General features: G+C 66.5%; 106 protein-coding genes and 3 pseudogenes (1 of these 109 cut by a window edge). 63 read left to right on the top strand and 46 right to left on the bottom strand.

Annotated elements, in window-relative coordinates; all coding sequences use genetic code 11:
* From prfB to DD559_RS00515, 5 genes are all read left to right on the top strand, one after another.
* Positions 1-969 carry the 3' portion of a peptide chain release factor 2 gene (prfB, locus tag DD559_RS00540; RefSeq protein ID WP_116467478.1) on the top strand. Its footprint begins 159 nt before the window's first position, so 969 of the gene's 1,128 nt are visible here — the last part of the coding sequence; its start codon lies off the left edge, out of view; the stop codon is at positions 967-969.
* Positions 970-971: 2 nt separating this feature from the next.
* Positions 972-1,739 (top strand): class I SAM-dependent methyltransferase, encoded by a 768-nt coding sequence (locus tag DD559_RS00535; RefSeq protein WP_240610352.1) that lies wholly within the window; start codon positions 972-974, stop codon positions 1,737-1,739.
* A gap of 289 nt (positions 1,740-2,028) precedes the next feature.
* Entirely contained in the window at positions 2,029-4,971 is a 2,943-nt protein-coding gene (gene ileS / locus DD559_RS00525; RefSeq protein ID WP_116467475.1) for an isoleucine--tRNA ligase, read from the top strand.
* Positions 4,971-5,492 carry a signal peptidase II gene (gene lspA / locus DD559_RS00520; protein WP_116467474.1) on the top strand — a complete coding sequence of 174 codons (522 nt, stop codon included), beginning with the start codon at positions 4,971-4,973 and terminating at the stop codon, positions 5,490-5,492. The genes ileS and lspA overlap by 1 nt, the downstream gene beginning before the upstream one ends.
* Positions 5,485-5,898 (top strand): DUF3035 domain-containing protein, encoded by a 414-nt coding sequence (locus tag DD559_RS00515; protein WP_116467473.1) that lies wholly within the window; start codon positions 5,485-5,487, stop codon positions 5,896-5,898. Before lspA ends, DD559_RS00515 begins: the two co-directional genes overlap by 8 nt.
* A gap of 91 nt (positions 5,899-5,989) precedes the next feature.
* On the opposite strand, the gene DD559_RS00510 is transcribed toward DD559_RS00515, so the two are convergent.
* Positions 5,990-7,048 (bottom strand): mannose-1-phosphate guanylyltransferase/mannose-6-phosphate isomerase, encoded by a 1,059-nt coding sequence (locus DD559_RS00510; RefSeq protein WP_206364412.1) that lies wholly within the window; start codon positions 7,046-7,048, stop codon positions 5,990-5,992.
* A 193-nt stretch (positions 7,049-7,241) separates the two neighbouring features.
* On the opposite strand from DD559_RS00510, the gene DD559_RS00505 reads away from it, so the two are divergent.
* Positions 7,242-8,051, top strand: a complete 810-nt coding sequence (locus DD559_RS00505; protein ID WP_116467472.1) for an ATP-binding protein — start codon at positions 7,242-7,244, stop codon at positions 8,049-8,051.
* Positions 8,052-8,119: 68 nt separating this feature from the next.
* Here DD559_RS00505 and DD559_RS00500 read toward each other — a convergent pair whose 3' ends face one another.
* From DD559_RS00500 to DD559_RS00490, 3 genes are all read right to left on the bottom strand, one after another.
* Positions 8,120-8,908, bottom strand: a complete 789-nt coding sequence (locus tag DD559_RS00500) for a hypothetical protein (RefSeq protein ID WP_133243753.1) — start codon at positions 8,906-8,908, stop codon at positions 8,120-8,122.
* Positions 8,909-8,955: 47 nt separating this feature from the next.
* Positions 8,956-10,599: a hypothetical protein gene (locus DD559_RS00495; protein ID WP_165830943.1), complete on the bottom strand. Its 1,644-nt coding sequence runs from the start codon at positions 10,597-10,599 to the stop codon at positions 8,956-8,958.
* 290 nt (positions 10,600-10,889) lie between these two features.
* Entirely contained in the window at positions 10,890-12,671 is a 1,782-nt protein-coding gene (locus DD559_RS00490) for an ABC-F family ATP-binding cassette domain-containing protein (RefSeq protein WP_116467469.1), read from the bottom strand.
* A 134-nt stretch (positions 12,672-12,805) separates the two neighbouring features.
* Between DD559_RS00490 and DD559_RS00485 the strand changes: the two genes are divergently transcribed.
* From DD559_RS00485 to DD559_RS00475, 3 genes are all read left to right on the top strand, one after another.
* Entirely contained in the window at positions 12,806-13,120 is a 315-nt protein-coding gene (locus tag DD559_RS00485) for a hypothetical protein (RefSeq protein WP_438270344.1), read from the top strand.
* A 29-nt stretch (positions 13,121-13,149) separates the two neighbouring features.
* Positions 13,150-13,818 (top strand): response regulator transcription factor, encoded by a 669-nt coding sequence (locus DD559_RS00480; protein ID WP_116467468.1) that lies wholly within the window; start codon positions 13,150-13,152, stop codon positions 13,816-13,818.
* Between the two features lie 124 nt (positions 13,819-13,942).
* Entirely contained in the window at positions 13,943-15,286 is a 1,344-nt protein-coding gene (locus tag DD559_RS00475; protein ID WP_116470612.1) for a sensor histidine kinase, read from the top strand.
* Positions 15,287-15,289: 3 nt separating this feature from the next.
* Here DD559_RS00475 and DD559_RS00470 read toward each other — a convergent pair whose 3' ends face one another.
* From DD559_RS00470 to recF, 5 genes are all read right to left on the bottom strand, one after another.
* A complete protein-coding gene (locus DD559_RS00470) occupies positions 15,290-16,288 on the bottom strand; it encodes an LLM class flavin-dependent oxidoreductase (RefSeq protein ID WP_116467467.1) in 999 nt (332 codons plus the stop codon).
* Positions 16,289-16,486: 198 nt separating this feature from the next.
* Entirely contained in the window at positions 16,487-17,221 is a 735-nt protein-coding gene (locus tag DD559_RS00465) for an SDR family NAD(P)-dependent oxidoreductase (protein WP_116467466.1), read from the bottom strand.
* A gap of 352 nt (positions 17,222-17,573) precedes the next feature.
* The gene (locus DD559_RS19540; protein ID WP_133243752.1) at positions 17,574-18,089 is read right to left on the bottom strand and encodes a hypothetical protein; all 516 of its coding nucleotides are present in this window, start codon (positions 18,087-18,089) and stop codon (positions 17,574-17,576) included.
* 105 nt (positions 18,090-18,194) lie between these two features.
* Positions 18,195-20,687 (bottom strand): DNA topoisomerase (ATP-hydrolyzing) subunit B, encoded by a 2,493-nt coding sequence (gyrB, locus tag DD559_RS00460; protein ID WP_116467465.1) that lies wholly within the window; start codon positions 20,685-20,687, stop codon positions 18,195-18,197.
* A gap of 51 nt (positions 20,688-20,738) precedes the next feature.
* Positions 20,739-21,806, bottom strand: coding sequence for a DNA replication/repair protein RecF (gene recF / locus DD559_RS00455; protein WP_116467464.1), 1,068 nt, complete (start codon positions 21,804-21,806; stop codon positions 20,739-20,741).
* Between the two features lie 75 nt (positions 21,807-21,881).
* Between recF and DD559_RS00450 the strand changes: the two genes are divergently transcribed.
* Entirely contained in the window at positions 21,882-22,691 is an 810-nt protein-coding gene (locus DD559_RS00450) for a hypothetical protein (protein WP_116467463.1), read from the top strand.
* A 2-nt stretch (positions 22,692-22,693) separates the two neighbouring features.
* Positions 22,694-23,425, top strand: a complete 732-nt coding sequence (locus tag DD559_RS00445; RefSeq protein WP_165830942.1) for a hypothetical protein — start codon at positions 22,694-22,696, stop codon at positions 23,423-23,425.
* 77 nt (positions 23,426-23,502) lie between these two features.
* Here the strand turns inward: DD559_RS00445 and DD559_RS00440 are convergent, their stop codons facing one another.
* The 3 genes from DD559_RS00440 to DD559_RS00430 all read right to left on the bottom strand — a co-directional run bounded on the left by DD559_RS00440 (position 23,503) and on the right by DD559_RS00430 (position 26,394).
* Complete coding sequence (locus DD559_RS00440; protein ID WP_116467461.1) at positions 23,503-24,264, bottom strand: Coq4 family protein; 762 nt, start codon at positions 24,262-24,264, stop codon at positions 23,503-23,505.
* A gap of 253 nt (positions 24,265-24,517) precedes the next feature.
* Positions 24,518-25,630 (bottom strand): DNA polymerase III subunit beta, encoded by a 1,113-nt coding sequence (gene dnaN / locus DD559_RS00435; RefSeq protein WP_116467460.1) that lies wholly within the window; start codon positions 25,628-25,630, stop codon positions 24,518-24,520.
* A gap of 149 nt (positions 25,631-25,779) precedes the next feature.
* Positions 25,780-26,394: an outer membrane protein gene (locus DD559_RS00430; RefSeq protein WP_116467459.1), complete on the bottom strand. Its 615-nt coding sequence runs from the start codon at positions 26,392-26,394 to the stop codon at positions 25,780-25,782.
* A 265-nt stretch (positions 26,395-26,659) separates the two neighbouring features.
* Between DD559_RS00430 and DD559_RS00425 the strand changes: the two genes are divergently transcribed.
* Together DD559_RS00425 and DD559_RS00420 are read left to right on the top strand one after the other, a co-directional pair.
* The gene (locus DD559_RS00425; protein WP_116470611.1) at positions 26,660-27,307 is read left to right on the top strand and encodes a histidine phosphatase family protein; all 648 of its coding nucleotides are present in this window, start codon (positions 26,660-26,662) and stop codon (positions 27,305-27,307) included.
* Complete coding sequence (locus DD559_RS00420) at positions 27,304-27,777, top strand: hypothetical protein (RefSeq protein WP_116467458.1); 474 nt, start codon at positions 27,304-27,306, stop codon at positions 27,775-27,777. The genes DD559_RS00425 and DD559_RS00420 overlap by 4 nt, the downstream gene beginning before the upstream one ends.
* A 6-nt stretch (positions 27,778-27,783) precedes the next feature.
* Here DD559_RS00420 and DD559_RS00415 read toward each other — a convergent pair whose 3' ends face one another.
* Complete coding sequence (locus DD559_RS00415) at positions 27,784-28,515, bottom strand: molybdopterin-dependent oxidoreductase (protein ID WP_116467457.1); 732 nt, start codon at positions 28,513-28,515, stop codon at positions 27,784-27,786.
* The gene (locus DD559_RS00410; protein WP_116470610.1) at positions 28,512-29,222 is read right to left on the bottom strand and encodes a cytochrome b/b6 domain-containing protein; all 711 of its coding nucleotides are present in this window, start codon (positions 29,220-29,222) and stop codon (positions 28,512-28,514) included. Before DD559_RS00410 ends, DD559_RS00415 begins: the two co-directional genes overlap by 4 nt.
* A 151-nt stretch (positions 29,223-29,373) precedes the next feature.
* Here DD559_RS00410 and DD559_RS00405 point away from each other — a divergent pair, with 151 nt between their 5' ends.
* On the top strand, positions 29,374-29,994 hold the full coding sequence (locus DD559_RS00405) for a flavin reductase family protein (protein WP_116467456.1): 621 nt from the start codon (positions 29,374-29,376) through the stop codon (positions 29,992-29,994).
* Here the strand turns inward: DD559_RS00405 and DD559_RS00400 are convergent.
* Together DD559_RS00400 and rlmN are read right to left on the bottom strand one after the other, a co-directional pair.
* A complete protein-coding gene (locus DD559_RS00400; protein ID WP_116467455.1) occupies positions 29,972-30,382 on the bottom strand; it encodes a lysozyme inhibitor LprI family protein in 411 nt (136 codons plus the stop codon). The two genes, DD559_RS00405 and DD559_RS00400, sit on opposite strands and share 23 nt — an antisense overlap.
* Positions 30,383-30,415: 33 nt before the next feature.
* Positions 30,416-31,600, bottom strand: a complete 1,185-nt coding sequence (rlmN, locus tag DD559_RS00395) for a dual-specificity RNA methyltransferase RlmN (protein ID WP_497006771.1) — start codon at positions 31,598-31,600, stop codon at positions 30,416-30,418.
* A gap of 202 nt (positions 31,601-31,802) precedes the next feature.
* Here rlmN and DD559_RS00390 point away from each other — a divergent pair, with 202 nt between their 5' ends.
* The 8 genes from DD559_RS00390 to DD559_RS00360 all read left to right on the top strand — a co-directional run bounded on the left by DD559_RS00390 (position 31,803) and on the right by DD559_RS00360 (position 39,150).
* A complete protein-coding gene (locus DD559_RS00390; RefSeq protein ID WP_133243751.1) occupies positions 31,803-32,264 on the top strand; it encodes a DUF4168 domain-containing protein in 462 nt (153 codons plus the stop codon).
* 127 nt (positions 32,265-32,391) lie between these two features.
* On the top strand, positions 32,392-33,480 hold the full coding sequence (locus DD559_RS00385) for a Ca2+-dependent phosphoinositide-specific phospholipase C (RefSeq protein ID WP_116467452.1): 1,089 nt from the start codon (positions 32,392-32,394) through the stop codon (positions 33,478-33,480).
* Between the two features lie 150 nt (positions 33,481-33,630).
* Complete coding sequence (locus DD559_RS00380) at positions 33,631-34,887, top strand: SAM-dependent methyltransferase (protein ID WP_116467451.1); 1,257 nt, start codon at positions 33,631-33,633, stop codon at positions 34,885-34,887.
* 99 nt (positions 34,888-34,986) lie between these two features.
* The gene (locus tag DD559_RS00375) at positions 34,987-36,204 is read left to right on the top strand and encodes an argininosuccinate synthase (RefSeq protein WP_116467450.1); all 1,218 of its coding nucleotides are present in this window, start codon (positions 34,987-34,989) and stop codon (positions 36,202-36,204) included.
* A gap of 89 nt (positions 36,205-36,293) precedes the next feature.
* Entirely contained in the window at positions 36,294-36,788 is a 495-nt protein-coding gene (locus DD559_RS00370; RefSeq protein ID WP_116467449.1) for a hypothetical protein, read from the top strand.
* Positions 36,770-37,009 (top strand): hypothetical protein, encoded by a 240-nt coding sequence (locus tag DD559_RS00365; RefSeq protein WP_116467448.1) that lies wholly within the window; start codon positions 36,770-36,772, stop codon positions 37,007-37,009. Before DD559_RS00370 ends, DD559_RS00365 begins: the two co-directional genes overlap by 19 nt.
* A 275-nt stretch (positions 37,010-37,284) precedes the next feature.
* Positions 37,285-37,425, top strand: coding sequence for a hypothetical protein (locus DD559_RS19705; protein WP_165830940.1), 141 nt, complete (start codon positions 37,285-37,287; stop codon positions 37,423-37,425).
* Between the two features lie 39 nt (positions 37,426-37,464).
* Positions 37,465-39,150, top strand: a complete 1,686-nt coding sequence (locus DD559_RS00360; protein ID WP_116467447.1) for a hypothetical protein — start codon at positions 37,465-37,467, stop codon at positions 39,148-39,150.
* 177 nt (positions 39,151-39,327) lie between these two features.
* Here the strand turns inward: DD559_RS00360 and DD559_RS00355 are convergent, their stop codons facing one another.
* The 4 genes from DD559_RS00355 to DD559_RS00340 are packed head-to-tail and all read right to left on the bottom strand — an operon-like array spanning position 39,328 to position 43,798.
* Complete coding sequence (locus DD559_RS00355; RefSeq protein WP_116467446.1) at positions 39,328-40,467, bottom strand: GNAT family N-acetyltransferase; 1,140 nt, start codon at positions 40,465-40,467, stop codon at positions 39,328-39,330.
* A 39-nt stretch (positions 40,468-40,506) separates the two neighbouring features.
* Positions 40,507-41,784: a mechanosensitive ion channel family protein gene (locus DD559_RS00350; protein WP_116467445.1), complete on the bottom strand. Its 1,278-nt coding sequence runs from the start codon at positions 41,782-41,784 to the stop codon at positions 40,507-40,509.
* Positions 41,781-42,971, bottom strand: a complete 1,191-nt coding sequence (gene metC / locus DD559_RS00345) for a cystathionine beta-lyase (RefSeq protein WP_116467444.1) — start codon at positions 42,969-42,971, stop codon at positions 41,781-41,783. Before metC ends, DD559_RS00350 begins: the two co-directional genes overlap by 4 nt.
* Complete coding sequence (locus DD559_RS00340; RefSeq protein ID WP_116467443.1) at positions 42,968-43,798, bottom strand: sulfurtransferase; 831 nt, start codon at positions 43,796-43,798, stop codon at positions 42,968-42,970. The genes metC and DD559_RS00340 overlap by 4 nt, the downstream gene beginning before the upstream one ends.
* Before the next feature lie 214 nt (positions 43,799-44,012).
* On the opposite strand from DD559_RS00340, the gene queF reads away from it, so the two are divergent.
* From queF to DD559_RS00325, 3 genes are all read left to right on the top strand, one after another.
* Positions 44,013-44,459 carry a preQ(1) synthase gene (queF, locus tag DD559_RS00335; protein WP_116470609.1) on the top strand — a complete coding sequence of 149 codons (447 nt, stop codon included), beginning with the start codon at positions 44,013-44,015 and terminating at the stop codon, positions 44,457-44,459.
* Positions 44,460-44,600: 141 nt separating this feature from the next.
* A complete protein-coding gene (locus DD559_RS00330; protein ID WP_116467442.1) occupies positions 44,601-46,871 on the top strand; it encodes a glycosyltransferase family 4 protein in 2,271 nt (756 codons plus the stop codon).
* A 50-nt stretch (positions 46,872-46,921) separates the two neighbouring features.
* Complete coding sequence (locus DD559_RS00325) at positions 46,922-48,208, top strand: glycoside hydrolase family 130 protein (RefSeq protein WP_116467441.1); 1,287 nt, start codon at positions 46,922-46,924, stop codon at positions 48,206-48,208.
* Between the two features lie 41 nt (positions 48,209-48,249).
* Here DD559_RS00325 and dapD read toward each other — a convergent pair whose 3' ends face one another.
* Positions 48,250-49,071, bottom strand: coding sequence for a 2,3,4,5-tetrahydropyridine-2,6-dicarboxylate N-succinyltransferase (gene dapD, locus DD559_RS00320; protein ID WP_116467440.1), 822 nt, complete (start codon positions 49,069-49,071; stop codon positions 48,250-48,252).
* Position 49,072: 1 nt separating this feature from the next.
* The gene (locus DD559_RS00315; protein WP_116467439.1) at positions 49,073-49,735 is read right to left on the bottom strand and encodes a pyrimidine 5'-nucleotidase; all 663 of its coding nucleotides are present in this window, start codon (positions 49,733-49,735) and stop codon (positions 49,073-49,075) included.
* 150 nt (positions 49,736-49,885) lie between these two features.
* Here DD559_RS00315 and DD559_RS00305 point away from each other — a divergent pair, with 150 nt between their 5' ends.
* From DD559_RS00305 to DD559_RS00285, 5 genes are all read left to right on the top strand, one after another.
* Positions 49,886-52,195: a S8 family peptidase gene (locus tag DD559_RS00305; protein ID WP_240610062.1), complete on the top strand. Its 2,310-nt coding sequence runs from the start codon at positions 49,886-49,888 to the stop codon at positions 52,193-52,195.
* 56 nt (positions 52,196-52,251) lie between these two features.
* Positions 52,252-53,115: an aldose 1-epimerase family protein gene (locus tag DD559_RS00300; protein ID WP_116467437.1), complete on the top strand. Its 864-nt coding sequence runs from the start codon at positions 52,252-52,254 to the stop codon at positions 53,113-53,115.
* Positions 53,116-53,157: 42 nt separating this feature from the next.
* On the top strand, positions 53,158-53,403 hold the full coding sequence (locus DD559_RS00295; protein WP_116467436.1) for a ribbon-helix-helix domain-containing protein: 246 nt from the start codon (positions 53,158-53,160) through the stop codon (positions 53,401-53,403).
* Positions 53,400-53,702, top strand: a complete 303-nt coding sequence (locus DD559_RS00290) for a type II toxin-antitoxin system RelE/ParE family toxin (RefSeq protein ID WP_116467435.1) — start codon at positions 53,400-53,402, stop codon at positions 53,700-53,702. Before DD559_RS00295 ends, DD559_RS00290 begins: the two co-directional genes overlap by 4 nt.
* A gap of 93 nt (positions 53,703-53,795) precedes the next feature.
* Positions 53,796-55,364: a peptide chain release factor 3 gene (locus DD559_RS00285; RefSeq protein ID WP_116467434.1), complete on the top strand. Its 1,569-nt coding sequence runs from the start codon at positions 53,796-53,798 to the stop codon at positions 55,362-55,364.
* Here the strand turns inward: DD559_RS00285 and DD559_RS00280 are convergent, their stop codons facing one another.
* The 3 genes from DD559_RS00280 to DD559_RS00270 all read right to left on the bottom strand — a co-directional run bounded on the left by DD559_RS00280 (position 55,365) and on the right by DD559_RS00270 (position 59,426).
* Positions 55,365-55,604: a hypothetical protein gene (locus tag DD559_RS00280; protein WP_116467433.1), complete on the bottom strand. Its 240-nt coding sequence runs from the start codon at positions 55,602-55,604 to the stop codon at positions 55,365-55,367. It lies immediately after the preceding gene.
* 44 nt (positions 55,605-55,648) lie between these two features.
* Positions 55,649-56,902, bottom strand: coding sequence for a spinster family MFS transporter (locus DD559_RS00275; RefSeq protein WP_116467432.1), 1,254 nt, complete (start codon positions 56,900-56,902; stop codon positions 55,649-55,651).
* A gap of 196 nt (positions 56,903-57,098) precedes the next feature.
* Entirely contained in the window at positions 57,099-59,426 is a 2,328-nt protein-coding gene (locus tag DD559_RS00270) for a TonB-dependent receptor (protein ID WP_116467431.1), read from the bottom strand.
* A 113-nt stretch (positions 59,427-59,539) separates the two neighbouring features.
* On the opposite strand from DD559_RS00270, the gene DD559_RS00265 reads away from it, so the two are divergent.
* On the top strand, positions 59,540-60,193 hold the full coding sequence (locus tag DD559_RS00265; RefSeq protein WP_240610061.1) for a TetR/AcrR family transcriptional regulator: 654 nt from the start codon (positions 59,540-59,542) through the stop codon (positions 60,191-60,193).
* Between the two features lie 97 nt (positions 60,194-60,290).
* Here the strand turns inward: DD559_RS00265 and DD559_RS00260 are convergent, their stop codons facing one another.
* Positions 60,291-60,818, bottom strand: a complete 528-nt coding sequence (locus DD559_RS00260) for a YceD family protein (RefSeq protein ID WP_116467430.1) — start codon at positions 60,816-60,818, stop codon at positions 60,291-60,293.
* Positions 60,815-61,327 carry a ubiquinol-cytochrome C chaperone family protein gene (locus tag DD559_RS00255; RefSeq protein ID WP_116467429.1) on the bottom strand — a complete coding sequence of 171 codons (513 nt, stop codon included), beginning with the start codon at positions 61,325-61,327 and terminating at the stop codon, positions 60,815-60,817. The genes DD559_RS00260 and DD559_RS00255 overlap by 4 nt, the downstream gene beginning before the upstream one ends.
* A 127-nt stretch (positions 61,328-61,454) precedes the next feature.
* Here DD559_RS00255 and DD559_RS00250 point away from each other — a divergent pair, with 127 nt between their 5' ends.
* The 6 genes from DD559_RS00250 to DD559_RS00225 all read left to right on the top strand — a co-directional run bounded on the left by DD559_RS00250 (position 61,455) and on the right by DD559_RS00225 (position 67,077).
* Positions 61,455-61,934 carry an outer membrane protein assembly factor BamE gene (locus tag DD559_RS00250; RefSeq protein WP_116467428.1) on the top strand — a complete coding sequence of 160 codons (480 nt, stop codon included), beginning with the start codon at positions 61,455-61,457 and terminating at the stop codon, positions 61,932-61,934.
* Between the two features lie 115 nt (positions 61,935-62,049).
* On the top strand, positions 62,050-62,571 hold the full coding sequence (locus DD559_RS00245) for an RcnB family protein (RefSeq protein ID WP_116467427.1): 522 nt from the start codon (positions 62,050-62,052) through the stop codon (positions 62,569-62,571).
* Positions 62,572-62,897: 326 nt separating this feature from the next.
* Positions 62,898-64,277, top strand: a complete 1,380-nt coding sequence (locus DD559_RS00240; RefSeq protein WP_116467426.1) for a glycosyl transferase family protein — start codon at positions 62,898-62,900, stop codon at positions 64,275-64,277.
* A gap of 272 nt (positions 64,278-64,549) precedes the next feature.
* Positions 64,550-65,293 (top strand): hypothetical protein, encoded by a 744-nt coding sequence (locus DD559_RS00235; RefSeq protein WP_133243750.1) that lies wholly within the window; start codon positions 64,550-64,552, stop codon positions 65,291-65,293.
* A gap of 108 nt (positions 65,294-65,401) precedes the next feature.
* The gene (locus DD559_RS00230) at positions 65,402-66,316 is read left to right on the top strand and encodes a sulfite exporter TauE/SafE family protein (protein ID WP_116467424.1); all 915 of its coding nucleotides are present in this window, start codon (positions 65,402-65,404) and stop codon (positions 66,314-66,316) included.
* A gap of 38 nt (positions 66,317-66,354) precedes the next feature.
* Positions 66,355-67,077 (top strand): TIGR02186 family protein, encoded by a 723-nt coding sequence (locus DD559_RS00225; protein ID WP_116470606.1) that lies wholly within the window; start codon positions 66,355-66,357, stop codon positions 67,075-67,077.
* A 29-nt stretch (positions 67,078-67,106) separates the two neighbouring features.
* On the opposite strand, the gene DD559_RS00220 is transcribed toward DD559_RS00225, so the two are convergent.
* Positions 67,107-68,585: a M23 family metallopeptidase gene (locus DD559_RS00220; RefSeq protein WP_116470605.1), complete on the bottom strand. Its 1,479-nt coding sequence runs from the start codon at positions 68,583-68,585 to the stop codon at positions 67,107-67,109.
* A gap of 233 nt (positions 68,586-68,818) precedes the next feature.
* Between DD559_RS00220 and DD559_RS00215 the strand changes: the two genes are divergently transcribed.
* From DD559_RS00215 to DD559_RS00195, 5 genes are all read left to right on the top strand, one after another.
* On the top strand, positions 68,819-71,296 hold the full coding sequence (locus DD559_RS00215; RefSeq protein ID WP_116467423.1) for a helicase-related protein: 2,478 nt from the start codon (positions 68,819-68,821) through the stop codon (positions 71,294-71,296).
* Positions 71,289-71,600 (top strand): RNA-binding S4 domain-containing protein, encoded by a 312-nt coding sequence (locus DD559_RS00210; protein ID WP_116467422.1) that lies wholly within the window; start codon positions 71,289-71,291, stop codon positions 71,598-71,600. Before DD559_RS00215 ends, DD559_RS00210 begins: the two co-directional genes overlap by 8 nt.
* A 66-nt stretch (positions 71,601-71,666) precedes the next feature.
* Entirely contained in the window at positions 71,667-72,005 is a 339-nt protein-coding gene (fdxA, locus tag DD559_RS00205; RefSeq protein ID WP_116467421.1) for a ferredoxin FdxA, read from the top strand.
* Between the two features lie 262 nt (positions 72,006-72,267).
* Positions 72,268-72,801 carry a CarD family transcriptional regulator gene (locus tag DD559_RS00200; RefSeq protein WP_116467420.1) on the top strand — a complete coding sequence of 178 codons (534 nt, stop codon included), beginning with the start codon at positions 72,268-72,270 and terminating at the stop codon, positions 72,799-72,801.
* A 111-nt stretch (positions 72,802-72,912) separates the two neighbouring features.
* Positions 72,913-73,635 (top strand): head GIN domain-containing protein, encoded by a 723-nt coding sequence (locus DD559_RS00195; protein WP_116467419.1) that lies wholly within the window; start codon positions 72,913-72,915, stop codon positions 73,633-73,635.
* 33 nt (positions 73,636-73,668) lie between these two features.
* On the opposite strand, the gene pdeM is transcribed toward DD559_RS00195, so the two are convergent.
* Together pdeM and DD559_RS00185 are read right to left on the bottom strand one after the other, a co-directional pair.
* Positions 73,669-74,331 carry a ligase-associated DNA damage response endonuclease PdeM gene (pdeM, locus tag DD559_RS00190; protein WP_116467418.1) on the bottom strand — a complete coding sequence of 221 codons (663 nt, stop codon included), beginning with the start codon at positions 74,329-74,331 and terminating at the stop codon, positions 73,669-73,671.
* Between the two features lie 40 nt (positions 74,332-74,371).
* Positions 74,372-75,778: a M20/M25/M40 family metallo-hydrolase gene (locus DD559_RS00185; protein ID WP_116467417.1), complete on the bottom strand. Its 1,407-nt coding sequence runs from the start codon at positions 75,776-75,778 to the stop codon at positions 74,372-74,374.
* Between the two features lie 128 nt (positions 75,779-75,906).
* On the opposite strand from DD559_RS00185, the pseudogene DD559_RS00180 reads away from it, so the two are divergent.
* From DD559_RS00180 to DD559_RS00175, 3 genes and pseudogenes are all read left to right on the top strand, one after another.
* Positions 75,907-77,172, top strand: a pseudogene (locus DD559_RS00180) (esterase-like activity of phytase family protein); the annotation flags it as partial.
* 93 nt (positions 77,173-77,265) lie between these two features.
* A pseudogene (locus DD559_RS20430) lies at positions 77,266-77,367 on the top strand (PEPxxWA-CTERM sorting domain-containing protein); the annotation flags it as partial.
* A gap of 147 nt (positions 77,368-77,514) precedes the next feature.
* The gene (locus DD559_RS00175; RefSeq protein ID WP_116467415.1) at positions 77,515-79,386 is read left to right on the top strand and encodes an ABC-F family ATP-binding cassette domain-containing protein; all 1,872 of its coding nucleotides are present in this window, start codon (positions 77,515-77,517) and stop codon (positions 79,384-79,386) included.
* 244 nt (positions 79,387-79,630) lie between these two features.
* On the opposite strand, the gene DD559_RS00170 is transcribed toward DD559_RS00175, so the two are convergent.
* Complete coding sequence (locus DD559_RS00170) at positions 79,631-80,821, bottom strand: DNA/RNA non-specific endonuclease (RefSeq protein ID WP_165830939.1); 1,191 nt, start codon at positions 80,819-80,821, stop codon at positions 79,631-79,633.
* 370 nt (positions 80,822-81,191) lie between these two features.
* Here DD559_RS00170 and DD559_RS00165 point away from each other — a divergent pair, with 370 nt between their 5' ends.
* Both DD559_RS00165 and DD559_RS00160 read left to right on the top strand, forming a co-directional pair.
* Positions 81,192-82,778 (top strand): MFS transporter, encoded by a 1,587-nt coding sequence (locus DD559_RS00165; RefSeq protein ID WP_116467413.1) that lies wholly within the window; start codon positions 81,192-81,194, stop codon positions 82,776-82,778.
* 10 nt (positions 82,779-82,788) lie between these two features.
* A complete protein-coding gene (locus DD559_RS00160) occupies positions 82,789-83,814 on the top strand; it encodes an alanine racemase (protein WP_116467412.1) in 1,026 nt (341 codons plus the stop codon).
* Between the two features lie 10 nt (positions 83,815-83,824).
* Here DD559_RS00160 and DD559_RS00155 read toward each other — a convergent pair whose 3' ends face one another.
* The 6 genes from DD559_RS00155 to DD559_RS00130 form a co-directional block, all read right to left on the bottom strand.
* Positions 83,825-84,700: an LOG family protein gene (locus tag DD559_RS00155; protein WP_116467411.1), complete on the bottom strand. Its 876-nt coding sequence runs from the start codon at positions 84,698-84,700 to the stop codon at positions 83,825-83,827.
* Positions 84,701-84,739: 39 nt separating this feature from the next.
* Positions 84,740-85,432, bottom strand: coding sequence for an extensin family protein (locus tag DD559_RS00150; RefSeq protein WP_116467410.1), 693 nt, complete (start codon positions 85,430-85,432; stop codon positions 84,740-84,742).
* A gap of 98 nt (positions 85,433-85,530) precedes the next feature.
* Positions 85,531-85,938, bottom strand: a complete 408-nt coding sequence (locus tag DD559_RS00145; RefSeq protein WP_116467409.1) for an acyl-CoA thioesterase — start codon at positions 85,936-85,938, stop codon at positions 85,531-85,533.
* A gap of 36 nt (positions 85,939-85,974) precedes the next feature.
* Complete coding sequence (locus DD559_RS00140; protein ID WP_116467408.1) at positions 85,975-86,598, bottom strand: hypothetical protein; 624 nt, start codon at positions 86,596-86,598, stop codon at positions 85,975-85,977.
* A gap of 73 nt (positions 86,599-86,671) precedes the next feature.
* Positions 86,672-87,025 carry a DNA primase gene (locus DD559_RS19700; RefSeq protein WP_165830938.1) on the bottom strand — a complete coding sequence of 118 codons (354 nt, stop codon included), beginning with the start codon at positions 87,023-87,025 and terminating at the stop codon, positions 86,672-86,674.
* Positions 87,026-87,105: 80 nt separating this feature from the next.
* Entirely contained in the window at positions 87,106-88,341 is a 1,236-nt protein-coding gene (locus DD559_RS00130) for a multidrug effflux MFS transporter (RefSeq protein ID WP_116467407.1), read from the bottom strand.
* A gap of 104 nt (positions 88,342-88,445) precedes the next feature.
* On the opposite strand from DD559_RS00130, the gene DD559_RS00125 reads away from it, so the two are divergent.
* The 3 genes from DD559_RS00125 (at position 88,446) to DD559_RS00115 (ending at position 91,409) form a co-directional block, all read left to right on the top strand.
* Complete coding sequence (locus DD559_RS00125) at positions 88,446-88,937, top strand: hypothetical protein (RefSeq protein WP_116467406.1); 492 nt, start codon at positions 88,446-88,448, stop codon at positions 88,935-88,937.
* Positions 88,938-89,028: 91 nt separating this feature from the next.
* The gene (locus tag DD559_RS00120) at positions 89,029-89,979 is read left to right on the top strand and encodes an isopenicillin N synthase family dioxygenase (RefSeq protein ID WP_116467405.1); all 951 of its coding nucleotides are present in this window, start codon (positions 89,029-89,031) and stop codon (positions 89,977-89,979) included.
* Positions 89,980-90,116: 137 nt separating this feature from the next.
* Positions 90,117-91,409 carry a homoserine dehydrogenase gene (locus tag DD559_RS00115; RefSeq protein WP_116467404.1) on the top strand — a complete coding sequence of 431 codons (1,293 nt, stop codon included), beginning with the start codon at positions 90,117-90,119 and terminating at the stop codon, positions 91,407-91,409.
* 41 nt (positions 91,410-91,450) lie between these two features.
* Here the strand turns inward: DD559_RS00115 and DD559_RS00110 are convergent, their stop codons facing one another.
* Positions 91,451-91,774: a hypothetical protein gene (locus DD559_RS00110; protein ID WP_165830937.1), complete on the bottom strand. Its 324-nt coding sequence runs from the start codon at positions 91,772-91,774 to the stop codon at positions 91,451-91,453.
* A 68-nt stretch (positions 91,775-91,842) separates the two neighbouring features.
* Positions 91,843-92,196, bottom strand: coding sequence for a hypothetical protein (locus DD559_RS00105; protein ID WP_116467403.1), 354 nt, complete (start codon positions 92,194-92,196; stop codon positions 91,843-91,845).
* Between the two features lie 158 nt (positions 92,197-92,354).
* On the opposite strand from DD559_RS00105, the gene glpX reads away from it, so the two are divergent.
* Both glpX and DD559_RS00095 read left to right on the top strand, forming a co-directional pair.
* Entirely contained in the window at positions 92,355-93,323 is a 969-nt protein-coding gene (glpX, locus tag DD559_RS00100; RefSeq protein WP_116467402.1) for a class II fructose-bisphosphatase, read from the top strand.
* Positions 93,324-93,405: 82 nt separating this feature from the next.
* The gene (locus DD559_RS00095; protein WP_116467401.1) at positions 93,406-95,256 is read left to right on the top strand and encodes a CocE/NonD family hydrolase; all 1,851 of its coding nucleotides are present in this window, start codon (positions 93,406-93,408) and stop codon (positions 95,254-95,256) included.
* A gap of 21 nt (positions 95,257-95,277) precedes the next feature.
* Here the strand turns inward: DD559_RS00095 and DD559_RS00090 are convergent, their stop codons facing one another.
* Positions 95,278-95,499, bottom strand: a complete 222-nt coding sequence (locus DD559_RS00090; RefSeq protein WP_116467400.1) for a hypothetical protein — start codon at positions 95,497-95,499, stop codon at positions 95,278-95,280.
* 143 nt (positions 95,500-95,642) lie between these two features.
* Here DD559_RS00090 and DD559_RS00085 point away from each other — a divergent pair, with 143 nt between their 5' ends.
* Both DD559_RS00085 and DD559_RS00080 read left to right on the top strand, forming a co-directional pair.
* The gene (locus tag DD559_RS00085; protein WP_240610059.1) at positions 95,643-96,473 is read left to right on the top strand and encodes an amidohydrolase family protein; all 831 of its coding nucleotides are present in this window, start codon (positions 95,643-95,645) and stop codon (positions 96,471-96,473) included.
* 76 nt (positions 96,474-96,549) lie between these two features.
* Positions 96,550-97,557 carry a zinc-binding alcohol dehydrogenase family protein gene (locus DD559_RS00080; RefSeq protein ID WP_116467398.1) on the top strand — a complete coding sequence of 336 codons (1,008 nt, stop codon included), beginning with the start codon at positions 96,550-96,552 and terminating at the stop codon, positions 97,555-97,557.
* A 14-nt stretch (positions 97,558-97,571) separates the two neighbouring features.
* On the opposite strand, the gene DD559_RS00075 is transcribed toward DD559_RS00080, so the two are convergent.
* Positions 97,572-97,916, bottom strand: coding sequence for an L-rhamnose mutarotase (locus tag DD559_RS00075; RefSeq protein WP_116467397.1), 345 nt, complete (start codon positions 97,914-97,916; stop codon positions 97,572-97,574).
* A gap of 131 nt (positions 97,917-98,047) precedes the next feature.
* On the opposite strand from DD559_RS00075, the gene DD559_RS00070 reads away from it, so the two are divergent.
* Both DD559_RS00070 and DD559_RS00065 read left to right on the top strand, forming a co-directional pair.
* Entirely contained in the window at positions 98,048-99,541 is a 1,494-nt protein-coding gene (locus tag DD559_RS00070; protein ID WP_116467396.1) for a tryptophan halogenase family protein, read from the top strand.
* Between the two features lie 86 nt (positions 99,542-99,627).
* Positions 99,628-102,399, top strand: coding sequence for a glycosyl hydrolase 115 family protein (locus tag DD559_RS00065; protein WP_116467395.1), 2,772 nt, complete (start codon positions 99,628-99,630; stop codon positions 102,397-102,399).
* Here the strand turns inward: DD559_RS00065 and DD559_RS00060 are convergent.
* Positions 102,375-103,253, bottom strand: a complete 879-nt coding sequence (locus tag DD559_RS00060; protein WP_116467394.1) for a PEP-CTERM sorting domain-containing protein — start codon at positions 103,251-103,253, stop codon at positions 102,375-102,377. The genes DD559_RS00065 and DD559_RS00060 overlap by 25 nt on opposite strands.
* Positions 103,254-103,344: 91 nt before the next feature.
* Here DD559_RS00060 and dinB point away from each other — a divergent pair, with 91 nt between their 5' ends.
* Complete coding sequence (gene dinB / locus DD559_RS00055) at positions 103,345-104,427, top strand: DNA polymerase IV (RefSeq protein ID WP_116467393.1); 1,083 nt, start codon at positions 103,345-103,347, stop codon at positions 104,425-104,427.
* A gap of 206 nt (positions 104,428-104,633) precedes the next feature.
* Here the strand turns inward: dinB and pyk are convergent, their stop codons facing one another.
* Complete coding sequence (gene pyk, locus DD559_RS00050) at positions 104,634-106,103, bottom strand: pyruvate kinase (RefSeq protein WP_116467392.1); 1,470 nt, start codon at positions 106,101-106,103, stop codon at positions 104,634-104,636.
* 72 nt (positions 106,104-106,175) lie between these two features.
* Between pyk and DD559_RS00045 the strand changes: the two genes are divergently transcribed.
* From DD559_RS00045 to ruvC, 5 genes are all read left to right on the top strand, one after another.
* Positions 106,176-106,550 (top strand): DUF1244 domain-containing protein, encoded by a 375-nt coding sequence (locus DD559_RS00045; protein WP_116467391.1) that lies wholly within the window; start codon positions 106,176-106,178, stop codon positions 106,548-106,550.
* A gap of 28 nt (positions 106,551-106,578) precedes the next feature.
* Entirely contained in the window at positions 106,579-107,910 is a 1,332-nt protein-coding gene (locus DD559_RS00040) for a metal-dependent hydrolase family protein (RefSeq protein ID WP_116467390.1), read from the top strand.
* A gap of 121 nt (positions 107,911-108,031) precedes the next feature.
* Positions 108,032-108,268 carry a DUF2312 domain-containing protein gene (locus DD559_RS00035; RefSeq protein WP_010543233.1) on the top strand — a complete coding sequence of 79 codons (237 nt, stop codon included), beginning with the start codon at positions 108,032-108,034 and terminating at the stop codon, positions 108,266-108,268.
* An 83-nt stretch (positions 108,269-108,351) separates the two neighbouring features.
* Entirely contained in the window at positions 108,352-109,095 is a 744-nt protein-coding gene (locus tag DD559_RS00030; protein WP_116467389.1) for a YebC/PmpR family DNA-binding transcriptional regulator, read from the top strand.
* 33 nt (positions 109,096-109,128) lie between these two features.
* The gene (gene ruvC / locus DD559_RS00025; RefSeq protein ID WP_116467388.1) at positions 109,129-109,617 is read left to right on the top strand and encodes a crossover junction endodeoxyribonuclease RuvC; all 489 of its coding nucleotides are present in this window, start codon (positions 109,129-109,131) and stop codon (positions 109,615-109,617) included.
* 85 nt (positions 109,618-109,702) lie between these two features.
* Here ruvC and sdhA read toward each other — a convergent pair whose 3' ends face one another.
* The 3 genes from sdhA to sdhC are packed head-to-tail and all read right to left on the bottom strand — an operon-like array spanning position 109,703 to position 112,312.
* A complete protein-coding gene (gene sdhA, locus DD559_RS00020) occupies positions 109,703-111,505 on the bottom strand; it encodes a succinate dehydrogenase flavoprotein subunit (RefSeq protein WP_116467387.1) in 1,803 nt (600 codons plus the stop codon).
* Positions 111,505-111,897: a succinate dehydrogenase, hydrophobic membrane anchor protein gene (gene sdhD, locus DD559_RS00015; RefSeq protein ID WP_116467386.1), complete on the bottom strand. Its 393-nt coding sequence runs from the start codon at positions 111,895-111,897 to the stop codon at positions 111,505-111,507. The genes sdhA and sdhD overlap by 1 nt, the downstream gene beginning before the upstream one ends.
* Positions 111,890-112,312: a succinate dehydrogenase, cytochrome b556 subunit gene (gene sdhC, locus DD559_RS00010; protein ID WP_116467385.1), complete on the bottom strand. Its 423-nt coding sequence runs from the start codon at positions 112,310-112,312 to the stop codon at positions 111,890-111,892. Before sdhC ends, sdhD begins: the two co-directional genes overlap by 8 nt.
* A gap of 205 nt (positions 112,313-112,517) precedes the next feature.
* On the opposite strand from sdhC, the pseudogene DD559_RS00005 reads away from it, so the two are divergent.
* Positions 112,518-113,251: pseudogene (locus DD559_RS00005) on the top strand (methyl-accepting chemotaxis protein); the annotation flags it as partial.

Genomic DNA, 113,251 nt, shown 5'->3' with positions numbered 1-113,251 from the left:
GTGATGCGCGAGCGTCGCCGCCTCGACGAATCGATCACCGCGACGCGCGCGATCGAGAGTGAGCTGAGCGACACGGTCGAGCTGATCGAGATGGCCGAGGCCGAGGGCGACGAGGAAATGGCCGCCGACGGCACCGCCAGCCTGCGCCAGCTTGCCGAGCGCGCCGATGGCGACAAGGTCAAGGCGCTGCTCTCGGGCGAGGCCGATCCCAACGATACCTATATCGAGATCAACGCCGGCGCCGGCGGCACCGAATCGAACGACTGGGCCGAAATGCTCCAGCGCATGTACACGCGCTGGGCCGAGCGCCACGGCTACAAGGTCGAGCTGATCGACTATCACGCCGGCGAACAGGCGGGCATCAAGTCGGCGACGCTGTTGTTCAAGGGCGAGAACGCCTATGGCTATGCCAAGACCGAGAGCGGCGTTCACCGCCTGGTCCGCATCAGCCCGTTCGATTCGAACGCGCGCCGCCAGACCAGCTTCGCCAGCGTCTGGGTCTATCCGGTGATCGACGACAATATCGACATCGAGATCAACGAGAGCGAGCTGCGCATCGACACCTATCGCGCCTCGGGTGCGGGCGGACAGCACATCAACACCACCGACTCGGCAGTGCGCATCACCCACTTGCCGACCGGCATCGTCGTGCAGTGCCAGAACCAGCGTTCGCAGCACAAGAACCGGGCCGAGGCCTATAACCAGCTCCGTGCGCGCCTGTACGAGCGCGAGTTGGCCGAGCGCGAAGCGGCGGCCAATGCGGTCAACGCCACCAAGACCGATATCGGCTGGGGCCACCAGATCCGCTCCTACGTGCTCCAGCCCTACCAGCTGGTGAAGGACCTGCGCACCGGTGTTACCTCCACCGCGCCGAGCGACGTGCTCGACGGCGATCTCGACAGCTTCATGGCCGCCGCGCTAGCACAGCGGGTGACGGGCGAAGCCGTCGTGGTGGAGGATGTCGATTGAGCTTGCCCGTGCGGCCCCTGCTGCTCGGCGTGACGCTGCTGCTGGCGGCGTGCGACGGCGGTTCGCCGGGTCTGCGCAACGAAAGCGGCGATTCGTCGAACACCGGCTTCCCGGCCGCGGACCGGCCGGTGGCGACGATCGTCTCGTCGCGCTGGTCGAACGAGGAGGCGCGCGACCGGCTGAACGAAGCGGGCAAGGTGATGGATCTGGCCGGCATCAAGCCGGGCATGACCGTGGCCGATATCGGCGCGGGCGAGGGCTATTACACGATCCGCCTCGGCCAGCGCGTCGGCGCCAAGGGGCGGGTGGTCGCCGAGGACATCGTCCCCGATTATATCAGCCAGCTCGCGACGCGCGTGGTGCGCGAGAAGCTCGACAATGTCAGCGTGCGGCTTGGGCTGCCGGCCGATCCCCGGCTGCCGGAGAACAGCTTCGATCGCGTGCTGATGGTGCACATGTATCACGAGATCGAATCGCCGTACGAGTTCCTGTGGCGGCTCCGCCCGTCGCTGGCGCCGGGCGGGCAGGTGATCGTGGTCGATGCCGATCGGGCGACCGAGAATCACGGCACCCCGCCCGCGTTGCTCAAATGCGAGTTCGCCGCGGTGGGCTATGCGCAGGTCTCGATGCTGCCGATGGCGTCGGCGGGCGGGTACATGGCGGTGTTCGAGGCGCGCGGCGCGCGACCCGAGCCCGAGACGATCCGCGCCTGCAAGTCGGGCGCGCACGCCAAGGCGGTGACGCCGAAGCCCAACGGCGCGCACGAGTAGATAGCCGTTTCCTCCCCCGCCAGGGCAGAGCTATCGCCCAAGGAAAAACCAAGCCGTCATCCCCGCGAAGGCGGGGATCCATTGGCGCTGGTGCCGCGGTTCTTGCTCCCAGCGCACAGGCGAATGGATTCCCGCCTGCGCGGGAATGACAGAGTATTGTCAGGGGAGCCGCGGCCTCAAAATTCCTTTGCGATTGCTTGGCTCTGGGCAGGGGAGGAAACACGCGGCCAACCCTCCGAACGGAGAAGGGATGACTTCCCCTCCCACACCGGCTAATCCCGCGCGACCCATGACTGAAGCAACCGACACCCAGCGCGACTGGCGCGACACCGTCTTCCTGCCGAAGACCGATTTCCCGATGAAGGCCGGCCTTGCTGCCAAGGAGCCCGCCATCCTCGAGCGCTGGGCGCGCATTAACCTGTACCAGAAGCTGCGCGAGGCCCGCGCCGGCCGCGAGCGCTTCCTGCTGCACGACGGCCCGCCCTACGCCAATGGCGACATCCATATGGGCCATGCGCTCAACAAGATCCTGAAGGACATCGTCGTCCGCTCGCAGAGCCTGATGGGCAAGGACGCGCCCTATGTCCCCGGCTGGGACTGCCACGGCCTGCCGATCGAGTGGAAGGTCGAGGAAGCGTACCGCGCCAAGAAGCTCAACAAGGACGAAGTCGACCCCGTCGCCTTCCGCGCGGAATGCCGTGCCTATGCCGAAAAGTGGGTGGCGGTGCAGCGCGGCCAGTTCGAGCGGCTCGGCATCCTGGGCGATTGGGACGATCCCTATCTCACCATGAAGTTCGACGCCGAGGCGCGGATCGCGGCCGAGCTGCTCAAGTTCGCCGAGACCGGCCAGCTCTATCGCGGCGCCAAGCCGGTGATGTGGTCGCCGGTCGAAAAGACCGCGCTGGCCGAGGCCGAGGTCGAATATGAGGACATCACGTCCACGCAGATCGACGTGGCGTTCGAGATCACCGAGGCGCCGAACGCGCCCGAACTGGTTGGCGCGCATGCGGTGATCTGGACGACCACGCCTTGGACGATTCCGGTGAACCAGGCGTTGGCGTATGGCCCGGACGTCGAATATTCGCTTTTCGAGCTGAAGGCGGGCGCTCTTGAGGAGCCTGCGCTCGCCGGACTTGCGGGCAAGAAATTCCTGGTGGCGACCGCACTGGTGCCGACCTTCCTGAAGCGGATCGGCTCCGCTTGGGACAATAGCGACGCCGTCGATGTCTATTATAAGGGCGGCTGGGCTCTCGAAGGCGCCGTTGCGCGCCACCCGATGCACGCGCTCGGCGGGTTCTTCGCCAAGCCGCGGCCGTTCCTGCCCGGCGACTTCGTCACCACCGATGCGGGTACGGGCCTTGTCCATATGGCGCCGGATCATGGCGAGGACGACTTCCTGCTGTGCAAGGCGCACGGCATCGACCCCGTCTTCGCGGTCGACGGCGCGGGCATGTACCGCGCCGACTGGCTGTGGCTCGGCGGCCAGGGTTCGGTGATCAACAAGAAGTTCGTCAGCGCCGAAGGCCCGATCTGCTCGGACCTGCGCGCCGCCGGCGCGCTGCTCGCCGCCTCGGACGACTTCCAGCACAGCTATCCGCACAGCTGGCGGAGCAAGGCGAAGATCATCTTCCGCGCGACGCCGCAGTGGTTCATTCCGATGGACAAGCCAACTCCCTCTCCCCTTGTGGGAGAGGGAAGGGGCCCGCTCGCGCAAGCGAGTGGGAAGGGTGAGGGGGACGTATCCGCCACACCCAGCACTCCCCCTCACCCTTCCGCGCCTTCGGCGCTCCCTCCCTCTCCCACAAGGGGAGAGGGAAATATGCCCACCCTCCGCGCCATCGCGCTCGATTCCATCGAACGCACCCGCTGGGTGCCCGAGCGCTCGATCAACCGCATCCGCGCGATGGTGGAGGGCCGTCCGGACTGGGTGATCAGCCGCCAGCGCGCCTGGGGCGTGCCGATCGCGCTCTACGTCAACCGCGCCACCGGCGACTATCTGCGCGACCCTGCGGTCAACGCACGCATCCTCGACGCCTTCCGCGCCGGCGGGGCCGATGCCTGGTTCCAGGCCGACCACCAGGCGCTGCTCGGCCCCGACTACCGGGCCGAGGACTATGAGGTCGTCACCGACATCCTCGACGTGTGGTTCGACAGCGGCTCGACCCACAGCTTCGTGATCGAGGCGCGCTATGGCGAGGGCGTGCGCGCCAACCTCTATCTCGAAGGTTCAGACCAGCATCGCGGCTGGTTCCAGTCGTCGCTGCTCGAATCGGCAGGGACCCGCGGCCGGGCGCCCTATGACGCGGTGCTCACGCACGGCTTCGCGCTCGACGGCCAGGGCAAGAAGATGTCCAAGTCGCTCGGCAACGTCGTCGATCCGCTGAAGATCATCGGCGAGAGCGGCGCGGACATCCTGCGCCTCTGGGTCGCGCAGACCGACTATTTCGACGACGTCCGCATCGGCAAGGAAGTCCTCGCCGGCACCGGCGACGCGTATCGCAAGATCCGCAACACCTTCCGCTATCTGCTCGGCGCGCTCGACGGGTTCGGCGAGGCCGAGAAGGTGGCGGTGGCCGACATGCCCGAGCTGGAGCGCTATGTGCTCCACAAGCTGGCGGCGCTTGACGCGGAGCTGCGGTCGGCGGCGGAGGCGTTCGAGTTCAATCGCTATGCGCGCGCGCTCGGCGATTTCATGAACGAGGACCTCTCGGCCTTCTTCTTCGATATCCGCAAGGACTGCCTCTATTGCGATGCGGAGCGCGATCCCAAGCGCCGCGCCTATCGCACCGTGCTGGACCTGCTGTTCCACGCGCTGGTCCGCTACGCCGCGCCGATCCTCGCCTTCACCGCCGAGGAAGTGTGGCAGGCCCGCTTCCCGAGCGAGGACGGATCGGTCCACGAGCTCGAATGGCCGGTGCTGCCGGAAGGCGCCGCGGTCGAGCATGACTGGACCGCGATCCGCGCGCTGCGCCAGACGGTCACCGAGGCGATCGAGCCCTATCGCCGCGAGAAGAAGGTCCGCTCCAGCCTCGAGGCGGAGGTGACCGTGCCGAGCCTGCCGATGCCGGCGGAGGAACTCGCCGAGCTGTTCATCGTCGCCAAGGTCGAACATGGGGGCGAGGTCACGGTCACGCCCACCCAGCGCCACAAATGCGGCCGGTGTTGGCGCCATCTTCCCGAAGTGACGCAGGATGGCGCATTGTGCGACCGTTGCGCAGAGGTGGTGTCGTGATGAAGTCGGTGCGGATGGTTGGCTTTGCCACGGCGCTGGGCGTTTTCGTGATCGACCAGCTGACCAAGTATATCGTCACCGGTCCGCTCGGGCTGGTGGTGCAGAATGATTCGTTGACGATCACCTCGTTCTTCGACCTGCGCTTCGTGAAGAATATCGGCGTGTCGCTGGGCCTGCTCTCGGCCAACAGCCCGACGACGCGCTGGCTGCTGGTGCTGATGACCGCGGCGATCGCCATCGGCGTGCTGGTATGGATGCTGCGCGAGAAGAAGGCGGGCGACGTGTTCGCGCTCGGCCTGGTCCTGGGCGGTGCCTGCGGCAACATCCTCGATCGCAGCCGCCTCGGCTATGTCGTCGATTTCGCCGACCTGCATTTCGGCGAGTGGCGCCCCTTTTTGGTCTTCAACGTGGCCGATGCCGCGATTACCATCGGCGTGGTGATCCTGCTGCTTCGTGCCCTGCTCGTTCGCGACAAGAACCCCAAGTCGCCTGCCCCTGTGGAGAAGAAATTTAATGCGTAAGTTGATCCTCGTCGCGACCGGCGTCGCCCTGGTGGCCTCGCTCTCGGCGTGCGGCAAGAAGGGGTATGACCGGGCACGTCCGGACGAGTTCGCGGTGGCCCGCCAGGCGCCGCTGGTGATCCCGCCCGACTTCTCGCTGCGCCCGCCGCAGCCGGGTGCCGCCCGCCCGCAGGATACCGCCCCGTCCGACCAGGCGCTGGAAGCGCTGTTCGGCGGATCGGCGGCGCGCAGCCAGAGCGAGACCGCCACGTTGGATCAGGCCGGTGCCGCCAGCGCCGATGCCGGTGTGCGCAGCAACGCCGGCAGCCCGCAGACCAATGTGGTCGACAAGGGCACCACCACGCAGGACATCCTGAAATCGCCCCAGGGCGATAACCGCGATGCGAGTGTGAAGACGCCGCAATAAGCGACGTTCGAACCATGCCGCCGCCGGGTCGCAGCGTTGCGGCCGGCGGCGCATGCATTCCGGGGCGATGCACGGCACCGCCGCCGGCGGTTCATCCCTGCATCGCGTCGATCAGCTTCTTGACCTCCTGGCTGCGGCCGCGGGGCAACACCAGCACATCGGCGCCCGATGCGACGACGATCAGATCCTGTACGCCGACCAGGGCGACGCGCTTGCCCGGCTCGCTCTGCACCAGGCAGTTGCGGGCTTCGATGGCGACGACGTCGCCGCGCACGACATTGCCGCCCTCGTCCGGATTGCTGATCGCGTGCAGCGCATCCCAACTGCCGACATCGCTCCAGCCCATCGAAACCGGCACCACGGCGACGCGGGGCGCCTTTTCCATCACCGCGTAATCGATCGAATCGGCGGGGCAGGCGGCGAAGCTTTCGGCATCGGGGAAAATGCGGGTACCTTCGCGCCGTGCCCGATCCATCGATTGCTGGGCGGCGACCAGCATCTCCGGGGCGAAGACGCTGAGGGTGCCCAGATACATGTCGGCCCGGAACAGGAAGATGCCGCCGTTCCAGGCGTGATCGCCCGACGCCAGCATCGCCTCCGCCCGATCGCGCGGCGGTTTCTCGACAAAGCGGTCGACGCGAAAGACGCCGGGGGCAAGCTGTTCCTCGCCGATCTTGATCCAGCCATAGCCGATCTCCGGCGAATCAGGGGTGATGCCGAAGGTGACCAGCCAGCCTTCGTTGACCAGCGGCAGCGCCGCTTCGATCGCGGCATGGAACGCCGTGACATCGCTGATCACATGATCGGAGGGCATCACGAGTATCGGTTCGCTTCCGCCGCCGGCCGCCATCGCCGCCAGCGCGATCGCCGGGGCGGTATTGCGCCCGATCGGCTCGAGGATCAGCGCCTTCACGCCTTGATCGACCAGCGCCAGCTGCTCCTCCACCAGATCGGCGTGGAACGCGTTGGCGACAATGATCGGCGGGGTGAAGCGATCCCCGGAAGCGCGCCGTGCCGTAAGTTGCAGCATGGTTTCTTCCGCCGTCAGCGAAAGCAACTGTTTCGGTCGCTCCGGCCGGGACATTGGCCAGAGGCGCGTTCCCGAGCCGCCCGAAAGAATGACGGGCGTGATCGGTTTCGATTCCGACATTCGATGAAGCTCCCTGTGCGCGCACAATTGCGTTTGTACCATGGCTTGAAACAAGCTCGAGACGAAATGGTTACGGACCCGGTAAAATTCATCTCGGTTTATCTCGGTAAACCGCGATCTGGTCGCTGCGGCTACGGTTCGGCCCCCGCGGAGTCGCCCTCGCGCTGCCGATCTTTTCCGCTATAGCGGCGCGATGATCGATCCGCTGATCCGTATCGCCGAGGCGCTGGAGCGCCTGGCGCCGCCGCCTGCGCCGCCCACCGACCTGGCGGTGCATCCCGCCTATATATGGCGTGGCCGCGATCTGGCTCCGGCCCGTGCGTTCGCGCCGATGCCGCTGGCGCTGCTGCAGGGGGTCGAAAAGCAACGCGTCGCGCTCCTCGCCAATCTTGAGCGGCTTTCGGCCGGCCATGCCGCGCAGGATGTGTTGCTCTGGGGCGCGCGCGGCACCGGCAAGTCGGCGCTGGTGAAGGGTGCGGTGGGCGCGGTGCAGGCGCAGGGCGGGCGACTGGCGCTGGTCGAAGCGGCGACGACGCATCTGGAAACGCTGCCCGATCTATTCGCACTGCTGGCCGGCACCGATCGGCCGTTCGCGATCTTCATCGACGATCTGGGCTTCGACGCCGCAGCCGATGCCCGCGCGCTGCGATCGATACTGGAAGGCGGCGCAGAGGCGCGGCCGGCCAATTGCCGGCTGCTGGTCACGTCCAACCGCCGCCACCTGCTGCCGCGGGATATCGAAGCGCAATCGAGCGCGATCAATCCGCGCGATTCGGTCGACGACGATCTGGCACTGGCGGATCGCTTCGGCCTGTCGCTGGGCTTCCATATGGTCAATCAGGACACCTATGTCGCGATCGTGCGCGGTTATGCCGAGGCGTATGGGCTGGTGTTCGAGCCGGCGGACGCGATCCAATGGGCGACCCGGCGGGGCAGCCGCTCGGGGCGCGTGGCCTGGCAATATGTGGTGGAGTTGGCCGGGCGACAGGGCAAGCGGGTTTAGGGCAACACTGGCGAAAAGCGACCGGCTGCGCGGAAGGCCGGTCGCCCGACGACGGGCGGTGCGACCGGCTATAGTTCGGTTGCGGGATGGCTTGGATCGATCATCTTCAAGGAGGATGCGCCCGCCGCCTTCAGCCACCGCTCCCACGCCGTGCGCAAGCGCTTCGACTGTCTGCTCTTGTCGCGCCTGTTGCCTACCTCGATGAATACGACGTCCACCCCTTCCAGCGGCTGGCTCTCCGGCTTCGGCAAGGCGACCGAGCGGCGGCCGATCGCTCCGGTTTGCAGTCCGTCTGTAATCAGGATCAGCTTCCGCTGGGTGCCCACCCAGCCCAGCGAGGGGCTGCTGCCCGCACGGATGATCTGCTGGGTAATCGGCGAACTGTGTGACGTTGGCGCATCGTTCACCGCATTGCGCACTCCGTCGCCCAGCGTAGCGAGGAATTGCTTGTAAATGGGATCCAGAAATTTCGCATTTTCGTCCATCCGGGCATCCGCACCCTTCGCCGCGACGCAGTTCTGGTATTTGGGTGTAAGCGCGCTCGTGGTGTCATCGTCGAAGGGAACGACGATCAACTTGGAGGCTCGGGGAAGCTTCTTCGCAATACCGAGGACGTTGGCCTCGATCATCTTGACGTTTCTCTGCTCGATCCGATCGGTCACGTCGATCATTACGAGCGCTGCCACCGGTGCTTCGTGGTTGAGGAGGCAAAGGGTTTCCGGATCGACCGCCTGAGCATGGCTGAGATAGGAGAGATACCCGGCACCGCCGGCGACTAGGGATATGGCGACCGCGAATCCACTGATCCAGAGCACACCGGAGCGGGTCGGCTTGGTTTTTGCGGTAGAACGCGCCACGGTCGTGTTTTGCCTTGTGGGTGGGATGTTCGTATCGAAGCGGGATTTTACACGGAGGCTGCGGTGCGGGCGTGCGGCGCTTTCATCTTGCTCGTGACGATCCCATCGCCGACCGACGGGTTGCTGCCGGTGGGCTGAGCGCGCTCGGGTGCGGCCTCGGCTTTCGCCAGTTCCTTGCTGGCAACTGCCAGCTTCGCGGCAAACGCCTTTCGGGCGCCGGCAATGGAGTCGTCGTCAATGTCCTCCCGCTTGCACAGCGTTTCTGCGTCGCCCACGAGCGTGGCATGCTTGCTCCTTATTTGAGCAAGATGTTCCTTGAGCTTCTTGTCGATGTTGACCCAGAGTTCGCCGATATTCGCCCCGCCATTTTGCCTAACATAGGCATCGAATAGGCGTGCCGCGTGTTCGATGTCTTGTGAATCAGAAAGAAACTGGGTGACGACCTTGTCGCCGGTTGCGGCGAGCGCGCGAATGCTTGATTTGCACGCCGTGATGACAGCGGGGCCTTCGTCGAGCCAATGATCAAAATCATCGGAAAATTTTTTGATATGGTCTTTCGCCTGGGTGATCTTCTCGCGCAAGTCCGGCTCGGCCGCATCAATTTTCGCCCCTCTGCTGCGCAGCCCCAAATACCCGCCCGAATATGTCAGGAATTTCCAGGAGATCAGGAAGATCACAGCGAAGGATATAAGGGCGAAGGAGAAGGCCGTGAAATCGCTCAGCGCGTTCAAGATCGCGCCGAAATGCCAGATTTGCCGTTGTGCTGTCCCATATGGATCGGTGTCGCCATGGGCGCCCGCAACACGTGCGAGGCTGAGGAGTGATATGGCCCAGCCAGCGACGAGAAGCGCAGCTGCGATAAGCGCGTAACCACCCCACCTTCCGCGGTCCTGCTTGAGCCGCAGTTGCCTGCCTACCCCAAGCCCTATTCCGCATAATATGAAAACGCCAGATGCGAGGAGGGCAGCGCTGAATCCGCCGACAAGACCGTTTTGCAATTGGGTGGATTGGTAGAGAGAATTTATGACAAATTCTCCTACGGTCAGGATTCCAAGCTGGCCAATAACGGCCATGTCAATTTTCTTTCCTGGTTTGACATCGTCGCTCAGGCCGTGATTTTTGCGAAATACTGTCAGCTCGTCTTTTGCGCTCTTTAGGTTGGAGGCGCTAGCGAGAATGGCCTCCTTGTGTTCTTCGGTCGTGCGATCGAGATGTGCCGACATCATATCGATGATGCCCTTTGGCCGGCACTGGTTCAGCCACTGACTTTCTTGGGCGATGGAGGTGTCGAGACCGCTTAACGCCTCTTCGGCACGATGGAAGGCGCTGCCCGCATAGGATTCGAGTTGCACTTGGAGGGAGACCAGGGTTGTTGAACCCGGCGCGAGCGACACCCTTTTGTCACCAGCACCTACGCTTTTGCTGAGTCCTTCGGCTTGATCGATGGCGAAGGCGATGGCGGAGGCTCGGAAGGGGCTGGCGCGCCGCGCGAAAAAGTTGCGTAGCCGGTCGATCAGGCTGCGGGCGGCGGGTACCAGTGGCGTCCGGACAAAAGGAACGCGCTGCGCGCGGACCTCCTCCGCGTTTGTGAAGTCGATTTCGCGAGTGCTACCAATGCCTTGCGACGTGGATGCCCTGGCCATCCGCTTTCCCCCAATAGCCGTTTGTGGTGCGCCCCGCGTCTTCACCACGCGACAAGGCTAGCGTGGTAGAATGTCATCCGTCAATGTCAGTCGAGGCATCAATCGGCCTCAAATTGCGACCGGGGCGCTACTATCGGAAGGACACGGCTCCGAACAACGCCGGGCGTAGGTCAGCAGCAGGCAAGAAAGAATTGGTATTGTATCAGCTATGTGGCGCGCGACGATGATGGTGGGCAGCAGGCGCCCGGGACCTGACTTCGCGGATGGGCGCTCGTTCGTCTACCGTGAGCGCAGAAGGCGCCGCGCCCTGATCTCCCGCCGGCCCTTTAGACCCGCCCTCAACCCAGCCCTTCGGCCATTTCCGCCAGTTCCAGCCAGCGCAACTCGGCGGCATCCTTCTCGTCGCGCAGCCGCGCGATGCCCTCGCTCAGCTTGGCGAACTTCGCCGGATCCTTGGTGTAGAGCGCAGGATCGGCCAGCAGCGCCTCGTCGCGGGCGATCGTCTGGTCGATCTCCTCGATGCGCTTGGGCAGGAGTTCGTAGTCGCGCTGGTCCTTGTAGCTCAGCTTGGTGCGGGCCTTGGGGGTTTCGGCCACGGGCGCTGGGGCCGGCTTGCTCGCCTTTTTCGCCTCGATCCGCGGGCGGCGCTTGGCCTCCCAGTCGGCATAGCCGCCGACCACCACGTCCACCGTGCCGCTGCCGTCCAGCCCCAGCGTCACCGTGACGGTGCGGTCGAGAAAGTCGCGATCGTGGCTGACGATCAGCACCGTGCCGGCATAATCGGCGATCACTTCCTGAAGCAGGTCGAGCGTCTCGAGGTCGAGATCGTTGGTCGGCTCGTCGAGCACCAGCAGGTTGGACGGCCGGGCGAATTCGCGCGCGAGCAGCAGGCGCGAGCGCTCGCCGCCCGAGAGCGTGCCGATCCGCGCCTCGGCGATGCTGGGATCGAACAGGAACTCCTTGAGATAGCCATGGACGTGCTTGCGCGCGCCCTGCACGTCGATCCAGTCGCCGCCGTCCGCCAGCACGTCGCGCACCCGCTTGTCGGGCGCCATCAGGCTGCGCTGCTGGTCGATGATGATCGCGTCGAGCGTCTGCGAGAGCTTCACGCTCCCTTCGTCGGGCTGGAGCTCGCCGGTGAGCATCTTGAGCAGCGTCGACTTGCCCGCGCCGTTCGATCCGACGATGCCGATCCGGTCGCCCTTGGTGACGCGGAAGCTCAGGTCCTTGATGATCGTCCGCTCGCCGAAGCGCTTGGTGACGTGCTTGGCGTCGATCACCACCTTGGTCTGGTTGCCGTCCGAGGCGGTGGCGAGCGCGGCGGTACCCTGCGGGCCCGTCATCGCGGCGCGTTCGGCGCGCATTTCCTTCAGCTTGGACAGGCGGCCCTGGTTGCGGCGACGGCGGCCGGTGACGCCGCGCTGGAGCCAATGCTCCTCGATCTTGAGCTTGGCGTCGAGCCGCTGGGCGTTGCGCTCCTCCTCGGCATAGACCTGCTCGGTCCATGCTTCGAACCCGCCGAAGCCGATCTCGGCGCGGCGGATGGAACCGCGATCGAGCCACAGCGTCTGGCGGGTGAGACGGGTGAGGAAGGTACGATCGTGGCTGATGACGATAAAGGCGCCCTTGTAGCGCGTCAGCCAGTCTTCCAGCCATTCGATCGCACCGAGATCGAGATGGTTGGTCGGCTCGTCGAGCAGGAGCACGTCGGGATCCTGCGCCAGCGCGCGGGCGATGGCGGCACGGCGGCGCTCGCCGCCGCTGGCCGTCGCCGCTTCGCGGCTGAGGTCGATGCCGAGCTGGTCGGCGATCGCCTCGGCCTCGTGCTGGGCGGGGGCGTCGTCGCCGGAGAGGACATAGTCCATCAGCGTGGTGCAGCCGGTCATGCGCGGTTCCTGCTCCAGCAGGATCACGCGCGTGCCGGGCACGATGGTGCGGCGACCCTCGTCGCTGTCGATCGCGCCGGCGATCAGCTTGAGCAGCGTCGTCTTGCCCGCCCCGTTGCGGCCGATCAGCGCGAGCCGATCGCGCTCGCCGACATGCAGGTCGAGATTGCGGAAAAGCCAGCCGGATCCCTGAACGAGACCCAGCCCTTCATAGGAAAGCACCGGAGCAGCCATGACGCAGCACCTAGGGGCCCGAACCCGCCCCGGCAAGCGGCGGCCGATGCGCGAAAGCCACAATTCCCGAACCATGGCTGACGCGCATGTTCAGGGGCTATTCAATGCCCGGACCCTATGCCATGCCAATGCCGATGTTGGTCAAGCCTGTTCTGATCGCGTGTCTTGCGAGCCTCGCGCTCACGAGCCCGATCGTGGCGCGTCCGCTCGACGCGGCCCAGGACGACGGCCAGCGTGCGGCGCGGGAGCGGCGGCTTCGCGGCCAGAATCTGCCCGCGCGCGAGATCGAGCGGCGGGTGATTCCCCGGATGCCGGGCGCCCAATATCTGGGATTCGACTATGATCCCGGTACCGACATTTACACGCTCAAATTCCTGCGCAATGGATCGGTGATCTGGGTGGAGGTGGATGGCCATACCGGCCAGATCCTCCGCCGCATGGGCAGCTGAGCAGACCACAAGAAAAGGACGGACAGCGAATGCGACTTCTGATCGTCGAGGACGAACCCAATCTCGGCATCCAGCTCCGCACCGCCCTGGAAGGCGCGGGCTATGCCGTCGATCTCGCGACCGATGGCGAGGAGGGGCATTTCCTTGGCTCCACCGAGCAATATGACGCGGTGATTCTCGATCTGGGCTTGCCGGAGATCGACGGGCTTACCGTGCTCGATCGCTGGCGGAAGGAAGGCCGCACCATGCCGGTGCTGGTGCTGACCGCGCGGGACAGCTGGTCGGACAAGGTGGCGGGCCTGGATGCCGGCGCCGACGATTATGTCGCCAAGCCGTTCCAGACCGAGGAACTGATCGCCCGCCTGCGCGCGCTGATCCGCCGCGCTTCGGGCAACGCCTCGGCCGAGCTGACCGCGGGCGACATCCGCCTCGACACCCGCTCGGGCAAGGTCACCAAGGCGGGCGAGCCGGTGAAGCTGACCGCGCAGGAATATAAGCTGCTCAGCTATCTGCTCCACCACAAGGGCAAGGTGGTGAGCCGTACCGAGCTGATCGAGCATATCTACGACCAGGATTTCGATCGCGATTCGAACACGATCGAAGTGTTCGTGACGCGCATCCGCAAGAAGCTGGGCGCCGATGTGATCACCACCATTCGCGGCCTGGGCTACAGCCTCGACGAATCCGGCTTCGCCTGAGGCCGCACGGGTGGACGCAGCACCGATCTCCAGCGACACGTCCGAAGGTGCGGCGTCCGCGCCTGCCGATACCGATCCCCGCGAGAGCCGGCCGGTGCGCGTCACCGGATCGGTCAGCCGCCGGATGCTGCTGGTGGCGACCGCCTGGATCCTGCTGCTGCTGGTCGGTGGCGGGCTCGCCCTGGATCGGGTGCTGACCGGTGCGATCACCCGCAATTTCGACGACCAGCTGGACTATCTCGTTTCCTCCCTGATCGTTTCCGCCGAGCTGGGTTCGCGCGGGGAAGTGGTCCTGAACCGGCAGCTTGCCGACCAGCGCTTCCTCGAGCCCAATTCGGGCGCCTATTGGCAGATCAGCGGCAAAGGCTACGAAGCGTTCCCGTCGATGTCGCTGTGGGATCGACGACTGAAGTCGAACAAGGTCTATCAGGACCGCAACATCCATTTCTATGACAGCGACGAATTCGTCGACAAGCGTTCCGGCGCCAACCGCGATGATCCCGGCAACCAGCGGCTGCGCATCGCCGAGCGCGATCTGACACTGCCGGGATCGCCGGTGCTGTGGCGATTCCAGGTGGCGGAGACTCGCGAGACGCTGGATGCGCAGATCGCCACGGTGCGCCGAACATTGGTGCGCAGCTTCGCGCTGCTGGGGCTGGGGCTGGTCGCGATGGCGGCGCTGCAGACATGGTATGGCCTGCGGCCGCTGCGTAAGGTGCGGCGCGAGATCGCTCGCCTGCGCGCCGGCCACACCAAGCGCGTCGCGGGGGCGTTGCCAGCGGAAGTGGGGCCGATGGTCGACGAGCTCAACGCACTGGTGGAGCATAACGACCGTCAGGCGGAAGAGGCGCGGCGCCATGCCGGCAACCTCGCCCATGCGTTGAAGACGCCGCTGAGCGTGATCATGAATGCAGCGGCGGCGGGGCAGGCCGATCTGCCCGATACGGTGATCCGCGAGGCGCGGACGATGCGGCGGCAGATCGACCACCATCTCGCCCGCGCCCGCGCGGTCGGGCGGCGCGGCAGTGCGCACAGCCGGGCGGAAGTTTGGTCGTCGATCGTGGCGGTCGAGCGGGCCGTGGCGCGGCTCTACCCCAATGTCCGTATCGATGTGGACGGGGTGAAGGATGCCGTTGCCCATATCGAGCGGCAGGATCTCGACGAGATCCTCGGCAATCTGGTCGAGAACGCCGCGAAATATGGCGGCGGCAGCGTGTTCGTGACCGCGCGGCTGGAGGCAGGCTATGTCGAGATCCTCGTCGAGGACGACGGCATGGGCATTCCCGAGGCAGATCGCATCCGAATCTTCGATCGCGGCGTACGGCTGGATACCGGCAAGCCCGGCACCGGGCTGGGCCTGGCGATCGTGCGCGACGTCGCCGAAATCTATGGCGGCACCGCCAGTCTGGAAGAGAGCGAGGATCTGGGCGGCCTGCTCGTCCGCCTCCGCCTGCCGGCGGCGGGCTGAAGCTCAGGCTGGCTCGACCGCGCGCATCGCCTCGGCCGCGATCTCCAGGCTGCGCTTGCGGGCCTGGTGATCGTACATCGCGCTGGTGAGCATCAGTTCGTCCGCCTGGGTGCGTTCGAGGAACGCTTCGATCTCGCGCCGGATCTTGGCGGGGCCGCCGATTGCCGATGCGGACAGGACATGGTCGAGCATGGCATTGCCCTGCGTGCCCAGGCCCTCGCGATAGCCGCGCACCGGCGGCGGTAGCCGAACGCCGGTGCCGGTGGTGCGGAGCGCGACGAACGCCTGTTGCTGCGAACTGGCCAGATACGCGCCCTCTTCATCGCTGTCGGCGGCAAAGACGTTGAAGCCGAGCATCAGGTGCGGCTTGGCCAGCGCTTCGGACGGGCGAAAATTACGCCGATAGACGGCGATCGCTTCGTCGAGCATTCCCGGGGCGAAATGCGAGGCAAAGGCGTAGGGCAGGCCGAGTGCGGCGGCGAGCTGCGCGCCGAAGGTGCTGGAGCCGAGAATCCAAAGCTTCACATCGGCACCTGCCCCCGGCGTCGCGCGGATGCCGGTGCGGCCATCATCGGCGAAATAGCTTTGCAACTCCATCACGTCGCGCGGGAATTCGTTGCCGTCGCTGTCCAGGTTGCGCCGGATCGCGGCGGCGACGCGCTGATCCGATCCAGGTGCGCGGCCGAGGCCGAGATCGATGCGGCCGGGAAACAGCGCATCGAGTGTGCCGAATGCCTCGGCGATCTGCAGCGGGGAATGGTTGGGCAGCATGATCCCGCCGGCGCCGACCCGGATCGTCCTGGTCGCCTGCGCGACATGCGCGATCACCACGGCGGTGGCGGCGCTGGCAATGCCTTCCATGCCGTGATGCTCCGCCACCCAATAGCGCTGAAAGCCGATCCGTTCGGCATGGGCGGCGAGATCGGCGGCATTGGCCAGCGCCTGCGGAACGGTGCCACCCTGGACTACCGGGACGAGATCGAGGAGCGAAAAGGCTGTCATGGACAGGAGATGGGGGGCGGCAACCGACCGTGCCAGAGGGTTCGGGTTGGGAGGGGGCAAGCGGAAGTTTAAGGGGTGGGGGCGGCCACCCTCACGCTGCCGGCGCGGGGAGATGGCGTCAGGGAGTGCGGCTCCCTCTCCCCTTGTGGGAGGGGGAGGGAGCCGCGGAGCGGCGGAAGATGCGGGGGGACGCTCCGCTCAGCCTTCGCGGTGCACCGCGAACGGGCCGTTGCCCTGGTTCACCGGCATCAGTTCCAGCGTGTTGACGGTGAAGTGCGGCGGCAGCGTCGCCACCCACAGCATCGTCTCGGCGATGTCCTCGGCGGTCATCGGGTTGACGCCGGCATAGACCTTGTCCGAGGCGTCCTGGCTGCCGGTGCGGACCAGGGTGAATTCGGTTTCGACCATGCCCGGCTCGATCGAGGTGACGCGCACGCCGGTGCCGATCAGGTCGGCGCGCAGGTTGAGCGTGAACTGGCGGACGAACGCCTTGGTCGCGCCGTACACATTGCCGCCGGGATAGGGATAGGTCGCCGCCACCGACGACAGGTTGATGATCCCGCCCTTGCGCGCGACCAGCCCCGGCAGCAGCTTGTGGGTGATCGAGACCAAAGCGGTGACGTTGGTGTCGATCATCGTCCGCCACTTGTCGAGCGACGCCTTGTGGGCGGGCTCCAGGCCGAGCGCGAGGCCGGCATTGTTGATCAGCAGGTCGATGTCCGAGAAGGGGGCGGGCAGGCTGTCCAGCGCCGCATCGCGCGCCGCTTCGTCGCGAATGTCGAAGGCGAGGGTGTGGACGCGCTCCCCGGCCAGCTTTTCCAGGCGATCGGCGCGGCGGCCGGTCGCCACCACATGCCAGCCGGCATCGGCAAAGGCACGGACCGAAGCTTCGCCGATCCCGGCGGTGGCGCCGGTGATGAGTACGGTAGGCATGGCAACTCCTGGGATGACGGGTTTGGCTTCCTATACGCGCGTCGCGACGGTTTGGATCAGCTTTTTGCGGGGTTGCAGCCGGAAGCGCCAGTTCCGGCGGGGCCGCTGACCGACCGGCACAGCATCGGCTGTGCGTCGGCGGGGTAGAGCGGCATCCGTGTCTCCATCTCCCTCTCCCGCAGGCGGGAGAGGGAAAGTACGCCCGGTTCGCATTGGACCACCGTGGCCTGAAAGCGAGCGGTTAGCTGATGGGGTGGACGCCCCCCGACGGCATCGATGTGCCAAAGTGGAGGTGTTGATCACCACTTGAGGGAGATGACAGCATCCGACTACGTGCCAACATTACCCCGATTTACCGCTTGCATCCGAAGGGGCGTCCACAGATGCCGTTCACCCGTGCGAACGAATACCGTCCGCCATCCGCAGCATCACCAAGCAATTCTAACGGGTGAGGATGAGCTGGATCGTCGATACGTAGCTTCAGCGGGTAAGCATCAGACCTGACCACGATGGCATGCGCTGACGCTCCAACGTATGCCGTTGGCAGAACATACGGGCCTGCCTTATCCCGCTCGACGATGTAATCAACGCGCTGATTTGCAACGGTCATCACCCCGTCGTGCAAAACGATCGTGCCGCAACAGCCGTTCGAATATCGGCCGTTTGCGATGCTCGTCGGCAAACGCGGTTCTCCCGAGAGCGCAATGTAAACCCACGCGCAAAGAACCATGACGACGGTGGCGATCCCAACAGTCTTGCTCGCGCGCATAATGCCTGTTTGAACTGGCATAGGCATGTCCGCAACCAGGCGCGAACAGCCAGCTGGCTTCAGAATGCCACCACCCAGAACGCCGACGATGCACGACATGGCGCTGCCGGAAAGGAGGCAAGGGGACAATCGAAGGTCGAAACCGACTTCAACCGCCCCTCGCTGGTCCGCTAACCCCTCACCGGCCGCCCGTCGAGCGACAGATCAAACGTCGAGATTGGCGACGCTGAGCGCATTCTCCTGGATGAAGTCGCGGCGCGGTTCGACCACGTCGCCCATCAGCTGAGTGAAGATCGCGTCGGCCACGTCGGCCTGGTCGATCGCCACCTGCAGCATCGAGCGATTCTGCGGGTCGAGCGTGGTCTCCCACAGCTGCTCCGCATTCATCTCGCCCAGACCCTTGTAGCGCTGGATCGCCAGCCCCTTGCGCCCGAAGGCGAGGATCGCGTCGAGCAGCTGCGACGGGCGCGACACCAGGCTCTCGCCCTTGCCGACCGCGACGGGCGCGTCGTCCTCGGGCACCGGCGCATCCACCTCGGTCGCGAGGCCCTTGTTCGAGACGAGCTTGGACGGCGTCAGATAGGCCGCCGCCTGCTCGCTCGCCAGCGTGTGCAGCTTGCGCGCCTCGGCCGAGACGAGGAAGTTCGCCTCGACGATGTGGTGGTCGGTCACCCCGCGCCACAGCCGCTCGAAATGATAGCCGCCATCCTCGGTGATGCGCGCGCTCCACCGGGCCTCGGTGTCGGCGGCGTTGAGCCGGGCGACGACGGTCTTCAGTTCCTCGGCATGCTGTTCGCGGCTCACCGACGGATCGAGCGCGCCGCCCAGCGCCAGCGATTCGATGATCATCGGATCGTAGCGGCGCGGCACGTAGCGCATGAGGGTGCGCATGCGGCGGGCATGCTCGACCAGCGTGCGCAGGTCCTCGCCCGAGCGCTGGCTGCCATTGGTGTCGAGCACCGTACCGCCGACGCCGGCATCGACCAGATACTGGTCGAGCGCGGCATCGTCCTTCAGATACACCTCGGAGCGGCCCTTGGTCGCCTTATAGAGCGGCGGCTGCGCGATATAGAGGTGCCCGCCCGTGATGATCTCGGGCATCTGGCGGTAGAAGAAGGTGAGCAGCAGCGTGCGGATGTGCGCGCCGTCCACGTCTGCGTCGGTCATGATGACGATCTTGTGGTAGCGCAGCTTCTCGATGTTGAAATCGTCGCGGATGCCGGTGCCGAGCGCGGTGATGATCGTGCCGATTTCGCGGCTGGCGAGCATCCGGTCGAAGCGCGCGCGCTCGACGTTGAGGATCTTGCCGCGCAACGGCAGGATCGCCTGGAAGTGGCGGTCGCGGCCCTGCTTGGCCGAGCCACCGGCCGAGTCACCCTCGACGAAGAACAGTTCGGACTTGGCGGGATCGCGCTCCTGGCAGTCGGCGAGCTTGCCGGGCAGGCTGGCGATATCCATCACGCCCTTGCGCCGGGTGAGCTCGCGGGCACGCTTGGCGGCCTCGCGCGCGGCGGCGGCGTCGATCACCTTCTGGATGATCTGCTTGGCAACCGCGGGATTTTCCTCCAGCCATTCGGCCAGCTTGTCGGCCATCAGGCTTTCGAGCGGCTGGCGGACTTCGGAGGAGACCAGCTTGTCCTTGGTCTGGCTGCTGAACTTGGGGTCCGGCAGCTTGACCGAGACGATCGCGGTGAGCCCCTCGCGCATGTCGTCGCCGGTGAGGCTGACCTTCTCCTTCTTCAGCATCCCCGACTTGTCGGCATAGCCGTTCAGCGTGCGGGTCAGCGCCGCGCGGAACGCCGCGAGATGGGTGCCGCCGTCGCGCTGCGGGATGTTGTTGGTGAAGCAGAGGACGTTTTCGTAATAGCTGTCGTTCCACTCCAGCGCGACGTCGATCGTCACGTCGTCGCGGGTGCCGCTGATCGCCACCGGATCGGGCATCAGCGCGACCTTGTTGCGATCGAGATACTTCACGAACGCGGCGATGCCGCCCTCATAGAACAGCTCGACTTCCTTGACTTCCTCGTGCCGCGCGTCGCGCAGGAACAGGCGCACGCCCGAATTGAGGAAGGCGAGTTCGCGATAGCGATGCTCGAGCTTCTCGAAGTCGTACTCGGTGATCTTGAACGTCTCCGGGCTGGCGAGGAAGGTCACGCGCGTGCCCTTCTTGCCGTTCGCCGGGCCGATCACCTTGAGCGGCGCCTCGGCATCGCCGTGGCGGAAGCGCATGTAATGCTCCTCGCCGTCGCGCCAGATGTTGAGATCGAGCCACTCGCTGAGCGCGTTCACCACCGACACGCCCACGCCGTGCAGGCCGCCCGAAACCTTGTAGGCGTTCGAGTCCGAGGTGTTCTCGAACTTGCCGCCCGCATGGAGCTGGGTCATGATCACTTCGGCGGCGGACACGCCCTCTTCGGAGTGGATGCCGGTCGGAATGCCGCGGCCATTATCCTCGACCGAGACCGATCCGTCGGCGTTGAGCGTGATCTGGATCAGGTCGCAATGGCCGGCCAGCGCCTCGTCGATCGCATTGTCGGAAACCTCGAACACCATGTGGTGGAGGCCCGAACCGTCGTCGGTGTCGCCGATATACATGCCGGGGCGCTTGCGGACCGCGTCGAGGCCCTTGAGGACCTTGATGGAATCGGCGCCATATTCGTTCGCGTTGGGATCGTTCGTCTTGGGAGTGTCTGCCATGCCGAGGATATAGGGATTCAGGGCACGAAACGAAAGCGAAATGGGCAGGCCTCAGCCCGGCTCGACGCGCCCCTCCGCCACCCGATAGCGGGTCGCGCTGGCGGGCACGGCTTCGAACAGTGCCGGCTCGGTGCCGGTCATCCAGACCTGGCCGCGTCCGGCCAGCCGCTCGAACAGCGCCGCCCGGCGACCGGGATCGAGATGCGCAGCGACTTCGTCGAGCAACAGGATCGGCGAACGGCCGGCGCGGTCCGCTACCAGTTCGGCATGGGCGAGGACGATGCCGAGCAGCAGCGCCTTCTGTTCGCCGGTAGAGCAGAGATGTGCCGGCTGGCCCTTGTCGAGATGCGTCACCCGCAGGTCGGCGCGGTGCGGTCCCGCCAGCGTGCGGCCGGCGGCGGCATCGCGCCGCCGGCCCTCGCGCAAGGCGGCCGCCAGCAACGCCGCGTCGCCCTGCCAGCCCTCCAGGGCGAGCCCGGCGCGGGCGAAGGGCCCCTGCGGCTGGTTCGCAAGGCGGGCGTCCAGCGCGGCAACGGCATCGCGGCGCGCGGCATCGATCGCGGCACCGTGCTCGGCCATCCGTGCTTCCAGCGCATCCAGCCAGGCGGGATCGGGGGGCCGCTCGTCGGCAAGCAGCCGGTTGCGTTCGCGCATCGCCGCTTCGTAGCGGGTCGCTTCATGGGCGTGGCGCGGATTGAGCGCCAGCGTCAGCCGGTCGAGGAAACGGCGGCGTTCGCCCGGTGCTTCGAGAAACAGCCGGTCCATCGCCGGCGTGAGCCAAAGGACGACCAGCCACTGCGCCAGGCTGGTGGCGGCGGCGGTAGCGCCATTGACGCGTACGATCCGCCGTTCGGGCGAATCGGCGCGGGTCCCGGTGCCGATCTCGGCATCGTCGAGCGTTGCGGCAACGCCGAAGCCGCCGGCGCCGCCCTGGCGTGCCATTTCCCCAAGCGGGGCGCCGCGCAGCCCCCGACCGGGGGCCAGCAGCGACACCGCCTCCAGAATATTGGTCTTGCCCGCGCCATTCTCCCCGCTCAGCACCACGAACGTCGCACCGGGCGCCAGCAGCGCATCGGCGTGATTGCGGAAGTCGGTGAGCAGGAGACGCTTGACGGCCATGAAAGGGGCTGTAGCGCAGCACCTTGCCCACGAACACCGCTTGGCCGATAGACCGGGGCGAAGGGATAGAAACACATGATCCGCAAGACTCTCACGATTGCCGCGCTGCTACTGGTCGCGGCCTGTTCCAAGGCGCCCGAGGATGTGACGGTGCGCTACACCGCCGCCGGCGGCCGTGGCACCATCACCGTCAAGGCCGCTGCCAATGGCGATGCAAAGGTGGAAGCCGGCCCGCAGACGCTGATCCGTAAGGGCGGCACCGACTATGTCGTCATCAGCGAAGGCAACGACAAGTTCGCCGCCAGCTTCGCCGATTTCGTTGGCGCGACCCAGGATATCGCCAAGGAAAAGGGCATGAAGCCCCAGGCGCTGCCGCAGGATCCGGAGTATGAGGCGGTGGAAGTGGGCGAGGAAAAGGTCGCCGACCAGAAGGGCACGATCTGGAGCGTCCAGCCCAAGGGCAATCCCAATGGCGATTCGATCCGCATCGTAGTGAGCAAGGATTCGCGCTTCGCCAATGTCGCCGCGGCGATCGGGATGCAGACGCGCCTGACCAGCGCCCGCATGGCGACGATGTTCACCAGCATTCCCAAGGCGGAAAAGGTACTGGAAGACGTGGTCGGCAAGGGCATGGTGCTGCGCCTGGGCGATGCGCTGACCTTGCAGGACGTGAAGCCCGGCGCGATTCCGGCGACCGAATTCGCGCTGCCGAAGGTGCTTGACCGCGCGGCGCTGCGCCAGCGGATCATGGATCAGGCGAACAAGGCGCTCGAAGCCGCCAAGGCAGCCGGCGACAAGGCCGGGGCCGCACCGGCACCAGGCACCGCACCCGCACCCGCACCTGCCCCGGCGCCCGCACCGGAAGCCAGCCCGACCAAGAAGTGATGATGTCTCGCCGCCTCGCGCGCGCGCTCGCCTTGCTGCTGGTGCTGGCCCCGTGGCCGGCGCTCGCGGATGTCTCCGCCTTGTACCGCGCCGGCGACGACCGGTTGACGGTGGAAGTCGCGGACAATGGCGATGCGCGCGTCGAGGTGGGTGAGTTCGTCTATCTCCGTCATGGCGGAGCGGAATATCTGACGCTGGAAAAATTCGGCGGCATCTCGATCACCGGTCGCCGCGACGATATGCTGAAGTTCCTCGGCGTGCTGTTCCGCGCCGATCCCCAGACCGCAAAGCTGGCCACGCCGGACCCGATAACGCCGACCGTCGAACCGTTGCCTGCCACGGAAGTGCTGGGGCTGAAGGGGCAGGGATGGCGGGTGTGGCCCAAGGGCAAGCGCGATCCCGCCGGCAGCATGGATATGGCCTGCACCGATGCGCCGCAGCTGGCGCCGGTCGGTCCCGTGCTGCAAGCGATGGTCGGCACGTTTCTCACGGCGTTCGCCCCGATGGACAAGGGCGGGCATTTCCGCGCCATCCTCGCCGTGATCCGCCAGAAGGGCGCCCCGCTTTCGGTCCAGGGGGCGATGATGGGGGCGAAGATGCAACTGGACCGGCTGGAAACGGGCAGGATCGATCCCAAGCGCTTCGCCGTGCCGGAGGACCTGTTCAGTGCCGAGATGCTGGACGCCTTGGCCGCCCAGATGAAATCGGACCTGGAGAAGGGAAAGACGCCCTAAGCGAGGGGACGTGATGTTGCCCCGCCGTGGCGGGCCAGTCCCGGTGGGTCAACGGGTCAACATCATGGCATCCCACGCTAAAGCGCGTCGATCCCCGCCGCTTCCAGCCGTGCCTGGGCGATGCGATAGCGTGCAGGTTCGGCAATACCCAGCCGCCGCCGCGCCGTTTCCAGCGGCTCTTCGAGCAGCGCTTCATAATCCTCGCCGTGCAGCCAGCGGGCGCGCTTGCCGTGGCGGTAGCCTTCGCAGATCGCTTTCACGCAATCGAAGCGGCCGGTGGTGCGAATGCTCTTTATTGCTCCGCCCAGCGCGATGAAGCCCCAGCCAAGGCCGCCGGTCTGCGCATAGGAGAAGGCGACGAGGCAGAGTTCGCCGAGATGTTCGTCGGCTTTGTAGCCGGTCAGCACATGCCAGATGTCGTGGATGTCGCGTTCGCGCCGCCCCATCCAGGCATAGGGATGTTCGACGTCGATGCCCTGGAAGCCGCCTTCGACCATGCTCACCTGCACCAGCCCGTCGGCCGAATAGCCGGTGCTGTCCAGGAAATCGCGATAGGCCGCGCCAAGCGTGCCGGGGGCGAAGCTGTCGATCCAGCTGCGGTCGCACAGGCGCTGGGCAAGTTCCAGCCGGCGATAGGCCAGCTTGCCGCCGCCCTGCACCCGCAGCAGCTTGCGATAGTTGCGCTGCGTGACGTCTCCATTCAGCGCACGCATGATGCGGAAAACCTGTTCGGTATCGTCGCCATTTGCGAGCAGACGGCGCAGCGCCGCGAAGGCGGTACCCCATTCGCGCCGCAATGGCACACCGGGATTGAGCGTCTGGGGGGGCTGGGTCGCCATTCCATCCGATCCTGATAACTGACATGGATGTCAATAGACGAGAACGGGGGATCTTTCAAGTTGCCCGAGCCGGACGACGCATCCGCAAAGATCCGCCGTCCGACCCACGTCCCGTAAGTGCGACCCTCGGGGCACGGCCAACCCTATGCGCCGCGGCCTTCCACCGGCAAAGCCGGGGAAAGCGCGGATCGGGTCGGAAAGCACCCATAAACCATCACAAGTATTTGCGAAGAAATGGATTCTTCGCGTGCGGTCAAACCCGCATCGGCATCAATACGTAGAGCGCGGGCGATGCATCATTCTCGCGAATCAGCGTCGGCGCGGCGGCATCGGCGAGATGCACTTCGACCAGGTCGCCTTCGATCTGGCCGAGAATATCCATCAGATAGCGGCTGTTGAAACCGATCTCGAAGCCCATTGCGGCATATTCACCGGGCACTTCTTCGGCGGCGACGCCATTCTCGGGGCTGGTGACCGAAAGCACGACCTTGTCGCGCTCCAGCGCCATTTTCACCGCGCGGGTCTTCTCGGTCGCGATGGTCGATACGCGGTCGACGCCCTGCATCAGGCTCTTCGGATCGAGCTTGAGCAGCTTGTCGTTCGCGGTCGGGATCACGCGGCTGTAATCGGGGAAGGTGCCGTCGATCAGCTTCGACGTGAGGATCGCCTGGCCCAGATCGAAGCGGATCTTCGACGGCGAGAGCGATACGCCCACCGAACCATCGACCTCGTCGAGCAGCTTGCGCAGCTCCGCCACGCACTTGCGCGGCACGATCACGCCCGGCATCGCGTCCGCGCCCTCGGGGCAGGGCACGGTGACGCGGGCCAGCCGGTGGCCGTCGGTCGCGGCGGCGCGCAGCAGGCGGTTGGCGTCGTCCGTCACATGGAAGAAGATGCCGTTCAGATAATAGCGCGTCTCTTCGGTGGAGATCGCGAATCGGGTCTTGTCGATGATCTGCTTCAGCGTTTCGGCCGGCAGCTCGAACGTCGTCGGCAGCTCGCCCTCGGCGATCATCGGGAAATCGTCGCGCGGCAGCGTGCCCAGCTGGAAGCGGGCGCGGCCCGCCACCACCGTCAACTTGCCCTCGGCCGCGGTGAGCACCACCTGCGAACCCTCGGGCAGCTTGCGGACGATGTCGAACAGCGTGTGCGCCGAGACGGTCGTCGCGCCGACCTGGTCGACTGCCGCCGGAATCGTCTCGTCGATCTGCAGATCGAGATCGGTGGCCATCAGCCGCAGCGATCCGCCGAGCTGTGCATCGATCAGCACGTTGGACAGGATCGGAATCGTGTTGCGCCGCTCAACCACGGACTGGACGTGGCTCAGGCCCCTCAGCAGAGTTGCGCGTTCGATCGTCGCCTTCATGTACCTCAAACCCCCGGGCCGTCGCCCAACATTTCACCCGGCGCGACCCGGCCGGTGGCAATGCGCCATGACGTACCCTTAACGCGAAAAAGGGCCGGAGCAACCCCGCTCCGACCCCCTTTTCAACAGACGAAACGCCTTTTCGGTGATCAGAAGCGCACGCCGATGCCGGTGACGATCTGGTGGCGTTCGGGATCGACGCCGTTCGCCTGCGAGCCATAGTTGGAATAGCGATATTCCGCCTTGGCGAAGACCTGGTTGGTCAGCTTGAACTCGGCACCCGCGCCGAGACGCCAGCCGCCGAGATTGTCCCGCGCGCGCAGATCGAGCGCGGGCGTGCTGTTGGGCGAGCTATAGTCGGTGATGAACTGGGCGTTGGTGTAGCCGGCCTTGGCGTAGAGCAGCGTGTTCGGGCCAGCGAGGAAGCCGAGGCGGCCGCCGACATAGAGATCGCGGCCCGCCTTCACGCGGAGCCGATCGCCGGCGTTCAGCACGTTGCTGCTGCGGTCGCTGATGCTGGAGCCGGTGACTTCGCCCTCGACGCCGAACACGGTGCTGCCGCGCTGGATGTCGTAGCCGATATTGCCGCCGAAAGTGACGCCGTCGCGCGAGGCATCGAACGACGACTTGTCGTTCACGCGGTCCCAGCCGGCGATCACTTCGGCGTGCGATCCGGCGAAGCTCTGGTCCTGCGACTGGGCGAAGGCCGGGGCGCCGACGGCGGAACTGGCCACCAGGGCGACGATGGAAAGCTTGGTACGCATACAATACTCCTAACAAGAGCCCGCCCTATCGGGCCGGGCCGGGATCGGCCGCAGGCACAGGGCCTCGGCTGGTCGCTTGGGGCAAGGACGGGTGGCGCGGGCCGATATGCTCGGCGCCGCCTGCGATGTCGGTATCCTCCCGTTCGTTCCCCGCGTGCTCCGCGAGCGCCACAGCAGTTGCGCCCGCATCGCTGTCGCCGCGCTGAACGAAATCGGGCCAAAATGGGACATTGCGTTTCCGCGCGTTTCGCCTGAGAGAAGCGCCATGGCGACCAAGCGCAAGGGCCGCGATTTCATCGCGCGGCATGGCGAGACGGTGTTCAACATCGCCCGCCGGATGCAGGGCGATCACCTGCATACTCCGTTGACCCGCGCCGGATTCGCGCAGGCGGATGCGATGGGCGCGGCGTTGCGCGCCATGCTCGGCCCCCGGCCGAAAATGGCGCTTTGGGCGTCGAGCGCCGGACGTGCCTTGCAGACGCTGGCGATCATCGCCGAGCATCTCGAGCTCGACTGGCATCAGGCGCGGACCGACGATCGCCTTGTCGAGATCGGCATGGGCCGGTGGAGCGGCCGCTATTATGCCGATCTGGAGCGGGAGGTCGGATCCTTCCTCGATGCCGAGCACGGGTTGTACACGCGCCCGCCCGAAGGCGGCGAGTGGTATGATTCGATCGCCACCCGTGTTTCGGGCTGGCTGGCCGATACCGACGAGGATCCCGGCGACCGGCTGGTGATCATGCACGGCATGTCGAGCCGGATCCTGCGCGGGGTGATGACCGGCCGCGACGTGCTGCCGCAGTTCGATGCGCCGGTGGCGCCGGACCTGCCGCAGGGATCGATCGTCCGGATCGAGGCGGGCGTCGAAACACTGGTGCATCTCGGCACCGGGCGTGGTGCCGCGCCGGCATGATCGGCCTTCTCGCACTGTTGCTGATGGCCGGGGAGGCTGCCGCCGGGCGTTCGACGATCGGCATCTACCAGAGCTGGGGCGCGTTTCGCGAAGCCGCGCCGTTGCATTGCTTCGCCATCGCCCGGCCGATCGACCGGGCACGGCGGAACGGCGCGTTCGTCAGCATCGCCACCTGGCCGGGCAGGGGGCTGCGCAACCAGCTGCACGTGCGGCTTGGCCATGATCGCGGCAAGGACGCGCGCGTGGTGCTGACCGCAGGCGAGCGGCGCTTCACGCTCGTCGCCGGGCCGCGCGATGCCTGGGCACCGGATGCGCGCGCCGGCGCGGCGATCGTCGCGGCGATGCGGGGCGGGCGGGCGCTCAGCGTGGAAAGCGTGGCTGCGAACGGAATGCCGTTCGCCGAAAGCTATGTGCTCGACGGGGCGGCAAGCGCGATCGATGCGGCGGCGCTCGCCTGCCTGCGGCGCTGACGGGGATCAGATTCCCGCATACCATTGATAGCCGTTGCTATCCTCCCAGGTGCCTCCCTTGCCCGCGCCGATCCGGGCGAGCGAGGCGACGGCTTCGATCCGCGTCAGATACTTGGCGTGCTTGTAGCCGAGCTGGCGTTCGACTCGCAGCCGCAGCGGCGCGCCATGGCCGATATCGAGCAGCCGATCGTTGAGCGCCCAGGCAAGGATCGTCTGGGGATGCAGCGCATCGATCATGTCGATCGATTCGTAATAGTTGCTGTTGCCGTATCGATCCGCGCAGTGGAACACGATGTAGCGCGCCAGCGGGCTGATCCCCGCCGCCTGGAGCACGGTCGCGAGCTGCGGCCCCTGCCACTTGCCGATCGCACTCCACCCCTCGACGCAGTCGTGCCGCGTGATCTGTGCGCGCTGCGGCATCGCCTGGAGCTGGCCGAGGCTGAGCCGGAGCGGGCGGGCGACCATGCCGTCCACCGCCAATCGCCAGTCGACGAAGCGGGTGCCGGCCCAGATATTGTATTCGGGCGTGTTCGGGTGGTGCGTGCCGTTGACGCGGAAGCGGGGGCTGCGCTGTTCCGGCCGGAACTCGGTGGCGAGCGCCCCGCGGCCGATCGAGCGCTGCAGGAAACGATGCGCTTCCTCCGCGCTTGCGAGGACCGGACTGTCGGTGAACCGGTCGCAGCCGGTCAGCAGGCCGGCGCTGCCGGCGACGAGCAGGGCGCGTCGGGTAACGATCATGCTTCGTCCTCCGTCGGCACGCGCCACCACCCGGTAATCATCGATCGCATTTCGTTGAAAGGCCCTGCGAGCAGCACCAGCGTCAGATGGACGAGCAGGAAGGCAAGGATCGCCGCCATTGCAAGGAAATGTACCGATCGTGCCGATTGCCGTCCGCCGAAGACCGCCGTCAGCCAGGGCCAGGCCGCGTCCATTCCCGGCGACAGCGCCAGGCCGGAAAAGATCACCGTCGGCAGCAGCACGAACAGCGTGCCGACATAGGCGATCTTCTGGAAGATATTGTACGCGGCGGGAGCATCGGGATCATGAAAGCGCAACGCGAGATGCGCCTTCAAATCGGCCCAGAGGTGCTGCGGCCCCAGTTCGCGGGCGCGGATGCGAAGGTCGCGGGCGATGTGACCGTTCGCCAGGCTCCACAGTACATACAGCAGCAATCCGAACGCCAGCACCAGTGCGAAGAACAGATGCCAGTGCCTCGCGCCGGCCAGGCTGTAGTAGGACGGGATCGTCATCCAGCCGGGAAATCGCGGCAGGGTGAGCCAGGCGGCGTCGAAATTCGCGCCATATTGCCCCCAATATAGCCGGGGATGGGCGTTGAAGATCATCAGCCCGCTGCCGACCAGGATCATCAGCACGATCGCATTGATCCAGTGCCACAGTCGCGTAACCAGCCGGTGGCGGTAGATCAGACGGGGGTGGTCGGCCATCTGCATATCCCTTGCCATGTTCGGCCAACCTTGTCCTCGCCCCGAATGGAGGAGGCGAACAGGGGGCTGGGCTGGCTGCGTCGCCGATAGTAGGGGATTCGCGCGCCGAGCGGAATCGGTTTTGCGCACACGATATTTTGCGGGAGCCACCATGCCCACCGATTTCCATTTCTATGAACCCGGCAGCGGGCACGGCCTGGCGCACGATCCGCTCAATGCCATTGTCGGCCCGCGCCCGATCGGCTGGGTGAGTACGGTCTCGGCAAATGGCGTGCGCAACCTTGCGCCCTACAGCTTCTTCAATCTGTTCAACTATCGGCCGCCGATCCTCGGCTTCGCCTCGACCGGGTGGAAGGACAGCGTCGCCAACATCGCCGAGACGAAGGAATTCGTCTGGAACCTCGCCACCCGCCCGCTGGCGGAGGCGATGAATGCCAGTGCCGCGATGGCCGGGCCGGAGGTGGACGAATTCACCCTCGCGGGAATCGAGACGCTGCCGTCGCGCACCGTGCGGCCGGACCGGGTCGCCGCCAGCCCCGCACAGTTCGAATGCCGGCTGACCCAGCTGATCCGCCTGGAAAACAAGGAAGGTGCCGAAGTCGACACCTGGCTCGTCCTGGGCGAAGCCATCGGCATCCATATCGACAAGGCGATGTTGGAGGACGGCGTCTACCAGACCGCCCGCGCCCGGCCGATCCTGCGCGGCGGCGGCCCGGCCGACTATTTTGAGATTAGCGAGGACGCGCTGTTCAGGATGTTCCGTCCGCGCTGACGCCGGGCTCGGGCAGGATCGGCGGGGTCGAATCGGGATAGGTCAGCCACGTCTTCCACAGCCAGTGGGTGCGCGCGCGGGTAAGATCAATGCGGCAGTTGTGGAACATCGCGCCGCGGATCGTTCCGCCCTGCCAATAGGCATAAACGGCGGCGCATTCGGCCTTGCGGAAGTCGAGCCACTGCGCCTGCGCCAGATCGATCGCACCGGCAAGCCCCTGATTGTCCGCAGCGGCGCGCTTGCGAGCGGCTGCGAGGTAGCGCGCCATTTCAGCATCGGCGGCGGCGCTAACCTTGTCTAGGCAGATATCCATTGCCACGGTGGTCTTTGCGTCGGCGCAGGGACCAGCAGGGGCGGCGAGGGCGAGACTCAGCAGGATCGACAGCATGGCTGCCATCCTAGCCGAACCGCCCGCCGCTGCTCAACCGAGCGCTGCGAACTTCTCTTCGGCCTCGCGGTCGAGCTGCGCGCGGCTCTTCTTCTCCGATGCGGTCTTCAGCTGGCCGCACGCCGCATCGATGTCGCGCCCGCGCGGGGTGCGCACCGGCGCCGAGATGCCGCCTTCGAACACGATGTTCGAGAAGGACCGGATCCGCTCGGGCGTCGAGCATTCGTACGGCGCGCCCGGCCAGGGGTTGAACGGGATCAGGTTCACCTTGGCGGGCAGCTTGTACTTGCGCAGCAGGCGGACCAGCTCGTGCGCGTCGGCGTCGCTGTCGTTCTTGTCCTTCAGCATCACATATTCGAAGGTGATGCGGCGGGCATTGTTGGCGCCCGGATAGTCGGCGCAGGCCTGGAGCAGCTCCTCGATGCCGTATTTCTTGTTGAGCGGCACGATCTCGTCGCGCACGTCCTTGGTGACCGCGTGGAGCGATACTGCCAGGTTCACGCCGATCTCCTCGCCGGCGCGCGCCATGATCGGCACCACGCCCGAGGTGGAAAGGGTGATGCGGCGCTTGGACAGCGCCAGGCCGTCGCCGTCCATGACGATCTGGAGGCCGGCCTTCACCTCGTCGAAATTATAGAGCGGCTCGCCCATGCCCATCATCACGATGTTGGTGAGCAGGCGGCCTTCGGGCTGGCTCGGCCATTCGCCGAGCGAATCGCGCGCGAGCATCACCTGGCCGACGATCTCGCCGGCGGTAAGGTTGCGCACCAGCCGCATCGTGCCGGTATGGCAGAAGCGGCAATTGAGCGTGCAGCCCACCTGGCTGGAGACGCAGAGCGTGCCCCGATCGGCGTCGGGGATGAACACCATCTCGTAATCCTGCCCGTCGGGCGAGCGGAGCAGCCACTTGCGGGTGCCGTCGTTCGAGACCTGCGCCTCGACCACGTCGGGGCGGCCGATCACGAAGCGTTCGGCCAGCCACGGGTGCTGCGCCTTGGCGATGTCGGTCATCGCCGAGAAGTCGGTGGCGCCGCGATTGTAGATCCAGTGCCACAGCTGCTTGGCGCGCAGCTTGGCCTGTTTCGGTTCGAGACCGGCAGTCTCCAGCGCGGCGCGAATGCCGTCACGGGAAAGACCGATCAGGTCGACACGACCATCCGGGCGCGGGCTCTGGGCACGCGGAACGGGCACGGGATCGATGTGCCCGGGGATGGGCATGGGCGCGGCCGACACTGTCTGCATTCGCTGCACATAGTCGAAAAACCGTGCGATTTCCAGTCATGGGATTTGGCTGCGGGCGGGTTCGCGTTGTCCCGCCCCCGCCACGACCCGTCGTGAAGAGCCTGGGCGGGCCCGAACCCTTTCCCCAACTGCACGTTACCCCTTTCGTAGAGAGTTTCATTGTTGCGAGGAGATGATGATGAAAATGCTGTTTTCGACCATGGCCGCCGCGGGTGTGCTGATGGCGACGGGGGCGATGGCCCAGACCACCGCTCCCCAGGCTCCGGCCGATCATGACATGGCGGACCATGCCGCCCCGGCCCAGTCCGCCGAGGCGCCGGCACAGGCCGCAACGGGCTCGGCGCAGGCGACGACGACAACGAGCGCCGTCACCGATGCCGAGGTCAAGCAATATGCCGCGGCAGCGTTGGCAGTGAACAAGATCAACGCCGATACCACCGTCCCGGCGGCGGAAAAGAACACGCGCTTCGTGGCGGCGATCACGGAATCGGGTTTGCAGCCGCAGCGCTTCAACGAGATCAGCCAGGCGATGGCCGCCGATCCCGCGTTGAACCAGAAGATTCAGGCGGCCGCGGCGCAGGCGCAGACGAGCGGCCAATCGGCCCAGGCCAGCACGCCGACCGGCCCGACCGGCAACTGATCGAATAGCGCCCCTTTCGGCGGCGGTGGCGATTTTTGTCGCCGCCGCCGCTTTTCTGTGCGCCCTTGTCATGGTTCCGGAACGAAAGCTCGCCACAGGCTCCGCCAACGGGTTCGTTTGAAAAGGAATGATGATGCGTATTGGGTGGATGATCGGCGCGGCGGGGCTGCTGATGGCGATGGCGCCGGGTGGGTCGATGCCCGATGCCGACAAGCGCCTCGATTCGCTGCGGCTCGATCAGGTGCGGATGCTGGGTTCGCACAACAGCTATCGCCCCTATCCGTTGCCGCAGGTGGAAGCCCGCATCCGCGCGCTCGCGCCGAAGGAATGGGACGGTCTGGCCTATGGCCATCCGCCGCTCGAAAGCCAGCTCGCGCTGGGCCTGCGCCAGCTCGAGATCGATGTCGCGCCCGATCCGCAGGGCGGCGCCTATGCCGCGCCCTATGCGGATGGTCCGGCCGAAATCAAGGCGGAGATGGCCGCACCGGGCGCCAAAACGATCCATGTGCCGGGGCTCGATTGGCAGACGCATTGCCGCACCTTCCGCGCCTGCATGGCGATCTTCCGCCGCTGGTCCGATGCGCATCCGGGCCATCTGCCGGTGATGCTCCTGGTCAATGCCAGCGACGTGCGGCCGATCCCGGGCCTGCGCACCACCGATATCGGCTTCGATGCCGCCACACTGGACGCGCTGGATAGCGATATCGCCGCGACCCTCGGCCGCGAGCGGGTGATCACCCCGGACGACGTCCGTGGCAATCTGCCGACGCTGCGCGAGGCGGTGACCGCCCATCGCTGGCCGACCGTCGGCGCATCGCGTGGCAAGTTCCTGCTCGTGCTGGATACGTCGGAGGCGAACGAGGAGCGCTACCGTAGCGGTCATGCCAGCCTGAAGGGGCGGATGATGTTCGGCTGGTATCCGGAGGACGCGCCGGAAGCGGCATTCTTCAACATGCAGAGCCCGAGCAAAGATATGGCCACCATCACGCGGCGGGTGCGTGCGGGCTTCATGGTGCGGACCCGCGCCGATTCCGAAACGCTGGAGGCGCGCAACCATGATCGCAGTCGGCTGGATGCGGCGATCACCTCGGGCGCGCAGCTGATCAGCACCGACTATTATGAAGGCGCGCCCGATCCGCGCGGACTGAACTTTCGTGTGTCGTTGGGGAACGGCACGGTGATCTGCAACAGCGTGTCTGCACGCTGCGCGAAATGATGCGGGCAGCGGGGACTTTTTTGCGGGGCAGGTGAACCCCTGCGTTCAGGTTGCGTTTCGTTCTCGTCCCGTAACGCGTCCGCCGTTCGCTGCGAACGGCGGAAACGCGGTGCGGGTTTCGGCGAAACATGAGCGCAGTACGGGATCGCAATGGCTCTGATTGAACATTTCCTCGACCGCGCGGTGAAGCGCGGCCAGCTGACGCTTGTCCGTGCCGATGGTAGCTCGCGCAGTTTCGGCGCCCCGGATCCGCAGCTTGCGCCGGTGACGATGCACTTGGGGCGGGGTGCCGAAGCGCGGATCGTGCGCGATCCCGCACTCGGCACCGCCGAAACCTATATGGATGGCAGCCTGCAGCTGGAGCAGGGCGACATTCTCGATCTTCTTACCATGGTCACAGCAAACAACCGCTGGGAAACCAGCAATGCGGTGCTCCATCCGTCGCGGTTCCGCCTGCTTACCGGCAAGGTGGCGCATATGATCGGCCGCACCAACATGGCGCGCCAATCGAAGCGGAACGTCGCCCACCATTATGATCTTTCGGCGCGCCTCTACGACCTGTTCCTCGATGTCGACCGGCAATATAGCTGCGCTTACTTTACCGACCCGAGAAACAGCATTGAGCAGGCACAGCGCGACAAGAAGGCGCATATCGTGGCCAAGCTGGCGATCGAGCCGGGGATGCGCGTGCTGGATATCGGCTGCGGCTGGGGTGGCATGGCGCTCTATATCCACGCGACGACCGGCGCCGAGGTGCTGGGGATCACCCTGTCAGAGGAGCAGTTGAAGATCGCGCGTGAGCGTGCGGCCGCGGCCGGCGTCTCGGATAAGGTCAAGTTCGAGCTGATCGACTATCGTGCGCTGAAGGGACAGTTCGACCGGATCGTTTCGGTCGGCATGTTCGAGCATGTCGGCACGCCGCAATACCGCACTTTTTTCGCCAAGTGCCGCGAACTGACGACACCCGAAGGCGTGATGCTGCTCCACACGATCGGGCGGGCTGGGGCCCCGGGTTATACCGATGCGTTCACGCTGAAATACATCTTCCCCGGCGGCTATATCCCGGCGCTGTCGGAGATCGCCAAGGGCTATGAAGGGTTGCGCTACTTCCTCACCGACGTGGAAGTGCTGCGGTTGCATTACGCGTATACGCTAAAGGCCTGGTACGACCGCACCGTGGCAGCGCACGACGCGATCGTCGACCTGTACGACGAACGCTTCTTCCGGATGTGGACCTACTATCTCGCCGGATCCTATGTGAGCTTCGTCAATGGCGGGTTGGTGAATTACCAGCTGCAATTCGCGCGTTCGCGCACCGCCTTGCCGATCACCCGAGACTATATGTTGGAGGCGGAGGTCGCACTGCGGGCAGAAACCGGCGCGCCGATGCGACTCCATTCGGTCTAGCCGCGGCGGCGTCGGGGCTGGCAGATATTGCGTGGCGGGCGCGGGGACCCTAGAGGCCCGGCGATCCATCCATCCCTTTTACCCCGGAGTCCCTGCCCCATGTCGGATAAGATCAATCGCGTCGTCCTCGCCTATTCGGGCGGCCTGGACACGAGCGTGATCCTGAAATGGCTGCAGCAGACTTATAACTGCGAGGTCGTCACCTTCACCGCCGATCTCGGCCAGGGCGAGGAGCTGGAGCCCGCGCGCAAGAAGGCCGAGATGGCCGGCGTGAAGCCCGAGCACATCTTCATCGAGGACGTGCGCGAGGAATTCGTGAAGGACTATGTCTTCCCGATGATGCGCGCCAATGCGCTCTACGAGGGGCTCTACCTGCTCGGCACCTCGATCGCGCGACCGCTGATCGCCAAGCGCCAGATCGAAATCGCCAGACAAGTCGGCGCCGATGCGGTGAGCCACGGCGCCACCGGCAAGGGCAACGACCAGGTCCGCTTCGAGCTCGGCTATTACGCGCTGAACCCCGACATCAAGGTGATCGCGCCGTGGCGTGAGTGGGACCTGACCAGCCGCACCAAGCTGATCGAGTTCGCCGAATCGCACCAGATCCCGGTGACCAAGGACAAGCGCGGCGAGTCGCCCTTCTCGACCGACGCGAACCTTCTCCACACCTCGTCCGAGGGCAAGGTGCTCGAGGATCCGTGGGAGGAAGTGCCCGATTACGTCTATTCGCGCACGGTAAACCCGGAAGACGCGCCCGACACGCCCGAGACGATCACCATCGATTTCGAGCGCGGCGACGGCGTGGCGCTCAACGGCCAGGCGATGTCGCCCGCAACGCTGCTGACCGCGCTCAACGAGCTCGGCCGCAAGCACGGTATCGGCCGGCTCGACCTGGTCGAGAACCGCTTTGTCGGCATGAAGTCGCGCGGCATGTACGAGACGCCGGGCGGCACCATCTATCACCTCGCCCATCGCGGCATCGAGCAGATCACGCTCGATCGCGGCGCCGCGCACCTCAAGGACGAGCTGGCCCCGCGCTATGCCGAGCTGATCTACAACGGCTTCTGGTTCTCGCCCGAGCGTGAGATGCTTCAGGCGGCGGTCGACTATAGCCAGGAGAAGGTCACCGGCACCGTGCGGCTGAAGCTGTACAAGGGCAGCGTGATCGTTACCGGCCGCAAGTCGCCGTACACGCTGTACAGCGAGAAGGTCGTGACCTTCGAGGACGACCAGGGCGCCTATGACCAGCGCGACGCGGCGGGCTTCATCAAGCTCAACGCGCTGCGCCTGCGCCTGCTCGGCCGCCGCGGCGGCTGAACCGCGTTCTCTCGTGGTTCCAGGGACCGAGCGCTTTTCCCTAGGCCGGGTCTAACCCGCGATTAACCACGATCGCGTAGCCCGTTCTCATGGGAACGGGCCTCCTTTTCAGTGTCGGGCGCGACATCCGGGTCGCGCTGGCATTGGCGTTGCTGCTCGGTGCCGCCTGGGCGATCCGGGACTGGCCCCATCTGGCCGCATTGCGCCTGCCCGATGACGGGGTGCGGCTGCAGCAGATCCGCGACTGGCTGGCAGGCCAGCGCTTCGCCGATCTCGCCCGGCACCGGCTGAGGCCGCCGTCCGGCATGGAAATGCACGGGACCGGCGTCGCCGATTTGCTCCCCGTCGGCATGATTCTGCCATTCGGCCCGCCGATCGGGGCGGAGGCGACGACGATCGCCGCCGCGACTTCGCTCTGCACCGGCCCGGCAGCCACTGCGCGCGTCACTTCGTTGCCACCGGGCATGATCGCCGCGCCGATCGATCTCGGCGCCAATCTGCTTCCGTCCAGCCGCCATCGGCTGCTCGCCGGCCCCTATCGCCGCACTGCCAAGGAAATCGTGCCATGGTCGATCTGTTCCTGAGCCCGCCCGCGTCTGCCGAGGCCGTCGCCCGGCGCTGGGGCGTGGACTATGTCGCGCTCTGCCCCGACGGGTTCGACGAACTGGGCGCGAAGGGCCCCGTGCCCGACCTTCTCGCTGGTGCGCTGCGGGCAGGGCAGGTGCCGGGCTGGCTGGCGCAGGTCTCCGCGCCCGGCGAGGCACCGCGCGTCTATCGGCTGGTAGGACGCGGGACGCGCCATTAATCCCGAAACGCTGGTGGGAACGCGCTGGCGCTGGCGGCGGTGCTGCTCGGTGCAGTGCCGCTGCGATGGCCGGCGGTGCCGCCGCTCGCACCGTTGCGGGGCTTGGCGGGTGCGGCCGGGCCGGAGGGCAGCTCGGAATGGCTTTCGAAGCCAAGTTGAATCGCCTCGCTGCTCCGCGATCGGCCGGCGGATGCTGGGTCCGAGGACCGCGGTGACCCCTCGCAGCTGCTTACGATCCGCGCTGCAAATTTCCTTAGCGGCCGTCGTCGGCCGTGGTGCGACGTTTCAACCGCCGCGCCTTCGATCATATCTGGACGATGGGCTTCGCGGACCGCCGCCCGCCAGCCCCCGATCTGGTGGAGGTGACGCGGACTGGTCCCTCGATGCTCTACCGTGTCGTCCGTTCGTCCCACTAGCGCTTGCCGTACCTGCCGTGCGCGCATTAAAGCGGCCCGATGGAACAAGGGGATCGGCTGCACTGGTGGCAGACACGCTGGTTTGTGCTCTTCGCGACGCTGGTCGCCATGGTGCCGCTGTTGTGGCCGGAGATTCCGCCGCTCGTCGATCTACCCGGCCATATGGGGCGCTACCGCGTCCAGTTTACCTATGATTCGGTGCCTTGGCTGCGCGAGTGGTATGATTTCCGCTGGCAGCTGATGGGTAACCTGGGGGTTGATCTGGCGATCATCCCTATGGCTAAGCTGTTCGGGCTGGAACTTGGCGTGAAGCTGATCGTCCTCACCATTCCGGCGATGACGGTGGCGGGGTTCCTGTTCATCGCGCGCGAAGTGCATGGTCGTATCCCCGCGACGGCGCTGTTCGCGCTGCCGCTGGCTTATGCGTTCCCCTTCCATTTCGGCTTCGTCAATTTCGCCTTCTCGATGGGGCTGGCGATGCTGGCGTTCGGGCTTTGGCTGCGGCTGGGGCGGCTGGGCAAGTTTCGGCTGCGTGCAATCCTGTTCGTGCCGATTTCGGTATTGATCTGGGTGGCGCACACCTTTGGCTGGGGTGTGCTGGGCGTGCTCGCCTTCTCCGCCGAACTGATCCGCCAGCACGACCTGCGCCGCAACCGCGCGCTGCCCTGGTATCAGGATCTGAAGAATGGCTGGATCGCGCCATTTTTCTTCGCCGGCATCCAGTGCCTGTCGATGGCGCTGCCTGCGGTACTGATGGTGCTCTGGCGCGGCGGCGAGCATGTGTCGGGCCAGACGTTCGACTGGTTCAACTGGCGCGCCAAGACGCTGTGGGTGACGCAGGTGTTCCGTGATCGCTGGCAGCTGTTCGATCTGGCCAGCGTCGGCGTGATCTTCCTGCTGATGCTCCGCGCGATCCGCGACCCCAACATCCAGTACTCGCGCAACCTGGGCCTATCGGCGCTGTTCCTGCTGCTCGTCTACATCCTGCTGCCGCGTGTGGTGTTCGGATCGGCCTATGCCGATATGCGGCTGGTGCCGTTCCTGATCGCCATCGCGATCCTGGCGATCCGCCCCAAGCCCGGCCTGTCGATGCGTGGCGCGGCGGTGGTGGCGGCGCTGGGCCTGGCCTTTTTCCTCGGGCGCATCGGCGCGACGACGGCAAGCTTCTACCTCTACGACAAGGCCTATGACCGCGAGCTGAAGGCGCTGGAGCATCTGCCGGTCGGCGCGCGGCTGGTGAGCTTTGTCGGCGAGACCTGTTACAACGAATGGGCGATGACGCGGCTGCAGCACGTCCCCGGCCTCGCGCTGGAGCGGCGGCTGGCCTATACCAACGACCAATGGTCGATGCCCGGCGGGCAGTTGCTGACGGTGCGGTACCGCGCGGCAAAGCGCTTTGCGCATGATCCGTCGGAGCTCGTAACCAACGTGCAGTGCCCGCGCGAATGGTGGCGCCCGATCGCGCGCAGCCTGGCGCTCTTCCCGCGCGACGCGTTCGACTATGTCTGGCTGATCCGCCCGCCGGCGTTCGACAAACGCTATGAGCAGGGGCTGATCCCGGTGTGGCGGGACGGGCCGAGCGTGCTGTACCGCGTGGATCATGACGTGCCGGGACCGGAACTCAACCCCGGCGACCTGCCGATTCCGCGACCCGAAGCGGTGCTGATCCGTGAGGCCGAGGCGGCGGGCGAACTGCCGGGGAACGGGACGGCGCCGCCTTCTTAAGGGGGGAGCGTTCCGAATAACCCTCGTCATTCCCGCGAAGGCGGGAATCCATTCGTCTGTGCGTTGAGGGAAACGAACCGCGGCATCACCGACAATGGATCCCCGCCTTCGCGGGAATGACGAGGGTTTTTGGTCAAAGGCGATAGCTCAGCCTTGGCGGAGGACGACGAGAGGGGCCTACTCCGCCTTCTTGAACGGCGTCAGTTCTTCCAGATATTCCTGCTCGCGTTCCACCGCCGCCTGTTCGCGCACCAGAAAGTCGGCGACGGCGCGGCGGAAGCCGGGGTCCGGCAGGTAATGCGCGGACCAGGTCGTTACCGGCACATAACCGCGGGCGAGCTTGTGTTCGCCCTGCGCGCCGGCTTCGACGCGGGGCAGGCCGCGCTGGATCGCGGCGTCGATCGCCTGATAATAGCAAAGCTCGAAATGGAGGAACGGCACGTCCTCCACGCAGCCCCAATAGCGGCCGTAGAGCGCATCGGCGCCGATAAGGTTGAGCGCGCCGGCGATCGGGCGGCCGTCGCGTTCGGCGAACATCAGCAGCACGCGGTCGCCCATCGCTTCGCCCAGCATCGAGAAGAAGGGGCGGGTGAGGTAGGGGCGGCCCCATTTGCGGTTGCCGGTATCCTGGTAGAAGGCCCAGAACGCATCCCAATGCGCTTCGGTGATCTCCGCGCCGGTCAAATGGCGGATGGTCAGTCCCTTGACGGCGGCGGCGCGTTCCTTGCGGATTGCCTTGCGCTTGCGGCTGGCGAGCGCGCCCAGGAAATCGTCGAAGCTGGCATAGCCCTGATTGTGCCAGTGGAACTGGGTGCCGGTGCGGATCAGCCAGCCTGCGGCTTCGAACAGCGGTACCTGCGCTTCGGCGACGAAGGTGACGTGGCCGGAGGAGAGCTTGTGCTGGTCCACCACCGCTTCGATCGCGCCGATCAGCGCTGGCGCCAGCGCGGGATCGCGCAGCAGCAGCCGTGGGCCGGGGACGGGCGTGAACGGCACTGCCACCTGCAGCTTGGGGTAATAGCGGCCACCGGCGCGCTCCCAGGCGTCCGCCCAGCTATGGTCGAACACATATTCGCCCTGGCTGTGGCTCTTGGCATAGGCGGGCGCGATGGCGGCGGGCACGCCGTCCGCATCGTCGACCACGATCGGCAGCGGCTGCCAGCCGGCCCGCGCCGTCGCCGAGCCCGAAGCCTCGAGGATCGACAGGAAGATATGGCTGAGAAAGGGATTGCCGGCCCCGGCACAGGCATCCCACTGCGCCGCCGGGATCGAGGCGACGCCATCGGCGAGGCGGGCGGTGACGGAAGGGGATCGCACGCCGCCTAAGATAATGCACCCGGCGCCCGCCGCCAGCCCCTATTCCGCGGGAGGCAGCGCGCGCATGTGCACGTCCCGGCGCGGTGCCGGCACGGTGATGCCGTGTTCGCCGAACAGTATCCAAAGCCGGTTGAGCACGTCGCTCTTCACATTGCCGACGCCGCTTTCGGGATCGCTGATCCAGATCAGGATGTCGTGTGCCGCGCCGTTCTCGCCCAGTGCGGTTAGCCACACATTGGGCGCCGGCGTATCGAGCACGCGCGGGCTGTCGGTCGCGGCGCGCAGCATCAGGTCCTGCGCAAGCTCCAGGTCGCACCCATAGGCCACCGTCACCGGAATCCGCACGCGCACGTTACGATCGGTGTAGGACCAGTTCTCGACTTCCTGTGTCATCAGATTCTCGTTCGGAATCAGATGCTCCTTGCCGTCGCGGGTGATCACGGAGACGGCGCGCACGCCGATCTTGTTCACCCAGCCGAAACTGTCGCCCACCACGATCACGTCGCCCGGCTTGATCGATCGATCCATCAGCAGGATGATGCCTGCGATGAGGTTGCCGACGGTCTTCTGCAGGCCAAAGCCGATCGCCAGACCAAACGCGCCGGAGAACACCGCGAAGCTCGTCAGGTCGATACCCAGCAGGTCGATGCCGACGAAGAACGCCACCGCCAGAATCGCGATACTCGCCAGCTTCTGGCCCAGCAGCCGCTGGGTCGCATCCAGGCCGTGGGCCCGGCCGATCCATTCCGCCAGCAGCCGATTGGCCAGCCGCACCAGCGCATAGATCAGGATCACCGTCACCGCGACGGTGAGCAGCGACAGCAGCGACAGCCGCCGCGTGCCGATGTCGAACCCGATCCGTGCCAGCAGCGCCTCGATCACGCCCAGCCCGCCCATCGTCTTGCTGAGCAGCGAGGCGAAGGCGATCGTGCCCATCGCCCAGGTGATCAGCCGCGGCAGGCCCAGCCCGCGCAACACCTCCACCACCGCCAGCGCCATCACCAATCCCAGCAGGATGCCGAGCAGCAGCGTCGTCGGCGGATGCCAGGGCCAGGCGCCGGTCAGCGGCGACAGCAGCAGCGCGGTGGTGAGATAGCGGGTGATCCGGCACAGCCGCGGCTGGATGCCGTTGGCATGCTCGCCGAGCACCCGATGCCAGAGTCCCGCAAGCTGCGCGCCGACCCGCTGGCCGACCAGCACGCCCACCGCCAGGGCGAGTGCCGCGAGTCCCAGCGCCACCGACATCTCGCCCAGTTCGGCCGGAGAGGGGAAACGCATCCCCATGCCGGCGAACCGGTCGAGCATATCGCGCATCATCCGTGTGCGGCAGCGAAGCGGGCGAGGCCTGCTTCGAGGTCGGCCATCAGGTCTTCCGGCTCCTCCAGACCGATATAGAGCCGGATCGCCGGGCCTTCGGCTTCCCAGCGGCTGGCAGTGCGGATCCGCTGCGGATCGGCGGGAATGGCCAGGCTTTCATAGCCGCCCCAGCTGAAGCCGATGCCGAAATGGCGCAGGCCGTCGATCATTGCCGTGCGCGCCGCATCATTGCCGCCCTTGAGCACGATCGAGAACAGCCCGCTGGCACCCCGGAAATCGCGCACGAACAGATCGTGACCCGGGCAATCGGGCAGCGCCGGGTGTAGCACCCGCGCCACTTCCGGCCGGGTCTTCAGCCACCGGGCGATCTTCAGGCCGCTGGCGCCGGACTGGCGCAGCCGCACGTCCATCGTCCGCAGCCCGCGCGCGGCGAGATAGGCGTCGTCGGGGCTGGCGCACATGCCCAGCTGATAGGTGGCGGCGCGCAGGCGCTCATACTGGCCCGGCGCGGCCGTGACCGATCCCATCATCACGTCCGAATGGCCGACGACATATTTCGAGCAGGACAGGATCGTATAGTCGATGCCCTTCCCGATCGCCGGGAAGTAGAGCGGCCCCGCCCAGGTATTGTCGAGCAGCGTGGTGATGCCACGCGCCTTGGCGACGGCAACGATGGCGGGCACGTCCTGCACCTCGAAGGTGAGGCTGCCCGGGCTTTCCAGGAAAATCGCCCTGGTGCGTTCGCTGCAAAGCGCGGCGATGCCTTCGCCGATCATCGGATCATAATAAGTGGCGGTGATGCCCAGCCGCTTGAGCATCCCGTTGCCGAAGGCGCGGGTCGGCTCGTAGCTGCTGTCGGGCAGCAACACCTCGTCGCCGGGGGACAGCACCGCCAGCAGCGCGGTGGTGATCGCCGCGACGCCCGAGGGATAGAGCAGCGTCGCTTCGGCGCCGGGTTCGAGTTCGGTCAGCGCGTCGGCGAGCGACCACTGCGTCGGGGTGCCGCGCCGGCCGTAATAGAGCTTGTGATGCGTATCCGCGCTGCCGCGTTCGCGCATCTCCGCGATATTGTCGTAGAGGATTGTCGAGGCACGCCATACCGGCGGGTTGACGATCCCTCCCGTCCATTCGGGGCGGCGGCCGGCATGGACGAGCTTGGTCGCGTCCTTGTCCTCGTGGCCGCTCATGCGCCGAGCACCTTTGCGGTATCTGCTTGCGCGCCCCATTCGGTCCAGCTGCCGTCGTAGAGTGCGATGTCGTGCCCCAGCAGGTGTGCGGCGAAGACGATCACCGACGCGGTGATACCCGAGCCGCAGGTGGCGACCATCGGCCGGGTCAGGTCCAGCCCGGCGGCGTCGAACACCGCGCGGATGCCCTCGGGCGACTTCCAGCGGCCGTCGCTTTCGAAGAAGCGGCCATAGGGGATGTTCTTCGCATCCGGCATATGGCCGGCGGCGCATTCGGGGCGGGGATCGGGCTCGTCGCCGCTGAAGCGCGCGGCCGAGCGGGCGTCGACGATCTGGTCGGTGGTGTTGCGCATGTCGTCCAGCGTGCGCAGCTGCGCGGCCGGTTCGCCGGCGTTGAAGACGGTGGCGGCGGCCAGATGCGGGCCTGCCTGCACCGGCCGCCCTTCGGCGCGCCAATGGCCCATATTCCCGTCCAGGATCGCAGCCTTCACCCCGAACATCCGCAGCACCCACCAGGCGCGGCAGGCGGTGTGGTGCGGGCTGTTGTCGTACAGGACGATCCGCGTCGTGCCGGTCACGCCGAGCTGCGCCATCCGTTCCTCGAACAGGCTGCGCTTGGGCAGCATCGACGGCAGCGGATTCTCGGCATCGACCAGCGTGTCGAGATCGAGCAGCCGCGCACCTGGGATATGCCCCGCCTCGAATTCAGCGCGCGGATCCTGCTTCGCCGCGCCGGGAATCGTGGAGGTATAGGTGGCGTCAAGGACCAGCAGGTCGTCGGCGCCCAGCATAGCGGCGAGCGCGTGGGTGGTGATCAATCCGTCCATGGGCGTTCCGATATTGCCTTTCTCCGGGGCCGAGTATGTTCGCGCCGCTGTCCCCCTCACCCTTTCGCCGCTTCGCGGCTCCCTCCCTCTCCCACAAGGGAGAGGGTGAGGGGGACAAACCTCAAATGAGACCACCTCGCCAGGCGAGGAGATGCGATGTCACCCGTCCCTCTAGCCCTATGGAAACCGCACCGCAAACGCCTACATGGCGCGCATGGACGCCAAGCATCTCGGAAAGCAATCCGCCCTGCCCGCCACGCCGGAGGAGGCGGAACTCGATTATGTGCCTAACCCCCGGGCGGGCACGCGCTATCTGGTGCGGTTCGCCGCGCCCGAATTCACCTCGCTCTGCCCGATCACCGGCGCGCCCGATTTCGCGCATCTGGTGATCGATTATGTGCCGGGCGAGCGGATCGTCGAATCGAAATCGCTCAAGCTGTTCCTGGGCAGTTTCCGCAACCATGGCGCGTTCCACGAGGACTGCACCGTCGGCATCGGCGAGCGGCTGTTCCGGGAAATGGCGCCGCTATGGCTGCGCATCGGCGGATATTGGTATCCGCGCGGCGGCATTCCGATCGACGTGTTCTGGCAATCGGGCAAGCCGCCCGAGGATGTCTGGATCCCCGATCACGGCGTTCCCGGATATCGCGGCCGCGGCTGAACGGCAGATTTACAGCACGGTTCGTCAGGTATAAGGTTGTGCATTGCAGCGAAACTGCAACCTATTTGAAAAACGGGAGTTTAACAGGACTTACGGCCCATGATTGGGCCGAGTCCATCATGCAGTAGCGAAAGGTCCGCCATGGCACGGTCTCCGATTCATCCGAGGATCCGGCATCTTGCCCTGATCGGTAATTTCTTGCCGCGCAAATGCGGCATCGCCACTTTTACTACCGATACCTACAGCGCGCTCTCCGAGCGCTATCCGGGGATTCAGGTCGACGTCTACGCGATGGATGACCGCCCGGGCCATTATGCCTATCCGCCGCAGGTAACGGGCGCGATCGCGCAGAACGATCGCGGCGCCTATCTGGAAACCGCCCGCAAGATCGAGGCGAGCGGCGCCGAGGCACTGTGGATTCAGCATGAATATGGCATCTTCGGCGGCGCCGCCGGCGAATTGCTGCTGGCGCTGACCGACCGTATATCGCTGCCCGTCATCGTTACGCTGCATACGGTGCTGGAACGGCCGAGCGCCGATGAGCGCCGGGTGATGGAAGCGCTGATCCGCCGCGCCTCGACGCTGATCGTGATGGCCGAAAAGGGTCGCGAGATCCTGAAGCGGGTGCATGGCGTCGAAGACGGCAAGATCGAAGTCATTCCCCATGGCGTGCCCGATCGCGTCTTTGCCGACACCGCCGAATTCAAGCCGCAGTTCGGCTGGGAAGGCCGCGACGTCGTCCTCACCTTCGGCCTGCTGGCGCCCAACAAGGGAATCGAGACGGTGATCGAGGCGATGTCGGCGGTGGTGGCCGAGCATCCGGACGCGCTCTACGTCCTGCTGGGTGCGACGCATCCCAATCTCGTCCTCCACGAAGGCGAGGCCTATCGCGAGCGGCTGCTGGCGCAGGTGGAGGCAGCCGGACTCGGCCGCAACGTCCAGTTCGTCAACCGCTTCGTCGAGCAGGGGGATCTGCTGGACTATCTGCAGGCGGCGGACCTGTATGTTACCCCGTATCTGAACCCGGCCCAGATCACCTCGGGCACGCTTTCCTATGCCGTGAGCATGGGCAAGCCGGTGGTTTCCACCCCCTATATCCACGCCACCGAAATCCTTGCCGACGGCCATGGCGTGCTCGTCGACTTCGGGGACGCCGCCGCGTTCGCGCGTGAGATCAGCCGCCTGCTGGGCGACCGCCAGGCCCGGCGTGCGATGGCCGAACGCGCCTATGCCCGCGGCCGCACGATGTTGTGGACGCGGCTGGCGGAGCGCGCCATCGCGGCGTTCGATGCTATCCTGGACGAAAAGCCCAGTCGCATCGGCCGATCATCTGCCGAACTGCCCCCGCTTCGTCCCGAACTCACCGCGGTGGAGCGAATGAGCGATGCGACCGGCATTCTCCAGCATTCGATCTATTCGGTGCCGGATCGCCGCCATGGCTATTGCATCGACGACAATGCCCGCGCGCTGATCCTGATGAACCGGATCGACGGGATCGACGACGTGGTGCGCGATCGCTGGACGGCGATCTATGGCGGCTTCGTGCAGCATGCCTGGAATGCCGAAAAGGGCAGGTTCCGCAACTTCATGAACTTCGACCGCAGCTGGTGCGAGGACGAGGGTTCGGAAGATTCGAACGGTCGTGCGATTTGGGCGCTCGGGGTTACCGCCCGCGATGCGCGCGCGCAGAAGCATCGCGACTGGGCCTCGGTGCTGTTCGACGAGACCGCGTCGATCGCATTCGATCTCGGCAGCCCGCGCGCGCACGCCTTTGCAATGCTGGGAGCGGCGGCCATGGCCGAGGCGCATCCCGGCCATGCCTTGTCGCGCGAAATCCTGACGCGCTTCGGCGATGAACTGATCGCGCTGCTGGAAACGGCGCGGCGCCCGGCCTGGAGCTGGTTCGAGATCGTGCTGGCCTATGACAATGCCCGACTGCCCGAAGCGCTGCTGCGTGCGGGGCAGGTGCTGGGCCGCCGCGATTTCGTCGATACCGGGCTCGAAACGCTTGCCTGGATCGTCGATCGCCAGACGTCGCCCGAAGGCCGGTTCCGCGCGGTCGGCACCGAAAGCTTCGGCCGCCCCTATGCCGATCCGCTGCCGTTCGATCAGCAGCCGCTCGAAGCGCAGGCGACGATCGATGCCTGCATCGCCGCGCACGACGTGACGGGGGCGCGGCGCTGGGCGGAAGAGGCGATGCGCGCCTATCGCTGGTATCTGGGGGCGAACGATCTCGATACCCCGCTGGCCAGCGTTGCCGATGGCGGCTGTTTTGACGGGCTGATGCCGACGGGACTCAACCGCAATCAGGGCGCCGAGTCGATTCTTGCGCTCCAACTGGCGAATTGCGCGATCTCTGCTCTTTCAAAGGGCAATAAAAGCGTGGCAGGACCGGAACTGGCCGTCGCCTGAAACGATACGGGGGACGGTGCCGTAACGAGCGCGTTCCCCGGGGGTTGCTAATGCCGGAACTGTTTCACCATCCTCTGCGGCTGCGCGCAGATCCGTCGCGCGTCGTGGTGCGCCCGTTCCATATCGCCTGGGCGTCGACCAACGGCGGGGCGCCGAGTCGCACCGAACGGATCGTGAGCGAAGTGCTGGCGCTGTCGCCGGGCGAGGCGCGCGCGCAGCTGGAACTGGTGCTCAAGGATTTCGAGGCGCGCCACTGGCAGACGCGCCGCGTGTTCATGACGCGCTACGACGAGATCGAAGCGATGCTGAAGCTGGACGGCGCGGCGATCGGCGACGAGAAGCGCCAGTTGCTCGGTGCCTATTTCTGCCACGAATACAGCTATGCCGCCGCCGCGCTGATGAACCCGAGCGCAGTGCCGCATTACGACCAGACGGGGATGCCGCCGGGCAGCATGCGGATCCTGATGTCGTTGCGCGCGGTGGGCGAAGGGCACATCTCGTCGGTGGCGTTTCGCGAAGGCATCATCACCGACGGCGGCGAACTGGTGCTTGCCCCCGAGCCGCCCTTCGCCACCGCCGCCGATGCCCATGAGCCGGACGAGCGCGCGATGGAAGGGCCGGTGCGCATCTATCGCCACCGCGATTCGACGCTGTCCGGCACGGTGATCTTCCCGATCACCCGCGCCCAATCGAACGGCCTGGAGGATCTGCGCATCTGCCACTTCCTCCATGACGATGGCACGCCGGAATGGATCGGCACCTACACGGCCTATAACGGATCGGTGATCCAGTCGGAACTGCTGCGGACCCGCGACTGGCGCTCGCTGGACCTGGTGCCGATGACGGGCAGCGCCGCCCGCAACAAGGGCATGGCGCTGTTTCCGCGCAAGGTGGACGGGAAATATATGATGCTCGGCCGCCAAGACGGCGAGAATATCTTCCTGCACACCTCGGACGACATCACCCATTGGGAAGGCGGGGCGATGATCATCAAGCCGCGCTTCCCCTGGGAGCTGGTGCAGATGGGCAATTGCGGCCCGCCGATCGAGACCGACGATGGCTGGCTGGTGCTCACCCACGGTGTCGGCGCGATGCGCAAATATTCGATCGGCGCGGCGCTGCTCGACAAGAACGATCCGTCGAAGGTGCTGGCCCGTTCGCGCGAGCCGCTGCTGGCCGCCGCCGACCAGGATCGCGAAGGCTATGTGCCTAACGTTGTCTATACCTGCGGCGCGATCCGCCACGGCGATAGCCTGTTCATCCCCTATGGCGTGGCGGACAGCTCGGTGGCGTTCGCCTTCGCGCCGATCCAGGCGCTGATCGACCAGATGGAATGACGGAGAACGCCCCCTCGTGCCAACGAGGGGGCGCGGCCGGATCAGTCGCGCAGCAGTTCGTTGATGCCGGTCTTGCTGCGGGTCTGGGCGTCGACCGTCTTGACGATCACCGCGCAATAGAGCCCCGGCTTGCCGTCCTCGGAGGGCAGCGTGCCCGGCACCACCACCGCATAGGGCGGCACTTCGCCGCGATAGACCTGGCCGGTCGCGCGATCGACGATCTTGGTCGAGGCGCCGAGGTAGACGCCCATCGACAGCACTGCGCCTTCGCCGACGCGCACGCCTTCGGCCACTTCCGAGCGCGCGCCGATGAAGGCGCCGTCACCGATGATCACCGGGTCGGCCTGCAGCGGCTCCAGCACGCCGCCGATGCCGACGCCGCCGGACAAATGGACGTTCCGGCCGATCTGCGCGCAGCTGCCGACAGTGGTCCAGGTATCGACCATGGTGCCCTCACCGACATAGGCGCCGATATTGACGAAGCTGGGCATCAGCACCGCGCCCTTGGCGATGTGCGCACCGTGGCGGACGATGCTGCCCGGCACCGCGCGGAAGCCGGCGGTGCGGAATGCGGCTTCGTCCCAGCCGGTGAACTTCGACGGCACCTTGTCGAACCAGGCGGTGCCTTCGGGGCCGGGGACGACGACATTGTCGTTGAGGCGGAAGCTGAGCAGTACCGCCTTTTTCAGCCACTGGTTGACCTGCCAGCCGCCCTCTGCGGTCGGCTCGGCGACGCGCGCTGCGCCGCTATCGAGCAGGTTCAGCGCTTCGGCCACCGCTTCGCGCACCGCGCCGGTGGTTGCGAAGCTCAGATTGGCGCGGTCTTCCCAGGCGGCGTCGATCGTCGCGGCGAGATCGGTCATGTCAGCTCTCCAGAACAGTGTGGAGCCAGGCTCCGAGATCGGTGATGGTGAAATCGATGAAACTGCGGTCGGCGTCGGGCGTCTGTTCGGAGCCGTTGTCGATCCAGACGGTGGTCATGCCGATCGCCTTGGCCGGTTTCAGGTTGCGCGCCATATCCTCGACGAACAGCGATTCGCGCGGGTCCAGATCATAGGCCTCGCACAGGCCCTGGTAGGCGGATGCCTCGGGCTTGGGGCGATAGCTGGTCGCGTGGATATCGTGGATCGCCTCGAACGTCTCGCCCAGGCCAAGCTTGTCCAGTACCTTGCGGGCATAGGGGGCATCGCCGTTGGTGAAGACCAGCTTGCGGCCGGGCAGGCGGGCCAGCGCTTCGATCAGCGCCTCATTCGCTTCGAGCACGCTCATGTCGACGTCGTGCACATAGTCGAGATAATGATGCGGATCGGTGCCGTGGTCGGTGATCAGGCCGGACAGGGTGGTGCCATGCGCGTGGAAATAGTCCTTCTGCACCCGGCGTGCTTCCTCCGGGGAGCAGCCGAGCAGGCGCTGGACATATTCGCCGATCCGCGCATCGATCATCGCGAACAGGTTGGCGCTCGCCGGATAGAGCGTATTGTCCAGATCGAAGATCCAGTTGCGGATGTGCGAAAGCTGGGCGAGCATCGCTGCGGCCTGTAGGGGGTGGGCTGCCCGGCCGCAAGACGCCAGCGCCCGCGTGGGGGTATTGGTAAACATGCCGAAACCAATCATGCGCTAAGCAGGCAGCCGATCGGGCGAGGACAGAGAATGCGGGTGGCGTTGGGCATGCGATGGATGCAGTCGGCTTCGGTCGTCGGCTTGGTGGCGCTTGGCGCTTGCAGCGGCGGCGGCGGCAGTGGCGGGGTCTCGCCGGCGCCCGCCCCGGTGCCCGCCCCAGCCCCCAGCCCCACGCCGGCGCCCAGCCCGGCGCCGACGCCTGCGCCGTCACCTACGAACTACGATACCAGCGAGTATCGCGCGTCGGTGGGCGCGCTGTCGATGCGGGCGCTGGTCGCCTATAATGCCGGCGCCACCGGCAGCGGCGTGAAAGTCGGCGTGATCGATTCGGGCATCGATCTGCAGAGCCAGGAGTTTGGCGATTGTTCCGGCGGTCTGGGCACCGGCACTTGCCGAATCCTCGCCAGTTCCAGCGACACCGCCGGCAATGGATCGATCGACGATGTCGGCGGCCATGGCACGGCGGTTGCCTTCACGATCGCGGGCAGGCGGAACGGTTCGGGATCGCAAGGCGTCGCCTTCGATGCGCAACTGGTGGTCGGGCGCGCGGATCGCGTGGGCAGTTGCGACGGATCGGATACGACAACCTGCAAGTTCGATGGCAGCGCGATCGCGACGGCCCTGGATCGGGCGCGGCTGGCCGGCGTGCGTGTGGTGAACATCTCGCTGGGTGGCGACGGCGCCTCGTCGAGCCTGAGCGCGGCGATCGACCGCGCCACCGCGGCCGGCGTGATCGTGGTGATGGCGGCCGGCAATGACGGCGCCGCCAACCCCGATGCCTTCAGCTCGCCCGCGATGAACAGCGCCATCGCTCGCGGCCTGGTGATCATCGCCGGATCGGTGAACGCCAACGATGTGATCTCCAGCTTCTCGAACCGCGCCGGAACGTCCGCAAGCGTGTATCTGGCGGCGGTGGGCGAAGGGGTGCGGGCACCCGACGCCACCAACAGCGCCTTCCTCTGGTCTGGCACGTCCTTCTCCGCCCCGCAGATCGCCGGTGCGATCGCGTTGCTGGCCCAAGCCTTCCCGAACCTGACCGGCAAGCAGATCGTCGACCTGCTCTACGCCACCGCCCGCGATGTCGGCGATCCGGGCGTCGATGCGATCTATGGCCGCGGCGTGCTGGATCTGACGCGGGCGTTCCAGCCGGTTGGTACCATGTCGGTCGCAGGGCGCAGCGCCGCCATTTCCACGACGGTGAACGGAACGCTGTCGGCCCCGATGGGGGATGCGACGCAGGGCGCGCTCGGCATGGTCGTGCTCGATGCGTTTCAGCGTGCGTTCGCAACCGATGTCGGCGGCACGATCCAGCACCAGCCGATGGCGCGCAACCTTGCCGCGCTGCTGGCGACGCGCGATCGCAGCTTCTCGATGGGGTTCAGCGGGATGCGGGTGGCCGTGTCGCTGGTGCCGACCACCGATTCGGTGCGGATCGAGCGGCTGGGCATCACCAGTCGCGATGCGAGTGTCGCGCGGATGCTGGCGACGACAGTGAGCGGACGGCTGGGCAGGCGGGTGCAGTTCGCGATCGGCGTCGCCCAGAGCGGCAACGCGTTGACGGCACAACTCGCCGGGCGCGATGATCCCGCATTCCTGATTGCGCGCGATCCGCTGAGCGCCCCTGGATTCGATGTCGCGGTTGGCGGATCGGCGGCGGTGCGCCACGCGCTCGGGGCCTGGGGCGTGACGGTCGCCAGCGAATATGGCGACGTGATGAGCCAATATGCCGGCGACATCGACGCGTTCCGCACGCGCTGGCAGCGATACGGCTATGGCCGTGCGACCATCGCGCTCGACCGTCGATTCGGCGGGCTGAACGCCAGCCTGGCACTGACGCGGCTGGCAGAAGCCAACACGGTGCTGGGTGCGCGGTTCGGTGCGGGGCTGGGCGCGGCGCGGGCCAGCAGCCTGTTCGCCGATCTTGGCCTGCGCTGGGGCCTGGGCGGTGGCTGGAGCCTGGGCGGATCGCTGCGCAAGGGCTGGACGCAGGCGGCGTTGCGCGGCGGTTTCGAAGGAGCGGGCCTGATCCGCACCAACGCCTGGGCCGCCGATGTCGGAAAGGACGGCGTGTTCGGCAGCGATTCGATCGGATTCCGTGTTGCGCAGCCGCTGCGCGTCGCGCACGGCGGCATCGGCCTGCGCCTACCGCAGGGCTGGGATTATGGCACGGAGAGCGTGACCAGCTGGAGCAGTGCGCGGATCAACCTTGCCCCCGTCGGGCGCGAGATCGACTACGAGGTGCGCTATCGCTGGAACTTCCTGGACGGCGATATCAGCAGCAACCTGTTCCTGCGCCACCAGCCGGGAAATTTCGCCAGTGTCGCGAACGACATGGGTGGTGTAGTGCGGTGGAGCTGGGGGTTCTGAGCGCTTTCCCCCCGGGCAATCGGCGCGTATCGCCAGCCGGAGCCAAGGGAGACGGCATGATTGAAATCGCAAGCACGCGGCTCTCGGCCGCGATCGATCCGCACGGCGCGGAGCTTTCGTCGCTCCGCGATGTCGCCGGGCGCGAACTGATGACCGATGGCGATCCCGCCTTCTGGACGGGTAGGGCGCCATTGCTGTTCCCCATCGTGGGGCGGCTGGTGGGCGATCGCTATCGGCTGGACGGCCGAGACTATCGTCTGCCGCAGCACGGCTTCGCCCGTCGTCGCGACTTCGCGCTGATCGAGCAGCGCGCCGATCGCGCGACCTTCCGGCTGCAGGACGATGCCGAAACGCGCGCGGCCTATCCCTTCGCTTTCACGCTCGACGCGACCTATCGGCTGGACGAAGCGACGCTCTGGATCGAGATCGCGGTGACCAACCGCGACAGCCGGGACATGCCGGCCAGCTTCGGCTTCCATCCCGCCTTTGCCTGGCCGCTGCCCTATGGGCACCCGCGCGCGGCGCATCGCATCCTGTTCGACGCACCGGAATTCTCGGCGCTCCGCTATATCGGCGAGGGCGGCATCGCGCCCGATCGTCGCGCGAGCCCGGTGGCGGGGCGGGCGCTGCCGCTGTCCGACGACCTGTTCACCGCCGACGCGCTGATCTGGGACGATCTCGCCAGCCGCGGTCTGCTGTACGGCGCGGAGGATGGCCCGCAGCTGCGCATCCGCTTCCCCGATACCGGCGTGCTCGGCCTCTGGACCAAGCCCGGCGCGCGCTATGTCTGCGTCGAGCCCTGGTGGGGCATCGCCGATCCCGCGGGCTTCGACGGCGAGATCTGGGACAAGCCCGGCATCCAGCGGCTCGCCCCCGGCGAGACGCGGCGCTTCGCGATGGATGTGACGCTGCTGGATTGAGTCTGCGTTGCGAGGCGGCGCCGGAAGGCGTATCTTCTGCGCATGGACGACCACTCCGATTACGGTGCGCCGCTGGAGCAGGCGATCAACGACGTTCTCGCGACCGGACGCTTCGCTTCTCGTGACGATCTGCTGCGGGAAGGTGCGCGGATCGTGACCGAGCGGGAAATGCTGCGCGCCGCGATGCACGCGAAGATCGAGCAAGGCCTCGCCGATGCGGATGCCGGTCGCATGGTGCCGATCGAGCAGGTGATGGAGGAAATGCGGACGCGCTGGTCTCCGCAGTGAAAGTACGCCTCACGGAAACTGCACGTGCCGAGCTCCGCGCGATCGGCGATTGGATCGCACAAGATGATCCGGAGCGGGCGGCATCCTTCACGGTGGAACTGCTGGAGCGCGCATGGGCGCTCTCTACGTTTCCGGCAGCCTATCCGTTGTTGGAAGCCTTCGCGCATCGCGGGATACGCCGGTGCGCTTTCGGCAAGTACCTGATCCTGTATCGTATCATGGCACCGGACATCGAAGTGCTGCACTTCATCCATGGCGCGCGTGACGTCGCTGCCCTGCTGGGATCCGAACCGCACTGAGGCGAAGCGAAGTCCAACGGATTCTCCCCGCTGGATAAAAATCGCGCCACCGACTAAGGCGGCGCGATTCTCCCTCCCGTTCGAAGTACCCGCATGTCCCCCTCCGATCGTCGTACGTTCGCCATCATCTCGCACCCGGACGCGGGCAAGACCACGCTCACCGAAAAGCTGCTGCTGTTCGGCGGCGCGATCCATCTCGCCGGTGAAGTGAAGGCGCGCGGTGCTGCCCGACGCGCGCGTTCGGACTGGATGAAGATCGAGCAGCAGCGCGGCATCTCGGTCACCAGCTCGGTGATGACCTTCGAGCGTGACGGGATCACCTTCAACCTGCTCGACACGCCGGGCCACGAAGACTTCTCGGAGGACACCTACCGCACGCTGACCGCCGTCGACTCGGCGGTGATGGTGATCGACGTCGCCAAGGGCATCGAGAGCCAGACCCGCAAGCTGTTCGAGGTTTGCCGCCTGCGCAACGTGCCGATCATCACCTTCGTCAACAAGGTGGATCGCGAGGGCCGCGAGGTGTTCGCGACGCTGGACGAAGTGGCCGAGCTGCTCCAGCTCGACGTGGTGCCGATGACCTGGCCGGTGGGCATGGGCGGCACCTTCGAGGGGATTTTCGACCTCGCCACCAACCGCCTGCTGCTGCCCGAGGGCGACAGCCGCGAGTTCCACGGCAAGGTGATCCAGACCAGCGGCGTCGACGACCCGCAGCTCGATGCGATCCTCTCGGCCGACAATCTCGCCAAGCTGCGCGAGGATGTCGAGCTGGCTCAGGCCGGCTATGCCGAGTTCGACGGCGAGGCCTATCGCAACGGCGACATGACGCCGGTCTATTTCGGTTCGGCGCTGAAGGAGTTCGGCGTGGATTCGCTGATCGCCGCGATCGCCGAGTTCGCGCCGCCGCCGCACGCGCTGCCGGCCGAGCCCGCGCCGGTGGAGCCCACCCGCGACGAGGTGACCGGCTTCGTGTTCAAGGTCCAGGCGAACATGGACCCCAACCATCGCGACCGCATCGCGTTCATGCGGCTGGTCTCGGGCACGTTCAAGCGCGGCATGAAGCTGGTGCCGACCGGCCATGGCAAGCCGATCGCGATCCATTCGCCGATCCTGTTCTTCGCCCGCGAGCGCGAACTGGCCGACGAGGCGTTTCCGGGTGACATCATCGGCATCCCCAACCACGGCACGCTGCGGGTGGGCGATACGCTGTCCGAGCGGGCGGGGGTGCGCTTTACCGGGCTGCCCAATTTCGCGCCGGAAATCCTGCGCCGCGTGGCTCTCAAGGACCCGACCAAGACCAAGCAGCTGCGCAAGGCGCTGGACGACCTCTCCGAAGAGGGCGTGATCCAGGTCTTCTATCCGGAGATCGGATCGAACTGGATCATCGGCGTGGTCGGCCAGCTGCAGCTTGACGTGCTGCTCAGCCGGCTCGATGCGGAATATAAGGTGGGCGCGGTGCTGGAGCCCTCGCCCTATGACACCGCGCGCTGGGTCGCGTCGGACGATGCCGCCGCGCTGAAGGAGTTTCTGGACCTTAACCGCGGCGCGCTCGCCAAGGATCGCGACGGCAATCCGGTTTTCCTGGCCAAGTCGGCTTGGGAAGTGGGGTATATCGCCGAGCGCTACAACAAGGTGACCTTCGCCGCGACGCGGGAGCGGTAATCAGGCCGCTGCACGCTGCTGTTCGCGGCCGCGCTCGCCGAGGCCGCTGGCGATCCAGTCGCGGATGCGCTCGGCGCGTCCGAGGCCGGCTTCGAACTTGGCGAGCAGTTCCTCGGCGCCCTCGGTGGGGCTGCCGGCGGCGCGCATCATGGCGAGGACTTCCTGCTGGGCGGCAATGTGACGCTCGGCGAGCACCACATTCTTCTCGGCTTTGGCGAGGTCGGTCGGGGTATAGCTCATGTGGTTATTATAGAAGTAACCACGCGACAGCGGGAATCGCGCCTTTATTCGACCCAGTCCCGTGCCAGTCGCCGGCTCGCCAGCGCCATCAGGATGCCGGCGACGAGGTAGAGGCCGAGCCCCGCCGCGATCGCGTAGCGCAGGCCGTCTGCCGCGCCATAGGCGGGCGTCAGCTGCTTGGAGAGCAGGCCGATCACCCAGCTGCCGAGGCCGAGGCCGATCAGGTTGTTGATCAGCAGGAACGAGGCCGAGGCGGTGGCGCGCATCTGTGGTGGCACGAGGTGCTGGACGGCGGTGAGCACCGGGCCGAGCCACACATAGACCAGCGCCTGTGGCACCACGAACAGCAGGAACGCTGCCTGCCAGCTCTGCGCCAGCACGCCGACGACGAACAGCGGCAGGCCCAGCACATAGCAGATCGCCGGCGCCAGCGCGTACCACTTCCGGTCGCGGCCGCCGAGCCGGTCGCCCAGCCAGCCGCCGAGCAGGATGCCGGCCACGCCGCCGGTGAGCGCGAGCCCGCCGAAGAACTGGCCGACCTGCGCCAGGTTAAGCTGGAAGCTGCGCAGGATCAGGCTCGGCAGCCAGAAGGCCACGCCATAGCCGCACATCGATCCCGCCGCCGCGCCGAAGGCGAGCAGCCAGAAACTGGGCTTGGCGGCAAGGATCGCGAAGACGCGGTGGAGCGGGATGGCATCCTTGGCCGGCGCGGCACGCGGCGGATCGCGGACGATCCACTTGAACGGCACCGCGATCACCAGCCCGAGCAGCCCGACGACGAGGAAGGCGGTGCGCCACTCCACCGTCTGCGCGATATAACCGCCAAGCAGTGCGCCCCCCGCCGAGCCGAGCGGAATGCCCAGCGAATAGATCGAGAGCGCGCGCGACCGGCGCTCGGCCGGCCAGGCATCGGCGATCAGCGCATAGCTCGGCGCGACGCCACCCGCTTCGCCGACGCCGACGCCCAGGCGGTACAGGAACATGCTCGTGAAATGCTGCGCGGTGCCGCACAGCGCGGTGAACGCGCTCCACACGCCGAGCGAGACCGCGATCACCCAGCTGCGGCTGGTGCGGTCCGCCAGCATCGCCAGCGGGATGGCTAGGGTGGAATAGAGCAAGGCGAAGGCAAAGCCGCCCAGCATGCCGAGCTGCCCGTCGTCGAGCCCCAGGTCCGCCTTCACCGGCTGCGCCAGGATCGAGAGGATCTGCCGGTCGAGGAAGTTGAAGATATAGACCAGCAGCAGCATCGCAAGGACGAGGCCGCGTGTGCCAGCGGGACGGGTGGGGTGCGGGGGCATGGTGGGTCCTCGGCCAGAGATGGTGAACGCTGCCTAGCGGCCCTCGTTGTTCCGAGGGAAGTCTGGAGATCCTTCGTCATCCCCGCGAAGGCGGGGATCCATTCGCGCAGGTGCCGCGGTTCTTTCCCCCAGCGTGCAGGCCAATGGATTTCCGCCTTCGCGGGAATGACGAGGATCCTTTGGCTGGCGTTGTCCCCTAGAACTTCACCGTCCCCGTCACGAACACCTGGCGCGGGTTGCCGTAATAGCCGGTCAGCACGCCCTCGGTCCCCAGTGTCGGTACATAGGCCCCCGCCGGCGTGCGCAGGAAGTCGCCGGTATCCGGGTTCTGCGCGAGGAAGTTGTAGCCCGAGACGATGTAGCGCTTGTCGAACAGGTTGCGGCCATGGACGCCGATCGACAGCTTCTTGGTGATGTCCCAGTTCACATTCGCGTCGAACAGGGTGAAGCCCGGCTGGTCGAGCATCGGCGTGCGCAGCTCGAACTGCTGCGAGGCGCTGCGATAGGAGGCGGTGACGCTCGCCGCCACCTGGCCCTCGCTGCCCACCGGCACCGAATAGCCGATGGTGCCGCTCGCGGTCCAATCCGGCGTGTTCTGGATGCGGCGACGATTGGCGACGTCGATTCCCCGCGAATCGATGAAGCGCTTGTAGCGCGCATCGAGATAGCCGACCGACCAATTGAGGTTGAGCGTCCCGCCCGGCGCGCCGAGATCGCGCGCCGCGATCAGATTGCCTTCGAATTCGACGCCCCGCATCCGCGCCTTGCCGGCATTGGTGGTGATGCCGATAAAGCTCTGCTGGCCGTTGATCGTGGTGCCGATCGAGCCGGGCACCTGCACGTCGGTATAATCGGCATGGAAGGCGGCGAGTGCGAAACTCAGCCGGCGATCGAACAGCGACGCCTTGTACCCGATCTCGTAGCTGGAGACGGTTTCCGGATCGAACGACATGAAGTCATAGACCTGGGCCGGCGTGCAGGGCGTGCCGGTCGGGGTGCGGCACGCGCTGGTCTGGCCGCGCGGATCGAAGCCGCCGCCCTTGAAGCCGTCCGCCCAACTTGCATAGAGCGTGTGATCACTGCTCGGCTTGAAGCTGATCGAGGCGCGCGGCGTGAACTTCTTGAAGTCGGCGCTGCCGCGGAAATCGGAGGTGGTGGCGAACAGCGCACCGGTGCCCCCGAAAAAGGGCGAGCCGCCGCCCAGGAAGGTCTGGCGCAATACCCGCGACTGGCGCTGGTCCCAGGTATAGCGCCCGCCGGCCGAGACGCTGAGCATCGGCGTGATGTCGTAGGTGAAGTCGCCGAAGACCGCGACGGTGTCGGTCTTCACATCGCCGAAGGTCAGCGCGGTCACGCCGCCGGGCAGGCGCACGTCGAACACCGTCTTCGCCTTTGCATCGAGATAGTAGATACCAAGCAGGCCGGAGAAGCCGCCGGTATCCACGAGCAGCTGCGCTTCCTGGCTGAACTGCTTGTTGTTGTAGAAGGCCGGCACGTCGACCTGCACCGCCGGCAGCGCGTCGAAGTCGATCGGGGTCGCGCTGTCATCCTTGCGATAGGCGGTGATCGAGCGGAAGGTCAGCCAGTCGGCGGCGTGCAGTTCGGCAAGGCCGGTGACCCCCCATGCCTTCACGTCCTGCTTCGGGGTGACGAGGCCGCCCTGCGAATCGAACTTGTCGCTCAGCACCGGCGTGCCGCTGACGATGCCGGGGATCAGCCGGTGGCCGCCGCGCGGGTTGCTCTTGTCATGGGTATAATCGCCCGAGACGCGGAAGAAGGCGCTGCTGCTGGGGGCATATTCCACCGTACCGCGCGCGGCCCACAGATCCTTGTTGTAATTGTCCTGCCCCGTGGTGAGGTTGGTGCCGAAGCCGCCCCGGCTGAGCCGCGCGCCGGCGGCGCTGACCTTCAGGCCGGTATCGCCTAGCGGCGCGCTGGCGCTCACCACCAGATCCGCCTGGTTGTACGTGCCATAGGTGCCGCGCAGTTGCAGCTGCGGGTCGGCGCCGATCCGCTTGGTGACGTATTTCACCGCGCCGCCGATGGTGTTGCGGCCATACAGCGTACCCTGGGGCCCGCGCAGCACCTCGATCCGGTCGACGTCGTAGATGTCGAGCACCGCCGCCTGCGGCCGGTTCAGGTACACATCGTCGAGATAGAGGCCCACGCCCGCCTCGAAGCCTGCGACCGGATCCTGCTGGCCGACGCCGCGGATGAAGGCGGAAAGCGTGTTGTTGGTGCCGCGCGATACCTCGAGCGAGACGTTCGGCGCCGATTGGGCGATGTCGGTGATGTCGAGCGCGCCCTGCGCGTTCAACTGCGCGCCGCTGATCGCGGTGACGGCGATCGGCACGTCGAGCAGGCTTTCCTCGCGGCGGCGAGCGGTGACGATGATTTCTTCGCCTTGGGATGCGCCCTGCGCGACCTGGTCGGTGGTGGCGCTATCCTGTGCGAAGGCTGGCGCGGCGGAAAGCAGCGCGGCGCTGGCGAGCAAGGCGATGCGGACGGAGTCGGGCCGTGACATGCGTAGTAATCCTCCCCTGGTGCAACCCATCGTTGACGTGGGTTGTAAGCCGTTATGGGAAGTTATACTGAAACCTGAACCGGGTTTCAACTTAGGATTGAAAGGGGAGGCGGATGAAGGCGGAGGAGCGTGGCATTTCGGCCACTTCCGGAGCGGATGCGGGCGCTGCTGCGAGCGAGGGCAAGGTCCCGCGCACCGAGCGCGGACGGCGCACGCTTCGCGCCATCCTGGACGCCGCCGCGGCGGAATTCGGCGAGAAGGGGTTCCACGAAGGGTCGATCAGCGGAATCACGCGCCGCGCGGGCGTGGCGCTGGGCAGCTTCTACACCTATTTCGATTCGAAGGACGCAGTGTTCCGCGCGCTGGTTCGCGACATGAGCGACCAGGTGCGCGACCATGTCGCGCCCTCGCTACGGGGCGCGCGCGACCAGATCGATGCGGAACGGGCGGCGTTGCAGGCGTTCATCGGCTTCGCGCGCACCCACAAGGAAATTTACCGCATCATCGACGAGGCGGAGTTCGTCGATCCCGCCAGCTTCCGCCATCACTATGCCAGCACCGCCGAACGCATCGCCGCCCGGTTGCGCGCCGGTGCCGAGCGCGGCGAACTGCGCGACGAGGTGAGCGAAATTCATGCCTGGGCGATCATGGGGATGAACGTGTTCCTCGGCCTGCGCTATAGCGTATGGGACGAGGAAAGCCCGCCCGAGGCGATCGCCGAGGTTGTGGCGCAGCTGCTGGCCCGGGGCATCGGCATCGATCGTTGACCGCTTGCGCCTGCCGGTCGTCGCGCGTTTCGGATGGCAGGCCCACGTCCTCCGCTTGGCGCGGCCGCGTACCTGCTTGCCACCCGCCCGCAGCGGCTCACTTCTTGGCGAGCAGATCCTTCAGTCCCGCCAGCGCATTGACCGGCGCCGCTTCTTCTTCGCTCTTCACGCCGGCGTCGCGCAGCACTTCGGCGGCGCGCGCGCTGCGCGGATAGGGATCGAGTTCCAGCGCCATCGTCTCGGCGGCGGCCTCGCCCAGATCGATCGTGCCGCCGGTATAGAAGACGGTGTCGCATTCGTCCTCGGTCAGCTCCACTTCGTCCTCGCCCTGGGCGGCGGGCTCGGGAACGAAGCGGATTGCGAAATCCTGCTCCACCCTGGCCGGCAGCGAATCGCCGGTGACGACGCAGGCCTGGGTCAGCCGCGCCGAGAGATGGCCGCGGGCCACCACGCCCTGCGCGTCGCGGCGCAGGCGGTAGGAGGCTTCCAGCGTATCGATCGCCTTGAGGCCGAATCGGCGGCTGAGCGCGGCGCGCTCTGCATCCTCGGCGGCGATCCGAACCTCGCTTTCGCCGGCGCCGATCTGGTCGAGCCGGTGGGGACGGGAAAATTCGGGGTCGGTCATTCGGGCAGTTCTCCTGCGATCACACGCGCGAGCGGGATCGCCGCCAGCGCATCGCGAAAGGCGCGCAGCCGCGCCGTGACATGGGTGAGGGCGGACGGCGCCGGGGCCGTGCCGCGATAGAGGTTGCGGACGAGGGCCGGGGCGAGGTCGCCCTCGGCCAGTCCGCTGCGATAGGCGCCGAGGCGACCGCCGAGCATGCCCATCATCCGCCCGACATGCTTGCCGACGATGATGTCGCCGATACCGATCTCGCGCAACTGGCCGTCCATATCGTCTATGAAGCATTCCGCCAGCGCGGTGCTGGTCGGGATGCCCGCCGGTTCCGCTTCGAGCCGCAGCAGGACCATGCAGAGGATCGCAGCGATCATGTCGAACCGGCCATCGACGGTGTCCGGTACCGCGCCGTCGGTGTACCAGTGCGGCGCCCGGCCGCGCGCCACCACGCCCGCATAGAGCTGCGGCGCCGTGCCGCGATCGGGCCGGCCGAAGAGCCGCTGGAGCATTCGCATCGCCGTTGTTCGTGCCTTCCTCGGGAAGCGACCTTGTTTGGCCGCATTTTGCCGCATATTGAGGCGTTCGGCCCGCGATGCAATCCGGGGGCCCCTGCGTTGCCTGTGTGTTTGCCTGGAGATCCTGATGTCGCTTCCCGTTCGCACGCTCGGCACCGCCGCGTTGTTGGTCGTGCTCGGCACCACCGCTTGTACGCCGGTGCGGACGCATCAGGGCTATGTCGTCGATCACGATCTGGTCGCGTCGGTGCAGCCTGGCATCGATACCCGCGACTCCGTGGCGCAGACGCTCGGTCAGCCCAGCTTCACCAGCCAGTTCAACGAAGGCGAGTGGTTCTACGTCTCGCGCGACAGCAGCAATTTCGCCTTCCGCAATCCGCGCGTGAAGACGCAGACGACGCTGCGCATCCGCTTCGACGCGTCGGGGAATGTCGCGTCGGTGGACGAAACGGGCGTGGAACTCGCGGCATCGATCAGCCCCTATGGCAAGACGACGCCGACGCTGGGGCGCGGCCGCAGCTTCTTCCGGGATCTGTTCGGCAATATCGGCACCGTGGGCGCGCCGGGCGCTGGCGGCGCAGGCGGCGGCGGTAATACCGGCCCGTAATTCAGAGCTTTCCCGCGGCTGACTGTCCGGTTCCAGCACGGTTCAGCCGCCTGCCGCCATGCTGCGTCCCATGCCGGCCCGGTGACGGGCCGGGACGGTTGGAAGGGAGACGCAGATGAGAAAGCTTGTCACCGCCGCGCTGCTCGCGGCAGTCGCGATGCCCGCGATGCTGTTGCCGATCGGGGCATCGGCACAGTCGCGCGCGGAGTTGCGCGGCGACGTCCATGATATCCGCAAGGCGGAGCGCGACCTGATCCGCGCCGAACGCACCGGCGATCCGCGACGCATCCATGAGGAACGTCGGGACCTGCGCGAGGCGCATCGCGAATATCGCGAAGACCTGCGCGATCGTGAGCGCCGCTGGGCGGAAAATGACTGGCGGGCCTGGCGCGAGCGGCATGGCGATCTCTATGCGCGCGGATCGTGGCGCGCCCCCTTTGGCTATTCCCGGTTTCAGCCGGGAGCCAGGATTGGACCGGTCTATTACGGGCCGCGCTATGTGATCGCCGATCCCTGGCGGTATCACCTGCCGCCGGCGGGGATGCACCGGGTATGGGTCCGCCATTATGGCGACATGCTGCTGGTGGAGCCGCGCTACGGCAGGGTGATCCGCGTCCTGCCCGGCTTCTATCGCTAGACGGGCATGAAAAGAATCCGGCCGGGCGAAGCTGCGCCCGGCCGGATCGAAGGTGCGGGGGCATCCGAAAGGAATGTCGTGCGCCGTAACGGCGCCGCCGGCGTAATGTTCCTTTCTTTCAAACCACCTGCGCCGGCGCGCTGCGCGGCCCGCCGATATATCCGGCGAATCTGCCAATAGTTGCATCGGAAGTGGATCATTAAGCTTTCGAAATGATGGACGTTCCTGCAGTTTTTCTCATATCCTTCTCGGGGGTTGTGACGATAACTTGCGGTCTGTGAAAGGAATCGTCGCCCCGTCCGTTTCGGAGTCATCGGGGGGATGCGATGATGATTGGGGCAATCGACTGGCTGGCGCGGGAAGTAACGCTTTTCGCGGCGGTGTTCATGGCGATCGGTGGCGTCGATGACCTGCTGATGGATGCGATCTACATCGCTAGGATATGGCTTTTTCGTCAAAGCCATGTCTCGGCCGACGCGCTGGAGGGCCGCGCGCCGAAACGTTTCGCGATCTTCGTACCTGCCTGGGACGAATCCGCGGTGATCGAGGCGATGTTGCGGTCGACCTTGCAGCGCTGGCCCTGCGCGACCTACCGTATCTATGTCGGGACCTATCCCAATGACGCCGCCACGATCGCCGCCGTCGCGCGGGTGGCGGCGGAGGACGCGCGCGTGCGGCTCGTGGTCGGCACGAATCCCGGGCCTACCACCAAGGCGGACTGCCTGAACAGCCTGTGGCGCGCGCTGCTGCGCGACGAAGCGGTGGAGCAGGCGCGGGTGGATGCGATCGTGCTGCACGATGCCGAGGATGTTGTCGATCCCGCGGAGCTGCGGGTCTTTTCCGCCTATCTCGATATGCATGGCGCGGTGCAGCTACCGGTGGTGCCGCTCGTCGCGTCCGGCTCGCGCATGGTCTCGGGCCATTATCTCGACGAGTTCGCCCAGGCGCACGGGATGGCCCTGCCGGTGCGGCAATTGCTGCGCGCCAGTATGCCGCTGGCCGGGGTGGGCTGCGCCATTCGCCGCGATCTGGTGCAGCGTATCGCCGACCTTCGGGGGGTGCCGTTCGACGCGGCCAGCCTGACCGAGGATTATGAGCTTGGCATCACGCTACGCGCAATGGGGGCGCCATGCGTGTTCGTTCGGGCCGTGCGCGGCGAAGAAGCCACGCTGGTCGCGGTACGGGCCTTCTTTCCAGCGACGCTGTCGACCGCGGTTCGGCAAAAGGCCCGGTGGATGGCCGGCATCGCGCTGGCGGGCTGGGATCGCACCGGCTGGGCGCGCTGGCGCGAGCTGGGCGATCATTGGATGCGGATGCGCGATCGGCGGGTCACGCTCGCCATGCCGGTGCTCGCGCTTGCCTATGGCGCGCTGGTGCTCTGGGCGATCTCCGGCGGCCTCCACCTGGCGGCCGGCACCTCGCCACCCGGCCTTGAGGGCTGGGCGGCGGTGCTGTTGCTCGTCAATACGGGCCTGCTCGCCTGGCGGCTGCTGATGCGCGTACTGCTGGTCGGCAGCGGCCATGGCTGGCGAGAAGCGCTCTGGTCGATTCCCAGGATGCTGGTGGCGAATGCGATCGCGCTGCTCGCTGCCCGGCGCGCGCTGGGGATCTATATCGGCCTGTTGCGCGGCGGACCCTTGCGGTGGGACAAGACCGCGCATCACTTTCCCGGAATGGGCGGGGGCGCCGATCCGGCTGCCGCATGAACCGCCCGGGAAGTGGCCGGCCCTTGCGATTCGTCGGGGGGGTGGTGCTGGCGTGGATCGGCTTGCGTGCGATGATGCTGATGCCGGCGGCGGAGCTTCCGGCCCCGCTCGTTCCGCCGGGTCCGTCGCGACGAGTGGCGCACCCCCGCATGACTCCGCTCCCGCCGCTCGCATATGGCAGTTCCGTCTCTCGGAATGTTGTGCGGTGGCAGCCCGACGCCGCACCGCTACACCGGTCGCCCTCGCCACTGCCGCCGCCGGCCGGCGGGCGCTTGCCGGTGCTGCTTGCGCGGCCCGCCGACATCGCCGCGCCGGACCCCGTGCCGGCCGGGCCCAAGGCTCGGATCGTGCCGGATGCGCCACCGCCGCCGCCGGTCGTCGCCCGGCGGTATGATCGCTGGCGGGCGAGCCTGTGGCTGGTGGCGCGACCGGGCAGCGGCATCGGTGCGGTGCCCGGCGCCGGACAGATCGGCGGGAGCCAATATGGCCTGCGGATCGTCCGTCCGCTGGGCAGCGAGACGCCGATCGCGGCGGTGGGACGGGTGGCGGGGCCGCTCGCGGGCCGGGGGGCGGAAGCCGCGATCGGACTGGAATGGCAGGTTGCACGCCCCATCCGGTTGATCGTCGAGCGGCGCATTCCGCTGGATGGCGGCGCCGGGGGAAGTGGCGTCGGCGTGATCTTCGGGATCGATCACCCATTGGGCCCGCGGTTGCGCATCGAAGCCTATGGTCAGGCGGGGGTGATCCTGCGCGGCCGGCCGGCGCCGTATGTCGACGGCGCCGGGCGCCTGATCCGGCGGCTCTTCGAGGGGCATGGCATTGATGTTTCGTCCGGGGCCGGCTTGTGGGGCGCGGCACAGCGCGAGGCCCGGCGGCTGGATGCCGGGCCGTCGCTGGTCGTGGGGGTACCGCTGGGCGCCTCCCGCGCCAGGATCGCGCTCGACTGGCGGCAACGCATTGCCGGCGATGGCCGCCCCGGTTCGGGCCTGGCGCTGTCGATCGGCAGCGATTTCTGAACGGCCGAAGGACGCGCCATGGCGCAGTTCCAAACAGACATAGCGGGCGAAAATGTCGTCCCTTCGCCCTTTCGCAGCGATGCTTAAAGCGAGTAGAGCTGGGCGCGCATGGATCTCTACCTCCCGATCGCGAACCTGTCGGTCAATGCGCTGGTGATCGTCGCCCTCGGGCTTGGCGTGGGCCTGCTCTCGGGCATGTTCGGGGTCGGTGGCGGTTTCCTGACGACGCCCCTGCTGATCTTCTACGGCATTCCGCCAACCGTCGCCGCGGCCTCCGCCGCCAGCCAGGTGACCGGCGCCAGCGTATCCGGCGTGTTCGCGCATCTCCGCCGCAAGGGCGTCGACCTGCAGATGGGCGGGGTGCTCGTCGCCGGGGGCGTGCTGGGCAGCATGGTCGGCGCCTGGCTGTTCAAGATATTGCAGGCGATGGGGCAGATCGATGTCGTGATCGGCGTGCTCTATGTGTTGCTGCTCGGATCGATCGGCGGGCTGATGTTCCGCGAATCGATCGGCGCGATCCGGGTATCGCGCGGGGCCGCCGTGGCGAAGGCGCGCAAGCGGCGCCATCATCCGCTGGTCGCGGCCTTGCCCTTCCGCTGGCGATTCTATGCATCTGGCCTGTATATCTCGCCGCTCGCGCCGCTGCTGCTTGGCTTTTTCACCGGCATCCTCACCATGTTACTCGGCGTCGGCGGCGGCTTCATCCTGGTGCCGGCAATGCTGTACATCCTCGGCATGGGCACGCAGACGGTGGTCGGCACCTCGCTGTTCCAGACGCTGTTCACCACCGCCGTGGCGACGATGGTGCACGCAACCACCACCAAGGCGGTCGATATCGTGCTGGCGATCCTGCTGCTGCTGGGATCGGTGATCGGTGCGCAGCTCGGCGCGCGATTCGCGGCCAGGGCCAGGCCCGAATATCTGCGCCTGTTGCTGGCGGTGATCGTGCTGACGGTCGCGGCGCGGATGCTGCTCGGCCTCGCCTGGCGGCCCGACGAGATCTATTCGGTGACGGTTGCGTGAGACGGGCGGGGTTTCTGGCGCTGCTGGCCCCGCTGCTGATGGCGCAGGCCAAGCCGGAACTGGTGCCGGACGTATCCCAGCGCGACATTGAAATCGCCTACAGCTTCACCGGCGCCGAACTGCTGCTGTTCGGCGCGATCCTCTATCCGGGCGGCCGCGCGCCGGCTGCGGGCGAGAAGCCGGCCGATGTCGTGGTGGTTGTAAAGGGGCCGACCGAATCGGTGTTGGTCCGCGAAAAGAGCAAGGTTGCCGGGATCTGGGTGAACGCCGATCAGATGCGCTATCGCTCTGCGCCCAGTTTCTATGCCATCGCTTCGTCGCGTCCGATCGGCGAGCTGGTCGACGAACGCACCCGCGCCATTTACGAACTGGGGCTGGACAGCCTGCAATTGTCGCCCGCTTCGGCCGCCGCACCCGAAGTGCAGGCACGGTTCGATCGCGGCCTTGTCGATCTCAAGCGGCGCAATCGCCTTTTCTACGAGGCGCCGCGCGCGGTGGAGATCACCGATGGGGTGCTCTATCGCGCGCGACTGACGATTCCGGCGCGAGTGCCGGTGGGGCGTTTCACCGCCGAAACCTTCCTGATCCGCGACGGCCGTGTGCTGGCGGCGGCGGTGCGGCCAATCGAGATCCGCAAATCCGGCTTCGAGCAGTTCGTCGCCACCAGCGCCGAGAAACAGTCGATCCTCTACGGCCTGGTCGCCGTGGGCGTATCGTTCCTGTTCGGCTGGGGTGCGGGGGCGCTCTGGCGGCGATTCTGAGCCGCTGGCGCGCGCGGGGGCGGTAGCGCCTACTCGGCGTCTGCCTGCTGCGCGCCGTGGCCGACCGGCACCGCCAGCAGGCTGTGCAGCTTGGCCCGGAATGCGCCGAGCGCACCCCCGGTCAGGCGCCGGACCGAGACGAACGACACCGCGCGGGGATTGACCGCCTGGCCGTTCCGGGTCGTCTCGAAATGAAGGTGGGGGCCGGTCGACAGCCCGGAATTGCCGCTGCGGCCGATCTGCTGGCCCTTGCGCACCGACTGGCCGGGACGGACCATGATCTTGCTCAGATGGGCATAGCCGGTGCCAAAGCCGCCGCCATGATCGATGCGGATCAGATTGCCATAGCCGGCCGACCGGCTTGCCACGCGGACCACCCCGTCGACCGCGGCATAGACCGGCGAGCCATAGGGTGCGGCGATATCGATGCCCTTGTGCATCCGGGTGAAGCCCAGGATCGGGTGCATCCGCATCCCGAAGGCGGAGGAGAAGCGGCCGTTGACCGGCATCGTCATCATGCCGGTCTTGTTGCCGGTGCCGCTGGCGTCGAACCATTCGGTCTTGCCGTCGCTCTCCCAGGGGGCGAGCTGGACGCCGTTCGCACAGCCGGTGACGCCGGCATACATCAGCTGGCCATATTGGACCTCGCCGGTCGCGGCGCGGGCCTGGCCGAGGATCAGGTCGAACTTGCAGGCCGATCCCAGCTTCGACACCGAGACGCGGCTGGCGAGCGTGCGCAGGAAGCTTTCCACCGCCTTGGCAGGGGCGCCGGCGGCGCGGGCGGAGCGGTAGAGGCTCGATCCGATCAGGCCCTGCACGCGCAGCGGCGTGCGATCGATCGCGATCGGGATCGAGGTGATCGCCAGCGCTGCCCCGGTGCGGGTGACTTCGATCCGGCGATCGAACGCGGCGCGGAAGGCGAGCTTCTCGAGCGGGCGCGGCTGCGACGTATCGGCGCGGCGGCCCAGCGTCATTTCCAGCACCGTGTTACGCTGGATCTGGCCGAGCGGCATCGTACCGGCGACCAGGCTCGCGACGATCCCGGCGTCCGCCTCGCCCACGCCGGAGCGCAGCAGCACGCCGCGCAGCATCGTGCCGCTGGCGAGCCGCGCCTCATGCTCGATGATGGGGCGTTCGGGCGTATCGGCGAGCGGCTTGACCAGGCCGGTCGCGGCGACATGGACGCCAGTGCGCGAGCCCTTGGAGAGCGGCGCGATCGCCTGGGCCTGCTGCGCCTGTTCGGCCTCGCCGCGCAGCGGCGCGGGGACGATACCGGTGATCGGCCGGTCGAAACCCGGCGAGAGCATCCAGGTCGCGGCGCACAATGCGGCACAGGTGGCAGCGCCGCGAAACCAGGTGCGGGAACCGATGTCGGCGCCGAGATCGGGGACGAGGTCCAGTGTCGCGAGCCGCTTGCCGATCCGCGTCGGCACCACCGCGGGGATCGCGCGCGCCAGCCCGCCACCGCCGCCGGCGAGGCCCGATCCATGATCGTCGCGAAAGAACAAGCGGTGCTGCCCCTGATGCCCGATTGCGCCGAACAAGCGACGCGTCCATCGAATCAGTCTGGAATCGAAGGCTTAAAGTCAAATTAAGTTGGCGGCTGCCACGCCTTTGACGCGCCAACCCGTGCGGAAGCCGCGCCGAACCGGCCGGATCGGCCGAAACCGAATGCGCAGGCGTAAAAGCTGGCACGGGGGAGTTGCCTAACGTCGCTCGGGCGACGATCTTGGCAGGTGACATGAGCCAGTTCGCGCGTTCCCCCGTCACGGCAGTGCTCGGGCCCACCAATACCGGCAAGACCCACCTCGCGGTGGAGCGGATGTGCGGCCATGCCAGCGGCATGATCGGCTTTCCGCTGCGGCTGCTGGCGCGCGAGGTGTATGACCGCGTCGTCCGGATGAAGGGGCCGGCGGAAGTCGCGTTGATCACCGGCGAGGAAAAGATCCTGCCGTCCAAGGCGCGCTGGTTCTGCTGCACGGCGGAGAGCATGCCGCTGGAGCGCGAGACCGCGTTCGTCGCGCTCGACGAGGCGCAGCTGGGTGCCGATCCGGAGCGCGGCCATGTCTTTACCGATCGCCTGCTGCGCGCGCGCGGCCGCGAGGAAACGATGATCCTCGGCTCGGACAGCCTGCGGCCGATGCTCAAGGCGCTGGTGCCCGAGGCGGAGATTGTCGGCCGGCCGCGGTTTTCGACGCTCAGCTATGCCGGCGCCAAGAAGCTTTCCCGCCTGCCGCGCCGCTCGGCGATCGTCGCCTTCTCGGCGGAGGAAGTCTATGCCGTGGCGGAGACGCTGCGGCGCTTACGCGGCGGCGCGGCGGTGGTGATGGGGGCGCTGTCCCCGCGCACCCGCAACGCCCAGGTGGCGATGTTCCAGGCGGGCGAGGTCGATTATCTTGTCGCCACCGACGCGATCGGGATGGGGCTCAACATGGACGTCCACCATGTCGCCTTCGCCTCGCTCCACAAGTTCGACGGCCGCCGCCAGCGGCGGCTGACCATCGCCGAAATGGCGCAGATCGCCGGCCGCGCCGGCCGTCACCAGAAGGACGGCACCTTCGGCGCGCTGCACGAAGAGGGTCCGAGCGCCTTCACGCCCGAGGAAGTGCTGGCGATCGAGGGGCACCAGGTGCCCCGGCTAGAGCATCTCTACTGGCGCGAGGGTGAGCCGGATTTCGACAGCATCGACGCGCTCATCGCCAGCCTGGAGCGCAAGCCAGAGGACGAGGTGCTGCACGCCGCACCGCAGGCGACCGACCTCGCCGTGCTCAAGCGGCTGTCCGAAGAAAGCTGGGTCCGGGATCGGGTTCGGCATCCCCGGATGGTCGCACGGCTCTGGGCCGCGTGCGGGCTGCCCGACTTCCGCAAGCTCGGCGTCGATCCGCATGCGCGCTTCGTAGGAAGGCTGTTCGGGCATCTGTCCGAAGGGCGCGGGCATGTGCCGCACCAATGGTTCGCCGACGAGATCCAGCGGCTGGACAATATGGGCGGCGATGTCGAGACGCTCGCCGGGCGGATCGCCGCCGCGCGCAGCTGGGCCTATATCGCCCACCGCGCCGATTGGCTGGAAGAACCCGCCCATTGGGCCGAGCGGACGCGGGCGATCGAGGAGAAGCTGTCCGACGCGCTCCACGCCAGCCTCACCCAGCGCTTCGTCGACAAGCGCACCACGGTGCTGCTCCGCCAGATCGGGGCGGATGCCTCCAATCTGCCGGTGACGATCGGACCCGAAGGCGAAGTGAGCGTGGAGGAACATCCGCTCGGTACGCTCGAAGGCTTCCGATTCAAGGTCGCCGCCGAGGCGCGGGCGGGGGACAAGCGGATGCTGCTCGCCGCTGCCGAGAAGCGGCTGGCGGGCGAATATCGCCGCCGTGGATCGGCGTTGGCCGAGGCGCCGGATGCGGAACTGGCGCAGGTCGGCAGCGCCATTCACTGGCGCGGGCACGATGTCGCGCTGCTCAAGCCCGGTGCGAATCTTGTCCGGCCGCGGGTGCAGCTCGATCGCGCGCTCGACGTGCTCGATCCGCAGGCCAAGGCGGCGGCGCAGGCGCGGCTGGAGCGTTGGTTCGGCGAACGGGTCGCCGCGGACCTGCCGGTGCTCGCCAAGTTGGATGCGATCACGCGGGAGGAAGCGGCCGGGGCTCCCTTGCGCGCGCTGGCCAACGCGCTGCTCGAACAGGGCGGACTGCTGCCCCGCAGGGCCGCCGGCACGATGATCGAGGGGCTGGACGGTCCCGCCCGGCACCGGCTGCGCACGATCGGCATGACGATCGGCACGCTGGACCTGTTCGCCCCCGCGCTGCTCAAGCCGCGCGCCGCTGCCCGGCGCCGGGCGCTGATGGGGCTGGAGCAGGGGCCGCCCGATGCGGCGGTGGTGCTGCCGCGCGATGCGAAGGGTGCCGATCTCGCGCATGGCTTCCGCCCGTTCGGTGCGCAGGCGGTGCGGGTCGATCTGGTCGAGCGCATCGCCCGCGCGGCGCACGAGGCACGGCAGGGGCGCAAGCCCTTCGCGCCCGATCCCGCGCTCGCCACCTCGATCGGCCTCAAGCCGGAGACCATCGCGCGGCTGATGGCGCAGCTTGGCTTCCGCACCGCGCGTGGCGATGCCGATGCACCGCAGCGCTGGATCTGGCAGGGGCTTACCCCGCTCGCTAAGCCCAAGCCGGCGGCAGTGCCCGGCAACGCCTTTGCCGCGCTGGCGGCGCTTCGCAATGGCTGATCCCCAGGGCCATGGTCCGGCCATGCGGCTCGATCGCTTCCTCTGGTACGCGCGGATCGTGAAGACCCGCAGTGCCGCGCAGGCCTTGTGCGAAAAGGGCTTGCTGCGGATCGACGGCCGCCGGGTGGAGCGTTCGGCCGCGCCGGTGCGGGTCGGCGCGATTCTCGCTTTTCCGCTTCTGGGCAAGGTGCGGGTATTGCGTGTCGCCGCGCTGCCGATCCGCAGGGGGCCGCCGGGCGAAGCACGGGGCTGTTACGAGGATCTCGTCACCGATCGTGGCGTTCAGGACATGCCCGGCGATTGACGTAGGCCCCTGCCGCGCATAGCAGGGCCCCGCATTGATCGTTCGCAACCAAGGACCGCTACTCCCATGACCTATGTCGTCACCGACGCCTGCATCCGGTGCAAGTACATGGATTGTGTCGAGGTTTGCCCAGTCGACTGCTTCTATGAAGGCGAGAATATGCTCGTCATCAACCCCAGTGAATGCATCGATTGCGGCGTTTGCGAGCCGGAATGCCCGGCCGAAGCGATCCTGCCCGATACTGAAAACGGCCTGGAAAAGTGGCTCGAGCTGAACCGGACCTATTCGGAGCAGTGGCCGAACATCACGACCAAGGGCGAAGCGCCGGCCGATGCCGATGCGATGAAGGCCGAAACCGACAAGTTCGACAAGTATTTCTCGCCGAACCCCGGCAGCGGATCCTGATCCGCCGCGTCTGCGCATCCTGCGCAGCGCTTTCTCCGACGGGAATGCAACCGCGCCGTGCAGTTTTCTGCGCGGCGCTGGTGACGTTTGGCTGGTAATTTTATTACGACCATGTTAAAAGGGCCGAGACGGAGGCTTCAGACTCGCCTTCGCCCGGAGACGCTAGCGTATGCCCCGATCCAGCCTATCCGCCGCGTTTCGCGGTTTCGGACGGGCTCCGCAATCCACTCGGGGCCGGTAATTCACGAAAGGTTCCTCGCACATGGCTGCAAAGGCGCTGTCCTTCGACGTCGGCGATTATGTCGTTTACCCCAAGCACGGTGTTGGCCGTGTTATCGAGCTGCAGAAGCAGGAAATTGCAGGAATGCAGCTCGAACTCTACGTACTGCGTTTCGAAAAAGAGAAGATGACGCTCCGCGTTCCGACCAACAAGGCGGAAAGCGTGGGGATGCGCAAGCTTTCCAGCGACAAGACGCTTCGCGAAGCGCTCGATACGCTGAAGGGCAAGCCCAAGGTCAAGCGTACCATGTGGTCGCGCCGCGCCCAGGAATATGAAGCGAAGATCAACTCGGGCGATCTGGTGTCGATCGCCGAAGTGGTCCGCGATCTGTTCCGTGCTGATGATCAGCCCGAGCAGAGCTATTCCGAGCGCCAGATCTTCGAAGGCGCGGCCAGCCGCCTCGCCCGCGAACTGGCGGCGATGGAAGAGCTGACCGAGCCGGCGGCACTGGAGAAGATCCTGGATATCCTGCGCAAGGCCGCAGCGATCCACAACAAGGACAAGGTTCCCGCCTGAGGCGCGGAACGGGTCGGAGCAAAAGGGGGCGGGCCAAAGCGGCCACGCCCCCTTTTCGTTACGCGGATATCGTGTATTATTCCGGCAATACACAATGAAGGATATTTCGCCATGCGCCTGCTGTCCGTCCTCGCCCTGCTGCCATTCGCCACTGCCTGCAATGCGGGCTGGGATAACAGCGGCACCAAGGTGGGAGCGACCGGCAGCGGCAGCAGCCGCAGCTTCGCAGCCAGCGGTTTCACCGGCGTCGCGCTCAAGGGATCGGACGATATCGATGTCCGTGCCGGCAGCAGCTTTTCAGTGGTGGCAGAGGGCGACCCCAAGGCGCTCGATCAGCTTGACATCCGCCTGGACGGCAAGACGCTGAAGGTATCCCGCAAGAGCCGGAGCGGCTGGCTGGGCGGCGACGATCGCGGCGTGAAGATCCATGTCGTGATACCGAAGCTCACCAACGCGACGGTGGCGGGATCGGGCACGATGCGCGTGGAGCGGGCTGAGGGCGCCTTCGATGGCGCCGTCGCCGGATCGGGCGACCTCGACATCGCGGTCCTATCGGCGAACAAGGCGTCGCTGTCGATCGCCGGCTCGGGCAACATCACCGTGGCCGGACGGGCGGAGTCGCTGGACGTTTCCGTCGCGGGATCGGGCGATATGCGCGGCGAGAACCTGACGGCGGGGACGGCGGACATTTCGATCGCAGGCTCGGGCAATGTGCGCGCGAACGTGCCGGGTGCGGCCAGCATCGCCATCATGGGTTCGGGCGACGTCGAACTGCGCGGCGGCGCGAAGTGCGAGGTCAGCAAGATGGGTTCGGGCGAGGCGAAATGTTCGTGAGGCAGGTGTGATTTCCCTGGTGGCGGGCAGGGATCACGCCGCCAGCGGGAATCGCAGCAGCTTGTGTTCGGTGGCCACCAGCGCCTCGGCGCCGGGCCCCACCGCGCGCACGATTTCGGGATGTCCTGCGTCCAGCCCGCCGGTCAACGCGCCGAACGCGGGCAGGATCAGCTTGCGCTGCGTCGCGACGAAGCAGCGACGGGCGACGTGCCGGCCGCGGATCGTGAGGCGGAGCTTGGGGTGGAAATGGCCCGAAAGTTCGGGGCGCGTTTCGCCCGCCAGCGCCTCATGGCGCAGCACCAGTCCGTCGACCAGCGCTTCCGTGTGCACCACGCCGCCGCAGCTATCGGTCAGCACACGATCATGATTGCCGGTGATCCAGTGCCAGGCGAGGCCAGCGGTGAGCGCCGTCAGCATCGTTCGCGCTTGCGCGGGCAGGCGCTCGCAGCCATCGGCATCGTGGAAGCTGTCCCCCAGACACCATAGTTCCGCTGGCCGTAGCCGATCGACCAGCGCCGTAATGGCAGCAAGCGTCGCCAGCGTGTCATAGGGCGGCAGCATCTGGCCGCCGAGCGCGAACCAGCTCGCTTTCTCGAAATGGAGATCGGCGACGAGCAGCGCCCGCCGCGCCGGCCAATAGAGCGCACCTTCGGGCAGCGCCCGAAGTTCATGGCCGGCGAACGAAAGGGGAACCATGCCCTGCTATCCTGCTTCCGCCCGCCGACGTCAATGATTCTCAGGCGATTACCGCCTCGGCCCGAGCCCGTGCCGTTTCGCCGAGCGCGCCGAGGATGCGCACCCAGGAACGGATGCCCTTGTGGAAGCTCTTCAGTTCGTACTTCTCGTTGGGCGAATGGATATTGTCGTCGGGCAGCGCGAAGCCGACCATCACGCTGTCCATGCCCAGGATCGAACGGATAGAGTTGACGACCGGAATCGACCCGCCGCAGCCGAGCAGGGCCGATTTGCCCCATTCGGCATCGAGCGCCGCCTGCGTCGCCACCAGCGGTCCGCTGTCGCTCGCCAGGCTGATCGCGAAGCTGCCGGGGCCGCGGCTCTCGAACTCGGCCGTGCAATCCTCGGGCAGGCGGCGGCGGACATGCGCCTGGAACGCGTCCCAGACCTGATCGGGGTCCTGGGTGCCGACCAAGCGGAAGCTCACCTTGGCGTGCGCCTCGGCCGGGATCACGGTCTTGAACCCCTCACCGGTATAGCCGCCCCAGATGCCGTTGATCTCGGCGGTCGGGCGCGACCAGACCTGTTCGAGCACGGTCCTGCCCGCTTCGCCGGCCGGCACCCGCAGGCCGATTTCGCCCAGAAATTCGCCGGCATCGAAGCCGAGCTTGTTCCAGCTTTCGAGCACGGTCGGATCGGTGTCCGGCACGCCATCATAGAAACCGTCGAGCGTCACCCGGCCATCGGCGTCCTTCATCTCGCCGAGAATGCCTGCGAGCAGCTGGATCGGGTTGCGCGCGGCGCCGCCGTACAGGCCGGAGTGGAGGTCGCGCGAAGGCCCGCGCACCGTCACCTGGCCCGCCGCCATGCCGCGCAGGCCGATGGTGATGCCCGGGGTGTCGCGGTCCCACATCAGCGTATCGCAAATGAGTGCGAAATCGGCCTTCAGCTCTTCGGCATGGGCGTGGAGGAACGGCTCTAGGCTGGTCGAGCCCGATTCTTCCTCGCCTTCGAACAGGATGGTGACGCGGCAGGGCAGGCGGCCCTCTGTTTCCTTCCAGGCGCGGCACGCCTCGACGAAGGTCCGCAGCTGGCCCTTGTCGTCCGATGCGCCGCGGCCGACGATCGTCTTCGATCCGTCCGCGCGGGTATCGATCCACGGATCGAACGGGTCGCGTGTCCACAGGTTGAGCGGGTCGACCGGCTGCACGTCGTAATGGCCGTAGAACAGCACGTGCGGCCCGTCGCCGTCATGGTGCGCGACGACCATCGGGTGGCCCGGCGTGTCGGCGACGCGGGCGGCGAAACCGAGCTCGGCCAGTTCGGCGGCGAGCTGCTCGGCGGCGCGGCGGCATTCGGCGGCATAGGCCGGATCGGTGGAGACGGAGGGCACGCGCATCAGCGCGGCGAGGCGCTCGACACTGGCGTCGAGCTGGGCATCGGCGAACGCAAGAACGGAGTCGGTCATTCCCGTCGGCTACGCCTGCCGCGCGGCGGTCGCAACCCTGGCAAGGGGACAGGGCGCTGTCACGCCGGCGTCATCTGATGCGGTTAAAAATATATTAACGTCGGAGTCCGGCGATCGAGGGGGATGTCATGCTTCGGAAATACGCATTTGGGCTCGCGCTGTCCTGCGCGGCGATCCTGCCCGCCCATGCGCAGCTGGTCCTGCTGGCGCAAGGGCGGCTCACCGGCAGCGCGGCGGGCGCGGGCAGGGATCTCTCGGGCCTTGGCTACACGCTGGAGAACGGGCTTCCCGCCAATGTGCTGGGGGGAATCGGATCGGGCCTCAGCTATGCGGGCGGCAACACCTTCCTGGCGGTGCCCGATCGCGGCCCCAACGCCACTGCCTATAATCCGGCGGTCGACGATACCACCTCGTTCATCAGCCGCTTCCACACCCTGTCGATGACGTTGACGGCCAGTGCCGGCGGCGCGCTGCCCTTCACCCTCACGCCGCAGCTGACCAAGACCACGCTGCTCTATAGCCCGACCGCGCTGACCTATGGCAGCGGCGCCGGGCTGGGCACCCGGAGCGATGGCAGCCCGCTGGGTTCGGGCGCGCCGATGGTGAATGGTGCGGGCAAATATTATTTCAGCGGTCGTTCGGACAATTTCGGTGCCGGCACTTCGGGCAACCCCGCCGACGGCCGCTTCGATCCGGAAGCGATCCGCGTTTCCAACGACGGCAAGAGCGTCTTCATCTCCGACGAATATGGCCCCTATGTGCGCCAGTTCGATCGCGCGACCGGCGCGCTGATCAAGACCTTCCCGCTGCCCGGCAAACTCTATGCCACCACGCTTTCGCCGCAGGGCGATGTGGAGATCAGCGGCAACACCAGCGGACGCGTTGCCAACAAGGGCATGGAAGGGCTGGCGATCACGCCCGACGGCAAGACGCTGGTCGGCATCCTGCAGGCGCCGCTGGCCCAGGACGCCGCGATCAGCGCGAGCAACAAGATGGTGCGGATCGTCACCATCGATATCGCCACCGGCACCACCCACGAATATGGCTACAAGCTCACCACCGGATCGGGCGTCAGCGAGATCGTGGCGGTGAACGACCACCAGTTCCTGGTGGACGAACGGGACGGCAAGGGCCTGGGCGACGGCAGCAATGCCAAGGTGAAGCAGTTGTTCCTCATCGACCTGAAGAACGCGACCGACATCACCGGCCTCACCGGCGCGGCCGCGGCCAGCAAGGCAGTGGCGAAGGGTGCGGCGCCGTTCCTGGATCTGGTGGCGGAACTCACCGGCCGCGGCGTCGACAAGGCGGCGATCCCGGCCAAGATCGAAGGCGTCAGCTTCGGGCAGGACGTGGTGTATAACGGCCAGACGCTGCACACGCTGTATATCGCCAACGACAATGACTTCGTGCCGGGCACGGCCGGCGCCAACCAGTTCTACGTGTTCGGCGTCAGCGATGCGGCGCTGGCTGGCTATGTCGCGCAATCGGTGTCCGCAGTGCCCGAACCGCGCAGCTGGGCGCTGCTGATTGCCGGGATCGGCCTGATCGGCGGAGCGCTGCGTCGGCGCAGGCCGCGGGCGATCGCCTGAACCCGTTCCCGAGACGGAGAGGGAAGGCCCGGATCGGCATAGCCGGCCGGGCCTTTTTGCTGTTCCACCGGCGGTGCCCCGGAATTCGGTGCCGAGCGGGCCTATGACTGGTGCGAAGGGCCGCCTTGCGCTAGGCGGCTGCCGATCATGCTCAACCTGACCGATATCACGGTGCGCCTCGGCGGGCGCACGATCCTCGACAACGCCACGGCCAAGCTGCCGCCGCGCGGACGCATCGGCCTGATCGGCCGTAACGGGGCGGGCAAGTCCACCCTGGTGAAGGTGATCGCCGACCAGCTCGAACCCGATGGCGGCAGCATCGACATGCCGCGCGGCGCCAAGCTCGGCTATATCGCGCAGGAAGCGCCCGGCGGCACCGCGACGCCGTTCGAAACCGTGCTCGCGGCCGATGTCGAGCGCGCTGCGCTGCTGGAGGAGAGTGAGACCAGCCACGATCCCGATCGGCTGGGTGAGATCCACGAGCGGCTGATCGCGATCGACGCGCATGCCGCGCCCTCGCGCGCCGCACGCATCCTCGTCGGCCTCGGCTTCGACGAGGAGATGCAGCATCGCGAGCTGGAAAGCTTCTCGGGCGGCTGGCGGATGCGCGTGGCGCTGGCCAGCCTGCTCTTCTCGCAGCCCGACCTGCTGCTGCTCGACGAGCCGTCGAACCACCTCGATCTCGAAGCAGTGCTGTGGCTGGAGGACTTCCTCAAATCCTATCCCGCGACGATCCTGCTGGTCAGCCACGAGCGCGACTTCCTCAACAATGTCGTCGACCATATCCTGCATCTGGAGCGCGGCAAGCTGACGCTCTATCCGGGCGGTTATGACGCGTTCGAGCGCCAGCGCGCCGAGCGCCAGGCCCAGCTCGCCGCCGCCCGCGCCAAGCAGCAGGCCGAGCGCGAGAAGCTGCAGGATTACATCGCCCGCAACTCGGCCCGCGCCTCCACCGCCAAGCAGGCGCAGAGCCGGCAAAAGGCGCTGGCGCGGATGCAGCCGATCGCCGAGCTGGTCGACGATCCCTCGCTCAGCTTCGACTTCCCCAATCCGGACGAGCTGCGCCCGCCGCTGATCACGCTCGACATGGCCAGCGTCGGCTATGGCGCCACGCCGATCCTGCAGCGGCTGAACCTGCGCATCGATCCCGATGACCGCATCGCGCTGCTCGGCCGCAACGGCAACGGCAAGACCACGCTTGCCCGGCTGCTCGCCGCCCAGCTGACGCCGATGGACGGCGGGATCAACTGCAGCGGCAAGATGAAGGTGGGGTATTTCACCCAGTATCAGGTGGAGGAGCTCGACCGCGACGACACGCCCTTGCAGCACATGACCCGCAACATGGCCGGCGCCAGCCCCGGCGCCGTGCGGGCGCAGCTAGGCCGGTTCGGTTTCTCCGGCGACAAGGCGACGACCAAGGTCGGCAAGCTTTCGGGCGGCGAGCGCGCGCGGCTGGCGCTGGCGCTGATTACCCGCGACGCGCCGCATCTGCTGATCCTCGACGAGCCGACCAACCACCTGGACGTCGATGCGCGCGAGGCGCTGATCCAGGCGCTCAACGGCTATACCGGCACGGTGGTGGTGGTCAGCCACGATCGCCATATGCTGGAGATGACCGCCGATCGGCTGGTGCTGGTTGACCAGGGCACCGCGCGCGAGTTCGACGGCACGTTGGACGATTATATCAGCTTCGTGCTTTCGAAGGACTCGAGCGGCGCCAAGGGCGGCGCGTCAAAGGCCGATCGCAAGGAAGCCCGCAAGGCCGCCGCCGAAGCGCGCGAAAAGAGCACGGCGCTGCGCAAGGCCGCCAAGGCCGCTGAAGCCGAAGTGGCGACGCTGGGCCAGCGGATCAAATCGCTGGACCAGGCGATGTTCGATCCCGCCAATGCCGAAGCCGCGCTGACCAAGCTGACCATGACCGACCTGATGAAGCGCCGCGCCGAAGCCGCTGCCGCACTGGAAGCGGCCGAGCTGGTGTGGATGGAAGCGAGCGAGGCGCTGGAAGCGATTGGTGGCTAATGTGCCAGCCCTTCTTCCAGATAGAATGCCGCGCGCGCCCACGGCGATAGGAGTGCGCGCTTAGAGCGTTTTCACCTTGGGTGAAGACGCTCTAAGTTGTTGATTGCCACATTTTCCGAGCCGTTGACCGTAAACGGTCAACTTGAAAATGCTCTAGCTATTGATGCCACGCGCCATTGCCAAAGGGGCTTGAATGGGCGTGCTGTAGCGGTAATGCCCGAATCTATTGATCGTGACGAGATAGCTACGAAACATATTCGTGTTTTCGCTTTTGGCCAACAGTTGGATTTTGTTCCTCTCTTGCACGTAACCCGTCCTGATATCCCCTGTCATACTCGGCCTTAACTTGTTCTTCAAGTATTTCAATATATTTTACAAGCGTTTCGCGAGTATTAGCGCTTGATCGGAGTTCACTTGTTTCCGTTAGAACCAGGTCGCTGTGACCTATATTCGTTTTGATGACGTCGCTGCCATCGTCGGAATCGCCTATGGAGGCGATGACTGCTTCACTCTTTGTGTTATCCGAGGGCGGTGGAATATTGATATTTGCGGAAAAATGTTTTCCAGCAGGTTTTCCAGAGTTATCTAACTGAGAACAGGAAGTTTCAAGCTTGCTGGCATATATTACTTTTGCAATATTGCGTGTAACTTTTATTCCTGATGCGCCTATTTGGGTAAGCGCACGTGCCTTACGGGAATCTAATCTGATATTTTTCGTTTTATATTCCACGATAACACTATAATTCATCCAATAACCTTCAAGGTTTACCATTTTCCGGACTGGCTTTTCAATTTCAGTGGAATGCTCTGCATTTGCGCTGCGCGTAATCGCGGTCAGATTGCGAGGGTCGCTACCGGGGCCGCCGAGCTTTTCGGCCAACAGATGACCGGCAATGTATGCATTCTTGTCGGGAGAAATGATGTTGAAGGCCTGTACCCTCTTTTTGGCTGCATCGTTTGTCGGCGGTGACCCAAGATTATGATCTGGGCCAATCGTCGCCTTCATGGATGTCCCTTCACCACTTGAAGGGTCGATCGGGCCCCAGATGACGACGGACTTTCCATGTTGACCCCCCTCAATTTCGGCACCGCGTCCTTCTGTTCGCGCCCCCCGCTCTCCGCGGCCATTGGTTTCGTCCGTATCCGTCAAAGTCCCACGAAAGCTCGACCAGTCGTACTCGCCGCGCGCATTTTTCGCGTTGAGTATCTGTCTGTCTGTTGCCAAGCCGCGTACCGTGGGGCTGACGTTCAGGCTGGCGCGGGTCTCATCCAGTCCCCGCAGGTTCGGCAAACTGCGTTCGCGCTGTTGTTGCGCTGCCCCATGCGGCGCCGAACCTAGGCGTCGCCGCTTAGATTGTTGCGTATCGCCTCCTGGCATCGTCTTGCCCCTTAATTTCGATGTGATCGATTTCGATGCTTCGATACTAGGGGTCATGGAAAGTGGCGCGGAAGTAAACGGCCGTCGTCGCCGAACAAGATCGGGAACGGACGCTATTATCCCCAGCGGAAAGTGTCGCACAACCAAGCTGCGGGGATATGAACCCATCGCTACTCTCCAAGCCGTCCCCGGCGAAAGCCGGGACGACGGCGCGAGGCAGGATGGGTCCGTTTCAATGCACCTTGGTAGAAAAACCCTCGAGATGTACGCGATGCCGCAGATGGGGTCGGCCATCCGCGAGGATCCCCGCCTTATCCGGGCGAACCGGATGCGTTTCTTTCCGCATGAGCCTTGCCCATGCACTCGCCGCATCCGCTCGACGGTTTTCACAAATGCTGTAGAACGCCGTCGGCAAGGGGAGGTAGAGATGACGGACGCGGTTGGCGAACCCACGGCGGATGAGATGCGGATGGTGATCGGCGCGTCGTCGCTGGGGACCGTTTTTGAATGGTATGATTTCTTTATCTGGGGCACGCTGACCGCCACCGGCATTCTGGGGCGCACCTTCTTCCCCTCCGGCAACGAAACGCTGGCGACATTGCTGTCCTGGGCCACCTTTGCGGTGGGGTTCGGGTTCCGGCCGCTCGGCGCGGTGCTATTCGGGTTTCTGGGCGATCGGATGGGGCGGAAATACACCTTCCTCGTCACGATCACCGTGATGGGCCTCGCGACCGCCGGCATCGGGCTGGTACCGGGCTATGCGACGATCGGGGCGGCGGCGCCGATCCTGATCCTGCTGCTGCGGGTGGCGCAGGGTCTGGCGCTGGGTGGCGAATATGGCGGCGCGGCGATCTATGTCGCCGAGCATTCCCCGCCGGGCCGCGCCGGCTTCCACACCAGCTTCATCCAGGCGAGTGTGGTTGGCGGCTTCATCCTGAGCCTGGTGGTGGTGCTGCTGTTCAAGCTGGGGTTCGCCGCCGTCTGGGACGCCTGGGGCTGGCGGCTGCCGTTCCTGTTCTCGCTGGTCCTGCTCGGTATTTCGCTGTGGATGCGCCTCAAGCTGTCCGAGAGCCCTGTGTTCAAGGCGATGAAGGAAGCGGGCGAGACGGCCGGGAATCCGTTCCTCGAAAGCTTCACCTATCCGGGCAACAAAAGGCGGCTGTTCGTCGCGCTGTTCGGCATCGCGGCCGGGCTGACCGTGATCTGGTACACCGCGATGTTTTCGGTGCTGTCCTTCCTGTCCGGTCCGATGCGGCTGGACCAGACGGCGGCACAACTGATCACGGGCGCCGGCGCGATGATCGGTGTCGGCTTCTTCATCTTGTTCGGCAAGATTTCGGACACGGTCGGCCGCAAGCCGCCGATCGCGATCGGCTATGCGCTCACGCTGCTGCTGCTGTTCCCCTGCTTCTACGTCATCGGCAGTGCTGCCAATCCGGGGCTCGCCAAGGCGGCGATCCGTGCGCCGGTGGTCGTGTTCGGTCCGCATTGCGCCTATGATCCGTTCGCGCCGACCCAGGCCGATGCGTGCGGCCGGATGCTCGATCATCTGTCGAAGCGCGGCGTAGTCTACACGACGCAGAAGGCGCCCAGTGTCGTCGTCACGATTGGCGGGCAGGTGGTGCAGCAGACCGATCCCGCTGCGGTGGATGCCGCGTTGAAGGATGCGGGCTATAATTTCGATCGTATCGTGCCGGCGGCGATCGACATCGCGATGATCCTGGTGGCGATGACGGTGCTGATGGCGCTGTGCGGCGCGACCTTCGGCCCGGTGGCGGCACTGCTCAGCGAAATGTTCCCGTCGCGCATCCGCTATTCTTCCATGTCGATCCCCTATCATATCGGCACTGGCTATTTCGGCGGTTTCCTGCCGTTCATCAGCCAATATATCGTCGCGCGCACCGGCAACCCGGTCGCCGGGCTGTGGTACACGATGGCGGTGGTGGCGATGGCGCTGGTGGTGACGATGCTGGGGCTGAAGGAGACGGTGGCATTGCGCGGGCGGGGGCGCTAACCGGCGGGGGATGAACTGCTCTCCCCTGCGCCTGCGGCTGGATGCCGCCGCCCTTGCCGCGAACTGGACGTTGCTCGCCGGCCTTAGCGGCCGCGCGGCGTGCGGTGCCGCAGTGAAGGCGAACGGATACGGCCTGGGCGCCCGCGGCGTGGCGGCGCGGTTGGCGGCGGCGGGATGCCGCGATTTCTTCGTCGCCACCTGGGCCGAGGCGAGGGAGCTTGCCGATCTGGGCGTCGCCGTTTCCGTTCTGCATGGCGTGCGTGCCGAAGACATGGCCGATCGCCCGCCCAATGCCCGCCCGGTGCTCGCCAGTGCCGAACAGGTGCGGCGCTGGCGCGAAGCCGGTGGAGGGGGATGCGACGTGATGGTCGATACCGGCATGAACCGCCTGGGCGTCGCCCCCGAACAGGTGAGCGCGGGGCTGCTCGACGGGCTGGAGATCGACACGCTGCTGAGCCACCTCGTCTCCGCCGACGAAGAGGTGCCGCTCAACGCCCGTCAGCGCGATCGCTTCGCCGCCATGGCCGGCCGCACCTCCGCGCGGCGGATGAGCCTGGCGAACAGCGCCGGCATCGCGCTGGGGCCGGACTATCATTTTGATCTCACCCGGCCCGGCATCGCGCTGTATGGCGGGCGCTATCGCAGCGGCCATGCCGGCATCCGCCAGGTCGTCACGCCCGAGGCGCAGATCCTCCAGCGCCGTCGCGTCGCCGCCGGGGAGACGATCGGCTACAACGCCACCTATACCGCGCCGCGCGAGATGGAGGTGGCGATCCTCAACCTCGGCTATGCCGATGGCTATCTGCGCTGCTTCTCGAATCGCGGTTGCGGCCGGGCGGGGGAGGCGGCATTGCCGGTGGTCGGTCGCGTGTCGATGGACCTGACCGCGTTGTGCGTCGATGCCGCCCCGTCGCTGGGCGAGGGCGACTGGGTAGCGATCGATTATGACCTGCCCGAAACCGCGGCGCTGAGCGGACTCTCGCAATATGAATTGCTCACCGGCCTGGGTGCGCGGTTCGATCGGATATGGGAATAGCGGGCCGCGATCAGGCGGCCGGCTTTTCCTTGTTGCGCCAGAAATCCTGCACGATCTCCCAGCCCTCTTCCGCGGTTTCGCAGAAGTGGAACAGGTTCAGGTCGCGCGGCGAGATCACGCCTTCGTCGCACAGCGCCTCGAAATTGACGACGCGGTTCCAGAATTCCTTGCCGTAGAACAGCACCGGGATCGGATCGACCTTGCCGGTCTGGATCAGCGTGAGCAGCTCGAAGCTCTCGTCGAACGTGCCGAACCCGCCCGGGAACACCGCCACCGCCCGCGCATGGAGCAGGAAGTGCATCTTCCTGAGCGCGAAATAGTGGAACTGCATGCTCAGCCCCGGGGTGACATAGGGGTTGGGCGCCTGTTCGTGCGGCAGCACGATGTTCAGGCCGATCGTCTCCGCCCCCACGTCGCGCGCGCCGCGGTTCGCCGCTTCCATGATCGACGGGCCGCCGCCCGAGGTGACGACGAAGTGGCGCTTGCCGGCGGCATCGAGCGGGAAGTTGCTGGCGATCTGCCCCAGCCGGCGGGCGACATCATAATATTTGGACTTGGCGACCAGGCTGTTGGCGATCCGCTTCTGCTGATCGGTTTCGGCCAGTGCCAGCACGGCTTCGGCCTTGGCCGGCTCCGGGATGCGGGCCGATCCATAGATCACGAAGGTGGAGGCGATGTTCGCTTCGTCGAGCAGCAGCTGCGGCTTCAGCAGCTCCAGCTGGAAGCGGATCGGCCGCAGATCCTCGCGCAGCAGGAAGTCCATGTCCTGGAATGCCAGCCGATAGGCGGGATGTTCGGTCTGCGGGGTGCCGGTGGCGGTGTTGGCGCTTTCGGCTTCCTGCTGGGCAGGGCGAAACACGCGCGACGGGACTCTCGTGTCACTCATTGATGGTCGATTAGGCCGTTCCGCCGCGCTTGAAAAGCGTCAAGCGCAGAAGGGGCCGCGGCCCATGTCGAAGTGCAGATGGTCGCGATGGGCGGCGTTGTAGCGCGGGCTCAGCACGGTCGCGAAGCGCTTGCAGGCCGATCCGTGCACCGCCTCCAGGAAGCGGTGCACGTCCGGATCCGACGATTGCCAGTCGCGCAGGATGGTGATGCGCCGGCCGTCCTTCAGGACGAAGCCGGAAATGTCTATCGCATTGGCCAGCCCGTGTTCGGATAATTTGGTGGCGGATTCGGGCCGACCGACAATGGCCCGGCAGGCATAGGTGCCGAAGCTTTCCACCCGGACCAGATCGCTGCCCAGAATCTGCCGCGCCGCGGGGGCTACGGCGAATCGTACCCAGCCGGCAAAGGCACGGGCGAGCGGGCAGCGCATCGATTTGATCCCGCTGACCGGCACGCCGATATCAAGCAGCTGGACCGCGCCGAGCACCACGCAGCCGCCGCCGAAATCGCGATCGGGTATTGGGCTGTAGCGGATGCCGCTGCGCGAGAGATCGGTGAAGCATTGCTGCGTTTCGCGTGGCGTGGGGCCGTGCAGCGTGATCGGCCCCTTGGCTCGTTCACGGATCGGTGCCGGCCGCTTCTCGCCGCCGCCGCTACCGAACAGACACGCGGAAAGAAGCAGCGGCAGCGCCATTACTGCCAGCGAAGCGGGAACGCGCCAGGAAGCCATCGCCAGGCACGATAGGCGAAATTCGGACAGGCGCGAACCACGGTCCGTCGCGCCAGCGACTCGCTTCGTCAGAGATCGCGCTCCGGCGCCGCGCCTGTTCAGGAGGTCGCCGGCCCCTCGCGGAACCGCTCGGCCATGTCTGCCGGCACTCGCATCAGCCGTCCGCTGGCGCGATCGATCAGCGCCCAACTGGTCACGGCCGCGACCAGCACCTTCCCCTGCGCCGACAGGAAACGAACCTGCCGGTCGAACCGCGCCCCGCGCGGCGGATCGGGTACCCAGGTCTCGGCGGTCACCGTCTCGCCTACGCGAAGATTGCCGCGATAATCGATCTCGTGCCGCGTCACGACCCAGATGCAGGCATCGCGCTCCGCCGCGGTCGCCAGCGCGTTCCAATGCGCGACGGCGAGATCCTGAATCCACGCGACCCAGACGGCGTTGTTCACATGCCCCAGTTCGTCGATATCGGCGGGGCTGGCGGTGATGATGCGCGCAAATCGGGCCATGGGCATCATTGTAGCGCCGAAGCGCGCGAGGCAAAGCTATTGCGCCGGCTTGCCGGGGTCGCCCTGGAACTTGATCGCCCGGATCCGCCATTGGCGCTGCTCGGGCGTGGCACCGTCGATGTCGCCGGTGCGGTGGAGCGTCACGTCGCCCAACTGGTAGAATGGCTTGCCGCTCGCCTTGATACGGGCATAGATCTGCACCGGCACGGTGACATAGCGCTGCCCGGCGCCCGCTTCGATCTGCCCCGGCGCGCCGATATTGGCGTGATATTCCGAATAGGGAGCGAAACGCGCGGCGAATTGCGCGGCATCGCCGCCGGAGGCGCGGCCGCCATCGCTCCACAGTGCCCAGGCCTCGGCATAGCGGCGCGCCTCGATCAGGGCATAATAGGTCTGGACGATATTCGCGGCACCCTGTGCGCTGTCCGGCGTGAACGGCGCTTCGCTGACGGGCGTGCGGTCGTCGGGCAGCCCGCCCGGCTGGCCCGGCGCGGGCGGCGTGAGCGGTTCCAGCGGCGCCGGTTGGCGCGGGGAGGGGTGCGGCGCCGGCGCGGCGGACATCTGGTTGCCGTGCGCTGTGCTGTTTTCCGCAGGAGCGGACTCACCGCCGCCGGAACAGGCGGCAAGCGTGCACAAAAGCAGGAAGGGGATCAGGCGCATCCGATTTTCCTCGAGTACAGGCAAGCGAACGAAACAGCGGATGCGCCGGTTCCTGGGAACCCTGCCCCCGCGATCAGGGCTCGAGCGCCTTGTCGTCGCGATCATCGAGTTCTTCGTCCAGATCTTCGTCGTCGAGATCGTCATCGTCGAAATCAGCCTGGACCTCGTCTTCGTCCTGATCGTCCTCGTCCAGATCGAGGTCTTCATCCTCTTCGCCGATCTCGTCGTCGGTCATGGCGAGGGCGTCGAGATCATCGTCGTCGTCCTCCGCGCCGCCCAGATCGGGGGTCAGGTCGGTCAGGATCGCACCGTCATCGGGGCCGTCGGAGGTCGCTTCCAGAATTTCGGCACGCTGGCTTTCGTCATAGCCTTCCGCGTCATATCCGTCGTCGCCGGGCCCCTGGCCGGGAAGCTGCTGGCCGCTCATCGCTCATCCTCCTCATTCGCCCCCGGGCGAACACCGCCGGGGCATGGAAGCGCAACGGCGCTGGTCGCCCTGCGTTCCGGTCAGCTGGGCCGAAACATCCGTCCGCGCTCGGTGATTGCTACGACCGCGACCGATAGGCCGCCCATTAGGAGAAATCCGCTATACAAGGGTACAGTCGAGCCATCGAAGGCCTGGCCGATCGCCGCGCCGATCAGCGCGCCCACCAGCGTCGTCACGAAACCCTGCAGGCTGGACGCGGTGCCGGCGATCGCGCCCATCTTCTCCATCGCCATCGCCGAGAAGTTGGAGGTGGCGAGGCCGAAACATGCCATCATCAGCGCCTGCAGGACCGCGAAGCTCCACAGCGTTTCCAGTCCCAGCAGCGTGACGGCCAGATGGATGGCCGCAACCAGGGTCAACAGCGTCAGCGCGGTGTGCGAAATGACGCGGGTCCCCAGCCGCATCACGATGCGCGAATTGAGGAACGATCCGATCGCCATCGTCCCCGCGACGCCGGCGAACACCGGCGTCAGCAATTCGGGCCGATGGAACACGTCGGACATGACCTGCTGAATCGAGCCGATGAAGCCGAACAGCGCGCCCGAAAGCAGGCCGGTGGCGATGGTGTAGCCCACCGCCGCCCGATCGCGCAGCATCGTGCCGTAATCGCCGATCACCCGTGCGGCCCGCAGCGGCTGGCGCTCGCCGGTGCCCAGCGTCTCGGGCATCCGCAGGGCGAACCACAGGCCCACCGCGGCCGCAATCACGCCGCAGCCCCAGAAGATCGTACGCCACGATCCCCCCGCCGCCAGGATCGCCTGGCCCACCGCGGGCGCGAAGATCGGCGCCGCCATGAACACGATGAATACCAGGCTCATCACCCGCGCCATCGCACGCCCCGCATAGCAATCGCGGACCATCGCGACCGTCACCACCCGCGACCCCGCGGCAGCGGTTCCCATTGCGACGCGGGCCACCAGCAGCAGCGCGAAGCTGCCGGAAATGGCGGCGATTCCGCTCGTCGTCACATAAAAGCCGAGCGCGACCAGCAGCACCGGCCGCCGTCCGTAGCGATCGGACAAGGGGCCATAGAGCAACTGCGCGGTGCCGAAGCCGATCAGGAAGGCGGTAATCACGAACTGGCGGTGATTGGCCGATTCGACGCTCAGGCTGGTGCCGATCGCGGGCAGTGCCGGCAGCATCGAATCGATGCCCAGCGCGGTCAGCGCCATCAACGCGGCGGCCAGCGTCACGAACTCTACAAAGCCGATCGGGGCCTGTTGGGCCGAAGCGATGGTGCGGGACGGCGAATCCATGCGTTGGCAATGGCCGAAGGCGACTGGCCCGTCACCCCTTTTCGGGTTGACGGACGGCCGCGCGCAACAACATTGCCGTCCCGAACCACCGGAGGATTTTCCCGATGACTCGCTTTCTCGCCCCGCTGTTGCTGACCGTCGCGCTCGCCGCGTGCAACGGTGGCACGAGCATCACGATCGAAGACAATGATAGCGCTGGCAACGCGATCCTCGCTACCGATGGCAATGGCCGCGTGGAGATCAAGGCGCCGGGCATCGAAGGCTCGATCACCTTGCCCAAGGGCGCGCTGAACGCCAAGGATTTCGATATCGAAGGGGTTACGCTCTATCCCGGGTCGACGCTGCGCAACCTGCGGCTCGATGGCGGCGATGGCGAAAAGAACGGCGACGGCAAGGTCATCGTCGAATTCGAAAGTCCCGCCGAACCCACCGTGGTGCGCGACTGGTTCCGCGACAACATGACCAAGCAGGGCTTCAAGGTCACGACCAAGGACGCGAACCTGATCGGCACGACGGAAGACGGCAAGCCGTTCGCGTTGCAACTGGGCGATATCGGCGGCGGCAAGACCAAGGGGCTGATGCAGGTCGGCCGCTGACGCTTCGCGGCGGCAGGCCATCGGGAAACTTCCCAAGCTTGTACGCCGCCCGCCGCTGCGGCTAACCACGGGCTTTGTTTTTGGAGTGACGATGTTGGATACCCTAGCCGAAATTCCGGTGCTGTCGCTGAACGCGCAGGCCGGCGATCCAGAGGGGTTCGCTCAGGCGTTCGGCCAGTCGTTCCAGCGGTTCGGCTTCGCGGTGGTGCGCGATCATGGCGTATCGCAGGAACTGATCGAGCGCGCCTGGCGCCTTACCAAGGCGTTCTTCGATCTTCCCGAGGAAGCGAAGCGGGCACATTTCATTCCCGGCGGCGGCGGCGCACGCGGCTATACCCCGTTCAAGACCGAGATCGCCAAGGGCGCGAGCCATGTCGACCTCAAGGAATTCTGGCACATCGGCCGCGAGCTGGCTGCCGGCCACCGCTTTGCGGGCCTGATGGCGCCGAACGTCTGGCCTGCCGCGCCCGAGGGCTTCCGTGACACGTTCGTCGAACTGTTCGGCGCCTTCGACGCGGCGGGGGACAAGCTGCTTTCGGCGGTGGCTCGCTATCTGGGCCTCGCGCCGGACTGGTTCGATGCCGCGGTGAAGGACGGCAACTCCGTGCTGCGCCTGCTGCACTATCCGCCGGTCGATGCCGACGCGCCCGAGGTTCGCGCGGGCGCGCATGAGGACATCAACCTCATCACGCTGCTGCTCGGTGCGGAGGAAGCGGGGCTCGAACTGCTCGACCGCGACGGCAAGTGGCTGGCGGTGAAGCCGCCCGAGGGCGCGATGGTGATCAATGTCGGCGACATGTTGCAGCGCCTGACCAACCATGTGCTGCCCTCGACCACGCACCGCGTCGTCAATCCGCCGCCGGAGCGCCGCGGCCATTCGCGCTATTCGATGCCGTTCTTCCTGCATCCGGCGCCCGATTTCCTGATCAAGACGCTGCCCGGCTGCATCAGCGCGGACAATCCGAACCGCTATCCGGAGCCGATCACCGCGCATGATTATCTGCACGAGCGCTTGGTCGAGATCGGACTGATCAAGAAATAATATGGCCGCGTACGCCGGTTTCAGCGACAAAATCTGTCTTCCTTTCTAGGAATGGAAGACGCTAGGGACGGCGGGCGGCGGCGGAGCGACAAGCGCTTCGGCCGCCGCCTCGCTGTATGGAATTGAAGGAACGACGAATGGCGGAAGCGTTGCGCGTGGCACTGGCGGGGCTCGGGACGGTGGGCGGCGGCGTGATTCGCCTGCTCGACGCCAATGCCGAGCTGATTACCCGCCGCGCCGGCCGCCGGATCGAAGTCGTCGCCGTCTCCGCCCGGGACCGCACCAAGGATCGCGGCATCGATCTGTCGCGCTTCGACTGGGTCGATGATCCCGTCGCGCTGGCGCGCCATGCCGACGCCGATGTGGTGGTGGAACTGGTCGGTGGATCGGACGGCCCGGCACTCGCGCTCGCCCGTGCAGCGCTGGGTGCGGGCAAGAGCTTCGTCACCGCCAACAAGGCGATGATCGCGCATCATGGCCTCGAACTCGCGCAGGCGGCGGAAGCGTCGCAACGTGCGCTCAAGTTCGAAGCGGCGGTGGCCGGCGGCGTGCCGGTGATCAAGGGCCTGCGCGAAGGTGCGGCGGCCAACGAGATCGGCCGCGTGTACGGCATCCTCAACGGCACCTGCAATTTCATCCTCTCCAAGATGGAAGCCGAGGGCCGCGACTTCGCCGAGATCCTCGCCGAGGCGCAGGCGCTCGGCTATGCCGAGGCGGACCCGACCTTCGACATCGACGGCATCGACGCCGCGCACAAGCTGTCGATCCTTGCCAGCATCGCCTTCGGCACCCAGCCCGCCTTCGGTGACCTGAAGGCGAGCGGCATCCGCCACATCCTGGCGGCCGACATCGCCGAGGCGGCGACGCTGGGCTACCGTGTCCGGCTGCTCGGCATCGCGGATGCGGGCGCGCACGGCCTGTTCCAGCGCGTCCACGCGCACCTCGTGCCGCTCGGCCATCCGCTGGCGCATGTGACGGGTTCGACGAATGCGGTGGTGGCGGAAGGCAATTTCGTCGGCCGGCTGCTGTTCCAGGGCCCGGGCGCGGGCGACGGCCCCACCGCCAGCGCGGTGGTCGCCGACCTTATCGATATCGCCCGCGGCGAATATGGCCCGCCTTATGCGATGCCGGCCGCGGCACTGGCCGCCCAGCCTGCCGCGGACAGCGGCGAGCGCCGCGGCCGTTCCTATGTGCGCTTCACCGTGGCCGATCGCGTCGGCGTGCTGGCGGAGATCGCGGCGGCGATGCGCGATGCGGGTGTCTCGATCGAAAGCCTGATCCAGCGCGGGGTCAGCCCGGACGGCAGCGCGTTGGTCGCCATCGTCACGCACGAAGCGCCGGAGCGCAGCATCGCCCAGGCGCTGGAAAAGCTGCGGGGATCCCAGAGCCTGACCGGCGAGCCGATGTGGATGCACATTCTTGATGCGTGATCGGCCTTGATGCGTGATCGGCGGCGTGCGGCCTTTCGCGATCAATAGGCGAGCTGAAGGATCCGGCGTCCGCGCGCGGGGCATACCGGCATACCGGTCAGGCCGCAGCTCGGGCCTTCCGCCGCATGGATCATCTCCAGCTTGCGGTCGATCAGCGGTGCGCGTGCTGCGGTCACCCGGAAACCGGTAAGGGCGTTGCGATCGTCGCAGCGATTGGCCGTGCGGCAGGCGGAAAGCAGGGGCGTTGGCGACGGCGCCGGCCGTGCGGAGCGACGCAGGGTAGCGCGCATGATCCGGGGGGCAGCGGCAACGATAGCGGGCGGTGCCATGGTCGCGCTTTGCAATGCCAGTGCGATCAACAACATAGGCCCTCCTATCGTGTCCCCATCCCGCAACGCGCCGCTTTTCATGTGGTTGCGTGGGTCTGCGGCAATTACGGTGCCAGCTCCCGCGGGACATAGTGGACGCGCCCATCGGCGCCGAAGGTGGCCGCCACGCCCACCGACCCGCATTTCACCATGAACGCCCCCTTGCCGCAGGCGGTGATGCCCTGCTGGTCGCGATCGCCGATCAGCCGGTTGAGCCGCGCGGCATCCGAATCCTTGCCGGGATCGTTGGAAACCAATGGTACCCGATAGCGATCGGCTTCGCGGCGGGCGCAGACCACGATCTCGCCCTGATCGTTCGGCGTTCGGCAGGGAATTTCGGCACGGGTCCGTTCGCGATAGTCCGCAAGCACCGTGGGAACGGCGCTGGTTTGGGCAAGCAACAGCAGCGGCAGCAACATTGCGTTCGTCCCGGAACTCGAATCGGCAATACTATATCCTGAAAGGGGAAAGAAATCACCAAGTCGTTCAGACAGGGGCGCTGACAACGTTAGCGCCCTCGACAGCTTGCCGCCGCGTCCCTATCGCAACGCACAATCGTATGAGGGGATGTTGACCGATGACGAACGCAAGCCAAGTTCTCGACCGTGTCCTGGTGCTCGAAATGGTGCGCGTCACCGAAGCGGCGGCGATCGCCGCCTCCAGCCTGGTCGGTCGGGGCGACGAAAAGGCCGCCGATGCCGCTGCGGTCGAGGCGATGCGCGAGGCACTGAACCAGCTCTACATGGACGGCACCGTGGTGATCGGCGAAGGCGAGCGCGACGAGGCGCCGATGCTCTATATCGGCGAGAAGGTCGGCTCGGCGATCGGCAAGGGCCCGAAGATCGATATCGCGCTCGATCCGCTGGAAGGCACGACGATCACCGCCAAGGCAGGCCCGAACGCGCTGGCGGTGCTGGCGGTGGCGGAGGAGGGCAATCTGCTCAACGCCCCCGACGTGTACATGGACAAGATCGCGGTCGGCCCCGGCTATCCGCAGGGCGTGATCGATCTCAACAAGACCCCGACCGAGAATATCGAGGCGATCGCCGCGGCGAAGGGCGTGAAGCCCAACGAGATCATCGCCTGTGTGCTCGATCGGCCGCGCCACGAGAAGCTGGTCGCCGAGCTGCGCGGCATCGGCTGCGGCATCATGCTGATCCCGGACGGCGACGTGGCGGGGGTGATCGCGACCAGCGACCCGGATACGACCATCGACGTCTATATGGGCCAGGGCGGCGCCCCAGAGGGGGTGCTGGCCTGCGCGGCGCTGCGCTGCGTGGGCGGCCAGTTCCAGGGCCGGCTGGTGTTCCGCAACGAAGACGAGCGCGCCCGCGCCTACAAATGGGGCATCGAGGATCTCGACAAGATCTATTCGCTCGACGAACTCGCCAAGGGAGACTGCATCTTCGCCGCGACCGGCGTCACCGACGGCTCGCTGCTGGCGGGCGTGAAGCGGGTACGCGGCAAGATGACCACCGAGAGCGTGGTGATGCGTGCCAGCTCGGGCACCGTGCGCTGGGTGAAGGGCGAGCACCGCGTCGACTAACTGTTGGTTACGCGCCGCCGGCTTGATCCCGGCGGCGTCTTGCCGCACCAAGTCACCCTCGCTTTCTGGGGGATCGACGAACATGCGGCACTGGCTGGTTACGGTAGCATTAGCGGCGCTTGCCGCCCCACTCGCGGCCGCCGCGCCGCCGCAGTCCGCCCCCGTCGCGAGCGAAGCGCCCTTCACCTTCGAAGAGGCGATGATTCCGATGCGCGACGGGGTGAAGCTCCACACCGTCATCCTGCGGCCCAAGGACGCCAAGGGCCCGCTGCCGATCCTGTTCCAGCGCAGCCCCTATGGTTCGCCCGATGCCGCACCGGGCCGCGTGCCGAACAGCTGGGCGCCGCTGGTGCGCGACGGCTATATCTTCGTGTTCCAGGACATGCGCGGCCGCTTCAAGTCGGAGGGCGGGCCGTTCACCCTCTCCACCGAGGTGAAGACCGGCAAGGGCGCGGTCGACGAGGCGACCGACGCCTATGATTCGATCGACTGGCTGGTAAAGAATGTGAAGCCCAACAACGGCAAGGTCGGCATGTGGGGCGTTTCCTATCCCGGCTTCACCGCGGCGATCGCGCTCGCCAAGCCGCACCCGGCGCTCAAGGCGACCAGCCCGCAGGCGGCATGGATCGATTACTGGAAGAACGACGATCTCCACCGCTGGGGCGCGATGCGGCTGACCTATGCCAGCGATTGGGTGAACGGCCTCCAGGCCGACAAGACGACCAATGACGGCATCAGCCTCTACGACCGCTACGACACCTATGACTGGTTCCTCCACGCCGGCTCGCCCGACGAGATCGAGAAGCGCTATTTCAAGGGCCGGGTGCCGCGCTATCGCGAGATGATCGAGCATCCCGACTATGACGATCACTGGAAGAAGCAGGTCTGGTCGAACGCGCTCGGCAAGACGACGGTGCCGACGCTCAACGTCGCCGGGTACTGGGACCAGGAAGACCCCTGGGGCAGCTGGAAGATCTGGGAAAAGCAGCGCGCCAACGATCCGAACAAGCTTGCGCTGATGGTCGCAGGCCCCTGGGCGCACGGCACCTGGCACACGCCGGCCAACAGCCTCGGCCGCATTCCCTTCGGCGTCGACAGCGGCACCCAGTTCATCGAGCAGGTCGAGGCGCCGTTCTTCGCCTATTGGCTGCACGGCACCGGCACCAAGCCCGACTACGCGCTGAAGAGCTTCCAGTCAGGCTCGTGGCAGTGGAAGACGTACCAGACCTACCCGCTCGCCAATGCGCAGCCGACGAACCTCTATCTGCACGCCGATGGCGCGCTGAGCTTCACTGCGCCGGCAGCGGGCGAGGGCTGCCGCGACTATGTGAGCGATCCGGCGCGGCCCGTGCCGTTCCGGCCGCGCCCGATGTCCGCCACCTATGCGACGCCCGACTGGCGCTGGTGGGAAGCCGAGGACCAGCGCTTCGTCGACGACCGGCCCGACGTGCTCAGCTACGTCTCCGCACCACTGGAGAACGACCTGACCGTCACCGGCGAGGTCACCGCCAAGCTGATGGCCTCGACCAGCGGCACCGACAGCGATTTCGTCGTCAAGCTGATCGACGTGTTCCCCGAGGACTATGAAAAGGCACCGACCGCGCTGGGCGCCTATGCCAAGGGCCTCAACGGCTATGAACTGCCGATCGCGATGGAGATCCGCCGCGGCCGCTATCTCAAGAGCTTCGAACAGGCGACGCCGCTGGTGCCCGACCAGGTGACCGCGTGGGACTTTCCGCTGCGCGACCACGACCATGTGTTCAAGAAGGGGCACCGGATCATGGTGCAGGTCCAGTCGAGCTGGTTCCCGGTGATCGACCGCAACCCGCAGACCTTCGTGGCGAACATCTATAAGGCCAAGCCGGAGGACTATCGCAAGGCGACGCAGCGGGTGTGCAGCGGCTCCGCAGTGACGCTGCCGGTGGTGCGGTGATGGCAGCGGCGCGGGGCAGCGCTATGCCTTCCGGTCCCGTTCGCTTTCGCTGAAGCGGCGCACCGCTTCGCTGAACTGCTCCACTTCCACCAACGGGTCTTCCTCGCCGGTCATCGGAATCCCGTCGGGTTGTGGGCCGGCAAGCGCATCCACTCGACCCTCGCGCGGGAGCGGCTGCCGGGTCTCGGCGGCGGGGGCGGGCCCTTCGGGTGCGTCTTGGCCGGGGTCGGGCGTGGCGGTCATGGGTGGTTCCTGTTCCGATCGAATCGCAGGCGCGCAGTATCAGGACGGATAACCGCCCAGCCAAGCGCGGGTTTCCATGCACCCTGCGTCGGCAGGTAGCTTTTGGGTGGTGGCGCCGGCGCGGCTTGCGCTATGCGGCGACCATGCGGATCGATGCTCATCACCACCTCTGGGCCTATACGGCCGAAAGTTTCGGCTGGATCGAACCGGGCAGCGCGATCGCCCGCGATTTCGATGCCGAAGATCTGGTCGCCGCGATGGACACTGCCGGTGTCGATCGCGCGGTCGCGGTGCAGGCACGGCAGTGCGACGGGGAAACCGACTTCCTGCTCGCCTGTGCCGAACGCCAGCCGCGTATCGCGGGGGTGGTGGGCTGGATCGATCTGCGCGCGGCGGATATTGCCGATCGACTGGAGCAGCGGGCAGGGCAATCGATTCTCGGCTATCGCCATGTCGTGCAGGACGAGCCGGATCCTGATTTCCTGCTCGGCGATGCCTTTGTGCGGGGCGTCGGGGCGGTGCTCGCGCGCGGCCTGACCTATGATATACTCGTCAATGCCGCGCAGCTGGGATCGCTGCCGCGCTTCCTCGATCGATGCGGCGAAGGCCGATTGGTGCTCGACCATGCCGCGAAGCCCGATATCCGGGCGGGGGCGTGGCACCCCTGGGCCGATCAGATCGCGGCGGCGGCGCAGCATCCGGACCTGTTCTGCAAAGTGTCCGGCCTTGTGACGGAGGCCGATCATGCGGCGTGGCAGCTTTCCGATTTCGAACGCTATCTGGATCATGTCTTCAGCCGCTTCGGTGCCGACCGGGTGCTCTGGGGATCGGACTGGCCGGTCTGCGCGCTCGCGGGCTGCTACCGGGATACTTTTGAGATCGTCGAACAGTTCGTCGCGCGCCACTGTCCGGAAGCGGCGACGGCGGTTTTTGGCGGCAATGCGATACGGGCCTATGCGCTGGATCTCGCCTAGGGCGTGTATTCATTAGCGCAAACAATCTTGCATATACGCGATTTATCGTGGCAAGGCGCGGGCTAGGAGACCGATCATGCGCGCCATCATCTGCCAGGAGCCGTTTCAGCTTGCCCAGGTCAACCGCGAGGCGCCGGTGCCCGGCCCGGGCGAGGTGCTGGTCCGTGTGCGCCGTGTCGGCCTGTGCGGCACCGATTATCACATCTTTTCGGGCCGGCATCCGTTCCTCAGCTATCCGCGGGTGATGGGCCATGAACTGGGCGGCGAGATCGTCGCACTGGGCGAGGGGGCGACGCTGGAGATTGGGCGGATCGTTGCGATCAACCCCTATCTTGCCTGCGGCCATTGCATCGCCTGCCGGAAGGGGCGGCCCAACGCCTGCGTCAACATCAACGTGCTCGGCGTGCATAGCGATGGTGGAATGTGCGATCTCCTGGTGGTGCCCGAACGCGCGGTGATCGACGCGACGGGGCTGACGCTCGATCAGGCGGCGATGGTCGAGTTTCTGGCGATCGGCGCCCATGCGATTTCGCGCGCACCCAAGGATGGTGAAGGGCGGATGCTGGTCGTCGGCGCCGGCCCGATCGGTATCGCCTCGGCGCTGTTCGGTCGCCTCGATGGGTTCGACGTGACCCTGGTCGATCAGCGCGCGCCGCGCCTGGCCTTTGCCCGCAACAAGCTGGGGTTCGAAGGCCTGGTGGCCGATGAGGCGCTGGGCAGCGTGCTCATCGAGCGGACCTGCGGCGACATGTTCGATGTGGTGGTGGACGCATCCGGTTCGTTGGCGGCAATGCGGCGCAGCCTCGATTTCGTCGGGCATGGCGGTGCGCTGGTGCTGGTCGGCGTCGCGCCCGGCGAACTGAGCTTCGCCGATCCCGAATTCCACAAGCGCGAGACGGTGATGCTCGCCAGCCGCAACGCGCTGGCAAGCGATTTCCAGCGCGTGATCGCGGCGATGCGGTCGGGCGATATCCCGACCGAAATCCTCCATACCCACAGCCTCGCCATCGACGCGGTGCCGCAGCGGATTCCCGAGTTGATCGCCGAGGCGGATACGGTGTTGAAGGCGATCGTGGAGCTTTGACCCGAGCCTGGGGCTCAGGGTTGGGCCTCAAGCGAATAGATCTGCTCGGTCGGCACCCATTTCACGTCCTCGGCGGCGAAGGCCAGGCGCTTCTGGAAACCGTCCATCAGCGTCTCCCAAGCCTGCACGTCGGGATCGGCGGCATCGCGGGCGCGCTTGGCTTCGGGATCGAAGGCGGGGCCGGTTTCCATCACCATCACCAGCCGGTCGCCTGCCTGCCAGATTTCCATCGATTCGATTCCGGCCTCGCGGATCGATCGGTTGACTGCGGCCGGCGGGCCGCCGGGCCGGTGCCAATGGCGATAGGCGGCGATCGCTTCGGGATCGTCCTTCAGGTCGAGCAGCAGGATATGGCGCATGGGGCAGGTTCATAACCGGCCGTCGCCACGGCACAAGTCTGCTCGCGTAGCGCGGTATTTTTCGTTTAAGGTCAAAGCGCGAGCGGGCGTCCGGCGGCAGAACCGGTGACCAGACGAACAGGGGAATGCGGATGGCGGAGCAGAAGCAGTTTCGGGTCGTGATCGCCGGCGGCGGCACGGCGGGATGGGTGGCCGCGGCGGCGCTGGTCCGGCATCTCGGTGCGTCGCTGGATATCACGCTGGTCGAATCCGATGCGATCGGCACCGTCGGCGTCGGCGAATCGACCATCCCCACCGCACGCAGCTTCCACGCGCTGCTCGGCATTCGCGAACCAGTGTTCATGCGCGAGACCAATGCGAGCTTCAAGCTGGGCATCTCGTTCGAAAACTGGCTGCGCGAAGGCGTGCGGTATTTCCACCCGTTCGGCACGGTCGGTCGGTCGCTGCCGCTCGCGGATTTCCAGCATTTCTGGCTGGAGGCGAAGACCCGCGGATTCGGCGGTGAGTATGGCGACTATTCGCTCGAGACCCAGGCGGCGCTGGCCAATCGCTTCGCCACCGCCGATCCCGCCCCGCTTGGCTATGCCTATCATCTCGATGCGACCGCCTATGCCGTGTTTCTGCGCGGGCTGGCAGAGCCCGCGGGCGTACGCCGGGTGGAGGGCCAGATTACCGCGGTGGAACGCGACGGCGAAAGCGGGAACATCGCCGCCTTGCTGCTGGAGAATGGCGAGCGACTGGCAGGCGATCTGTTCATCGATTGCACCGGCTTCCGCGCGCTGCTGATCGAAGGCGCGCTGGAAACCGGCTATGACGATTGGCGGCACTGGCTGCCCACCGATCGCGCCTTTGCGGTCCAGTCCGAAACCACCGAGCCACCGGTCCCCTATACCCGCGCCATAGCCCATGGCGCCGGGTGGCGCTGGCGGATTCCGCTGCAGCATCGAATGGGCAACGGTTTCGTGTTCGCCAGCGACTATCTGGACGACGATGCGGCCCGCGAGCAACTGCTGGCGGCGGTGCCGGGCAGGGCGCTGTTCGATCCGCGACTGATCCGCTTCACCACCGGTATGCGGAAGAAGAGCTGGAACCATAATTGCGTCGCACTGGGCCTTGCGAGCGGCTTTATCGAACCGCTGGAATCGACCAGCATCCACCTGGTGATGATCGCCGTCACGCGGCTGTTGCAGAATTTCCCGCGCCGCCACGACATGGCGGCTGCGGCCCAGCGCTTCAACGCGCAGGCGCGCGCGGAGGCGGAGCATATTCGCGACTTCATCATCCTGCACTACAAGCGCAACGATCGGCCCGAGCCCTTCTGGCGCGACCATGCCGCCCGCGCCGTTCCCGACAGCCTTGCCGCGCGGATCGCCCTGTTCGAGGAAGGGGCCAATGCATATCAGAGCGGCGACGATCTGTTTCGTGTCGATAGCTGGAATGCGGTGATGCTGGGGCAGGGCGTGGTGCCGCGCGCGCATCACCCGATGCCGGGCGAAATCCCCTCCGCCGATCTGGAGCGGGCGCTGGGCGACCTGCGTGCCGGAATCGCCGCGCAGCTGGCCAAGCTGCCGACGCACGAGGCGTTCCTTCAGCGCTATTGCGGGCGGGAGTCGATCGCGGCCTGACCAATTTCGATCCTTTGTCATACCTCCAGCTTGACGGCCGCGTTGGGGGACGACATCCCGATCCGGTGACAAGAGGGGATCGCAGGATGAACGGGCGTCGATCGCAGGCTCTGGCCGGCTGGGCCACGGTGTTGCTGCTGGGAACGCCGGCCGCCGCGTCTGCGCAGCAAGCGGTGTTGTTCGATGGCCGCACGGTCCCGGCCATCGTCCATGACGATGCCGGCTCGGCGAAACTGGCCGGCGAACTGCTCGCCCGCGACATCGGGAAGCGCGTGGGCAAGACGCCGGTGGTGGCGGGCGACCTTACCGCTTGCGGCACGCTCTGTGTGGTCATCGGGCAGAAGGATTCGGCGTTGGTCCGTGCGGTGGCGGCCGATGCGAAGGTCGATCTCACCGCGCTCGACGGCCAATGGGAGCGCTATGTCCGCGTTCTCGCCCCTTCGAAGCAGCATCCCGGCCGCTCCTATCTGCTGATCGCCGGATCGGACGCGCGCGGCGCGATCTGGGGCACGGTCGACCTCAGCCGCGCAATCGGCATCTCGGCCTGGGAATGGTGGGCGGACGTGACGCCGCGCCATGCCGACCGGCTGGTGGTCGACGGCCGCCGCCTGCTCTCCGACGCGCCTTCGGTCCAGTATCGCGGCATCTTCCTCAACGACGAGGATTGGGGCCTCCAGCCCTGGGCGGCCAAGACCTACGAGCCCGAGACCGGCGATATCGGCCCCAAGACCTACGCCCGTGTCTTCGAGCTGATGTGGCGGCTCAAGGCCAATCTGATCTGGCCGGCGATGCACGAGAGCACCAAGCCCTTCTACCAGATCCCCGGCAATGCCGAGATGGCGAAAGCCTATGCCATCGTCGTCGGCACCTCGCACGCCGAGCCGATGATGCGCAACAATGTCCGCGAGTGGGACGAGAAGGCGGAGGGCCCGTTCAACTTCTTCACCAACCGCGACCGCATGGTCGACTATTGGCGCCGCCGCGTGGACGAAGTGAAGGGCTTCGAGAACGTCTATACGATCGGGCTGCGCGGCAAGCACGACTCGGCGCTGGAAGGCGCCAAGAGCCCCGAACAGGCGCTCGCCGCCACCACCCAGGCGATCGACCTGCAGCGCGGCCTGCTCGCCACCGCGCAGGGCAAGCCGGCGGACCAGGTGCCGCAGGTGCTCACCCTCTACAAGGAAGTGCTCGACGTCTATCGCAGCGGGCTGAAAGTGCCCGAGGACGTGACGCTCGTCTGGCCCGAGGACAATTACGGCTATCTCGGCCAGCTGCCCACCGCCGCCGAGCGCGCGCGCAAGGGCGGTTCCGGCCTTTACTATCACATCAGCTATTGGGGCCGGCCGCACGACTATCTGTGGCTGGCGACCACCCATCCCGGCCTGATCCGCGAACAGCTGGACCGGGCATGGGCGACCGGCACGCGCAAGCTGTGGGTGGTCAATGTCGGCGACATCAAGCCGGGCGAGGTGCTGGCCAGCTATTTCCTCGATATCGCCTTCGATGCGAAACTGCTGAACAAGCCGGTGCGCGCGCAGCTCGCCGATTGGGCGAAGGAGCAGTTCGGCGCACAGGGGCCCGCCGTCGCCGATGTGCTGATGGACTATTACGACCTCGCCTGGGAGCGGAAGCCCGAGTTCATGGGCTTCAGCACGGTCGAGCCCGAAACCCCGATCCGCATCGGCGACTATGTCCGCACCGGCGGCGACGAGGCGCAGGCGCGGATCGCCCGCTATCAGGCGCTGCTCGACAAGACCGAGGCGCTCGCCGCGACCATGCCCGCCGATCGCCGCGACGCCTTCTTCCAGCTGGTGCTGTACCCGGTGCGCGGCGCGGCCAAGCTCAACGAGCGCAACCTGAAGCTCGATCTCGCCGCGCTCTACGCCCGCCAGGGTCGCGCCAGCGCCAATGCGCTTGCGGAGCAAGCCCGCGCCGCCCACCAGACGATCGTCGCCGATACCGCCGCCTACAATGCCCAGAATGGCGGCAAGTGGCGCGGCATCATGGACATGGCACCGCGCCAGCTCGCCGTCTTCGCCGAGCCGCCCTATCCGAAGATCGATCTCGCCCCCGTTGCCCCCTGCGGTGCGGATGCCCGCGCGCTCGCCTTCGCCCCCGGCAAGCCGGAAACGCGGTTCATGACGGTGTATGGCAAGGGCGCGGTGAGCGACTGGACGGTCGAGGGGCTGGAAGGGGTGGAGCTTTCCGCCCGTGCCGGCCGGCTCGATGCCAGCAACGGCTATGCGATGCGCGTCGCGGTGAAGTATGACGGCAAGGGCCCGATCGCCGCGGGCAAGATCCGCTGCAACGGCGCGATGGTCTATCTGGAACCGGTGCTGCAACCCTTCCCTGCAGGCGACGCCACGCCCGAGGTGAACCACATCCTTTCGCTTACCCCGGCGGACCTGAAACTCGCGGGCACGCCCTGGGAACGCATCGCCGAACTCGGCTCACGCGGCGCGGTGCTGCGCAGCAGGCTCGACCTTCCCTCCAGCGACAAGGCCGATGCCACCGCGCCGCTCGTCCTGCCCTTCGTGCTGGGCAACAAGGGCGATGCCGAGCTCAAGATCGTTGGCCTGCCCGTCCATGCGCTCACCTCCGCCAACAAGCTCCGGATCGGCGTGCGGGTGGACGGCGGTGCGATCACCGTGCTGGATTACGAGACCCATGGCCGCAGCGACGAGTGGAAGGCCAACGTCCTCTCCAACACCGCAATACGCACCCTCAACCTCGGCCTGCTCGCGGCCGGCGCCCACAAGATCGAGGTGTTCGCGATGGACCCCGGCTTCCTGCTCGACCGGATCGATGTGCGCCTCGACGGCGCCCCCGACTATTACGGCGCGCCGCCGACCCGCTGAGCCGCCAGCTCGGCAGCGGCGACGTCGCGCAGCCGCCGGGCGACCTCCGGGTTGATCCCCAGATCCTCGGCAGCGCGCTCGCGCGGGCCCAGGCTGCGCGGATCGCGGCCGGTGATCGCGCCGAACTCGACCAGCGCCTCCAGATAATAGCCCTCGGCGCTGGCGTGATACTGGTCCCAGGTCCACAGGCTCACCTGGCCGAAGGCGACGCCGTCATAGGGATTGGGATCGGCGATACCTTCGCGCATCGCCCGATTCCAGGCGGTGCCGACCGGCAGCACAGCATGGAATCCCGATCGCGGCGTCAATCCCAGCCGGTTCGCCGCCAGCAGGTCCTCGGCCATCCGGCCGACCGGGAGGCCATGCCAGTGGCCGCCGGGGCGATAGACCTGATCGGCGCGCGACCAGGTGGCGACCAGATTGATCTGTGCCGCCGGATTACGATGGTGGAACATCTCGGCCAGCGCGCGGGCGGCGGCGAGGTGACGGGTAGGATCGCCGGGCCGATCGGGATCGAGCGTGCTATAGCCTTGCAGCACCACCACGTCCCACCGCCGATCAAGCAGCGCGCGCCGGTTGGCGAAATGCCAGCCGAGATCCCGGCCGCCGGCCGTTTCCAGGCTCACCTGCCAGTCGAGCCCCGCCTCCATCGCGAATGTCTTGAACAGCGCCGGTACGCCCCCCACCCCTTCGCGGTTGAGGTCGGTCACCCGATCGGGGCGGTAGCGCATTACCGGCGAGTTCGCGCCATAGGTGAAGCTGTTCCCGACGAACAGGATCGTCTTGGCGCCAGCAGACGGCGCCAGGGCAGCGCAGGCGAGCAGAAACGCGAAAAGGCGAGCAAGATTCGGCATGGCCCGCTCTTGCCGCCTGCCCGCCGGTTTCACAATGACTTGGGGAGGAAATGCTGTTCCCTATTCGTTCATCCGGCGGTATATCCGCGCCATGGCCGCCCCGCCCACCCGGAAGATCCTGCATATCGACATGGATGCGTTCTTCGCCTCGGTCGAGCAGCGCGACGATCCGGCATTGCGCGGCAAACCGGTGGCGGTGGGATCGGCCGCGGCGCGCGGGGTGGTGGCGGCGGCGAGCTACGAGGCGCGGACCTTCGGGGTGCGCTCCGCCCTCCCGTCCGTCACCGCGGTGCGCCGCTGCCCGGACCTGATCTTCGTGCGGCCGCGCTTCGACGTATACAAGGCCGTCTCGCAGCAGATCCATGCGATCTTCGCCGACTATACCGATCTGATCCAGCCGCTGTCGCTCGACGAAGCCTATCTCGACGTGACCGAGGATCGGCGGGGGATCGGCACGGCCTGGGCGACCGCGAAGGAGATTCGCGCGCGCATCCTGGCGGAGACAGGGCTCACCGCCTCGGCGGGCGTCTCGTACAACAAGTTCCTCGCCAAGCTCGCCTCGGACCATCGCAAGCCCAACGGCCAGTTCGCGGTCACGCCCGACATGGGTGCCGCCTGGGTGGAGGGGCTGCCCGTCTCCCGGTTTCATGGGATCGGCCCGGTTACCGCCGCCAAGATGCGCAAGCTGGGGATCGAGACGGGGGCGGACCTGCGGGCCAAGCCGCTCGTGTTCCTGCAACAGCATTTCGGCAGCAGCGCCGAATGGTATCATCAGATTGCGCGGGGAATCGACGAGCGCCCCGTCAATCCCAATCGCGAGCGGAAATCCTCCGGTTCCGAAACCACCTTCAGCCGCGATCTCAGCGAGGACGGGGACATCGAAGCGGCGGTGCTCGGCCAGGCCGACGAGGTATGGGAGTGGGTGGAGCGCACCGGCATGCTCGCCCGCACCGCGACCGTGAAGGTGAAATATGCCGATTTCCAGATCGTCACTCGCAGCCGGACACATCCGGCGCCTATTGCGACGCGCGGGCAGCTTCATGCCGCCTGCCTGCATCTGGTGCGATCGGTGCTGCCGGCCGCCAAGGGAATCCGCCTGCTAGGCGTCAGCATCTCCAATTTCGACAAGCGCGAGGAAGAGGCCGGGGAGCTGCCGCTGTTCGACGGCGCCTAAAGCATTTTCAAGTTGACCGTTTACGGTCAACGGCTCGGAAAATGCGGCAATCAACAACGTAGAGCGTCTTCGCCCAAGGTGAAAACGCTCTAAAACGAGATGGCGTGATGGTGTCCGACCGTGTCGGCGCCGATTGTGGCCGGTGGCTAGGAGCGGGGAAGGAGCGGGGCTTTGCCCCCTCGCCCTGCGGAGAGGGGGCATCCGGTTCAGTTGCCTTCGGCGCCCTGGTAATTGGTGAGTTCGTCACCGACGATCGTGATGACGTGCAGCACATTGGTCGAGCCCGGCGTCTTGAACGGGACGCCTGCGCAGACGATCACGCGGTCACCGGCCTTGGCGATCCCGTGGCGCAGCGCCATGCGCTTGGCCTTGGCGACCATCTCCTCGAACGAGTCGACGTCGCGGGTGTTCACCGCATGGGTGCCCCAGAGCAGGCCCAGACGACGGGCGGTGTCGCGCTCCGGCGTGAGGACCAGGATCGGCACGCTGGGACGCTCGCGGGCGATGCGGCGCGCGGTGGAACCGGAGCTGGTGAAGCAGATGATCGCCGCGGCCGAAACGGTGCTGGCGATGTTCTTCGCCGCTTCGGCAAGCGCGTCCGCGGTCGTCGGATCGGGCTTGGTGACGGTGAAATGGACGCGGTCGCCATGCGCGGGATCGCGCTCCACCGCATCGGCGATCGAGTTCATCATCGACACCGATTCGACCGGCCATTTGCCTGCGGCGCTTTCGGCCGAGAGCATGATCGCGTCGGCGCCGTCATACACGGCCGTCGCAACGTCGGACACTTCGGCGCGGGTGGGCGACGGGCTCTCGATCATCGATTCGAGCATCTGCGTCGCGACGATCACCGGGCGGCCCAGGCGGCGCGCGGTCTCGACGATCCGCTTCTGCAACGGCGGCACCGATTGCGGCGGCAATTCCACGCCCAGATCGCCGCGCGCGACCATCACGCCGTCGCACTGCTCCATGATCTCGTCGAGGCGCGCGATGGCGCTCGGCTTTTCGATCTTGGCGAGCAGGGCCGCCTTGCCGCCGATCAGGCGACGGGCTTCCATCAGGTCCTCAGGCCGCTGAACGAAGCTGAGGGCGATCCAGTCGGCGCCCTGCTCGACGGCGAAGCTCAGGTCGCTGCGGTCCTTTTCCGTCAACGCTGCCAGCGGCAGCACCATATCGGGGACGTTCAGGCCCTTGTTGTTGGAGAGCGGACCACCGACCTCGACGATCGTGGTCAGCCGGTCATGCGCCACATCGGTCACGCGCAGCACCAGCTTGCCGTCGTCGAGCAGCAGGCGCGCATCGGGGTGCGCGGCTTCGAAGATCTCGCGGTGGGGCAGTTCGACGCGGGTGGCGTCGCCCGGGGTGGGATCGCGATCGAGCGTGAACTGGTGCCCGGTGACGAGCATCACCTTGCCCTCGGCGAACTTGCCGACGCGCAGTTTCGGCCCCTGGAGATCCGCGAGGATCGTGGTCGGGCGCCCGGTGGTCTTCTCCATCGCCCGGATGGCTTCGAAGAGCGGCACCTTCGAGGCCTGGTCGCCATGGCTCATATTGATGCGAAATGCGTCCGCGCCGGCGCGGAACAGGCGCTCGATCATTTCGGGGGACGCGCTGGCGGGGCCCAGCGTTGCCAGAACGCGCACCTTGCGCGAGCGGGGGGAGATCGCCTGTGTCATCACTGTCTTCCTCGGCTTGTGCGTGCCCGCCTCTAGTCCCAAATGCGTTAACATCAACTGCGGAGGTGCGGAATGGATGAACTTGATCGCCTGGACGACGCAACGGCAGCCAAGGCGTTCCGCCGCCTGGTGCGCCATCTGCGGCACCGGCACGATGCCCAGAATATTGATCTGATGGGGCTTTCGGGCTTTTGCCGCAACTGCCTGGGCGACTGGATCCACGAGGCGGACCCGAGCATCGCCAAGGCCGATGCGCGTCGAATCGTCTACGGCATGGACCAGGCCGAATGGAAGGCGAAGTACCAGGGCGCAGCGACGCCCGAGCAGCTGGCGCGCATGGAAGAGAGCCTGAAGAAGAACGAGGGGCGAGACGACGCGCTCGACGAGGCGCTTGACGAGAGCTTTCCGGCCAGTGATCCTCCCAGCATGACCGACCCTCACGCCTGAGTTGGGGGCGATAAGGGGGAGACGGGAATTGAAGACCTTGTTGCTGGCCGCGCTGGCTTGTTCCGTGGCCGTCCCCGCGCTTGCCCAGTCTTCCTCCAAGGTCACCTATGTCCAGGCCGGGCGGCTGCTCGACAAGCCCGGCCAGGCACCGCGCGGCAACAGCACCCTCATCCTGCGCGACGGCAAGGTCGCCGAGGTCCGCGACGGCTTCGTCGCGCCCGAGGCGGGGGCGGCGCTGGTCGATCTGCGCGACAAGTTCGTGCTGCCGGGCCTGATCGACCTGCACGTCCACCTCTTCTCCGAGGGCGACCCGGTGAAGGAGCGGATGAATGCGCTGACCGAGGACGAAGCAGACGAATTCGTCATCGGCATCGAAGACGCGCGGCGCGATCTGGAGGCCGGCTTTACCACGGTCCGTGATCTCGGCAGCAATCCGCGGGCGATTCGCGCGTTGCGCGACGCCGTGGAGCGCGGTGCGATTGCGGGTCCGCGAATCGTCAATGCGGGCCGCATGATCTCGGTCTCGGGCGGGCATGGCGACGGCACCAACGGGCTCGCCGAGGAATTTGCCGACACGGTTGCCCATCACCAGATCAACACCTGCAACGGCCCGGACGATTGCCGCCGCGCGGTACGCCAGCAGATCGGGCTGGGCGCGCAGGTGATCAAGTTCGCCGCGACCGGCGGCGTGCTCTCCAACGTCGCGGGCGGCCTCGGCAAGCAGATGACCGACGAGGAGATGCAGGCGATTGTCGAGACCGCGCATGCCTTTGGCCGGCGCGTGGCGGTACACGCCCATGCCGCGGAGGGCGTGCGCGGCGCGGTGGAGGCGGGGGCCGATTCGATCGAGCACGGCAGCTTCCTCGACGACGCCACGATCGCCGCGATGAAGACGCGCGGCACCTGGCTGGTGCCGACGATGATCGCGCCGGTCACCGCGCTCGCCAATGCCCGCGCCGGCAAGCTGCCGCCCGCGACCATCCCCAAGGCCGAAGCAGCCGCGGCGTCGGCGGCGGCCAGCCACGCCAGGGCGATCAAGGCGGGGGTGAAGGTCGCGTTCGGGACCGATACCGGCGTGTCGCGGCACGGCGAGAATGCGAAGGAGTTCGCGCTGCTGGTGCGCGCGGGGCTCACCCCGGCGGGCGCGATTCGCGCGGCGACGCTGGATGCCGCCGATGCGCTGGGCCGCAAGGACCAGCTCGGCTCGCTGGAGCCGGGCAAGGCGGCGGACCTGATCGCGGTCTCCGGCGATCCGCTGCAGGACGTGACGGTGCTGGAGCGGGTCGACACGGTGGTGCGCGGCGGCGTGGTGCACAAGCTGGGCGGCAAGCGGCAGGTCTTCCCGCAGGACGGTGGTTGAGCGCGGGGCCCGGCTGGCGTACAGGGCGCGCCTGATTCCGTAATCCTTGTCGGACGAACCGGCCGGCGCGAGTCTCGCGCGGCGCTTTGTCCGATCCCATGCTTCAGGAGCTAGAACACCCATGTCCGACAATATTTCCGCCGAGCAGCTCCGCCTCCTGATCGAGCGTGTCGAGCGCCTCGAAGAGGAGAAGAAGGGCATCGCCGACGACATCAAGGACGTCTATGCCGAAGCCAAGTCGACCGGCTTCGACGTGAAGACGATGCGCACCATCGTCCGCCTGCGGAAGATGGAAAAGCATCACCGCGAAGAGGCCGAGATGCTGCTCGAAACCTACAAGCAGGCGCTGGGCATCTGAGCCCCGCGATGGCGCTCGCCGGCCATCCGCGCTAAGGCGAGCGCTTTCCACCTCCTCCACACCGCAGGCAGTTCGGGTTCACCATGGCAGGCCATTCCAAATTCAAGAACATCATGCACCGCAAGGGCGCGCAGGATAAGAAGCGCTCGGCGATGTTCTCCAAGCTCAGCCGCGAAATCACCGTGGCGGCAAAGATGGGTCTGGCGGACCCGGACATGAACCCGCGCCTGCGCGCCGCGATCAACGCCGCCAAGGCGCAGTCGATGCCCAAGGACAATATCCAGCGCGCGATCGACAAGGCGAGCAAGGGCGAAGGCGATAACTATGAAGAGATCCGCTACGAGGGCTTCGGCCCGGCGGGTGTCTCGCTGATCATCGAGGCGCTGACCGACAACCGCAACCGCACCGCGACCAACGTGCGCACCGCGGTGTCGAAGAATGGCGGCAACCTGGGCACCGCCGGTTCGGTGAGCCACGGCTTCGATCGCCTGGGCCTGATCTCCTATCCGGCGAGCGCCGGCGACGCCGAGAAGGTGTTCGAGGCGGCGCTGGAAGCGGGTGCCGAGGACGTGACCAGCAGCGAGGACGGCCACGAGATCTGGACCGCGCAGGGCGACCTGCACGAAGTCGCCAAGGCGCTGGTGCCGGTGCTCGGCGAGTCCGAAGGCGCCAAGCTCGCCTGGCGGCCGCAGACCATGGTGACGGTGGGCGCCGACGACGCGGCGACGCTGTTCAAGCTGCTCGACGCGCTCGACGATGACGACGACGTGCAGACGGTGTGGGGGAATTACGAGATCCCCGACGACGTGATGGAGAAGCTGGGTTGATCTTCTCGCTCCTCCCCGGGACGGGGAGGATCTATGATCATTCTTGGCCTTGATCCTGGCTTGGGGACTACCGGCTGGGGTCTCATCCGCGCCGAGGGCAACCGGATCGGCCATGTCGCGCATGGCAAGCTCGTCACCGACACCAAGGCCACGCTGCCGCGCCGGCTCGCGCATCTCGATGCGATGCTGGCCGCGCTGATCGCCGATCACGCGCCCGAGGCGGCGGCGGTCGAGGAAGTGTTCGTCAATTCCAATGCGCAGTCGACGCTCAAGCTCGGCCAGGCGCGCGGGGTGGTGCTGTGCGCCGCCGCGCGGGTCGGCATCGACGTGGGCGAGTATAAGCCGAGCACGGTCAAGAAGTCCGTCGTCGGCGTCGGCAATGCCGACAAGGAGCAGGTCCATGCGATGGTCTCGCGGCTGCTGCCGGGGGTGAAGATCGTCGGCGCCGATGCCGCCGACGCGCTGGCCGTGGCGATCTGCCATGCGCACCATCTGGCGAGTGCGCGGTTCGGGGTTCGGTAAAGGCTGTTGCTGCCGTACACCCCAAACAAAAGAGGCCGGAGCGTCGCCGCCCCGGCCTCTTCTTGAACCCATCCGCTCCGCGGGATCAGTACACCCGCTTCTTCGGCTTGATATAGTCGATCGCGTCGGTGAGCGTGTAGTCGTGGACCGGGCGGTAATCGAGCTCGGTCTTGCCGCCCTTGCCGCCCCAGCCATCAAACGTCGCGATGGTGTGCTTCATCCACTCCGCGTCGTCGCGCTCGGGGAAGTCCTCGTGCATGTGCGCGCCGCGGCTTTCCTTGCGGTTGATCGCGCTGCGGATCGTCACCATCGCCTGGCCGAGCAGGTTGTCCAGCTCCAGCGTCTCGACGAGATCGGTGTTCCAGATCAGCGAGCGGTCGCTGACGTGCACGTCCTCCAGGCCCTTGTAGACCTGCTCCATGTGGCCCACGCCCTCGGCCATCAGCTCCTCGGTGCGGAACACGGCGCAGTGGCGCTGCATCGTCTTCTGCATGTCGGCACGCAGCTGCGCGGTGCGGGTGCCGCCGTTCGCGTTGCGGAAATGGTCGAGGCGACCCAGCGCCAGCGCTTCCGAATCCTTCGGCAGCGGGTGGTGCGGAGTGTTGGGCTTCAGGATGTCGACGATCCGCTTGCCGGTCGCGCGGCCGAACACGACGAGGTCGATCAGCGAGTTGGAGCCGAGGCGGTTGGCGCCGTGCACCGACACGCAGGCCGCTTCGCCGACCGCGAACAGGCCGGGGACCACCGCATCCGGGTTGCCATCCTTCAGATGGACGACTTCGCCGTGATAGTTGGTAGGGATGCCGCCCATATTATAGTGGACGGTCGGCACCACCGGCAGCGGCTGGCGGGTGAGGTCGACGCCGGCGAAGACCTTGCCGGTCTCGGTGATGCCGGGCAGGCGCTCTGCCAGGATCTTCGGGTCGATATGGTTGAGGTGAAGGAAGATATGGTCCTTCTCCTTGCCCACGCCGCGGCCCTCGCGGATCTCCATCGCCATCGAGCGCGACACGACGTCGCGGCTGGCGAGATCCTTGGCGGACGGCGCATAGCGCTCCATGAAGCGCTCACCCTCGGAGTTGGTGAGATAGCCGCCTTCGCCGCGCGCACCCTCGGTGATCAGCACGCCCGCGCCGTAGATGCCGGTCGGGTGGAACTGGACGAACTCCATGTCCTGCAGCGGCAGGCCGGCGCGGAGCACCATCGCGTTGCCGTCGCCGGTGCAGGTGTGCGCCGAGGTGGCCGACTGGTAGACGCGGCCATAGCCGCCGGTCGCCAGCACCACCGCATGGCTGCGGAAGCGGTGGATCGAGCCGTCTTCCATGCACAGCGCGATCACGCCGCGGCACTCGCCATTTTCCATGATCAGGTCGAGCGCGAAATATTCGATGAAGAAGTCCGCATCGTACTTCAGGCTCTGCTGGTAGAGCGTGTGCAGCATCGCATGGCCGGTGCGGTCCGCCGCGGCGCAGGTGCGCTGCGCGGGCGGGCCTTCGCCCATGTTCTGCATCATGCCGCCGAACGGGCGCTGGTAGATCTTGCCTTCGTCGGTGCGGCTGAACGGCATGCCGGCATGTTCGAGCTCGTACACCGCGGCCGGGGCCTCGCGGGTGAGATACTCGATCGCGTCCTGGTCGCCGAGCCAGTCGGAGCCCTTGACGGTGTCGTACATGTGCCAGGTCCAGTGGTCCGGACCCATGTTGCCGAGGCTGGCGGCGATGCCGCCCTGCGCCGCGACCGTGTGGCTGCGGGTGGGGAACACCTTGGTGATGCAGGCGGTCTTGAGGCCCGACTGCGCCACTTCCATCACCGCGCGGAGGCCCGAGCCGCCCGCGCCGACGACGACGGTATCGTAGATGTGATCGATGATCTTGTAGGCGGCGGACATCAGGCAGCCACTCCGGTGGTGGTGAAGGCGATCTTCAGGATCGAGAAGATCGCGAGCACGCGGACGGTGATCGTGAAATATTCGAGCAGGACCAGCAGCACGAAGCGGCTTTCGTCGTGCTGATAATCCTCGATCACGACCTGCAGGCCGTGACGGAAGTGGAAGGTGACGCTGAGCACCAGGAGGATCAGCGGCACGGCGACCAGCGGCTGGGCGATCCAGCCGGCGACGGTCGCGTAATCATAGGCCGGCAGGATGGCGATCGAGACGATCAGCCAGAGCACCAGCAGCAGATTGGATCCGGCGGAAAGCTTGTGCTTCCACCATTCGCCCGCGCCCTCATGCGCGGAGCCGAGGCCGCGGACGCGACCGAGCCGGGTGCCGTTACCCATGGGCCTTCTCCAGAAGCACGACCCAGAAGATCGCGGTGGCGAGGATGCTGAACGCGAAGGTGGTGAGCGCGCTGCGCTTGTTCGCGCGCAGCTCGAAATTCGCGCCGGCATCGAGGAACAGGTGGCGCACGCCCGAAGCCATGTGCTGGAAGAACGACAGGCTCAGCCCGATCCCGACGACATAGCCCAGGATGTTGAGCTGGCCGCTCTGCAGCGTGAACACGTCGAGGAAGCACGCATAGGCATCGGGGCCATAGGCGAGTGCGACCAGCCACCAGACGAACAGGCCGGTGCCGACCGTGGCCATGCCGGAGCCGGTGGCGCGGTGGATGATCGAGACCGCCATGTGCGGTCCCCATTTGTAGATGCCGAGATGCGGCGACAGCGGTCGTGCCGTGTTGCGGACGTTGGCCAACGATAAATCCTTTCGGTCGACGCGGGCTTCCTTAATCCCGCCGGACGAGGATGCAAGACGGATTGCCCTTAGGTTCAGCCGGGTGGTGGGCGCAAGATGCTGCGAAGCGGCAACGACTTTACCCTCCTAACCGGCTTTTAACCACCCACGCCACATAGCTGTGTCGATGCGGCCTGCTGGGGGCGCGCGTACCAGGGATAATGGTGTGACGAATTCGGTATCGACCCAGGCACTTGCGGCATCCGGCACGATGAGTGCTCGGATCGATACGCAAGCACGGTTGCGCGTGTTCGATTTTGAAGGATCTTTGCTGCAGGCCAGTCGTGATTGCTGGGAAATTCTCGAATCCGAAATCGAACTGGTCTCCGCGGCCTATTGGCACCAATGGGTGCGGTGCTTCCCCGACCAGCGCGACTGGGTGCCCACCGATACGGCCCAGATGATCGAACTGGGGGCGGTGTTTCTGCGCAATCGCTTCCTCGATACCGCCGGCCATACCTGGGTCGAATCCATCGAGCGATCGGTTGCGGCTGCCTATCAGGCGGGAATTCCGCCGATGGCGCTGCTTTCCATGATCAGCGCGAGCGATCGCGCGGCGCTGGACGTCCTGGTGCGGCGAATCGGCACTGCGGACCAGCGGATGCCGATACTGGTCGATACGCTGATGCGGCTTTCCGCCCTGGAAGCGGACATCACCGTCGAAATCTACAACATGTATCGCGAGCATAGCGCGCAGATGGCGCGCGACCTGCTGGCCAGCGAGTTCCGCGACTCGATCGGCGCGACTGTCGAGCGCGCGTCGCGCGAGGGCGAGGCGTTGCGGGGGCAGACGCTGCACACATCGTCTTCGGCGCGGGGGATGCTGGGGAAGACGAGCGAGGTGGCGGCGGCGGCGGAGCAGTCTGCGGTTGCGATGCGGGAGGCGGCGATGACGGCGGC

The sequence above is a fragment of the Sphingomonas pokkalii genome, from assembly GCF_003096275.1.
GTDB lineage: Bacteria > Pseudomonadota > Alphaproteobacteria > Sphingomonadales > Sphingomonadaceae > Sphingomonas > Sphingomonas pokkalii.
Note: the sequence above shows the minus strand (reverse complement) of the source record. Positions and strands in the feature narration are given on the sequence as shown.

Coding starts and splice junctions, on each gene's coding strand:
- ileS (WP_116467475.1), top strand. CDS start 2,029: ATGACTGAAGCAACCGACACCCAGCGCGACTGGCGCGACACCGTCTTC.
- lspA (WP_116467474.1), top strand. CDS start 4,971: ATGAAGTCGGTGCGGATGGTTGGCTTTGCCACGGCGCTGGGCGTTTTC.
- DD559_RS00515 (WP_116467473.1), top strand. CDS start 5,485: ATGCGTAAGTTGATCCTCGTCGCGACCGGCGTCGCCCTGGTGGCCTCG.
- DD559_RS00510 (WP_206364412.1), bottom strand. CDS start 7,048: ATGTCGGAATCGAAACCGATCACGCCCGTCATTCTTTCGGGCGGCTCG.
- DD559_RS00505 (WP_116467472.1), top strand. CDS start 7,242: ATGATCGATCCGCTGATCCGTATCGCCGAGGCGCTGGAGCGCCTGGCG.
- DD559_RS00490 (WP_116467469.1), bottom strand. CDS start 12,671: ATGGCTGCTCCGGTGCTTTCCTATGAAGGGCTGGGTCTCGTTCAGGGA.
- DD559_RS00485 (WP_438270344.1), top strand. CDS start 12,806: ATGTTGGTCAAGCCTGTTCTGATCGCGTGTCTTGCGAGCCTCGCGCTC.
- DD559_RS00480 (WP_116467468.1), top strand. CDS start 13,150: ATGCGACTTCTGATCGTCGAGGACGAACCCAATCTCGGCATCCAGCTC.
- DD559_RS00475 (WP_116470612.1), top strand. CDS start 13,943: ATGCTGCTGGTGGCGACCGCCTGGATCCTGCTGCTGCTGGTCGGTGGC.
- DD559_RS00470 (WP_116467467.1), bottom strand. CDS start 16,288: ATGACAGCCTTTTCGCTCCTCGATCTCGTCCCGGTAGTCCAGGGTGGC.
- DD559_RS00465 (WP_116467466.1), bottom strand. CDS start 17,221: ATGCCTACCGTACTCATCACCGGCGCCACCGCCGGGATCGGCGAAGCT.
- DD559_RS19540 (WP_133243752.1), bottom strand. CDS start 18,089: ATGTCGTGCATCGTCGGCGTTCTGGGTGGTGGCATTCTGAAGCCAGCT.
- gyrB (WP_116467465.1), bottom strand. CDS start 20,687: ATGGCAGACACTCCCAAGACGAACGATCCCAACGCGAACGAATATGGC.
- recF (WP_116467464.1), bottom strand. CDS start 21,806: ATGGCCGTCAAGCGTCTCCTGCTCACCGACTTCCGCAATCACGCCGAT.
- DD559_RS00450 (WP_116467463.1), top strand. CDS start 21,882: ATGATCCGCAAGACTCTCACGATTGCCGCGCTGCTACTGGTCGCGGCC.
- DD559_RS00445 (WP_165830942.1), top strand. CDS start 22,694: ATGTCTCGCCGCCTCGCGCGCGCGCTCGCCTTGCTGCTGGTGCTGGCC.
- DD559_RS00440 (WP_116467461.1), bottom strand. CDS start 24,264: ATGGCGACCCAGCCCCCCCAGACGCTCAATCCCGGTGTGCCATTGCGG.
- dnaN (WP_116467460.1), bottom strand. CDS start 25,630: ATGAAGGCGACGATCGAACGCGCAACTCTGCTGAGGGGCCTGAGCCAC.
- DD559_RS00430 (WP_116467459.1), bottom strand. CDS start 26,394: ATGCGTACCAAGCTTTCCATCGTCGCCCTGGTGGCCAGTTCCGCCGTC.
- DD559_RS00425 (WP_116470611.1), top strand. CDS start 26,660: ATGGCGACCAAGCGCAAGGGCCGCGATTTCATCGCGCGGCATGGCGAG.
- DD559_RS00420 (WP_116467458.1), top strand. CDS start 27,304: ATGATCGGCCTTCTCGCACTGTTGCTGATGGCCGGGGAGGCTGCCGCC.
- DD559_RS00415 (WP_116467457.1), bottom strand. CDS start 28,515: ATGATCGTTACCCGACGCGCCCTGCTCGTCGCCGGCAGCGCCGGCCTG.
- DD559_RS00410 (WP_116470610.1), bottom strand. CDS start 29,222: ATGGCCGACCACCCCCGTCTGATCTACCGCCACCGGCTGGTTACGCGA.
- DD559_RS00405 (WP_116467456.1), top strand. CDS start 29,374: ATGCCCACCGATTTCCATTTCTATGAACCCGGCAGCGGGCACGGCCTG.
- DD559_RS00400 (WP_116467455.1), bottom strand. CDS start 30,382: ATGCTGTCGATCCTGCTGAGTCTCGCCCTCGCCGCCCCTGCTGGTCCC.
- rlmN (WP_497006771.1), bottom strand. CDS start 31,600: ATGCCCATCCCCGGGCACATCGATCCCGTGCCCGTTCCGCGTGCCCAG.
- DD559_RS00390 (WP_133243751.1), top strand. CDS start 31,803: ATGAAAATGCTGTTTTCGACCATGGCCGCCGCGGGTGTGCTGATGGCG.
- DD559_RS00385 (WP_116467452.1), top strand. CDS start 32,392: ATGATGATGCGTATTGGGTGGATGATCGGCGCGGCGGGGCTGCTGATG.
- DD559_RS00380 (WP_116467451.1), top strand. CDS start 33,631: ATGGCTCTGATTGAACATTTCCTCGACCGCGCGGTGAAGCGCGGCCAG.
- DD559_RS00375 (WP_116467450.1), top strand. CDS start 34,987: ATGTCGGATAAGATCAATCGCGTCGTCCTCGCCTATTCGGGCGGCCTG.
- DD559_RS00370 (WP_116467449.1), top strand. CDS start 36,294: ATGGGAACGGGCCTCCTTTTCAGTGTCGGGCGCGACATCCGGGTCGCG.
- DD559_RS00365 (WP_116467448.1), top strand. CDS start 36,770: ATGGTCGATCTGTTCCTGAGCCCGCCCGCGTCTGCCGAGGCCGTCGCC.
- DD559_RS00360 (WP_116467447.1), top strand. CDS start 37,465: ATGGAACAAGGGGATCGGCTGCACTGGTGGCAGACACGCTGGTTTGTG.
- DD559_RS00350 (WP_116467445.1), bottom strand. CDS start 41,784: ATGATGCGCGATATGCTCGACCGGTTCGCCGGCATGGGGATGCGTTTC.
- metC (WP_116467444.1), bottom strand. CDS start 42,971: ATGAGCGGCCACGAGGACAAGGACGCGACCAAGCTCGTCCATGCCGGC.
- DD559_RS00340 (WP_116467443.1), bottom strand. CDS start 43,798: ATGGACGGATTGATCACCACCCACGCGCTCGCCGCTATGCTGGGCGCC.
- queF (WP_116470609.1), top strand. CDS start 44,013: ATGGACGCCAAGCATCTCGGAAAGCAATCCGCCCTGCCCGCCACGCCG.
- DD559_RS00330 (WP_116467442.1), top strand. CDS start 44,601: ATGGCACGGTCTCCGATTCATCCGAGGATCCGGCATCTTGCCCTGATC.
- DD559_RS00325 (WP_116467441.1), top strand. CDS start 46,922: ATGCCGGAACTGTTTCACCATCCTCTGCGGCTGCGCGCAGATCCGTCG.
- dapD (WP_116467440.1), bottom strand. CDS start 49,071: ATGACCGATCTCGCCGCGACGATCGACGCCGCCTGGGAAGACCGCGCC.
- DD559_RS00315 (WP_116467439.1), bottom strand. CDS start 49,735: ATGCTCGCCCAGCTTTCGCACATCCGCAACTGGATCTTCGATCTGGAC.
- DD559_RS00305 (WP_240610062.1), top strand. CDS start 49,886: ATGCAGTCGGCTTCGGTCGTCGGCTTGGTGGCGCTTGGCGCTTGCAGC.
- DD559_RS00300 (WP_116467437.1), top strand. CDS start 52,252: ATGATTGAAATCGCAAGCACGCGGCTCTCGGCCGCGATCGATCCGCAC.
- DD559_RS00295 (WP_116467436.1), top strand. CDS start 53,158: ATGGACGACCACTCCGATTACGGTGCGCCGCTGGAGCAGGCGATCAAC.
- DD559_RS00285 (WP_116467434.1), top strand. CDS start 53,796: ATGTCCCCCTCCGATCGTCGTACGTTCGCCATCATCTCGCACCCGGAC.
- DD559_RS00280 (WP_116467433.1), bottom strand. CDS start 55,604: ATGAGCTATACCCCGACCGACCTCGCCAAAGCCGAGAAGAATGTGGTG.
- DD559_RS00275 (WP_116467432.1), bottom strand. CDS start 56,902: ATGCCCCCGCACCCCACCCGTCCCGCTGGCACACGCGGCCTCGTCCTT.
- DD559_RS00270 (WP_116467431.1), bottom strand. CDS start 59,426: ATGTCACGGCCCGACTCCGTCCGCATCGCCTTGCTCGCCAGCGCCGCG.
- DD559_RS00265 (WP_240610061.1), top strand. CDS start 59,540: ATGAAGGCGGAGGAGCGTGGCATTTCGGCCACTTCCGGAGCGGATGCG.
- DD559_RS00260 (WP_116467430.1), bottom strand. CDS start 60,818: ATGACCGACCCCGAATTTTCCCGTCCCCACCGGCTCGACCAGATCGGC.
- DD559_RS00255 (WP_116467429.1), bottom strand. CDS start 61,327: ATGCGAATGCTCCAGCGGCTCTTCGGCCGGCCCGATCGCGGCACGGCG.
- DD559_RS00250 (WP_116467428.1), top strand. CDS start 61,455: ATGTCGCTTCCCGTTCGCACGCTCGGCACCGCCGCGTTGTTGGTCGTG.
- DD559_RS00245 (WP_116467427.1), top strand. CDS start 62,050: ATGAGAAAGCTTGTCACCGCCGCGCTGCTCGCGGCAGTCGCGATGCCC.
- DD559_RS00240 (WP_116467426.1), top strand. CDS start 62,898: ATGATGATTGGGGCAATCGACTGGCTGGCGCGGGAAGTAACGCTTTTC.
- DD559_RS00230 (WP_116467424.1), top strand. CDS start 65,402: ATGGATCTCTACCTCCCGATCGCGAACCTGTCGGTCAATGCGCTGGTG.
- DD559_RS00225 (WP_116470606.1), top strand. CDS start 66,355: ATGGCGCAGGCCAAGCCGGAACTGGTGCCGGACGTATCCCAGCGCGAC.
- DD559_RS00215 (WP_116467423.1), top strand. CDS start 68,819: ATGAGCCAGTTCGCGCGTTCCCCCGTCACGGCAGTGCTCGGGCCCACC.
- DD559_RS00210 (WP_116467422.1), top strand. CDS start 71,289: ATGGCTGATCCCCAGGGCCATGGTCCGGCCATGCGGCTCGATCGCTTC.
- fdxA (WP_116467421.1), top strand. CDS start 71,667: ATGACCTATGTCGTCACCGACGCCTGCATCCGGTGCAAGTACATGGAT.
- DD559_RS00200 (WP_116467420.1), top strand. CDS start 72,268: ATGGCTGCAAAGGCGCTGTCCTTCGACGTCGGCGATTATGTCGTTTAC.
- DD559_RS00195 (WP_116467419.1), top strand. CDS start 72,913: ATGCGCCTGCTGTCCGTCCTCGCCCTGCTGCCATTCGCCACTGCCTGC.
- pdeM (WP_116467418.1), bottom strand. CDS start 74,331: ATGGTTCCCCTTTCGTTCGCCGGCCATGAACTTCGGGCGCTGCCCGAA.
- DD559_RS00185 (WP_116467417.1), bottom strand. CDS start 75,778: ATGACCGACTCCGTTCTTGCGTTCGCCGATGCCCAGCTCGACGCCAGT.
- DD559_RS00175 (WP_116467415.1), top strand. CDS start 77,515: ATGCTCAACCTGACCGATATCACGGTGCGCCTCGGCGGGCGCACGATC.
- DD559_RS00170 (WP_165830939.1), bottom strand. CDS start 80,821: ATGACCCCTAGTATCGAAGCATCGAAATCGATCACATCGAAATTAAGG.
- DD559_RS00165 (WP_116467413.1), top strand. CDS start 81,192: ATGACGGACGCGGTTGGCGAACCCACGGCGGATGAGATGCGGATGGTG.
- DD559_RS00160 (WP_116467412.1), top strand. CDS start 82,789: ATGAACTGCTCTCCCCTGCGCCTGCGGCTGGATGCCGCCGCCCTTGCC.
- DD559_RS00155 (WP_116467411.1), bottom strand. CDS start 84,700: ATGAGTGACACGAGAGTCCCGTCGCGCGTGTTTCGCCCTGCCCAGCAG.
- DD559_RS00150 (WP_116467410.1), bottom strand. CDS start 85,432: ATGGCTTCCTGGCGCGTTCCCGCTTCGCTGGCAGTAATGGCGCTGCCG.
- DD559_RS00145 (WP_116467409.1), bottom strand. CDS start 85,938: ATGGCCCGATTTGCGCGCATCATCACCGCCAGCCCCGCCGATATCGAC.
- DD559_RS00140 (WP_116467408.1), bottom strand. CDS start 86,598: ATGCGCCTGATCCCCTTCCTGCTTTTGTGCACGCTTGCCGCCTGTTCC.
- DD559_RS19700 (WP_165830938.1), bottom strand. CDS start 87,025: ATGAGCGGCCAGCAGCTTCCCGGCCAGGGGCCCGGCGACGACGGATAT.
- DD559_RS00130 (WP_116467407.1), bottom strand. CDS start 88,341: ATGGATTCGCCGTCCCGCACCATCGCTTCGGCCCAACAGGCCCCGATC.
- DD559_RS00125 (WP_116467406.1), top strand. CDS start 88,446: ATGACTCGCTTTCTCGCCCCGCTGTTGCTGACCGTCGCGCTCGCCGCG.
- DD559_RS00120 (WP_116467405.1), top strand. CDS start 89,029: ATGTTGGATACCCTAGCCGAAATTCCGGTGCTGTCGCTGAACGCGCAG.
- DD559_RS00115 (WP_116467404.1), top strand. CDS start 90,117: ATGGCGGAAGCGTTGCGCGTGGCACTGGCGGGGCTCGGGACGGTGGGC.
- DD559_RS00110 (WP_165830937.1), bottom strand. CDS start 91,774: ATGTTGTTGATCGCACTGGCATTGCAAAGCGCGACCATGGCACCGCCC.
- DD559_RS00105 (WP_116467403.1), bottom strand. CDS start 92,196: ATGTTGCTGCCGCTGCTGTTGCTTGCCCAAACCAGCGCCGTTCCCACG.
- glpX (WP_116467402.1), top strand. CDS start 92,355: ATGACGAACGCAAGCCAAGTTCTCGACCGTGTCCTGGTGCTCGAAATG.
- DD559_RS00095 (WP_116467401.1), top strand. CDS start 93,406: ATGCGGCACTGGCTGGTTACGGTAGCATTAGCGGCGCTTGCCGCCCCA.
- DD559_RS00090 (WP_116467400.1), bottom strand. CDS start 95,499: ATGACCGCCACGCCCGACCCCGGCCAAGACGCACCCGAAGGGCCCGCC.
- DD559_RS00085 (WP_240610059.1), top strand. CDS start 95,643: ATGCGGATCGATGCTCATCACCACCTCTGGGCCTATACGGCCGAAAGT.
- DD559_RS00080 (WP_116467398.1), top strand. CDS start 96,550: ATGCGCGCCATCATCTGCCAGGAGCCGTTTCAGCTTGCCCAGGTCAAC.
- DD559_RS00075 (WP_116467397.1), bottom strand. CDS start 97,916: ATGCGCCATATCCTGCTGCTCGACCTGAAGGACGATCCCGAAGCGATC.
- DD559_RS00070 (WP_116467396.1), top strand. CDS start 98,048: ATGGCGGAGCAGAAGCAGTTTCGGGTCGTGATCGCCGGCGGCGGCACG.
- DD559_RS00065 (WP_116467395.1), top strand. CDS start 99,628: ATGAACGGGCGTCGATCGCAGGCTCTGGCCGGCTGGGCCACGGTGTTG.
- DD559_RS00060 (WP_116467394.1), bottom strand. CDS start 103,253: ATGCCGAATCTTGCTCGCCTTTTCGCGTTTCTGCTCGCCTGCGCTGCC.
- dinB (WP_116467393.1), top strand. CDS start 103,345: ATGGCCGCCCCGCCCACCCGGAAGATCCTGCATATCGACATGGATGCG.
- pyk (WP_116467392.1), bottom strand. CDS start 106,103: ATGACACAGGCGATCTCCCCCCGCTCGCGCAAGGTGCGCGTTCTGGCA.
- DD559_RS00045 (WP_116467391.1), top strand. CDS start 106,176: ATGGATGAACTTGATCGCCTGGACGACGCAACGGCAGCCAAGGCGTTC.
- DD559_RS00035 (WP_010543233.1), top strand. CDS start 108,032: ATGTCCGACAATATTTCCGCCGAGCAGCTCCGCCTCCTGATCGAGCGT.
- DD559_RS00030 (WP_116467389.1), top strand. CDS start 108,352: ATGGCAGGCCATTCCAAATTCAAGAACATCATGCACCGCAAGGGCGCG.
- ruvC (WP_116467388.1), top strand. CDS start 109,129: ATGATCATTCTTGGCCTTGATCCTGGCTTGGGGACTACCGGCTGGGGT.
- sdhA (WP_116467387.1), bottom strand. CDS start 111,505: ATGTCCGCCGCCTACAAGATCATCGATCACATCTACGATACCGTCGTC.
- sdhD (WP_116467386.1), bottom strand. CDS start 111,897: ATGGGTAACGGCACCCGGCTCGGTCGCGTCCGCGGCCTCGGCTCCGCG.